Annotated in this window: 104 protein-coding genes (2 of these 104 only partly in view); 76 read left to right on the top strand and 28 right to left on the bottom strand. The window is 50.9% G+C overall.

Features of this window, described 5'->3' with window-relative positions; all coding sequences use genetic code 11:
• The 10 genes from PJDR2_RS26260 to PJDR2_RS26215 all read left to right on the top strand — a co-directional run.
• A protein-coding gene (locus PJDR2_RS26260; RefSeq protein WP_015846775.1) for a DinB family protein crosses the window boundary here: on the top strand, positions 1–161 show its end. It extends 343 nt beyond the left edge of the window; 161 of the gene's 504 nt are visible here — the last part of the coding sequence; its start codon lies off the left edge, out of view; the stop codon is at positions 159–161.
• On the top strand, positions 161–1,489 hold the full coding sequence (locus PJDR2_RS26255) for an LLM class flavin-dependent oxidoreductase (RefSeq protein WP_015846774.1): 1,329 nt from the start codon (positions 161–163) through the stop codon (positions 1,487–1,489). The genes PJDR2_RS26260 and PJDR2_RS26255 overlap by 1 nt, the downstream gene beginning before the upstream one ends.
• Entirely contained in the window at positions 1,486–2,721 is a 1,236-nt protein-coding gene (locus PJDR2_RS26250) for a M20 metallopeptidase family protein (protein ID WP_015846773.1), read from the top strand. The genes PJDR2_RS26255 and PJDR2_RS26250 overlap by 4 nt, the downstream gene beginning before the upstream one ends.
• Positions 2,722–2,963: 242 nt before the next feature.
• Positions 2,964–4,307 carry an LLM class flavin-dependent oxidoreductase gene (locus PJDR2_RS26245; protein WP_015846772.1) on the top strand — a complete coding sequence of 448 codons (1,344 nt, stop codon included), beginning with the start codon at positions 2,964–2,966 and terminating at the stop codon, positions 4,305–4,307.
• Positions 4,308–4,329: 22 nt separating this feature from the next.
• Positions 4,330–6,000, top strand: a complete 1,671-nt coding sequence (locus PJDR2_RS26240) for an ABC transporter substrate-binding protein (RefSeq protein WP_015846771.1) — start codon at positions 4,330–4,332, stop codon at positions 5,998–6,000.
• 21 nt (positions 6,001–6,021) lie between these two features.
• Positions 6,022–6,942 (top strand): ABC transporter permease, encoded by a 921-nt coding sequence (locus tag PJDR2_RS26235; protein WP_015846770.1) that lies wholly within the window; start codon positions 6,022–6,024, stop codon positions 6,940–6,942.
• Positions 6,943–6,969: 27 nt separating this feature from the next.
• Positions 6,970–7,863 (top strand): ABC transporter permease, encoded by an 894-nt coding sequence (locus tag PJDR2_RS26230; protein ID WP_015846769.1) that lies wholly within the window; start codon positions 6,970–6,972, stop codon positions 7,861–7,863.
• Between the two features lie 15 nt (positions 7,864–7,878).
• Positions 7,879–9,915 (top strand): ABC transporter ATP-binding protein, encoded by a 2,037-nt coding sequence (locus PJDR2_RS26225; protein WP_015846768.1) that lies wholly within the window; start codon positions 7,879–7,881, stop codon positions 9,913–9,915.
• On the top strand, positions 9,894–11,381 hold the full coding sequence (locus PJDR2_RS26220; protein WP_265525083.1) for a DHA2 family efflux MFS transporter permease subunit: 1,488 nt from the start codon (positions 9,894–9,896) through the stop codon (positions 11,379–11,381). Before PJDR2_RS26225 ends, PJDR2_RS26220 begins: the two co-directional genes overlap by 22 nt.
• The gene (locus PJDR2_RS26215) at positions 11,378–12,439 is read left to right on the top strand and encodes an LLM class flavin-dependent oxidoreductase (protein ID WP_015846766.1); all 1,062 of its coding nucleotides are present in this window, start codon (positions 11,378–11,380) and stop codon (positions 12,437–12,439) included. Before PJDR2_RS26220 ends, PJDR2_RS26215 begins: the two co-directional genes overlap by 4 nt.
• Before the next feature lie 422 nt (positions 12,440–12,861).
• Here PJDR2_RS26215 and PJDR2_RS26210 read toward each other — a convergent pair whose 3' ends face one another.
• The 4 genes from PJDR2_RS26210 to PJDR2_RS26195 form a co-directional block, all read right to left on the bottom strand.
• A complete protein-coding gene (locus PJDR2_RS26210) occupies positions 12,862–14,325 on the bottom strand; it encodes a glycoside hydrolase family 32 protein (RefSeq protein ID WP_015846765.1) in 1,464 nt (487 codons plus the stop codon).
• Between the two features lie 16 nt (positions 14,326–14,341).
• Positions 14,342–15,955, bottom strand: a complete 1,614-nt coding sequence (locus PJDR2_RS26205; protein WP_015846764.1) for an ABC transporter substrate-binding protein — start codon at positions 15,953–15,955, stop codon at positions 14,342–14,344.
• 21 nt (positions 15,956–15,976) lie between these two features.
• Complete coding sequence (locus tag PJDR2_RS26200) at positions 15,977–16,858, bottom strand: carbohydrate ABC transporter permease (RefSeq protein ID WP_015846763.1); 882 nt, start codon at positions 16,856–16,858, stop codon at positions 15,977–15,979.
• A 78-nt stretch (positions 16,859–16,936) separates the two neighbouring features.
• On the bottom strand, positions 16,937–17,866 hold the full coding sequence (locus PJDR2_RS26195; RefSeq protein WP_015846762.1) for an ABC transporter permease: 930 nt from the start codon (positions 17,864–17,866) through the stop codon (positions 16,937–16,939).
• 205 nt (positions 17,867–18,071) lie between these two features.
• Between PJDR2_RS26195 and PJDR2_RS26190 the strand changes: the two genes are divergently transcribed.
• Both PJDR2_RS26190 and PJDR2_RS26185 read left to right on the top strand, forming a co-directional pair.
• A complete protein-coding gene (locus tag PJDR2_RS26190; RefSeq protein ID WP_015846761.1) occupies positions 18,072–19,055 on the top strand; it encodes a LacI family DNA-binding transcriptional regulator in 984 nt (327 codons plus the stop codon).
• A 61-nt stretch (positions 19,056–19,116) separates the two neighbouring features.
• Positions 19,117–20,076 (top strand): carbohydrate kinase family protein, encoded by a 960-nt coding sequence (locus PJDR2_RS26185; RefSeq protein ID WP_015846760.1) that lies wholly within the window; start codon positions 19,117–19,119, stop codon positions 20,074–20,076.
• A 54-nt stretch (positions 20,077–20,130) separates the two neighbouring features.
• Here the strand turns inward: PJDR2_RS26185 and PJDR2_RS26180 are convergent, their stop codons facing one another.
• Positions 20,131–20,934 (bottom strand): phytanoyl-CoA dioxygenase family protein, encoded by an 804-nt coding sequence (locus PJDR2_RS26180; RefSeq protein WP_015846759.1) that lies wholly within the window; start codon positions 20,932–20,934, stop codon positions 20,131–20,133.
• Between the two features lie 174 nt (positions 20,935–21,108).
• Between PJDR2_RS26180 and PJDR2_RS26175 the strand changes: the two genes are divergently transcribed.
• Positions 21,109–21,903 carry a helix-turn-helix domain-containing protein gene (locus tag PJDR2_RS26175; RefSeq protein WP_015846758.1) on the top strand — a complete coding sequence of 265 codons (795 nt, stop codon included), beginning with the start codon at positions 21,109–21,111 and terminating at the stop codon, positions 21,901–21,903.
• Here the strand turns inward: PJDR2_RS26175 and PJDR2_RS26170 are convergent.
• Positions 21,887–22,552 (bottom strand): helix-turn-helix transcriptional regulator, encoded by a 666-nt coding sequence (locus PJDR2_RS26170; protein ID WP_015846757.1) that lies wholly within the window; start codon positions 22,550–22,552, stop codon positions 21,887–21,889. The two genes, PJDR2_RS26175 and PJDR2_RS26170, sit on opposite strands and share 17 nt — an antisense overlap.
• A gap of 259 nt (positions 22,553–22,811) precedes the next feature.
• Here PJDR2_RS26170 and PJDR2_RS26165 point away from each other — a divergent pair, with 259 nt between their 5' ends.
• Together PJDR2_RS26165 and PJDR2_RS26160 are read left to right on the top strand one after the other, a co-directional pair.
• Positions 22,812–23,108 (top strand): DUF6171 family protein, encoded by a 297-nt coding sequence (locus PJDR2_RS26165; RefSeq protein WP_015846756.1) that lies wholly within the window; start codon positions 22,812–22,814, stop codon positions 23,106–23,108.
• A 200-nt stretch (positions 23,109–23,308) separates the two neighbouring features.
• Positions 23,309–24,787 carry an alpha-N-arabinofuranosidase gene (locus tag PJDR2_RS26160; protein WP_015846755.1) on the top strand — a complete coding sequence of 493 codons (1,479 nt, stop codon included), beginning with the start codon at positions 23,309–23,311 and terminating at the stop codon, positions 24,785–24,787.
• 748 nt (positions 24,788–25,535) lie between these two features.
• Here PJDR2_RS26160 and PJDR2_RS26155 read toward each other — a convergent pair.
• Together PJDR2_RS26155 and PJDR2_RS26150 are read right to left on the bottom strand one after the other, a co-directional pair.
• Positions 25,536–26,693 carry a Gfo/Idh/MocA family protein gene (locus PJDR2_RS26155; protein WP_015846753.1) on the bottom strand — a complete coding sequence of 386 codons (1,158 nt, stop codon included), beginning with the start codon at positions 26,691–26,693 and terminating at the stop codon, positions 25,536–25,538.
• Between the two features lie 11 nt (positions 26,694–26,704).
• Entirely contained in the window at positions 26,705–27,778 is a 1,074-nt protein-coding gene (locus PJDR2_RS26150) for a Gfo/Idh/MocA family protein (RefSeq protein ID WP_015846752.1), read from the bottom strand.
• Positions 27,779–27,900: 122 nt separating this feature from the next.
• On the opposite strand from PJDR2_RS26150, the gene PJDR2_RS26145 reads away from it, so the two are divergent.
• The 3 genes from PJDR2_RS26145 to PJDR2_RS26135 all read left to right on the top strand — a co-directional run bounded on the left by PJDR2_RS26145 (position 27,901) and on the right by PJDR2_RS26135 (position 36,131).
• Complete coding sequence (locus PJDR2_RS26145; protein WP_015846751.1) at positions 27,901–28,740, top strand: AraC family transcriptional regulator; 840 nt, start codon at positions 27,901–27,903, stop codon at positions 28,738–28,740.
• Positions 28,741–28,752: 12 nt separating this feature from the next.
• Positions 28,753–29,301 (top strand): GNAT family N-acetyltransferase, encoded by a 549-nt coding sequence (locus PJDR2_RS26140; RefSeq protein WP_015846750.1) that lies wholly within the window; start codon positions 28,753–28,755, stop codon positions 29,299–29,301.
• A gap of 347 nt (positions 29,302–29,648) precedes the next feature.
• Positions 29,649–36,131 (top strand): alpha-amylase family glycosyl hydrolase, encoded by a 6,483-nt coding sequence (locus PJDR2_RS26135; RefSeq protein WP_015846749.1) that lies wholly within the window; start codon positions 29,649–29,651, stop codon positions 36,129–36,131.
• 988 nt (positions 36,132–37,119) lie between these two features.
• Here the strand turns inward: PJDR2_RS26135 and PJDR2_RS26130 are convergent.
• Entirely contained in the window at positions 37,120–38,016 is an 897-nt protein-coding gene (locus PJDR2_RS26130) for a LysR family transcriptional regulator (RefSeq protein ID WP_015846748.1), read from the bottom strand.
• 128 nt (positions 38,017–38,144) lie between these two features.
• On the opposite strand from PJDR2_RS26130, the gene PJDR2_RS26125 reads away from it, so the two are divergent.
• Positions 38,145–38,816 (top strand): O-methyltransferase, encoded by a 672-nt coding sequence (locus PJDR2_RS26125; protein ID WP_085982423.1) that lies wholly within the window; start codon positions 38,145–38,147, stop codon positions 38,814–38,816.
• Positions 38,817–38,887: 71 nt separating this feature from the next.
• Positions 38,888–39,877 carry an NADPH:quinone oxidoreductase family protein gene (locus PJDR2_RS26120; RefSeq protein WP_015846746.1) on the top strand — a complete coding sequence of 330 codons (990 nt, stop codon included), beginning with the start codon at positions 38,888–38,890 and terminating at the stop codon, positions 39,875–39,877.
• Positions 39,878–39,956: 79 nt separating this feature from the next.
• Here PJDR2_RS26120 and msrA read toward each other — a convergent pair whose 3' ends face one another.
• The 3 genes from msrA to PJDR2_RS26105 all read right to left on the bottom strand — a co-directional run bounded on the left by msrA (position 39,957) and on the right by PJDR2_RS26105 (position 42,171).
• A complete protein-coding gene (gene msrA, locus PJDR2_RS26115; RefSeq protein WP_015846745.1) occupies positions 39,957–40,478 on the bottom strand; it encodes a peptide-methionine (S)-S-oxide reductase MsrA in 522 nt (173 codons plus the stop codon).
• A 147-nt stretch (positions 40,479–40,625) separates the two neighbouring features.
• Entirely contained in the window at positions 40,626–41,291 is a 666-nt protein-coding gene (locus tag PJDR2_RS26110) for an ABC transporter ATP-binding protein (protein ID WP_015846744.1), read from the bottom strand.
• A gap of 130 nt (positions 41,292–41,421) precedes the next feature.
• The gene (locus tag PJDR2_RS26105) at positions 41,422–42,171 is read right to left on the bottom strand and encodes a YheC/YheD family protein (protein WP_015846743.1); all 750 of its coding nucleotides are present in this window, start codon (positions 42,169–42,171) and stop codon (positions 41,422–41,424) included.
• 152 nt (positions 42,172–42,323) lie between these two features.
• Here PJDR2_RS26105 and PJDR2_RS26100 point away from each other — a divergent pair, with 152 nt between their 5' ends.
• The 4 genes from PJDR2_RS26100 to PJDR2_RS26085 all read left to right on the top strand — a co-directional run bounded on the left by PJDR2_RS26100 (position 42,324) and on the right by PJDR2_RS26085 (position 46,405).
• The gene (locus PJDR2_RS26100; RefSeq protein WP_015846742.1) at positions 42,324–43,586 is read left to right on the top strand and encodes a coenzyme F390 synthetase-like protein; all 1,263 of its coding nucleotides are present in this window, start codon (positions 42,324–42,326) and stop codon (positions 43,584–43,586) included.
• Positions 43,583–44,581, top strand: coding sequence for a 2,3-diaminopropionate biosynthesis protein SbnA (gene sbnA, locus PJDR2_RS26095; RefSeq protein ID WP_015846741.1), 999 nt, complete (start codon positions 43,583–43,585; stop codon positions 44,579–44,581). The genes PJDR2_RS26100 and sbnA overlap by 4 nt, the downstream gene beginning before the upstream one ends.
• Positions 44,581–45,549, top strand: coding sequence for a 2,3-diaminopropionate biosynthesis protein SbnB (gene sbnB, locus PJDR2_RS26090; protein WP_015846740.1), 969 nt, complete (start codon positions 44,581–44,583; stop codon positions 45,547–45,549). The genes sbnA and sbnB overlap by 1 nt, the downstream gene beginning before the upstream one ends.
• 199 nt (positions 45,550–45,748) lie before the next feature.
• Entirely contained in the window at positions 45,749–46,405 is a 657-nt protein-coding gene (locus PJDR2_RS26085) for a suppressor of fused domain protein (RefSeq protein ID WP_015846739.1), read from the top strand.
• 54 nt (positions 46,406–46,459) lie between these two features.
• Here the strand turns inward: PJDR2_RS26085 and PJDR2_RS26080 are convergent, their stop codons facing one another.
• Entirely contained in the window at positions 46,460–47,464 is a 1,005-nt protein-coding gene (locus PJDR2_RS26080) for an aldose 1-epimerase (protein ID WP_015846738.1), read from the bottom strand.
• Positions 47,465–47,574: 110 nt separating this feature from the next.
• Positions 47,575–47,937: a LytTR family transcriptional regulator DNA-binding domain-containing protein gene (locus PJDR2_RS26075; protein WP_015846737.1), complete on the bottom strand. Its 363-nt coding sequence runs from the start codon at positions 47,935–47,937 to the stop codon at positions 47,575–47,577.
• A gap of 185 nt (positions 47,938–48,122) precedes the next feature.
• Here PJDR2_RS26075 and PJDR2_RS26070 point away from each other — a divergent pair, with 185 nt between their 5' ends.
• From PJDR2_RS26070 to PJDR2_RS26050, 5 genes are all read left to right on the top strand, one after another.
• Entirely contained in the window at positions 48,123–49,202 is a 1,080-nt protein-coding gene (locus PJDR2_RS26070; protein WP_015846736.1) for a lactonase family protein, read from the top strand.
• 28 nt (positions 49,203–49,230) lie between these two features.
• Positions 49,231–50,448 (top strand): MFS transporter, encoded by a 1,218-nt coding sequence (locus PJDR2_RS26065; RefSeq protein ID WP_015846735.1) that lies wholly within the window; start codon positions 49,231–49,233, stop codon positions 50,446–50,448.
• Positions 50,449–50,627: 179 nt separating this feature from the next.
• Complete coding sequence (locus PJDR2_RS26060; RefSeq protein WP_015846734.1) at positions 50,628–52,247, top strand: cellulase family glycosylhydrolase; 1,620 nt, start codon at positions 50,628–50,630, stop codon at positions 52,245–52,247.
• Between the two features lie 188 nt (positions 52,248–52,435).
• Positions 52,436–53,647: an S-layer homology domain-containing protein gene (locus tag PJDR2_RS32150; RefSeq protein WP_015846733.1), complete on the top strand. Its 1,212-nt coding sequence runs from the start codon at positions 52,436–52,438 to the stop codon at positions 53,645–53,647.
• Complete coding sequence (locus PJDR2_RS26050) at positions 53,635–60,150, top strand: hypothetical protein (RefSeq protein WP_015846732.1); 6,516 nt, start codon at positions 53,635–53,637, stop codon at positions 60,148–60,150. The genes PJDR2_RS32150 and PJDR2_RS26050 overlap by 13 nt, the downstream gene beginning before the upstream one ends.
• A 38-nt stretch (positions 60,151–60,188) precedes the next feature.
• On the opposite strand, the gene PJDR2_RS26045 is transcribed toward PJDR2_RS26050, so the two are convergent.
• Positions 60,189–61,352 carry an ROK family transcriptional regulator gene (locus PJDR2_RS26045; protein ID WP_015846731.1) on the bottom strand — a complete coding sequence of 388 codons (1,164 nt, stop codon included), beginning with the start codon at positions 61,350–61,352 and terminating at the stop codon, positions 60,189–60,191.
• Between the two features lie 252 nt (positions 61,353–61,604).
• On the bottom strand, positions 61,605–61,922 hold the full coding sequence (locus PJDR2_RS32605; RefSeq protein ID WP_015846730.1) for a helix-turn-helix transcriptional regulator: 318 nt from the start codon (positions 61,920–61,922) through the stop codon (positions 61,605–61,607).
• 390 nt (positions 61,923–62,312) lie between these two features.
• On the opposite strand from PJDR2_RS32605, the gene PJDR2_RS26035 reads away from it, so the two are divergent.
• From PJDR2_RS26035 to xylB, 23 genes are all read left to right on the top strand, one after another.
• Entirely contained in the window at positions 62,313–62,936 is a 624-nt protein-coding gene (locus tag PJDR2_RS26035) for an ECF-type sigma factor (protein WP_015846729.1), read from the top strand.
• A 317-nt stretch (positions 62,937–63,253) separates the two neighbouring features.
• Entirely contained in the window at positions 63,254–63,679 is a 426-nt protein-coding gene (locus PJDR2_RS26030; RefSeq protein WP_015846728.1) for a phage tail terminator family protein, read from the top strand.
• Positions 63,676–63,849 (top strand): hypothetical protein, encoded by a 174-nt coding sequence (locus PJDR2_RS33310; RefSeq protein WP_015846727.1) that lies wholly within the window; start codon positions 63,676–63,678, stop codon positions 63,847–63,849. The genes PJDR2_RS26030 and PJDR2_RS33310 overlap by 4 nt, the downstream gene beginning before the upstream one ends.
• 3 nt (positions 63,850–63,852) lie before the next feature.
• On the top strand, positions 63,853–65,169 hold the full coding sequence (locus PJDR2_RS26025; protein WP_015846726.1) for a phage tail sheath family protein: 1,317 nt from the start codon (positions 63,853–63,855) through the stop codon (positions 65,167–65,169).
• A 13-nt stretch (positions 65,170–65,182) separates the two neighbouring features.
• Entirely contained in the window at positions 65,183–65,650 is a 468-nt protein-coding gene (locus PJDR2_RS26020; protein WP_015846725.1) for a phage tail tube protein, read from the top strand.
• A 35-nt stretch (positions 65,651–65,685) separates the two neighbouring features.
• On the top strand, positions 65,686–66,093 hold the full coding sequence (locus PJDR2_RS26015; RefSeq protein ID WP_015846724.1) for a phage tail assembly chaperone: 408 nt from the start codon (positions 65,686–65,688) through the stop codon (positions 66,091–66,093).
• 194 nt (positions 66,094–66,287) lie between these two features.
• Positions 66,288–68,447: a tape measure protein gene (locus PJDR2_RS26010; protein WP_015846723.1), complete on the top strand. Its 2,160-nt coding sequence runs from the start codon at positions 66,288–66,290 to the stop codon at positions 68,445–68,447.
• Positions 68,448–68,510: 63 nt separating this feature from the next.
• A complete protein-coding gene (locus PJDR2_RS26005; RefSeq protein WP_015846722.1) occupies positions 68,511–69,299 on the top strand; it encodes a LysM peptidoglycan-binding domain-containing protein in 789 nt (262 codons plus the stop codon).
• Positions 69,299–70,279, top strand: a complete 981-nt coding sequence (locus tag PJDR2_RS26000) for a hypothetical protein (RefSeq protein ID WP_015846721.1) — start codon at positions 69,299–69,301, stop codon at positions 70,277–70,279. Before PJDR2_RS26005 ends, PJDR2_RS26000 begins: the two co-directional genes overlap by 1 nt.
• Positions 70,276–70,530 carry a DUF2577 family protein gene (locus tag PJDR2_RS25995; RefSeq protein ID WP_015846720.1) on the top strand — a complete coding sequence of 85 codons (255 nt, stop codon included), beginning with the start codon at positions 70,276–70,278 and terminating at the stop codon, positions 70,528–70,530. Before PJDR2_RS26000 ends, PJDR2_RS25995 begins: the two co-directional genes overlap by 4 nt.
• Positions 70,527–70,904 carry a DUF2634 domain-containing protein gene (locus PJDR2_RS25990; protein ID WP_015846719.1) on the top strand — a complete coding sequence of 126 codons (378 nt, stop codon included), beginning with the start codon at positions 70,527–70,529 and terminating at the stop codon, positions 70,902–70,904. Before PJDR2_RS25995 ends, PJDR2_RS25990 begins: the two co-directional genes overlap by 4 nt.
• A complete protein-coding gene (locus PJDR2_RS25985; RefSeq protein ID WP_015846718.1) occupies positions 70,905–71,966 on the top strand; it encodes a baseplate J/gp47 family protein in 1,062 nt (353 codons plus the stop codon). It abuts the gene before it with no gap.
• Between the two features lie 2 nt (positions 71,967–71,968).
• Positions 71,969–72,364: a hypothetical protein gene (locus PJDR2_RS25980; protein WP_015846717.1), complete on the top strand. Its 396-nt coding sequence runs from the start codon at positions 71,969–71,971 to the stop codon at positions 72,362–72,364.
• Positions 72,365–72,368: 4 nt separating this feature from the next.
• Complete coding sequence (locus PJDR2_RS25975; protein WP_015846716.1) at positions 72,369–73,391, top strand: DUF2793 domain-containing protein; 1,023 nt, start codon at positions 72,369–72,371, stop codon at positions 73,389–73,391.
• Positions 73,391–73,807 carry a tail fiber protein gene (locus PJDR2_RS25970; RefSeq protein ID WP_015846715.1) on the top strand — a complete coding sequence of 139 codons (417 nt, stop codon included), beginning with the start codon at positions 73,391–73,393 and terminating at the stop codon, positions 73,805–73,807. The genes PJDR2_RS25975 and PJDR2_RS25970 overlap by 1 nt, the downstream gene beginning before the upstream one ends.
• Before the next feature lie 4 nt (positions 73,808–73,811).
• Positions 73,812–74,435, top strand: coding sequence for a YmfQ family protein (locus tag PJDR2_RS25965; protein WP_015846714.1), 624 nt, complete (start codon positions 73,812–73,814; stop codon positions 74,433–74,435).
• Positions 74,432–75,898: a hypothetical protein gene (locus PJDR2_RS25960; RefSeq protein WP_015846713.1), complete on the top strand. Its 1,467-nt coding sequence runs from the start codon at positions 74,432–74,434 to the stop codon at positions 75,896–75,898. The genes PJDR2_RS25965 and PJDR2_RS25960 overlap by 4 nt, the downstream gene beginning before the upstream one ends.
• A gap of 130 nt (positions 75,899–76,028) precedes the next feature.
• Positions 76,029–76,259, top strand: a complete 231-nt coding sequence (locus tag PJDR2_RS25955) for a hemolysin XhlA family protein (RefSeq protein WP_015846712.1) — start codon at positions 76,029–76,031, stop codon at positions 76,257–76,259.
• Positions 76,259–76,495, top strand: coding sequence for a hypothetical protein (locus tag PJDR2_RS25950; protein ID WP_015846711.1), 237 nt, complete (start codon positions 76,259–76,261; stop codon positions 76,493–76,495). Before PJDR2_RS25955 ends, PJDR2_RS25950 begins: the two co-directional genes overlap by 1 nt.
• Positions 76,485–77,270 carry a glycoside hydrolase family 25 protein gene (locus PJDR2_RS25945; protein ID WP_015846710.1) on the top strand — a complete coding sequence of 262 codons (786 nt, stop codon included), beginning with the start codon at positions 76,485–76,487 and terminating at the stop codon, positions 77,268–77,270. Before PJDR2_RS25950 ends, PJDR2_RS25945 begins: the two co-directional genes overlap by 11 nt.
• A gap of 243 nt (positions 77,271–77,513) precedes the next feature.
• The gene (locus PJDR2_RS25940) at positions 77,514–77,726 is read left to right on the top strand and encodes a helix-turn-helix domain-containing protein (protein WP_015846709.1); all 213 of its coding nucleotides are present in this window, start codon (positions 77,514–77,516) and stop codon (positions 77,724–77,726) included.
• 223 nt (positions 77,727–77,949) lie between these two features.
• The gene (gene xylA, locus PJDR2_RS25935) at positions 77,950–79,263 is read left to right on the top strand and encodes a xylose isomerase (protein ID WP_015846708.1); all 1,314 of its coding nucleotides are present in this window, start codon (positions 77,950–77,952) and stop codon (positions 79,261–79,263) included.
• Between the two features lie 38 nt (positions 79,264–79,301).
• Positions 79,302–80,798, top strand: a complete 1,497-nt coding sequence (gene xylB / locus PJDR2_RS25930) for a xylulokinase (protein WP_015846707.1) — start codon at positions 79,302–79,304, stop codon at positions 80,796–80,798.
• A 259-nt stretch (positions 80,799–81,057) separates the two neighbouring features.
• Here xylB and PJDR2_RS25925 read toward each other — a convergent pair whose 3' ends face one another.
• The 3 genes from PJDR2_RS25925 to PJDR2_RS25915 are packed head-to-tail and all read right to left on the bottom strand — an operon-like array spanning position 81,058 to position 83,473.
• Positions 81,058–81,243, bottom strand: coding sequence for a twin-arginine translocase TatA/TatE family subunit (locus PJDR2_RS25925; RefSeq protein ID WP_015846706.1), 186 nt, complete (start codon positions 81,241–81,243; stop codon positions 81,058–81,060).
• Between the two features lie 49 nt (positions 81,244–81,292).
• Positions 81,293–81,850 carry a RidA family protein gene (locus PJDR2_RS25920; protein ID WP_015846705.1) on the bottom strand — a complete coding sequence of 186 codons (558 nt, stop codon included), beginning with the start codon at positions 81,848–81,850 and terminating at the stop codon, positions 81,293–81,295.
• Positions 81,851–81,868: 18 nt separating this feature from the next.
• Positions 81,869–83,473 (bottom strand): flavin monoamine oxidase family protein, encoded by a 1,605-nt coding sequence (locus tag PJDR2_RS25915; protein ID WP_015846704.1) that lies wholly within the window; start codon positions 83,471–83,473, stop codon positions 81,869–81,871.
• A 383-nt stretch (positions 83,474–83,856) separates the two neighbouring features.
• Here PJDR2_RS25915 and PJDR2_RS25910 point away from each other — a divergent pair, with 383 nt between their 5' ends.
• Together PJDR2_RS25910 and tatC are read left to right on the top strand one after the other, a co-directional pair.
• Positions 83,857–84,087, top strand: coding sequence for a MerR family transcriptional regulator (locus PJDR2_RS25910; protein WP_015846703.1), 231 nt, complete (start codon positions 83,857–83,859; stop codon positions 84,085–84,087).
• On the top strand, positions 84,084–84,836 hold the full coding sequence (gene tatC / locus PJDR2_RS25905; protein ID WP_015846702.1) for a twin-arginine translocase subunit TatC: 753 nt from the start codon (positions 84,084–84,086) through the stop codon (positions 84,834–84,836). The genes PJDR2_RS25910 and tatC overlap by 4 nt, the downstream gene beginning before the upstream one ends.
• Before the next feature lie 118 nt (positions 84,837–84,954).
• Here tatC and PJDR2_RS25900 read toward each other — a convergent pair whose 3' ends face one another.
• Complete coding sequence (locus PJDR2_RS25900; RefSeq protein WP_015846701.1) at positions 84,955–85,842, bottom strand: helix-turn-helix domain-containing protein; 888 nt, start codon at positions 85,840–85,842, stop codon at positions 84,955–84,957.
• Positions 85,843–86,033: 191 nt separating this feature from the next.
• On the opposite strand from PJDR2_RS25900, the gene PJDR2_RS25895 reads away from it, so the two are divergent.
• Positions 86,034–86,429 (top strand): hypothetical protein, encoded by a 396-nt coding sequence (locus PJDR2_RS25895; RefSeq protein WP_015846700.1) that lies wholly within the window; start codon positions 86,034–86,036, stop codon positions 86,427–86,429.
• 27 nt (positions 86,430–86,456) lie between these two features.
• On the opposite strand, the gene PJDR2_RS25890 is transcribed toward PJDR2_RS25895, so the two are convergent.
• Positions 86,457–87,740, bottom strand: a complete 1,284-nt coding sequence (locus PJDR2_RS25890) for an NAD(P)/FAD-dependent oxidoreductase (RefSeq protein WP_015846699.1) — start codon at positions 87,738–87,740, stop codon at positions 86,457–86,459.
• 112 nt (positions 87,741–87,852) lie between these two features.
• Here PJDR2_RS25890 and PJDR2_RS25885 point away from each other — a divergent pair, with 112 nt between their 5' ends.
• From PJDR2_RS25885 to acpS, 7 genes are all read left to right on the top strand, one after another.
• Positions 87,853–88,689 (top strand): alpha/beta hydrolase, encoded by an 837-nt coding sequence (locus tag PJDR2_RS25885; protein ID WP_015846698.1) that lies wholly within the window; start codon positions 87,853–87,855, stop codon positions 88,687–88,689.
• 98 nt (positions 88,690–88,787) lie between these two features.
• A complete protein-coding gene (locus PJDR2_RS25880) occupies positions 88,788–90,437 on the top strand; it encodes an ATP-binding protein (RefSeq protein WP_015846697.1) in 1,650 nt (549 codons plus the stop codon).
• Positions 90,438–90,516: 79 nt separating this feature from the next.
• Positions 90,517–90,648: a hypothetical protein gene (locus tag PJDR2_RS33645; RefSeq protein ID WP_015846696.1), complete on the top strand. Its 132-nt coding sequence runs from the start codon at positions 90,517–90,519 to the stop codon at positions 90,646–90,648.
• An 11-nt stretch (positions 90,649–90,659) separates the two neighbouring features.
• On the top strand, positions 90,660–91,037 hold the full coding sequence (locus tag PJDR2_RS25875; protein WP_015846695.1) for a DUF3905 domain-containing protein: 378 nt from the start codon (positions 90,660–90,662) through the stop codon (positions 91,035–91,037).
• Between the two features lie 83 nt (positions 91,038–91,120).
• Entirely contained in the window at positions 91,121–91,555 is a 435-nt protein-coding gene (locus PJDR2_RS25870) for a BrxA/BrxB family bacilliredoxin (protein WP_015846694.1), read from the top strand.
• A 30-nt stretch (positions 91,556–91,585) separates the two neighbouring features.
• The gene (gene nadE / locus PJDR2_RS25865; protein WP_015846693.1) at positions 91,586–92,395 is read left to right on the top strand and encodes an ammonia-dependent NAD(+) synthetase; all 810 of its coding nucleotides are present in this window, start codon (positions 91,586–91,588) and stop codon (positions 92,393–92,395) included.
• Positions 92,396–92,403: 8 nt separating this feature from the next.
• Positions 92,404–92,799, top strand: coding sequence for a holo-ACP synthase (acpS, locus tag PJDR2_RS25860; RefSeq protein ID WP_015846692.1), 396 nt, complete (start codon positions 92,404–92,406; stop codon positions 92,797–92,799).
• 79 nt (positions 92,800–92,878) lie between these two features.
• Here the strand turns inward: acpS and PJDR2_RS25855 are convergent, their stop codons facing one another.
• Positions 92,879–93,214, bottom strand: coding sequence for a c-type cytochrome (locus PJDR2_RS25855; protein WP_015846691.1), 336 nt, complete (start codon positions 93,212–93,214; stop codon positions 92,879–92,881).
• A 122-nt stretch (positions 93,215–93,336) separates the two neighbouring features.
• Between PJDR2_RS25855 and PJDR2_RS32145 the strand changes: the two genes are divergently transcribed.
• Genes PJDR2_RS32145 through PJDR2_RS25840 form a run of 3 tightly spaced genes read left to right on the top strand, consistent with a single transcriptional unit; the run spans position 93,337 to position 96,078 of the window.
• Positions 93,337–94,230, top strand: a complete 894-nt coding sequence (locus PJDR2_RS32145) for a helix-turn-helix transcriptional regulator (protein WP_015846690.1) — start codon at positions 93,337–93,339, stop codon at positions 94,228–94,230.
• 4 nt (positions 94,231–94,234) lie between these two features.
• Positions 94,235–95,431, top strand: coding sequence for an A/G-specific adenine glycosylase (mutY, locus tag PJDR2_RS25845; protein WP_015846689.1), 1,197 nt, complete (start codon positions 94,235–94,237; stop codon positions 95,429–95,431).
• Positions 95,432–95,445: 14 nt separating this feature from the next.
• Positions 95,446–96,078 (top strand): bifunctional 4-hydroxy-2-oxoglutarate aldolase/2-dehydro-3-deoxy-phosphogluconate aldolase, encoded by a 633-nt coding sequence (locus PJDR2_RS25840; RefSeq protein ID WP_015846688.1) that lies wholly within the window; start codon positions 95,446–95,448, stop codon positions 96,076–96,078.
• 14 nt (positions 96,079–96,092) lie between these two features.
• Here PJDR2_RS25840 and PJDR2_RS25835 read toward each other — a convergent pair whose 3' ends face one another.
• The 5 genes from PJDR2_RS25835 to PJDR2_RS25815 all read right to left on the bottom strand — a co-directional run bounded on the left by PJDR2_RS25835 (position 96,093) and on the right by PJDR2_RS25815 (position 102,338).
• Positions 96,093–96,830 carry an alpha/beta hydrolase family protein gene (locus PJDR2_RS25835; protein WP_015846687.1) on the bottom strand — a complete coding sequence of 246 codons (738 nt, stop codon included), beginning with the start codon at positions 96,828–96,830 and terminating at the stop codon, positions 96,093–96,095.
• A gap of 271 nt (positions 96,831–97,101) precedes the next feature.
• Positions 97,102–97,995: an EamA family transporter gene (locus PJDR2_RS25830; RefSeq protein WP_015846686.1), complete on the bottom strand. Its 894-nt coding sequence runs from the start codon at positions 97,993–97,995 to the stop codon at positions 97,102–97,104.
• Positions 97,996–98,406: 411 nt separating this feature from the next.
• Positions 98,407–99,327, bottom strand: a complete 921-nt coding sequence (locus PJDR2_RS25825) for a helix-turn-helix transcriptional regulator (RefSeq protein ID WP_015846685.1) — start codon at positions 99,325–99,327, stop codon at positions 98,407–98,409.
• Between the two features lie 115 nt (positions 99,328–99,442).
• Complete coding sequence (locus PJDR2_RS25820) at positions 99,443–100,525, bottom strand: Gfo/Idh/MocA family protein (RefSeq protein WP_041613640.1); 1,083 nt, start codon at positions 100,523–100,525, stop codon at positions 99,443–99,445.
• Between the two features lie 49 nt (positions 100,526–100,574).
• Positions 100,575–102,338 carry a glycoside hydrolase family 2 protein gene (locus PJDR2_RS25815; RefSeq protein ID WP_015846683.1) on the bottom strand — a complete coding sequence of 588 codons (1,764 nt, stop codon included), beginning with the start codon at positions 102,336–102,338 and terminating at the stop codon, positions 100,575–100,577.
• A 247-nt stretch (positions 102,339–102,585) separates the two neighbouring features.
• Between PJDR2_RS25815 and PJDR2_RS25810 the strand changes: the two genes are divergently transcribed.
• The 11 genes from PJDR2_RS25810 (at position 102,586) to PJDR2_RS25760 (ending at position 114,305) form a co-directional block, all read left to right on the top strand.
• Complete coding sequence (locus PJDR2_RS25810) at positions 102,586–104,211, top strand: helix-turn-helix domain-containing protein (protein WP_015846682.1); 1,626 nt, start codon at positions 102,586–102,588, stop codon at positions 104,209–104,211.
• 102 nt (positions 104,212–104,313) lie between these two features.
• On the top strand, positions 104,314–105,354 hold the full coding sequence (locus tag PJDR2_RS25805) for an ABC transporter substrate-binding protein (protein ID WP_015846681.1): 1,041 nt from the start codon (positions 104,314–104,316) through the stop codon (positions 105,352–105,354).
• Between the two features lie 88 nt (positions 105,355–105,442).
• Positions 105,443–106,474 (top strand): FecCD family ABC transporter permease, encoded by a 1,032-nt coding sequence (locus PJDR2_RS25800; RefSeq protein WP_015846680.1) that lies wholly within the window; start codon positions 105,443–105,445, stop codon positions 106,472–106,474.
• Between the two features lie 59 nt (positions 106,475–106,533).
• Positions 106,534–107,511: a FecCD family ABC transporter permease gene (locus PJDR2_RS25795; protein WP_416202280.1), complete on the top strand. Its 978-nt coding sequence runs from the start codon at positions 106,534–106,536 to the stop codon at positions 107,509–107,511.
• Between the two features lie 57 nt (positions 107,512–107,568).
• Positions 107,569–109,284 carry an ABC transporter ATP-binding protein gene (locus PJDR2_RS25790; protein WP_015846678.1) on the top strand — a complete coding sequence of 572 codons (1,716 nt, stop codon included), beginning with the start codon at positions 107,569–107,571 and terminating at the stop codon, positions 109,282–109,284.
• Positions 109,285–109,427: 143 nt separating this feature from the next.
• A complete protein-coding gene (locus PJDR2_RS25785; RefSeq protein ID WP_015846677.1) occupies positions 109,428–109,916 on the top strand; it encodes a DinB family protein in 489 nt (162 codons plus the stop codon).
• Positions 109,894–110,466, top strand: a complete 573-nt coding sequence (locus PJDR2_RS25780; protein WP_265525082.1) for an AAA family ATPase — start codon at positions 109,894–109,896, stop codon at positions 110,464–110,466. The genes PJDR2_RS25785 and PJDR2_RS25780 overlap by 23 nt, the downstream gene beginning before the upstream one ends.
• A gap of 198 nt (positions 110,467–110,664) precedes the next feature.
• Positions 110,665–111,582: an AraC family transcriptional regulator gene (locus PJDR2_RS25775; RefSeq protein ID WP_015846675.1), complete on the top strand. Its 918-nt coding sequence runs from the start codon at positions 110,665–110,667 to the stop codon at positions 111,580–111,582.
• Positions 111,575–112,579, top strand: a complete 1,005-nt coding sequence (locus tag PJDR2_RS25770) for a zinc-dependent alcohol dehydrogenase (protein WP_015846674.1) — start codon at positions 111,575–111,577, stop codon at positions 112,577–112,579. The genes PJDR2_RS25775 and PJDR2_RS25770 overlap by 8 nt, the downstream gene beginning before the upstream one ends.
• 23 nt (positions 112,580–112,602) lie before the next feature.
• Positions 112,603–113,343, top strand: coding sequence for a sugar phosphate isomerase/epimerase family protein (locus PJDR2_RS25765; RefSeq protein ID WP_015846673.1), 741 nt, complete (start codon positions 112,603–112,605; stop codon positions 113,341–113,343).
• Positions 113,344–113,447: 104 nt separating this feature from the next.
• Positions 113,448–114,305, top strand: a complete 858-nt coding sequence (locus PJDR2_RS25760) for a sugar phosphate isomerase/epimerase family protein (protein ID WP_015846672.1) — start codon at positions 113,448–113,450, stop codon at positions 114,303–114,305.
• Positions 114,306–114,350: 45 nt separating this feature from the next.
• Here PJDR2_RS25760 and PJDR2_RS25755 read toward each other — a convergent pair whose 3' ends face one another.
• A protein-coding gene (locus PJDR2_RS25755) for a beta-galactosidase (RefSeq protein WP_015846671.1) crosses the window boundary here: on the bottom strand, positions 114,351–115,343 show its final stretch. 1,338 nt of this gene lie beyond the right edge of the window; the window shows 993 of its 2,331 coding nt (coding positions 1,339–2,331); the start codon falls outside the window, past its right edge; the stop codon is at positions 114,351–114,353.

Genomic DNA, 115,343 nt, shown 5'->3' with positions numbered 1-115,343 from the left:
AGACGGGCATCAACTTCAAAGGGGAAACGGTCCGCGTCCGCGACATTATTCAAGGATTCACGAAGCATGTGCAGCATCATCTGGGTCAGATTGACCGGATCAAAGCCGCTTACATCGCTCTTTCCGTTACGATATCCACAGCAAAAGGGGGAAATGCGTAATGACGGCACGCAAACAATTAAAGCTGGGCGCGATGCTTCATGGCGTCGGCAGCAGCACTTCGCTGTGGAGACATCCGGAGGTTCCGTCCGATGCTAGCGTCAATTTCGAGCTGTACAAATCATGGGTCGAGAAAGCGGAAGCCGGCAGGTTTGATCTGGCGTTTATCGCTGACGGTCTTTATATTAACGAAAAATCGATTCCGCATTTCCTGAACCGCTTCGAGCCGATTACGATCTTAAGCGCTCTGGCGGCAGTCAGCAAGCATATCGGTCTTGTTGGCACGTTGTCCACTTCGTACAGCGAGCCGTTTACGGTTGCGCGCCAGTTCGGTTCGCTTGACGTAATCAGCGGCGGCCGCGCAGGCTGGAATATCGTTACTTCCCCGCTTGAAGGCTCCGCGCTGAACTACGGCAAGAAGGAGCATCCGGACCATGACAAGCGTTACCGGATCGCGACGGAATACCTGGATGTTACGCGCGGCCTGTGGGATTCATGGGAAGACGATGCGTTTGTCCGCGACAAAGAGTCCGGCGTTTTCTTCGACCCTGCCAAGCTGCATACGCTTAATCACGAAGGCGAGTTCTTCTCCGTTAAAGGTCCTCTGAACATTGCCCGCTCGAAGCAGGGCCAGCCGGTTATTTTCCAGGCGGGAGCGTCTGATGTGGGCAAAGACTATGCCGCTAAACATGCGGATGCGATCTTCACCGGCCATGATTCGGTTGAGGATGCGGTTTGGTTCTATCAGGACGTGAAGCGCCGCGCGGCCGCATTCGGTCGCAACCCGGATAACGTTCTCGTATTCCCGGGCATCGGTCCGATTATCGGCAGCACGGAGGAAGAAGCGGAGCGCAAATATCAGGAGGTTGTGGATCTTGTATCGGCGGAAAATGCGCTCGTCTACATGGGACGCTTCTTCGAGCATCATGACTTCTCCCAATACGATCTGGACGCGCCGTTCCCTGAACTGGGAGATCTCGGCCGCAACAGCTTCCAAAGCGGTACGGACAAAATCAAAGCCAATGCGAAGGAGAAGGGCCTGACGCTCCGTCAAGTGGCTCTGCAGGTTGCGACTCCTCGTCCTATCTTCATCGGAACGCCGGAGCAGGTTGCGGACCGGGTACAGGAGTGGTTCGAAGCCGGCGCTGCCGACGGCTTTATGGTTGGTTCTTCGGTGCCGCATGGCCTTGAGGATTTCATTGAGCATGTGGTTCCGATTCTGCAGGCGCGCGGCTTGTTCCGCACCGAGTACGAAGGGGATACGCTGCGCGGCAATCTGGGTCTGCCGATTCCGGCTAACCGTTATACGAAAGCAGCTGAACACGTTTGAGTCTGAACATAAATAAAGCAGCCATCGAGGATATGCAGGCGTATGCGGGTTCGCTGCATGACGAGCTTATCGCGATTCGCCGCGACCTGCACCGTCATCCGGAGCTGCTGTACGATACGGATCGTACGGCGGCATTGGTTGCGGGGCTGCTCGAGGAATGGGGGATCGACGTCCAAACGGGCGTCGGCCCCCATTTTGGCAAAGGCGTGGTAGGCGTGCTGCGCGGCGGGCTTGAGGGCGGCCGGACCCTTCTGCTGCGTGCCGATATGGATGCCCTTCCGATTACGGAATTAAATGATGTCGATTATAAATCGGAGACTGATGGAGTGATGCATGCCTGCGGTCATGACGCGCATACGGCTATGCTGCTCGGCGCGGCAAAGACGCTTGCGGCTTACCGGGAGAGCTTTGCCGGGGAGATCCGCTTTGTCTTCCAGCCTGCCGAAGAAGGAGCGCTGCCAAGTCCGCTGGACGGCCGGCTGCTCTCCGGCGGAAGAGATATGATCGAGGCGGGCATACTCGAAGGCGTTGACCGCTGTTATGCCCTGCATGTATGGCCGGAGCTTGATGCGGGCACGATTGGCATCCATTCGTTATATGCGATGGCGGCCTCTTCCCATTTCCACGTGACGTTTCAAGGGACAAACGGCCATCACAGCTCGCCTCATCTGGCGGCGGATGCGATCCAGATGACGGGGGCTTATATTGCCGGAGTAAACGGGATGATGGCAAACAGCATTGATCCGCGGGAGCAGGCCGTGCTTGCTTTCGGAACCGTGCGCGCCGGTACGGTCATTAACGCGATTGCCGAGCAAAGCGTCATAACGGGAACTTTCCGCGCGTTCAGCAAGCAGACCGTTGCGGCCATTACGGCCGGACTGGAACGGCATGCGCAAGCGGCATCGCTTGCCTATGGCGGCTTCTACCATATTGCCCTTCGCGAAGGGATTGCGGTTGTGAATGACAGCGAAGCGGTTCTTGAGGTTATCCGCGCAGACACGGCTGTGCTTGGCGGTGAGAATGTGCGGCAGCAGCTTGAGCCAAGCTTGGCCGGAGAAGATTTCGGCTGGTATTTGGACCAAGTGCCTGGTGCATTTATTTTGCTGGGCTGCCGGAATGATTCGCGTGGCATTCGGGAAGGGCTGCATCGGCCGAAGTTTGATCTGGATGAGTCCGTGCTTGTTCACGGCACCAGACTGCTCGTTCAGCTCGCTGCGGGATCATCGTCATAGAAGGAAGGAAACACCGATTGCTGAGGCAATTGGTGTTTTTTTTTATAGGTTTTCTCACTGCCATAAATCTTGACCCATAGATGATACCTAACAGTCGATAGAAGAGATTTATATGCTATTGTGCCGCCGAAAGCCCGGTGTTAGAGTATTGCCAAGATAAATTCCTATTAAACAGATGGGAAATGTTGCTGAAGCGGAATTTTATTGAGTCAGACAAAAATGGAGATAAGGGTGGAGTGTATATGTCGAAGAAGAAAGCATTAAAATTGGGAGCTATTATTCATGGCGTGGGCGGAAGCAGCTCAGGCTGGAGACATCCCGATATTCCGGCGGATGCAAGCGTCAATATCGGTTTCTATAAGCAGCAGGCGCTTAAAGCGGAAGAAGGCAAATTCGATTTCCTCTTTATCGCCGACGGTCTGTACATTACCGAAAAATCGATTCCCCACTTCTTAAACCGCTTCGAGCCTATTACGATCCTGTCCGCGCTTGGAGCGGTTACCTCCAACATCGGGCTTGTAGGGACGCTGTCGACCTCCTATAGCGAGCCGTTTACGGTTGCCCGCCAGTTCTCGTCGATCGATCATATCAGCGGCGGCCGCGCAGGCTGGAACGTCGTCACTTCTCCGCTTGAAGGCAGCGCGCTTAACTTTGGCGGCAAGCAGCATCCGGAGCATAGCGAACGTTACAAGATCGCCGAGGAGTACCTGGAGGTTGCGAAAGGCTTGTGGGACTCCTGGGAAGACGACGCATTTGTCCGCGATAAAGAGACCGGCGTATTCTTTGATTCGGAGAAGCTGCACCGCCTGAATCATCAAGGCGAGTTCTTCTCCGTTCAAGGACCGCTGAACATCGCACGCTCGAAGCAGGGTCAGCCCGTTGTGTTCCAAGCAGGATCGTCGGACAGCGGACGCAATCTTGCGGCGAAGACGGCAGATGCCGTATTTACGGGGCCGGAGTCGCTTGAGGATGCGAAGGAATTCTACCGCGATGTAAAACGTCGTATCGCGGAGAACGGCCGTAATCCGGAGCATACGCTTATTTTCCCGGGCATCGGGCCTATTATCGGACGCACGCAGGAGGAAGCGGAAGAGAAGTACCGGCAGATTGCGGATCTGGTTACGATCGAGAAAGCGCTCGACCATTTGGGAAGATTTTTCGAGCATCATGACTTCTCGCAATACGAGCTGGATGCACCGTTCCCGGATCTTGGCGATTTCGGCTCCAACAGCTTCCGCAGCACAACCGACCGGATCAAGCGCCGCGCCAAGGAGCAGGGGCTTACGCTTCGCGAGGTCGCTCTGCAGGCGGCAACTCCCCGCAATGCTTTTATCGGAACGCCGGAATTTGTAGCCGATCGGGTACAGGAATGGTTTGAAGAGGAAGCGGCAGACGGGTTCATAATTGCATCGGCTACGCCGCGCGGCCTGGATGATTTCGTCGAGCTGGTTGTACCGATTCTGCAGGAGCGCGGATTGTACCGTACCGAGTATGAAGCCGATACGCTTCGCGGCAATCTGGGGATTCCGGTTCCGGAGAACCGTTATGCAGCAGCACGCAAACAGGCTGGAGTGACCGTTAACTAATCGAATAGGAGAGAGAAATCCGATGAATACATTCAAATGGAAACGCAAATCACTCCGAAGCTCGGCTGCCTTATTGTTAGTTCTGGCGCTCGTTCTGCCTGGGTGCGCGTCAAATAAAGGGAGCGGCAATAACGGCCAGCAGGCGCAGCAGCAGACGGATACTCCCGCAGCTTCCGCGGAAGCGAAGCAAGGGGGAGAACTGACTTACGCTCTCGCTACTTCGCCGGATACGCTTGATCCGCACCGCAGCGGCCTGGCCGTTGCCGTACGCGTCATCCGCACGATATATGACTCGCTTGTCGTACAGCTTCCGGACAATTCCATCAAGCCTTGGCTTGCCACTTCGTGGGAGATTTCGGAAGACGGTCTGAGCTATACCTTCAAGCTGCGTCAAGACGTGAAGTTCCAGGACGGCACGCCGTTTAATGCCGAAGCAGTCAAATATAACTTCGACCGTATTCTCGATCCGGCTACGAAAGCTGCGAATGCGGCGGCCCTGCTTGCTCCGTATCAATCCTCGGAAGTCATTGACGAGTATACGGTGAAGCTGAACCTTGCTACCCCTTCACGCGCGTTCCTCGGCAACCTGAGCCAGGCGCTGCTTGGGATCGTATCGCCTACGGCCGCTAAGAAATACGGTGACCAATTTGGTCTGAATCCGGTTGGCACAGGGCCGTTCAAGTTTGTGAAATGGGAGCAGAACGCCCAAATCGAAGTGGCGAAGAACCCCGACTATAAGTGGGCGCCCGAGCTTGTAACGAATGCGGGCGCACCGTATCTGGACGGCATTACCTTCAAGATCGTTCCGGAGGAAGCAACCCGGATCGGCAGCGTGCAGAGCGGTCAGGTGCTGGCGGCAGAGACGGTTCCTCCGCAAAATATCGTAGCCTTAAAGGGCGATTCGAAGGTTCAACTTCTAGGAGCCAATACGGTTGGCCTGCCTTATACGCTGTTCTTCAATCAGGAGCATGAGCCTTGGAACGATGCCAAAGCAAGACAGGCGGTCCAACTGGCCGTTGACGTCGACAGCATTGTGAAGACATTGTATCTGGGTACTTATGACCGTGCTTGGTCGCCGCTTACGCCGGGTACCTTCGGTTATGATCCTTCGCTTGAGAACGGGGTAAAGCCGGATCTGGAGAAGGCGGGCGCACTGCTGGATGAGCTGGGGTGGGTAAAAGGCTCTGACGGTATCCGCGAGAAGGCCGGCAAGAAGCTAACCCTGCATTACGTGGATGGAACGCCAAACCGCGAGAAGCGCAACGATATCGCGGTTATTATTCAGCAGCAGCTGAAGGCGCTTGGCATTGCCGTTGAAGTGGAGATTACGAAGGACGTACGGACGGTTGTTTATACCAACGGCGATTATGATCTCTACGGCAACAGCCAGGTGAACTCGGATCCGAACGCTCTGTATCCGTTCTATCACACGACTGATCCAAAGGCTCAAAAGTCGCTTACCCGATTGTCCAATCCGGAGATCGACAAGCTGCTTGAGCAAGGCCGCGTAGAAACGGATGATACGAAACGCGCGGAAATTTATAAGCAAATCCAGCATTACATTATCGACCAGGCGGTTATTCTGCCGATTTACGTATTCCCGTATACAGTCGCCGCGGACAAATCCGTGCAAGGACTTGTATTTGATTCGCTGGGCTATCCGCTGTTCAACGGGGTCTCGCTTAGTTCTTAATTAATAGGGAGGCGGCTCGCCATGTACATTGCCCAACGCATTCTCTCTGCATTGCTGGTGATCGCGGGCACTTTGGTGCTGGTGTTCGCGATCTTGTATGTCTTGCCCGGCGACCCGACGGATTCGATGATTGATCCGTCGGTTGCCACGGCCGAGCAGATTGCGAATCTGAAGCATCAGCTGGGAGTGGATCAGCCCTTCTATATCCAATTCATCCGCTACATAAGCGATATGGTGCAGGGAGACTTCGGATATTCCTTATTAAATTCCGAGCCGGTGCTGGATAAAATTCTGGAGCATTTCCCCGCAACCCTGGCGCTGACGGCGGCAAGCGCGCTAGTCTCGGTTACGATTGGCCTTGTGCTTGGCGTATTGTCCGCCGTTCACCGCAACGGTCCCATTGATTACCTTGCCCGTCTCGTCGGATTGTTCGGCATTTCGATGCCGACCTTCTGGTCGGGCATTCTGCTTATCGTGCTGTTTAGCCTGCAGCTTGGCTGGTTCCCGGCCATGGGCTCGGACGGATGGCGCACGCTTGTGCTCCCGGCTCTTACGCTAGGCATTGTTGGAGCCGGCTTTATCGTAAGAATGGTCCGAAGCAGCATGCTGGACATTATCGACGAGCATTTTATGCTTACGCTGCGATCCAAAGGATTGTCCGAGCGTGCCGTTATGTATAAGCATGCGCTGCGGAATGCGCTTATTCCCGCGGTCACGATGATTGGCATGCTGATCGGGGAGATGCTGGCGGGAACCGTCGTGATTGAAACGGTGTTTTCCCGGCAAGGCATCGGACGGATTATCGGGGACGCTTTGATGGCGAAGGATCTGCCGGTCGTGCAGGGCGTTATCTTTTTTACCGCGCTGATCTACGTCCTGGTGAACCTGCTTGTCGATTTGTCCTATTCGCTAATTGATCCGAGAGTAAGGCGCTCGGCGTAAGGTTATGAAGAAAGGAGCCAAGTACGTATGCGTGAAGCGGCTACGGCCCGTACACTCCCGTACAAAAGAAGCGGAAGAAGCCTGACGGCTATCCGTTTCAGACGTTTGACGTCAAGCAATCTGTTCCTGTTTGCGGCAGCCCTCGTTATCTTGTTTATTGCGGCATGCGCGGTTGTGCCATCCTGGATTGCCCCTTATTCGCCCACCGAGATGTTAACAGACAGCATTATGCAGGCGCCCAGCGCGGCACATCTGTTCGGGACGGATTATTTCGGCAGGGATATATTCAGCGTGGTTGTATACGGCAGCCGGGATTCGCTGTTTATCGGCTTCGCTTCCGTTCTTGTCGGCGGATTGGCAGGCGGGGCGATTGGCGCCTTGTCCGGTTATGCGGGGGGCTGGATCGATGCGGTGCTGATGCGCTTCAACGATATTCTAATGACCATCCCGGGCATTCTGCTAGCGCTTGCGATTGCGGGCGCGCTTGGCAAAAGCCTGTTTAATATCGTGCTGGCGGTAGCCATAGCCTCCATACCGGGTTATGCGCGCATTATGCGGTCGCAGATTATGAGTATTAAAGGCCGGACGTTTATTCAGGCTTCGCAGGCTGCCGGCGCATCGCCCTTCCATATTTTCTGGAAGCATGTATTGCCCAATTCGCTGTCCCCGCTGCTCGTTATGGCGACGATTGGAATCGGGACATCGATTCTGACCGGGTCGGGGCTTAGCTTTCTTGGCCTTGGCGTGCTGAAGGAAGTGCCGGACTGGGGAACGCTGCTGTCGCAGGGGCGCGGGTATTTGACGGTTGCCTGGTGGATCTGTACGTTCCCGGGACTTGCGATCACGATGTTTGTGCTGGCTGTCAATATGATCGGCGACCGGCTGAGAGATCAGCTTGATCCGAAGAAAAGCGCGAGGTAGGAAGGGGGAGCTCTATTGGAGGCATTGCTTAATATTCGGGAGCTGTCCGTAGGTTTTCGGACCCAAAACGGCTTGCTTGAAGCGATTACGAATATATCCTTCTCGATACAGCCCGGGGAAACCGTCTGTCTGGTCGGAGAATCCGGCAGCGGCAAGACGGTCACTTCCAAAGCGATTATGCGGCTGATTGATTACGAGAAAGGATCCATTACGCGGGGAAGCATCCTGCTGCAAGGACGGGATATTGCGGCGTTGCCCGAAGCGGAGCTCCGGCAATTGCGCGGCAAGCGGGTAGCGATGGTCTTCCAGGAGCCAATGGCTGCGTTTGATCCGGTCTTTACCATTGGGCAGCAGATTGCCGAGACGATCATCCAGCACGAGCGGGTGAGCCGGCGGGTCGCCTGGGACCGGGGCATTCAGCTGTTAAGCCGTGTTGGTATCCCCGAGGCGGAGATTCGAATGAAGCAGTATCCCGGCGAGTTGTCCGGCGGCATGCTCCAGCGGGCAATGATTGCGATGGCCCTCTCCTGCAGCCCGGATCTGCTGATTGCCGATGAACCAACCACGGCTCTGGATGTTACGATTCAGGCCCAAATTTTGCAGCTGCTGCAGGAGTTGCAGCAGGAACTGGGAATGTCGATTCTGCTCATTACCCATGATCTTGGCATTGCCGCGGAGATGGCGGTCCGGATTGTCGTCATGTACGCCGGACGGATCGTTGAACAGGGGACGGCGGAGGAGCTGTTCGCAAGACCCCGTCATCCGTATACGAGAGGGCTTCTTCAATCGATTCCCCCGCTGGACAGCGTACGCGGCGAACGGCTCTATGCCATTCAGGGATCTATTCCGTCACTTAACGCGCTGCCTGAAGGTTGTTTGTTCCATCCCCGCTGCGAATACGCAACGGAGCGATGCCGGGCGGAAGCTCCGCCGCTTACAGATCAGAGCGGAAGCGAGGTAGCATGCTGGCAAGCGGAACAGGTTGCCGCGGAGCCTGCGGTTAGAGGCAAATCCGCCGCCTTCCGGGTGGAAGAATCTGCTTCGCTTGAAGAAAAGTCAGAGGATGCCCTTTCCGGCAGAGACAGCGGAATTTTGTTCGCCGCCGAGCATTTGCGCAAGTATTATCCGGTGAAGCGAAAAGGCTTTACCGCGCCACGTACCTTCATCCGGGCGGTTGACGATGTCTCGTTCTCCATTCGGAAGAAGGAGACGTTTGGTCTGGTTGGCGAATCGGGAAGCGGCAAATCTACGCTAGGCCGGGTTCTTTTGCAGATGGAGCAGGCGACCTCAGGCAAGGTACTGTTTCAGGGCAAGGAGCTGACGGGATTAAATGGCGCACAGCTCCGTCCGTTACGGAAGGATATGCAGGTTATTTTTCAGGATCCTTACGGTTCCTTGAACCCTAGATGGACGATTGGCGACAGCATTGCCGAACCGCTTAAGGTACACGGCGCATGGACGGCTGGCGAGCGTAAAAATCGCGTGGAAGAGCTGCTCCTGTTAGTTGGGCTTGACCCTTCGAGTGTCGGTAAGTACCCGCATGAGTTCTCCGGCGGTCAACGGCAGCGCATTGGCATTGCCCGGGCAATTGCCTTGAACCCAAGCTTTATTCTTGCCGATGAGGCCGTGTCCGCTCTCGACGTGTCGGTTCAGGCGCAAATCGTTAATTTGCTGCAGGAGCTCCAACGGAAGCTGGGTCTGACTTATTTGTTTATCGCCCACGGCTTGCAGATTGTAAGACATATTTCGGACAGGATTGGCGTTATGTATCTGGGCAAGCTTGTGGAGATCGCGCCAAGCGATGAGCTGTTCCGCCAGCCTGCCCACCCGTATACGAAGCTGCTCATCAAATCGATTCCGCAGCCCGTCCCGGGTCAGCACGGCAGCGTGGCACCGATTCAAGGCGAAATCCCTTCGCCGGCAAATCCGCCAAGCGGCTGCCGGTTCCACCCCCGTTGTCCGTTCGCGACGGAAAGATGCAGGAAGGAGCAGCCGGAGCTTCGCCCGTTAGGCGAGGATCGTTATGCGGCTTGTCACTATACCTTACTATGAAGCAGGCGGAGCAGAAGGAGCCGGCAGCATCCTACCCGTCATTCTGGCCGGTGCTGGCGGCTATTTTTATCGGATCCTTTGTCGGGATGTATCATGTCGTCTCGCTTAACGTGTCGCTGCCCGGCTTTATTCGGATATTCGGTACGGAGCTGCAGACGGTTCAATGGATGATGACGGGCTTTACCTTGGCGAGCGGCATTGTTGTTCCTATTACCGGCTATGCGATGGAGCGGTTTGGCTGCAAGCGGCTGTTTCTGTTTGCAATCGGGGGAATCACGGTCAGCTCGTTTCTATGTGCGTTATCCTGGAATGTAGGGGCGCTTATCGCGTTTCGTATTGTACAAGGATTGTTTTGCGGGCTTATTCAGCCGGTGTCGCTTGCCTTGATTTACCGGACGATTAGAGCGGAAAAGCAATCCTTTTCCCTTAGCGTGTGGTCCTTCTCCACGGTATTAGGCACGGCAATTGGCCCATCGCTCAGCGGCTGGCTGCAAAGCTTCGATTGGCATCTTATATTCCTGGTGACCGTACCGGTCGGATTCGTCGCCTGGATTGTAGGGGCGTTAGTTATTCCGAAGGACTCGGCAAACGGGCTCGCCCGATTGGATTGGCCGGGGCTGCTGCTTGCAACGGGCGGAAGTCTCGCGCTGCTGCTGTTATTCGGCAACATGACCGTATGGGGCTGGAACAGCTTGCTTACTTGGATGATGCTGCTTGTTGGCGTCGGCAGCTTTGCGCTATTCATATGGCAGGCTCGCCGCAGCGAGCATCCCCTGTTGCAGCTTCGTCTGCTGCTCAACCCCAGATTTTCGCTGAGTCTGATGGCCTCCCTTATTCTATCGTTTGGACTTTATTCGGTTGTCTATTTCATGCCTTTATTATTGGTTGAGATGAAAGGATTATCGCCGTTCAGGGTTGGTCTTCTGTTCCTTCCCGCCGCGGCATGCTTAACGGCTGCCACGTTTGCCGCCGGCAAATGGTATCACAGATTAGGACCGGCCAAGCTGATTATGATCGGCTGCGCGATTCTGGTTGTGAGTACCTATTATTTCAGCCAGATGCCTCCTGAGACCAGTCTTATCGCGATTATCGTATGGCTCGCCATCCGCAATACCGGAACCGGTCTTGCTTCCACGCCAACAACAAACGCAAGCATGTCGTCCGTTCCCGAGGAATGGATCGGGCATGCGTCGGCTTTGCTCAATTGGCTGCGGCAAGTATTTAGCGCTATGGCGTTAGGCCTCTGCACGTCTTTATTTTATTCCCGACTGTCGGTCCATCTGGCTGAATCGGGCGGAGGGGTAGAAGGGACGAGGGCATACAGTCTTGCTTACATGCATAGCATCCACGATGTGTTTTTCGTATCCAGCATCATTGTCGCCTGCGCGATTCCGATTGCTTTGCTGCTGGGCAGACGGATGCCGGCACCACCGCTTACGACGCCAAAGGAGAGTGAAAGCCTATGAAATTTATATGGTTCAGCCTGGTTATGAATTTGAAGAACCCGGTGACGGGGGAGCATTTTACGACCAGCGAAAAAATCGAAAATATAATCAAGCAGACGGTGCTTGCCGAGAAGCTTGGTTTTGAAGGATACGGCATTGGAGAACGGCATGGAGCTCCGTTTCTCTCTTCTTCTCCTCCGCTCTTGCTGACGGCTATTGCGGCAAGAACTTCCCGCATTCGTCTGCTGACGGCTGTAACGGTGTTAAGCGTGCTGGATCCGGTGCGAGTCGCCGAGGATTACGCGACGCTTGATCATCTGTCCGGCGGAAGACTGGAGATGATTATCGGCAAAGGCAATGATCCGCGGCATTACCCGCTCTTCGGAATCACGGAAGAGGAGCAATGGGATTCGATGGAGGAGCGTTACGAGCTGCTTCGGCGTCTATGGCGGGAGGAGGATGTGACCTGGCAAGGCCAATACCGTCCGCCCATTCATCAAGTAACAACGCAGCCAAGACCGCTGCAGAAGCCGATTCCAATCTGGCACGGGAGCGCCTCCAGCACCCGTTCCACCGAGCTTGCCGCCCGTTACGGCGAGCCGATCTTCTCCTCGAACAGCTTCCATCCGCAGGCGAAATACAAGGATCTCATCGATCATTACCGAGAGAGACTGGCGTATTACGGGCATGATCCGCGGAAAGCGGTTGTTGGTTCAGGCGCGGGCAGCTTGTATATCGCGAATACGACGGAGGAGGCTGTTAAGCGGTATCGTCCTTACTATGAGGCGTTCCAGGCAACGGCCGCCGCTCAGCATAACCAATCTCCGTTTACCTCGCTTGAGGACAATATCGCCAGAGGTCCAAGTCTGATCGGAAGCCCGGAGCAGATTATCGAGAAAATACTAAACTATCAAGCGGCCTTCGGGCACCAGGTACTGTCACTAAGCGTAGACGGTCTATCCGAAGTCGAGCAGCGGGAGCAGATGGAGCGTTTCGCTTCGGATATCGCCCCCGTACTGCGTCGGGAAGTGCCAAGCTGGGTGTGGGAAGAGCAGGGAAAGGGACTCCCGGTTGGCTGATAGGCGAATGGTGGGAAAGCGTCGAAATAAGACCATCGTAGGGTCTTATTCGTTAGAGAAGTAGCTAGTTGGTTAGTGATAAGACCCTGGCAGGGTCTTATCGGGTATAAGAAGGTGCGCGGACGAGCTGAAATAGTGGAATGGCGTTGAATCGCGACGTTAAGGTTCCTGAGGGACCTTAACGCAGAGTTTAAGAAGTGATTTTCAGTGATTAAGGTCCCTCTGGGACCTTAACTTAACGAATTTTGGAGTTAGCAGCCATTAAATGGCGTGTTGTGTGCACTTAAGGCCCCTAAGGGACCTTAACGTGCTTAATAGGATACTGCAGCCTCCGGTTAGGGTCCCTAAGGGACCTTAACCGAAAGTTTGTCACGAAAAAAAGCAATCCCCAAGCCGCCGGCGTTGGGGATTGCTTTTTCCGGTTATTCCGCTGCGAGCACCGTGCAGCTTACTAGCTGCGCCGTACCATCAAGCGCATAAAGCGTGATCCTACGGCAAGTCTGGTCCGGGAAGATCAGGCTTGTCATAGCTGCCGAACCGTCCGCGAGGAAGAGCTCGATGGAGGCCGCGTCGGCCAGAATCCGAAGACTGAGACGGTCCGAGGCGGATCCATGCAGCTTCATGTGCTGAGGCTGCGCAAACATGTCGGAGAAGTCATTTGGCCCGGCATGCTTCCGCAACAGGGTAATCGCATGCTCCGCTGAGGAGTATTGAATCGTCGTGTACTGCTCTTCATTATGATGAATGATGATGCCTAGCTCTCGAGCCTCAATCTGTACCGCTTCCAAGCGGAGGTCAAATGCCTCCAGCGAACAATCGATGACTTCCTTACGGCCATCAGTTAGCAGCAAGCCCTTCGCTTCAGCCGCCACCCGGGAGAAATACGTTCCGAGCTCCTTAACGGGATGCTGTACGATAACAATCTCGCCGTTCTCTTCCAACCGCTTCAGGCCTAGCGTGCGGGCCGCCGTCATCGAACCTCTCCAACCGTTCGAAGGAACATGATTCGCATAACGCCAGTTGCTCATCCAGGCCGTATAGATCCTCCGGCCGTCTGCCTCCGGAATATCCGAGAAGCTGACGCCCGCATAGTTATCGCGGCCAAAGTCCAGCCACCGAATCTCATCATCATCGGGCGTAAAGACGGAGCCGTCGAACTGTCCCACAAAATACTGCGTGCGAGAGCCTTCCTGATAATCCGGATTGTCGCCGACGCTGACGAGGAGCACCCACTTGCTGTCTTCCGTTCCTTCAATCGTCAGCTGGAAGAGATCCGGACATTCCCATACGCCGCCGTGAAAGCCGATACCGTCGCCAAACTCGCTTTCAAGCTCCCAGGCTTTCAGGTCCGGCGAGGAGTAGAAGGAGATGGTCTGTTCGGTAGCCAGTGCCATCAACCATTTGCCGCTATCCTTATGCCAGAATACTTTCGGGTCGCGGAAGTCGGGCTTATTCGTTGCGCACAGCACCGGATTTCCATCGTATTTCGTCCAGGTCCTGCCGTTATCATAGCTGTAAGCAAGGCTTTGCGTCTGCACGACCGGTTCGCCTTTTACCTCATGATGACTCGTAAAGATAGCGACCAGACCTGGCTCCTCAGGGAAAAATCCCGTTGTGTTGTGCCAATCCACCACCGCGCTTCCCGAGAAGATTGTCCCGTTCTCATCGGGATACAATGCGATGGCAAGCTCTTCCCAATGAATGAGATCCTTGCTGACGGTATGTCCCCAATGCATGGGTCCCCACGTCGAGCCATGAGGATGATATTGATAGAAGAGATGATATTCTTCATTGAAATAGACAAGTCCGTTCGGATCGTTAATCCAGTTCTGCTGCGGTGCAAAATGCCATAGAGGCCGATATGCGGTCTTCTTGATTGCTTCCAAGTAAACGTCCACCTTTTTATGATTTGATATAGTTGTCATAACCGTTTTGCTTGATTTCCAGCCATTTCTCTAGGCCAAGGCGATTCAGCTCTTTCAAGTAATCCGCCCATTCCTCGTTGACCTTGCCCGTCTTGATCCACTCGGCACGTTTCCGGTTCACGTAAGCGAACAAGTCGGTTTCAATCGTGGACAGCTGCTTCTGGTCTTCGAGCGAGAAGAAAATTCTCGGATAGTTGTTCTCCGCCTTCATGTAAGGAACAAGTCTTTCCTTCATAATGTTCAGGCGCCAAGCCGCATCGTCCGGCTTCGTCGTGTATTTGCCGTAATACTCGTCGAGAATCGCAAGCGGTCCGCCGATATTAGTCTTCTGGCGAAGCTCTGCAGGCGCTGCCCCTTCAAGCGGAAGATGCTCAAGCATGCCTTTTGCCTCGTCGAATTTGAAAATGTTCTGTTGTGTTTCATCTCCGTAAGTACCCCAGTTATCCTGCACCGATTGAAGCGGCTCGTACAGCTGGTCAATCCATTTCGCCGTTAACTCTATGTTTTTGTTCGCGCTTGTAATAACCATGCGGCCGCGGTCAAAGCCATAGTTGTTCGTGCGGGTGACGTTTACTTCGCCGGAAGGGCCGGCCAGCGGCTGCATCAGATCATACTTGTCGTTATTGCCCGTAATGTTCGCTTTGTCCCATGTGAAGTACAAGCCGTAACGATTATCCTGACCTTTCGCCAGGAAAGTATTGTAATCCTGCTCGAACGATTCCTCGTCGATCAAATCAAGCGCGTACAGATCATGCAAATAGTTCACGGCATCTTTGTAGCCATCTTGATCAGCCGTAAAGACTACTTTGCCGTCATCGGTTACGACGGTATGATCGCCGTTATCGCCAAGGCCAAAGGAGCCAAACAGGAAGTTCAAATCCTCGTTGCCGTTATTCATCACGACGCTGAGCGGTATCTCGTCAGCTTGGCCGTTGCCGTTCGGGTCGCCTTTCTTGAAGGCCAGCAGCACGTTTTTCAATTCTTCGGTTGTAGTAGGCATCTTCAGACCAAGCTTGTTCAGCCACTCGACGTTAATCCAAGGGATATCGTTGACGGAGTGAATGCTTTCTTTGCCCGCGCCAAGCTCCTCGATCCAAGGGAAGCTGTAAATATGGCCGTCCGGCGCAGTCATCATTGCTTTGTATTCCGGCGCATCAGCAAGCACCTTCTGCAGATTAGGCATGTATTTCGCAATAACATCTTCAAGCGGAATAATCGTTTTGTCCGAGCCAAGCTTCAGTAGATCGTAGTCGGAGTAAGCCGCATCCAGAATCGCATCCGGCAGATCGCCGCTCGCTACAGCAAGATTTCTTTTCTCAACGAAGGAGTCCGAGGTGAAGTTCTTCCAATTAATATGAACGCCGGTTTTCTCTTCAAGCCGTTTGTAGACCAGCTTCTGGTTCGGGTCGGTAGGGGCAAGCGGCGAGCTTTGAGTCATGAAGTTGAGCGTCACTTTCTCTTGAAGCGGGAAGGACACCTCCTTTAGGTCATAGCTCTTGGAAGAGGCCGAGCCTTTGTCGCCGCTGCTGCAGCCTGCAAGCATGGAGATGGATAAAGCAAGGGCTGTTGCGGAATACATCGTCTTTTTCATAGAATAATTCCCCCGTATCTATTATTTGATGGAGCCAACCATAACGCCTTTCTCGAAGTACTTCTGGAAGAACGGATACATAATGATGAGCGGTAAACTGGAAACCACGATAGACGAATATTTAATCATCTCCGACAGCTTCTTCAGCTCGGCTTGGGCAAGAATATCCGAGATCATGCCGGGATCCACCTGGTTCTGAATCAGAATCGACCGCAGAACAAGCTGCAGCGGGAACAGTTGATTGTTGTCGAGATAAATCATCGCGTCGAAATACGAATTCCACTGCCCAACAAAGGCATATAGGGCAAGGACAAAGATAATAGGCTTGGATAGAGGCAGGATGATTTGGAAAAAGAGCCTTTGATCCGTGGCACCGTCAATCTGTGCAGCCTGATTCAGTTCCTTCGGAATACCCGCAAAATAAGTTCTTGCCAGAATAATGTTGTATACGCTCACCGCGCCGGGCAGAATAATCGCCCAGATCGTATTCAGCAGGTTGAGGTCCTTAACAACCAGATACGTCGGAATCAATCCGCCGCTCAGGAACATCGTGATCAGGAAAAATACCATAAACAGCCGTTTGCCTACAAAACCTTCAAGGCTAAGCGGATAGGCGGCAAAAACCGATACGACCACGGTCGCCAGCGCGAAACCGGTGGAATACAGGATGGCGTTCAGAAAGCCTCTTAACATGGCGGCATTGCCCAATATTTTCTCGTACCCGGTTATGCTCCAGTCCGAGGCGTTAAGCGACAGTCCCTTCGTCAGCAGCACATTAGGGTTCAAGAAGGAGGCAAGGAGCACGTAAAGAAGCGGAAAGAGAACGATCAGCACGAGCAGGGCAAGCAAGACATAGGTGATAACGAGCAGAACGCGGTCCTTTCGGGAAATGTGAATGTCCATACGATCCTCCTAAAAAGAATTGTCACACAAATAGCCGGATGGCTGTTCGTGATGATTCTTGCATCGAAAGCATTAGCTTTAATACAAACCTTCTCCTTCGTTCAGCCGCTTCACGACGGCGTTCACGAGGACGAGCAGAATGATGTTGATAATGGAGTTAAACAGGCCGATGGCGGTGGAGTAAGCATAGTCGCCGGACTGAAGGCCAACCTTGTAGACGTAAGTCGCGATAATCTCCGACGTTGGCGTATTCATCGCGGTCTGCATCAGAAAAGCCTTCTCGTAACCAATCGACATGATGCCGCCGGCCGCCAGGATGAATAGAACCGCCATTACCGGCTTGAGCGTAGGCAGATCGATATGCCAGATGCGACGCAGGAGCGAAGCGCCGTCAACGGTTGCCGCATCATGCAGCTGCGGATCCACATTGGAGAGGGCGGCGACATAAATGATCGATGCCCAGCCTGCGCCTTGCCATATGCCCGATAAAATGTAGACCGTGCGGAAGTAGGCAGGATCGGACATAAACGAGATTGGCTTATCCGTAAACATGGTGACAAGCGAGTTGATTACCCCTGTCGGCGACAGGAAAACAAACAGCATGCCGGTAAGGACAACAACCGAGATAAAGTTGGGCGCGTACAGGATCAGCTGTATATTTTTCTTGATCCTAGCCCCTCTGATCTGGTTCAGCATAAGCGCCAGCACGATTGGAACCGGGAAGCCCAGCAGCAAGCCGTAGACGCTTAGCTTCAGCGTGTTCATGAAGATATCGTAGAAGTTGGGCGATGATAGGAACCGGTTGAAGTTCTCGAGGCCAACCCATTCGCTTCCCATGATGCCTTTCAGCGGGCTGAAGTTTTTGAAGGCGATAATGGAGCCGTACATCGGAACATACTTGAATACGATAGTCAGCACGACGGCTGGCAGCAGGAAGAGATATAGCGTGTAGTTTCTGAATACGTAATAAATCCAGCTTGGCTTTTGCCTTCTGCTAATGGTAGCCAATGTTATTCCCCCTTAAGAGTGCGCTTTCATGCGAAAGCCGGAAAAAGCGGATTGAATACGTTTTCCCGATTTCAGGGTAAGTATATGTCAACCGGATGACATATGTCAACCGGTTTCATAAATGCGAATTTTGTGGTTTAATCAAAGAGGCATTAAGCTTATAATAGGTTCCATATAGCGGTAAAACAGGAATGAGGTGAGGCAAGTGAACCCGAAAATAAGCGATGTGGCGGAGAAAGCCGGCGTATCCAAAACGACGGTGTCGCGGGTTCTCAACAATCGCGGCTATATCAGCCAGGAGACCAAAGACGCCGTATACGGCGCGATGAAGGAACTGAACTATTTTCCCAATGATGTCGCACGGTCGTTATTTAATAAAAAAACGAATCTGATCGGGCTTATTCTCCCGACGGTGAACAATCCGTTCTTCAGCGAGCTGGCCTTCTACATCGAGAGCATCTGCGCGGAGAAAGGGTATAAAGTCTTGCTCTGCAACAGCAGCCACAGCAGGGAGAACGAGGAGCGGTACCTCGATATGCTGCTGCGCAATCAGGTGGACGGCATTATCGTATGTTCGTACAACCGGGGCTTTCCCCATTACAATCACGGAAAAATGGCGGTTGTCGCAATCGACCATTACTTGGCTCCTTCTATTCCGGTGGTTGGTTCGGATAACTATAACGGCGGCAAGCTGGCAACAGGGCTGCTGCTCGAAAAGGGCTGCCAAAATATTATCCATATTAACGGTCCGATTGAGCTGGCGACTCCGGCGAATTTGCGGCGGAAAGCTTATGAAGACGTGATCAGAGAGAGCGGCCGCGAGCCCATCGTTTACGAGAACCGCCTATCGTTTGAACAGAACAGGTATTCGAGTCTGTTTGATCAGATATTCGCGGAGCATCCCGAAGTGGATGGAGTATTCGCCAGCGACGATCTGATTGCGGCAGCGTTTATCCAATACGTGAAGAAAAAAGGATTGCGGATTCCGGAGGATATCAAGGTCATCGGCTATGACGGCTCGGAGATGGTACAAGCCTTCCTGCCGGAGCTGTCGTCCATTCAGCAGCCTATTAAAGGCATTGCTCAAGAATGCGTCCGGATCTTGTCGGAGCAGATTGACGGCGAAGCCGATCATGAGTCGGAAGAGGTTTATTTGCCGGTTCGGCTGATGGAAAGGGAAACCACTTAGAATGTGGTTTCTTTTTTGAGTTCTATGTCAACCGGTTATCACATTAAGGGAGAGGATTACGATGGCGGGGAATGTCGTTTGTATTGGAGAGCTGTTGATTGATTTTTTCTGCATCGATATTGATGTGGACCTGGAGCAAGGCGAGCAGTTTGCGAAAAAAGCAGGAGGAGCACCTGCTAATGTCAGCGCGGCAATAGCCCGGCTGGGCGGGAGCTCTGCTTTTGTTGGCAAGGTCGGAAAGGATCCGTTCGGACATTACTTAAAGCGGACATTGGAAGAGGAAAAGGTCGATACATCCATGCTGATGCTGGATGCCGAAGTGCCAACAACGCTAGCCTTCGTCTCGCTGGAAGCAAGCGGAGAGCGGGATTTTGTGTTTAATCGCGGTGCCGATCGATACGTCGAGCTGGATGAGATTGACCGGGACCGTCTTTATGCCGCGTCCGTCCTGCATTTTGGTTCGGCTACGGCTTTGCTGGACAATCCGTTCCGCGCGACTTATACAACGCTATTGCAGGGAGCCGCGGAGAATGGACGGCCGTTTATCTCCTTTGATCCGAACTACCGCAAGGATCTGTGGGGGGGCTGGCTGAACGAGTTCACCGAGCAGGCTCGGTATGGCGCGTCGCAGGCCGATCTCGTCAAAGTAAGCGAAGAGGAGCTGCAGCTAATGACCGGAGAGACGGATCCTGAAAAAGCCGTTCGGTTGCTTCATGGGCTAGGGGCTAATCGGGTCTGCGTGACGCTGGGCAGGAACGGCACGTTGGTGTCCGACGGCAAGACTTTGGTGCAGGTGCCGAGTATAACGGTGAAGTCCATTGATTCTACCGGAGCGGGGGATGCCTTTGTTGGTGCTTTGCTATGGCAGATCAGCAGGCTGGAGGAGCCAAAGGGGATGTCGTTTGAACAGCTTTTGCTCTTCGTGGAATTTGCCAATAAAGTCGGAGCGATCGTATGCACGAAGGTAGGGGCCATTGCCGCGCTGCCAACGCTTGAAGAAGTTAATAGGTATCCAGCGTAAAAAAAAGGGAGGCAGCGGTTCTGGTAACCGTGAGCCTCCCTTTACTTTATTCTATTAGTGATAAGCCGGCGTCTCGATGCCGCATGGTCCGCCGTCCGGATTCGCTTCCAGCGACAGCTCGGAGCCGTCCGCCTTGTAAAGCGGATTGTACCAATGCGAGATGGACATCGCGCTGCTGTTCGCGTAGTGGGAAATAAACGCGCGGCGGAAGCGGTCCTTTGTTTTGTTCCGGTAAGAGCCGTGAATCAGATTGCCGTTAAAGAACAGGATATCGCCGGGCTCCATGATAGCTGCAACGGGCTTTTCCTCTTTTGGCGGCTTTACGTAATGGTTGGTGAACGATTCTTTCGAATCGGATTCCTCCGGGCAAACAATCTCGTACGTATTCGTTTTCGGAACAAGCAGCATACAGCCGTTTTCCTCGTCGCAGCGGTCGATAGCCGCCCATGCCGCAATACAGTTGCCCGGCTCTACCTTCAGATAGAAGTTATCCTGATGCAGCGCCTGACCTCGAGAGCCCGGCGGCTTGTAATAGAACATGCTTTGCGCAGCCAAAGCCTCTTCTCCGTACAGATCGTGCATAATGTCGAGAACAACCGGATGCAGCATGTAATTCTTGCTCAGATCGTTGTAACGGTGAGGATGCATCACGCGCGGATAGCGGCGAAGCGGATCTTCCTGCTCTCCGTCCAGAACCGGCTCGAAGTAGCCGGGAATGGGAGTAAGGCTGATTTTATCGAACTCGGCTTGGATTTCCTCGATTTCTTCCTTGCTCCAAACGCCCTTTACGATTACATATCCTTCCCTCTCGAACTGCTGCATCTGCTCCTCGGTAAGCACTTTAAGCGACTGGTTCATTTGTATTGCCCCTCTCCTTGTTGTGTGCGGCTTCTTGTCTCTAATTGTAGGGCGTTGAGGGAAAAGGTAGAAGTCGCGATTATGCTCAATACTGCATGGATTCTGCTATTATGCTGGACGAATGGAGGCTGTCGCGGTACCCTTAGGGTAATGAATCGGAGCGGGGTGGAAGCAGTGGAGAAGGAATCAAAGAACGGCGTCGTGACAGGGCATTTTTTGGAAAACGAATCCTATTGCATGGTGCGTCCTGCCGGAAGAGAGGATTGGCTGCTTGTTTATACGCTGGAGGGTGAGGGGTTTTTCCGGACGCCTGCGGGAGAGAAAATATGCAAGGCGGGGGAGCTGGTACTGCTTCGGAAAAGGGTTCCTCATACGTATGGCACCGTAAAAGGGGATACGTGGAACTTTCTGTGGGTGCACTTCAACCGGCTGCCGGAGCTGTCCTTGCTACCGGATGAAGAAGTGCTGCTCTGCCCGCTGCCCTCTAGCGAGCTGCAGCGGAGGGTGATCCGCATCTTCCGGTCGCTGCTGCATGATTCTAGGGCCCAAGGCGGGTTCTGGGAGGAGCTATGCGATAATCAGCTAAGTGCCTTAATTCTGCTAATGGCCGGGCAGCTTGCGGACAAGCTGGATTACCGCGTCAGCCAGGTAATGAGGATTTTATCCGCACAGATGCAGGAGCCGTTATCCATTAACGAGCTGGCTGCAAGGGTAGGCTTATCCGCCTCGCGGCTGTCCCATCTGTTCAAATCGGAGACCGGCCGCTCCATTGTGGACACGTTAAACAATATGCGTCTCGAGCAGGCCGTTCTGCTTATGCTGCAGGCTGGCCGGACGGCAGGGGAAGCATCCTTTGACGTCGGCTTCCAGAGCTATAACCATTTTGCCGCCTTGTTCCGCAGGCGGTACGGCTGCGGTCCGGCAGAGTACAAAAGGAAGACGGAGTCTACGTCTACACCCGAGACTTGAATTGGCTTGGCGTCAGGCCGACAAATTTCTTGAACTGCCTCATGAAATGCGTCTCATGCTCGTATCCGCAGCTCGCCGCGATAGCCGATACGGAGAGGGTGCTGTTCTTGAGCAGATATTTGGCGAGCTCCAGTCTGCCGTTAATCATATCGGTTACGACGGAGCAGCCGAAAATATCCTTATAGAGATGCTGGAAGTAGGACTTGCTCAGGTGCACGCGGTCAGCCAGCATCTCTACCGTTACATGGCTTTGCGGCGAGTTATACAGCTCGTCCCGCAGTTCCGAGAACTGCCGGATATAACGGCCCGGCCGCTCGGGATGCTGGGAAAGCTCATGAAGATTGCTCAGCTTCATCAGAAGCGCCCGGATATCCGTATCCAGAATTTGATCCCTCAAATGCCCGCCTTGCTTCTGAACCCGGTGGAGCTCCATAATGCTTCTCGAGATCAACATCGGGTCCACGGCCGGGACAGGAGTATCCAGCGGAAAGTTCAGTTCGGCAAGCAACCCGCTCAGCTCTTCTCCCCGGCAATGAAACCAGTCGTTTACGAAAGGCAGCTCGAACTGCATATACGAATGCGGCGTATCCGGCTGGAACAGGATAAACGAATCGCTATCCACAAGAATACGCACGCCCCGTATGATCACTTCGGATTTTTTCTTAAACAGAACAAAAGCGTAATCCCCCGAACCGTTAGGACGGATAATCGAAATCCCGTGAGGATGGACAAACCGGTAGCCGCAGCTGTCTAATCGGATGATCGTCAGCAGCTCCTTTCTTCAAAAAAGCACGATAGGTCAGTTTTTTCTCATTATAGTGAATTGTAGGCGCTTTCTCAATCCCATACAATCTTTCATATAGAACTATTTATTATCGTCCTGTGCGCGGGTGGGAGCTGAAGCAAGCATGACAATCACAGAATCTGTCAGTAAAAGGGAACGGGATGGCTGCAAGGGCTGCTCGGCCGATGTCAGAGTGACGGACGATCAGATTCAGCGCCTGATCTCCAAGATCAAACCCGATGCCTGCGTTACGGACAAGTTGTACGCAAAGCGGCTCGCCGCATGCGAAGGCTGCGCAAGCATGGCTTACGACACGACCTGCATGCATTGCGGCTGTCTCGTGCAGGTGAGAGCCAAGCTGAAGGATAAAGGATGTCCGCATCCGCAGCAGTCGGTTCGGACGTTATGGGAAGTTAATTAGGCAAGAATCATCATAAACAGCCATCCGGCTGTTTGTGTGACAATTCTTTAAGCTAATGCTTACGAGGCAAGAATCATCACGAACAGCCATCCGGCTGTTTGTGTGACAATTCTTTAAAGCTAATGCTTACGAGGCAAGAATCATCACGAACAGCCATCCGGCTGTTTGTGTGACAATTCTTTTTAGGAGGCTATTTACAAATGAACAAAGCGGTAGTACATGCAGACTGGTCGATCGGCACGATTAACAAGAACATCTACGGCCATTTCGCCGAGCATCTCGGCAGATGTATTTATGAAGGCATGTGGGTAGGGGAAGATTCCGAAATTCCGAACACGGACGGCATCCGTAACGACGTGATCGAAGCGCTGCGCAATCTTAAGGTACCTGTTCTGCGCTGGCCGGGCGGCTGTTTTGCCGATGAATATCACTGGAAAGACGGCATTGGTCCCCGCGAGACTCGTAAAAGAATGGTTAATACTCACTGGGGCGGCGTTGTGGAAAATAACCATTTCGGCACGCACGAGTTCTTCCGTCTATGCGAGCTGATTGACGCCGAGCCTTATATCTGCGGCAACGTGGGCAGCGGTTCGATACAGGAGATGTCCGAATGGATGGAATACATGACGTTTGACGGCGATTCCCCGATGGCGAATCTGCGCCGGCAGAACGGCCGGGAAGAGCCTTGGAAGCTGAAATATTTTGGCGTGGGCAATGAGAACTGGGGATGCGGCGGCGAGATGCTTCCGGAGCATTACGCGGATCTGTACCGCAACTTCCAGACGTATGTCCGCCAATACGGCGATAACAAGCTGTACAAAATCGCAGGCGGCGCAAGCTCCGACGATTACCGCTGGACCGACGTGCTAATGAGCAAAGCGGAGCGCTTCATGAGCGGTCTGAGCCTGCATCACTACACGGTTCCGGGCGTGTGGGCCGATAAAGGCTCCGCTACGGAATTTGACGAGAACGACTGGTTCGTAACGATGAAGAAAGCCGAATATATGGATGAGCTTCTTACCCGCCACAGTACGGTAATGGACCGTTACGACCCGAGCAAACGCGTCGGCTTGATCGTTGACGAGTGGGGCACTTGGTTTAACGTGGAGCCAGGCACCAACCCGGGCTTCCTGTATCAACAGAATACGATGCGCGATGCGCTTGTTGCGGCGATTAACCTGCATATTTTCCATAAGCATTGCGATCGCGTACAAATGACCAACATTGCCCAAATGGTTAACGTTCTGCAGGCGGTGGTTCTGACGGAAGGGGACAAAATCCTGCTGACGCCTACGTACCATGTGCTTGAAATGTACAATGTCCATCAGGATGCCGAGGCGTTGGCGATTCATGGTCAATTCGGGAAAGTAAATGCCGACGGCAAAGAGCTGGATCAAGTTGGCGTTACCGCGTCCAAGAAGGACGGCGTTATCCATGTCAGCCTGTACAACCTGCATCCGTCCGAGCAATCGGAGATCAGTCTTGAGCTTCGCGGCGCCGAAGGCAGCTTCAACTGCACGGGCAGGCTGCTCGCAGCGGATGCGATTCAAGCACATAACACCTTCGAGGATCCTTCCAAGGTGAGCGTGAAGGCATTCTACGAAGCGAAGATCGAGAACGGCAAATTGAGCCTCAATCTGCCTGCGGCATCGGTAGTTACGCTTCGTTTGGAGCAATAAACGATTAGAGCCGATAAGTCCGCTTTTGCGGGGCTTATCGGCTTTGTTTTTTGTGGGGATACAAGAGGGCTGAGGCTTAACGCAATTACGTTGGATTTACTACAGTAGAATGAGGTTTTTTATTTGCACCATGGCATCTACGCTGGATTTCATCCCGTGTAATCTCCCATTTTAGGGGTTACTTAGTTGAAGGGAGCTCATTATGATGCATTAAATCCAATGCAGACGAGAAAGTGAGGCCAAATGCGGTAAATATGTTGGAGGAAATCCCACGTAGTAAGGATGTCCCATAGCTGTGGCGGTGAAAAGTGCTCAAATTGTGGGCTCGCAGAAGCTTAAGGTCCCTAAGGGACCTTAAGGCAATAAAATTAGCCTGCGCAGGACGGATTAAGGTCCCTAAGGGACCTTAATCGCCCGGAAAAAGTAACAGACATCGATCAAACGGAGCGTTCGCGGAAGCTTAAGGTCCCTAAGGGACCTTAAGGCAGTAAAATTAGTTGGCAAAGGTCGTGTTAAGGCCCCTGATGGACCTTAACCACCCAGAACAAGCAGCAAATATTGTTCAAACAGAGCGATCACGGAACCTTAAGGTCCATGAAGGACCTTAAGACAGTAAAATTAGTTGGCTTAGGTCAGCTTAGGGTCCCTGAGGGACCCTAATCACCAGGAACAAGTAGCAGACAGCCTGCAAAATTCCCCAGCAAATGAAATAAGACCCTAACAGGGTCTTATTCCTCCACGCCATCTGCTAACCTCTCAAATTGCTGCCCGTCGTAATCGCGCGGTCCTGGAAATTCTCGACGGAGGCGCCTTTTTCGTAGAAATGAGGGACGTTGTCCTGGATGCCTTGACGCGTATAGAACGGATCATCGGCTGTTAGTGGGAAAGTAACTTTTTCCCCGGTGCTGGCGGATTTGTAGATGCCAAGAATCAGCTCCAGCGTCGCGCGGCCGCTATGTCCATCGATCAGTAACGATTCCCCGCCCTCAATCGCGGACAACACATTATCGATCTGTCCGAGATGCCCTTCGTAGGCAACCTCAGGCAGGTTGTCGTAATAGGCCTGAATTTCCGCGGAGAGAGCCGTATTCGGAGTCGGGAAGCCGTTATCCATGGAGCTGGAAGTAACAAGCTTCCATGGCGCGGAGATCCGTGCCTGTTTGCCTTGGAAAATAAGCTGCTGCTCCTCGCCGTGATGAACCACGGAGCTCGTAATTTGGCCAAGGCCGCCTCCGACGAACTTCAGCATCGCAATCGACAGGTCCTCGACTTCCGCATTATCATGCGACGTATTGCTCATGAACGCCTGCAGCTCGGTTGGCCGGCCCATCATCCAGAGCAGCGCGTCGATATGATGGACGGCATGATTCAGCGTACAGCCGCCGCCCTCCTTCTCCCACGTGCCGCGCCACCACAGGTCATAGTAGCTGTGGCCGCGCCACCAGAAGGAATCGATCTGCGAGTGGACAACCGGGCCAATCAGCCCGCTGTCCAGCACGGACTTCAGCTTCATCATTGGCGTACGGAACCGGTTCTGGGCTACAACCGACAGCAGCTTGCCGCTTTCCTCAGCCGCCCGGTTCATCGCGTCACATTCTTCGAGCGAGGACGCCATCGGCTTTTCAATCAGAACATGCTTGCCTGCCTTCAGGAATTCAACACCGATCTCGGCATGCGTGTATGGCGGAGTGCAGACGGAGACCAGATCGATATCCTGCCCCAGCAGTTCCTTGTAATCGCTGTACGCCCTCGCCTCCGTAAGCCCGCACTGGTTAATACGGCTCTCGGCTTTGTCTATGTAAATATCCGTAACCGCAACAATCCGGCATCTTTCCGAAAATTTCTGATAGGCGTCGATATGGGCTCTACTGATAGCCCCGGATCCAATAATGGCGATTTTCAGCATCTTCATCTCTCCTATTCCATGCGAACCGCAAGATTTTGGGCTAATACGCTAAGCTCGGCAACCTTGAAAGCATGCTCTTGAGTCATGGCATTTTCCGTACGGTGGATGCAATCGAGAATAAGCTGGCCGAAGAACGGATAGCCGACTTGGCCTCTTACCGAAAAATGAAACTCGCCTTCGCCGTTAGCCATATATACCTGATCGCCTTCGGGACTCTTGGCAAGATCCACATATTTGCGGACTTCGATATAACCGTCCGTGCCAAGAATAAGCGTCCGGCCGTCGCCCCAAGTGCTTAGCCCGTCAGGCGTCAGCCAGTCCACCCGGAAATACGCCGCTGCACCGTTATCGCCCGTCAGCATCACGTCGCCGTAATCTTCAAGCTCCGGATAGTCCTTATGATGGTAGTTGGCGATTCGGGACTGTACGACCTGCGCGTCCTTGGCTCCCGTATACGACAGGAACTGTTCGATTTGATGGCTGCCGATATCGCAAATAATGCCGCCGTATTTCTCCCGTTCGAAGAACCATTCCGGTCTGGATTTCGCATTCGTCCGATGCGGTCCCCAGCCCATAACCTGCACAACCCGTCCGATCGCTCCTTGCTCGATTAGTTGGCCAGCGAATAAGGCCCCTTCGTTATGAAGTCTTTCGCCGTAATAAACCATGTACTTGCGTCCGGTCTCGGCGGAAACCCGCTTGGCCTCTTCTAACTGCTCTAGCGTTGTGAGCGGGGCTTTGTCCGTAAAGTAGTCCTTGCCCGCCTGCATCACCCGAAGGCCAAGCGCGCAGCGTTCCGACGTAATAGCCGCGGAAGCAACCAGCTGAATACGGGAATCGGCGAAAATCTCTTCCTCCGAAGCAGCAACCTTAACTTGAGGGTAGGCCTTAACGAACCGGGCAGCCTTTTCCGGATCCGGATCGTACACGTACACAAGCTCGCCGCCTGCTTCGATCAATCCGTTGCACATGCCGTAGACATGCCCGTGGTCCAGCGCGATCGCCGCAAATTGGAACTCCCCTGGCATTACGACCGGATTGGGTTTGCCTTGCGGCGCATAATTCATGCCATCTGATTTATTCAAGCCAGAAACATCTCCTTTAGTGGAATTGCTTCTAGAATATATGGAAAAAGACATCCTTTGTCGCTCGATTTTGCGGTAAAATGTTTATATCTTGCGGTTATCTTGAAAGGGCGGAAAAACGGATGGTTCAGGCAAAAAAATGGTTCGAATACGAGTACCGCAGAACGTCGAGGGACTATTTCCGCGAGGTGTTTCATGCCCATTCCCAAATGGAGCTTACGTACGTGCATGAGGGCCGGGGACTGCTCATTATCGACGGGAAATCGTATTCGATTGAGCCCAATACGCTGTTGGTGTTTCCGCCATTCCAGATGCACCGGATTCAGATTCAAGTAACGGAGGCGGAGCCTTTTATCCGTAGCGTGCTGCTGTTCGAACCGGCTGTGCTGCATGGGTATTTGAATGATTTTCCGAGTCTGAAAAGCTTCTTCCAGCGCTTAATGCTGCAGCAGGCGAATGTGCATCCGGTGAACGCAATGCCGGAGAACGAACCGTTTGTTGCTTTGCTCAGGCAGTTCAGCATAACGATGGGCGGCAAGAGGGAGGCGGATTTCGAGGAAAATATGGGCGTTTTCCTGCTCAGCCTTGTGCATCAGCTAAAGCAAAGCCCGGACGGCGAATCGGCGTATCTGAAAAAGCATAATCTTCATGTAGAAGAGATTATCGGGTGGATTGAGAAGCATTATATGGATCCGTTCCGGCTGGAGGACCTGGCTGGCGAGCTTCACTTGTCGCCTTACCATGTGGCGCATCTGTTCAAGGAATCCACCGGCACGACGATTGTGGCTTATACCCAAGCGACGCGGATCCGGCATGCCTGTTCGCTGCTTCGCAAGACGACCTTGCCGCTATCGGAAATCGGCTACCGGGTGGGGATTGCGAATCCCTCGTATTTCAGTAAAATTTTTCGCCAGATCATGGGCGTGGCTCCGCTGACGTATAGGCAGCATCTAATCAAATAACGAGGTGAAACGATGATTCTTTACCAAGGGAAAGAGAGCGGTCTCCGCATGCTTGAACCGGAGGATGCGGGGCTGTTGATCCGGTGGCTGAGCGATCCGGCTGTGCTGGAGTATTACGAGGGCCGGGATAGGCCGTATGACGCGGCAATGGTTCAGAAGCATTTTTACGAGGACAGGGAAGAGATCGTACCTTGTATTATTCAATATAACGGCGTCGACATCGGGTATCTTCAATTCTATGAAATTGAAGAAGAGGAAAGGGAGTTTTACGGACTCTGGGATGAAGCGGGCAGCATCTATGGGATGGATCAGTTTATTGGCGAGCCTGATTATTGGAACAGGGGAATTGGGTCTGAACTGATCAGGGAAACGGTACAATATGTGGTCAAGGAGCGGGGAGCGCGGAAGATCGTCATGGACCCGCAGACCTGGAATGCAAGAGCGCTAAGAGTGTATGAGAAGTGCTGCTTTAAGAAGGTGAAACTGCTGGAGAAGCGTGAGTGGCATGAGGGGCAATACCGGGATTGCTGGCTGATCGCATATGACGCGGTGAAGGCGTAGAATGTCGGGCAGCCGACACTGCCCGTACCGCCTATATCCCATCTTTTCAATAGCCCCAAATGCGCAAACGGTTGCTCAGAATTTTACCGATTCTGTCGAATAGTAAATTTCTTCTAACCTATCGTTGACTGTAAAGCGTTTTCATAATAGGATGAGGGTAATGAACTTAAGCTGATAAATGCCTAATTTAAGGGCAATGCCTTCCGGTTTTTACTGAAAAAGCCGGAACAACCCCGCTATCTCTTCTAACCAAGGGATAGCTTTTTTTATCAGCGGAAAGGAGCTTTTTACGTCTTGTTGTGCAATCGTTTGCCCAATTTGAATGTACTAGGGAGGATTACGCGCATATGATGAAGCATGTAAGGAACAGAAATCAGACAAGAGTATGGTCGCTGCTGCTGGCGATCATGATGGTTATTCAGGTGGTGGGGCTGATGCCCAAGCAGGTTCAAGCAAGCGCTGTCAGCGGAACCTATGCGGAGGCTGGCACGATTCATTTTGTTCTGCCGAAATCGTCGGTCAGCATTACGGCCAAAGGCGATTTCAACAGTTGGGGCGATCCGGCCGTAACGCTGGCCGATGAGGACGGGGACGGTACTTACACGGCAGAGGTAACGGGTGATGCGCCTAACAAGGCTTACGGCTACAAGTTTCTGGTGAACGGCAACTGGCTGGATGATCCGAATCTGAGCGTGACTTCGGATGAGAACAGCAAGATTCATCTGAGCTATACGCCGCATTTCAAGGTGGCGGGAAGCTTTGATACGAATGCTTTTGCCGATCAGCACGAGATGGCGCTTCATGAGGGAAATTACACGTTTGCGGCTGAATCGCTGGCGGACGGGACTTATACGTATAAATTTATTTCTGCGGCTGACGGGCTGCCAAGCATTTGGTTCCAGGATCCTACGAATTCGGAAACGTCGAACGGGAACAGCAAAATCCTTGTTGGGCAGCCGCCGGCAAATGCTCCGACAGCGGATGTGTTCGCAAACCAGCCGGGAGGCAGTGCCAAATGGGTGGTTGCGGGATCCTTCCAAGGGTGGAATAACGCTTCGGCGGATACGCTCATGAGTCATTTGGTCGGCGAGTTCTACGCTTATTCGACTGTACTGGACCCGGGCCATTACGAGTTCAAGCTGGTCCGTCAAGGAACATGGGACGGTTATTCGGATAACGGGAATAACTTTGCTTTTGACCTGGCGGCTCAATCGAAGGTGAATATCTATGTCAATGACGAGCTTGCGAAGGTACGGATCAGCGTGCCGGGAGCAAGCGGCATTCCGCAATACGCGCCGGTTCTTGGCGCGGCGGAATGGCCGAGGCTTGTTGGCGATATTCAAGCTGTCTATGGCGAGTCGACCTGGGCGCCTGATCAAGCGAAGCAGCTTTTTGTCGATTACAATTTCGACGGCTCGGTGTATAAGCTGCAGCGTACGGTGCCTGCAGGCCGTTATGAGATGAAGGTTGTTCAGGGCGACAACTGGTCGGCTAATAATTACGGATCGGGCAACGACAATTTTATTTTGACGACACTGGATCCGGCCGATATCACGTTTAGCACCGTGCCTGCAGAACGGACGCTCGTGACGAATTACAAGCCGGCGGACAGCCAGTTTGACGGGATGATCAAGCGCGACAAGCTGCTGTTTGATTCCCGGTCGGTTACTTACAAGAAGCCGTTTGGCGCGATAAAAGAAGGCACCGAGGATGTAACGCTCCGCATTGCGACGGAAGCGGGCGACGCGCAGGTCGTACGCGTGGAGCTGAGCAATCCGGAAGGTCTCGCTTCCGCGTTTGATATGCACAAAGCGACTTCCTTTGACGACAAGGATTATTGGGAAGTGACGATCCCGGGCTCGACGTTCCAGGGCATCGGGGTATGGGGTTACAAGTTTATTCTGATCGACGGAACGGCAAAGGTGGAATACGGCGACGACGGTTCGCGCGGCGGTACCGGTACAACGGCGGACGAAGGCGTGCTGCCTTACGATCTGACCGTTTACGATAAAGATTTTACGACGCCGGATTGGATGAAAAATGCCGTTGTCTATCAGATCTTCCCCGACCGCTTCTATGACGGCAACAAGGACAATAACCGGGCGAAGACGGAAGACGGCTACCGCGGGCCTGCAGATGGGGATGGTACAACGGCCGGCGTGACTTCGAAGGGCGGCTATGAACTGCAATATTTTGACGGCGGAGTGGCCAATGATCCAACGCCGGATCAGGTGGACGGAACATGGTCGACCATGCCGGAAAACCCGGACCGGATCTCGCCGGAGCAGAAACCTTACTTCCCGGATGCCAAATCGGACGGCGTATGGACCAACGAGTTCTACGGCGGCGATATCCAAGGAGCTTCGCAGAAGCTGGAGTACCTGAAATCCATTGGCGTAAACGTCATCTACTTCAACCCGGTTGCCTGGGCAGGCTCAAACCATAAGTACGATGCAACCGACTACGAGCATCTGGATCCGATGTTTGGCGAGCCGGTTTACAATACGCCCGGCGATCCAAGCTCCGGGCTGGATTACGAAGCGACGAGGGTGGCTTCCGACCGCGTTTTCACCGAATTTGCGAAAAAAGCTCATCAGATGGGGATTATGCTCATTGTTGACGGCGTGTTTAACCATGTCGGCGACGACTCGATTTATTTTGACCGCTATGAGAAATATCCGGAGATCGGAGCTTACGAGTTCTGGGCAAAAGTGTACGACAAGGTGAATGACAATGGCTTAGCGCTTGATGCAGCGAAGCAGCAGGTTATTGATTCCTTTACCGCACAGATCAACCCGGCTACGGGCAAGCATTACGCGTATCCGGAAGATTTCGATTTTACAACCTGGTTTACGGTATCCAATGAAAAGGTAGACGGCCATTACAAATACGAAGGCTGGTGGGGCTACGATTCCTTGCCTGTCATTGATGCTCCGACGCCTGCCGCGGGCGATACGGAAGGCCTTGCGGGCAACCATGAATGGAACGTTCAAGGCTACCGCGACCTTGTTATCGGCCATAATCTGACGGGCAAGACGGATGAAGAAGCCTCCGCGATGATGCAGGAGGCGAACTCGCAGCGCTGGGGCTGGATGGGGGCAAACGGCTGGCGTCTCGACGTTGCGCCGGATGTATCCGCGGGCACCTGGCAGAAGTTCCGCGAAGCGGTGAAGTCGACGGAAGGCCGCAAGGACAGCAACGGCGAGACCATTCCAGAGCCGATTATTCTTGGCGAAGAGTGGGGAGTAGCTACGCGATTCCTGCTTGGGGACCAGTTCGATTCGGTGATGAACTACCGTTTCCGCGGCGCGCTGCAAAGCTTTATTCTTGGCGGCAACGCCCAGCAGTTTAACGATGCGCTGGAATCGATCCGCGAGGATTATCCGGCCGAGGCTTGGGAAGTGATGCTCAATCTGGTCGATTCCCATGATACGATCCGTTCGATTACGAAATACGATAAGCCGGAATGGGAAGAGGAGCATTTGGCGATTGCGCCGGAAGCTTCGGACAAAGCGCTGAAGATGCAGGCGCTGACCGCGATTTTCCAAATGGGTTATCCGGGTGCTCCAACGATTTATTACGGGGATGAGGTTGGTCTTGCCGGTACAAAAGATCCCGACTCCCGCCGCACCTTCCCTTGGGAGCGCGTATCGGAATCCGGTGGAGAATATACCGGGGTTGGGAAATACGCGTCTTTGTTCGATACGTATCAGAAGGCAGGCACCGTGCGCGATAACAATGAAGTGTTCCGTACAGGTGAGCTGAAGACGGCTTATAATACCGGCGATGTCATTGCCTATGCACGGAAAACGGGCAGCCAAGGCGGACTTGTCGTAGTGAACCGAGGCTCTTCGGATGTATCCATCCAAGCGGATGTGGCAGGCTTCCTGCCGGAGGGACTGACGCTGAAAGACCAGCTTGGCAGCAATGCGGAAGCATCTGTTGCAGGTGGCAAAGTAACGCTGACGGTAAAAGCGATGAGCGGTCTTATGATGACGTCGACCTCGGAGTTGGTTCAAGTTCCTCAGGTGATGAATGTGCATGCGGCTAGCGGCAACGGGCAAGTGGCTCTGACCTGGGATGCGGTAGCTGGAGCTTCCGGTTATAACGTATACCGCGCGGCGATTGAAGGCGGTCAGCTGCAGTTGGTTGGACAGCCGGCGGATGCAAGCTGGACCGATACGAATGTTGTGAACGGCAAGAAATATTACTACACGGTGACGGCCGTGACGAAGGATGGAGAAAGCCCGCTCAGCGTATACGGCTCGGCAACGCCATCGTTCCCGGTCAGCAGCGTGGAGGTTACCAAACAGTCGGAGGAAGTAACGCTTGGCGTTGGCCATAAGACCTCCGACATTGAAATAACGATCGATATTCCCGGTCTGACGGACAACGCGGCTTACGCCGGCAAAGAAGCGCCAAACGTCATTGGACGCCTTGCGTTCTACAAAGATGGCGCAGGCAAAGCAACGGCTGAAGATACGAAGCTTCGCTATAAGTCCGATACGGAAGACGGCAGGAAAGTATATTGGGCTGCTTTTGAACCAACGGAAGCGGGAACGTATCGCTATTTTGCCAAAATATTTACGGATAACGGCGAGTCGTATACCGAATCGGCTGAGGCAGCGGTGCTGGTTCAGGCGGACAGCTCGGATACGGAAGCACCGAAGGCTCCCGTGCTTGCGGAGATTGCGGTGGAATCCAACCGCGTAATGCTGAACTGGACGGAGGATTCCGAGGAAACAACAGTGGATCATTACGAGATTTTCCGCAAGACGGCAAATTCGGGGTTTGTGAAGATTGCTGCGGCGGTCAAAACAGCGGTGTCCTATGTAGACTTTACGGTCAGCAACGATAAAGCTTATACGTACAAGGTAGCTGCCGTGGACAGCGCGTATAATCGGGCTTACTCGGGCGAGCAATCGGTGACGCCAAAGCTTGTTATGGTGGACGTGAAGCTCCGCGTTCATTTGCCAAGCTATACGCCGGTTAAGGACGATATTTATTTGGCGGGCGATCTGAACGGCTGGAATTCGGCAGGCAACAAGCTGACCGTTCCAAGCGGCGCCACCACTCGCGATGTGGTCGAATACAGCTTCAAAATGATGGCGGGCAAGTCGATTCAATACAAATATACCCGCGGTACCTGGGCAACGGAGGCATTTACCTCGCATGCCCGCCTGGCGAATGATAATGTGGATGCCGGGAATTATGCGTACTCCTCGACGGATACGAATATGAGGCTGACGATTAAGAACCAGGGCGGCAATACGATGGTTGTCGACGATTACGTCCTGCGCTGGGTGGATATGCCGATGATCTTGACGATGCCGCGTATCTCGTATGGCGAGGATATCTCGTACGATACCAAGGAAGAGTCGTTTACGCTGCGTGCCAATGTGCCTTATGGCGTAGACTTTACGATCAACGATCAGCCTCTGGCTGACGGAGCAATGGATGCTTACGGCAACGTGTATGCGGAAAATATTCCGCTTCAACGGGGCGAGAACCGTTTTAAGCTTCACATTGAACCAAGCGCCGAGACGCTGGCACAGGATTGGTACACGGATAAAGGCCGCGCTTCGCAAGCGACCAAAACGATGGACCTTGTTATTACGAGAGACGGCGGCGATAGCGAAAACGGCAACGGTAATGGAAACGGCAGCAGCGGCGGCGGAGTGACGCCGGGCAGCTCTTCGGTGACGGTGACCGAACAGCAGTTGAAGGATGCGGTTAAGCAAGCCGGAGACAGCAAAGTGACAATTGCGGTTGATGGGAAAGCGGAAGTGCTCCTGCCGGTCGGGGCTGCTGATCTGTTGGGCGGCAAGCCGCTGGAACTGAAGCAAGGAGATCTGACACTGCTCATCCCAAGCGCAATGCTGCAAGAGCTGATGAAGAAAGCGGGAGGCTCTGTGTCTAGTGCTGCTTCTCATATTGTCCTGCAGCTTAAGCCGCTGGATGCTGCGGCGGAGCGGGATTTGCTGAAAAAGGCTGCGGCGGTTGACGGTTCGGAGTTAAGCCCGGCTTCTGCCGTTATTGAGTTCCGCCTAGCGTTAGTGGATGGCAATGGCAAGGAAGCAGCGGTATTAAGCAAGTTCGAAGAACCGCTGAAGCTGACATTCAAGCTGGACAGCAAGGCAGATAAGAAGCTGACCGGTATTTATTATGTGGCAGACGACGGTAAGCTGGAATATGTCGGAGGAACGTTAAATGCAGACGGTACAATAACGGCAGATATTCAGCATTTCTCCAAGTATGCGGCATTGGAATACTCGAAGATATTTGGAGATGTTCCATTGACTCATTGGGCTTGGGAAATGATCAGGGAGCTGGCATCCAAGCATGTTGTAACAGGAGTAACGGCAGACCGGTTTGAACCGGAACGCAGCGTGACCCGTGCCGAATTTGCCGCCTTGCTTGTTCGGGCAATGAACCTGCAGGCGACCAAGCCGACGGGCTTCACGGATGTAGCAGCCAGCAGCTGGTATGCCGATAGCGTTGCGGCAGCGGCAGAAGCAGGCATCATCAAAGGGCGTACCGCTACAAGCTTTGCTCCAAACGCAGTTATTATGCGCGAAGAGATGACCGTCATGCTCATGCGCGCATACGAAGTGAAAAGCGGCAAGAAACTGGAGAGCAGTGCGGATGGCAGCACGGATGGCAGCACCTTCACCGATTCCGCCGCTATCCATGACTGGGCGAAAGCGTCCATTGATGCAGCCGTTAAGCTAGGCTTCCTCAATGGCAAAGGCCAAGGTAAATTCGATCCGCAAGGCAATACCACACGCGCCGAAAGCGCGAAGGTGATTTACAAGCTGCTAGGCTTATAGATGAGGAAAAAGCAATAAAGCGAAAAAGCTGTCCCATTGGGGCAGCTTTTTCGCATCTTTGTGGTGGCGCTGGGGAAAGTAGGTCACTCTCAATGTGAGCCGTGGTCGAGTAGCAGGCAAAAAGCCTGCTGCATGCGGAAAGATGAGAGGCAGCTAGCTGCTAGTGGTCGAGTAGCAGGCAAAAAGCCTGCTGCATGCGGAAGGAGGAGAGGCAGCTGGCTGCTAGTGGTCGAGTAGCAGGTAAAAAGCCTGCTGCATGCGGAAGGAGGAGAGACAGCTGGCTGCTGGTGGTCGAGTAGCAGGCAAAAAGCCTGCTGCATGCGGAAGGAGGAGAGGCAGCTGGCTGCTAGTGTTCGAGTAGCAGGCAAAAAGCCTGCTGCATGCGGAAAGATGAGAGGCAGCTGGCTGCTAGTGGTCGAGTAGCAGGCAAAAAGTCTGCTGCATGCGGAAAGATGAGAGGCAGCTAGCTGCTAGTGGTCGAGTAGCAGGTAAAAAGCCTGCTGCATGGGAAAGATGAGAGGCAGCTGGCTGCTAGTGTTCGAGTAGCAGGTAAAAAGCCTGCTGCATGGGAAAGATGAGAGGCAGCTGGCTGCTAGTGTTCGAGTAGCAGGTAAAAAGCCCGTTACAATGAGCGAAATAAGAGGAAAAAACCGACTTACGATCGAGAAAGAGCTGGACAGTAGGTTGCGATGAGCGAAATAAGAGGAAAAACCCGACTTGCAGAGTGGAGGAGCTGGGATAGTAGGTTGCGGGGAGTTAAGTAAGAGGAAAAAACCGACTTGTAGTGGAGATGGGCTGGGATAGTAGGATGCGATGAGCGAAATAAGAGGAAAAACCCGACTTGCAGAGTGGAGGAGCTGGGATAGTAGGTTGCGATGAGCGAAATAAGAGGAAAAACCCGACTTGTAGTGAAGATGAGCTGGGATAGTAGGGCACGTCAAATTTAGGTTAAAAGCTACTCCTAATTAAGTGAATCCGTATGCGAGGTCTACCTCACATACGGATTTTGCCGGATCATCTGCACCAGGTTCTTCGCCGAGGCGGGGAGCGGCTCATTTTTGCGGGTACAGATGGCGATTGTGTTCTTGAGGTCGATTCCTTCGACATAGACTCGGGCGAGCTCGCCGCGTTCCACGTATTCGCGGACCACGAGGGAGGAGACGAAGTTTGCCCCGTAGCCTGCGATTACGGCTGTGATCGCTTCGTGCAGTCCGTTAAATTGCAGGGAGATGGTCGGAATGGCTGAATTGTAGGTACGGCATAAAGATAACAGACGTTCCCGGGTCGAGCTGCCTTCCTCGCGCATAACAAACGGCTCCTTCATCATCTCAGGCAGCGTGACCTGCTGATTGGCATACCGGTGGCCTGGCGCAACAACAAACCATAGTTCGTCATGGAACAGTTCTTCAATATGAATCGTGTCCGGATAATTCTCGGCCATTCCGCCAAATATGGCGATATCGACTTCGACGTCCAGCAGCTGTTGTAAGGCTCCGCTGGAATTAGTTGTCGTGATATTCATCTCGACCTGCTCGAACTGCTGCTTGAACTTGGCGATCCAAGCCGGGATAAGGAAGTGGGCGGGCAAATAGGTTGCGGCAAGCCGGATGCTTCCGATGGTGCCGCTGTTGTAATTCATGGCAAATTGCTCGATTTGATGCTCCACGGCAAATAGTCGTTTAGCCAGCACGGCCAATTCCTCACCTGCATCGGTTAAAGCGATTCCTCTTCCTTGAGGCTTGAAGAGAGTGAGCATCAGCTCTTTCTCAAACTTCTTGATCTGAGCCGTAATAGCAGGTTGGCTAATGTTCAGCAGCTCCGAAGCACGGGTTACGCTCCCCGCAGCGGCAATGGTATGAAACAAACGCAAGGCATGCAAATTCACAACTAGCCACTCCAATCCATTTATACATAAAATATATAAGTCCAAGAAAAACATATACTATTCTTATCATTATAACTCGCTTACTATGGAAGTAGAAGGTCATCCCAAAGCGAGGAGAAGTGATTATGATGAGTACATTGCACACTTGGGAAAAAGTTGATGCCTACCTGACGGAGCAACTCATTCAGCAGGATACAATTCTGGAGCAGGTACTGGCGAACAACAAGCAGGCCGATCTGCCTGCCATCGATGTGGCCCCTAATCAAGGGAAGCTGCTTAGCCTTTATGCTCAAATGATTGGCGCGGAACGGATATTGGAGATTGGCACGTTAGGCGGCTACAGCACGATCTGGATGGCAAGAGCACTGCCGGAGCACGGAAAGCTAATCACACTAGAGCTTGATCCCCATCATGCGACTGTCGCCGGACAAAATATCGGATTAGCAGGACTTAGCCAAAAGGTAGAGGTAAGAATAGGAGAAGCGCTGGAGCAATTAGCAAAGCTGGACGAGGAGGGGGCCGCGCCTTTTGACCTCATTTTTATTGATGCCGACAAACCTAATAATCCCCATTATCTGCAATGGGCGCTGCGCTTTTCCCATCCCGGCACGGTTATCATTGGCGACAATGTCGTTCGGGATGGAGAAGTAACAAACAGGCATAGCACGGATCCCCGCGTTCAAGGCGTACGTAAATTTATGGAGCTGCTTGCGGAGGATCCGCGGATTACGGCAACGGCTATCCAGACGGTTGGAGCCAAAGGTTACGACGGCTTTGCGCTGGGGATTGTAAAAAGCTAACTACTCAATTTGGATGTGCCTCTCTCTTTCCGCTACAATAGAAGAAAAGAAACCGAAGGAGTGGATGCAGAGTGGATCACTTCCGTGCTTTAGTAGCGGATAACAATGGGGAAGAAGCACCAAAGCTAGCGATTAAAAATTTGACTATCGCCGACCTGCCTGAAGGAGAAGTAACCGTTCGAGTTACCTACTCCAGCGTGAACTATAAAGACGGAATGGTTGGGATTTGGGGACGAATGATAAAGAGCTATCCGCATATCCCGGGTATTGACTTATCCGGTACCGTAGCCGAATCTACCGATCCGCGTTATAAGCCGGGGGATGAGGTCATTGTAACGAGCTATGGTCTTGGCGTAACGCATCATGGAGGATACAGCGAGCTGGCGCGGGTTCCCGCAAGCTGGGTGGTTCCGCTGCCAAGCGGACTTACGCAACGCGAGGCCATGATCCTGGGAACGGCGGGCTTTACGGCGGCATTATCCGTTCAGCGGCTTGAGGATAACGGTCTAACACCGGAGAAAGGTCCGGTCGTTGTCGCGGGTGCAAGCGGCGGGGTAGGAAGTGTCGCCGTCAACATACTTGCCAAACGCGGTTACGAGGTAACGGCAAGCACAGGAAGACTCAGCGAAGAGGCTTACTTGAAGGAGCTTGGCGCCAAGCATGTCATTCACCGGGATGAGCTGACGGAATCGGAACGCAAACCGATCCGGCGACCGCTCTGGGCGGCAGCGGTTGATCCCGTTGGGGGAAAAACACTTTCCTACCTGCTGAGCACGCTCCAATACGGCGGATCCGTTGCCACAAGCGGATTAACCGGCGGCGTTGAAGTCGAAACCTCCGTTTATCCTTTTATTCTTAGAGGGGTGAACTGGCTTGGCATTGATTCGGTGGAATGTCCGATGGAGCTCCGCAGACGGGTATGGGAACGGCTCGCAACAGACTTGAAACCAACGATGCTAAGCAACACGATCGTAAAAGAAATCCAGTTGGAGCAGCTTCCGGAGGAGCTTGCTCTCATTCTGCAAGGACAAGTGCGCGGCCGGACTATCGTAAGGCTTTGATAAAAAAAGAAAACCCGCTTGGTTTACCGTATTAGCAATAACGGCAGGCCAAGCGGGTTTGTTTTTGCGATAGACGGAATTATTTCCAGTTCTGCTCAATAAACTCGTCGCGTCCGGACTGGGCGCGGTCTTCCTTGTAATGCTTCGGATTCTTCTTGTGGTAATCCTGATGATAATCCTCTGCCGGATAGAAGGTTTCCGCCTCCCGGATCTCCGTCGCAATCGGCTTGTCGAAGCGCTCGGACAACGCCAGTTCCTGTTTGGAAGCAAGGGCGAGTTCCTTCTGCTCCTCATTATAATAGAAGATAGCGGTGCGGTACTGGCTCCCGCGATCTTGGAACTGTCCTTCATCATCGGTTGGATCAATCTGGGGCCAGAACAGCTCAAGCAAGCGTTCATAAGGGAATACCGCCGGGTCGAACGTAATCTGGACGACCTCGAGATGACCGGTTGTCCCTTTTTTTACCTCTTCATAAGTCGGATTGGCCAAATGGCCGCCCATATAACCGGATACAATTCCGTGAATGCCTGGAAGCTCCTCAAACGGCGTAACCATACACCAGAAGCATCCTCCGGCAAAAGTTGCATGCGTAAGTGACATTATACATAACCCTCTCTTGCTTAGACTTGCTATTTTTCCTTCCCTAAAAGTAACTTGTCCAGCGCAAGAAGTCAATTTCGCCGCTCCCATACGCCAATAAGCCCCATAACCCTCCGCATACAGCCGGAAAGCAATGAGGCTTAAGGTTTAAGCGATAGCTCCGTCTCTAATATATAAGATTCGGTCTGCACACGAAGCTACCGCCTGATCATGGGTGATTAGGATAATCGTGCGGCCTTCGGCATGCAGCTTGGCTAAGAGCGCCATGATTTCTTTTCCCGTATGTGAATCGAGCGCGCCTGTAGGTTCATCCGCGAGCAGTATCGAAGGATTTGTTGCAAGCGCTCTCGCTATTGCGACCCTTTGTTGCTGCCCCCCTGACAATTCCGCCGGACGGTGATGCAGATGTCCGCTCAGCCCAACCGATTCGAGCGTATCCAGCACCGCTTTTTTTCTCTGATGGCCGGGAACTCCCCGGTAAATTAACGGCAGCTCTACATTGTCGTAGGCCGACAAAGTTGGTATCAGATTATAGCTTTGAAAAATAAACCCGATCCGCCTGTTGCGCACATCCGCCAGTTGATTATCGCCCATTGTCGATACCCGTCTGCCCTCCAGCACGTAAGTGCCGCTGTCGGCAGTATCCAGGCAGCCCATGATATTCATGAGCGTAGATTTACCGGAGCCGGACGGCCCTTGAATGGCAACAAACTCGCCTTCCTGCACTTCCAGCGAAATATGCTGCAAAGCCGTGTAACGCTGCCCGCCCATTCGGTAATGCTTCGTAATCTGCTCCATTTGAACCAAGGACATCCTTTTGACCCCTCCTAAAAGAATTGGCGCACGCTCTTGGCGTCAATTCTTACTTCGTAAGCATTGACCTACTATAGAGGTTATTCAAAAAGCTTGTTCAATTTTCCGGTTTTTCCGGCTTGTTCACAACTTAAGTTCTGCGGGCATTCAGCTTGCGCAAATGGAGAATGCGATTATACATCGTCCGCGTCGGAAGCTTCTTGAAGGGGATGGCCTCAGGGGTTGTATTCACTTCGAGAATCCAAGGATGCAGCTGCTGGTCCAGCGCAATGTCGAAGCCCAGCTCGTTTAAGAAAGGATACTTGGCCTTGAGCATATGCGCGCTTTCGATACACAAGCTGTTTAGCTGAGAAGTCACCCTGCGAACAAGCTCGGCTCCGCCATGGGATGCTATAACGGAACTGAAGGTGTAGATTTCGGCGCCTTGCGCCCCATTGGTTACCGCCATGCCTTGCTGGGCAACCCGGGCAAGCATGCCGGTGATCTGCCAGCGCCCGTACTCGTTCAGCTGTAACTCGACCCGCAGGTCGTAGATCCGGTTTTTGAACCTGGACAAATGGATGCCGCGTTGAATAATGTATTTGGCGCCCTGGATTTTGTACGTTAAGGAAGCAACAAGCTGGGCCCAGGTCAGATTTCTTCTTCTTTTTGCTCCGAGCTGATAGGAATAGGTGCCGTTCCTGTACTCCACTCGCATAACTCCAACGCCGTGGGACCCTCTGTTTGGTTTTACATAGACCATTTGATAGAGCCGCAGCATGCTTTTCAAAGAGCTTTCGCTAAACAGGAGAGTATGCGGAACATGACTACGGATTGAAGCCTTTTGGTTAAGAACAATGGTTTTGGCCCATTTGTTATATAAGCCTCTTCTTTTTCTCATAGGGACACAATCTTCCTCCGTCTTCCTGACATGATAGTCTTACAAAGTTAAGATATGCTTGCCTTTTCTGCTTCGAGTGGGCTTTATGCGGGGCGATTCTCTTTTGGGGCGCATAGGATGGTAGAATGATCGACTGAAATGGAGGATGCTTCATGCCTATTTCTATGAATTTACCTTCTCTACGCGCCAAATGGGAGGAAGTGAGACAGCTGTATCCTTGGTATAAAGAGATGACCGGGGATAATAAGGACTTCAATTGGGAGGATGTTCCGCTTCTCACGCAGGACAGATTGCTTCCCTATTACGAGAGTGACGAAAGGACCGTTCCGCAAGACTGGAATGTCTATCGGACTTCGGGTACAAGCGGCAATAAACGCAAAGCTATCTATTATGATGCAAGCGACGAGGAAGCTTATATTCAGTATAAAAAAGAGATGTTTGCGGAGCTCCTCAAAAACTATGAGGTTTCCCGGGCATTAAGCGATATGGGGACAGGTCATGCGGAAGCTACGGCGGTACAAATATTCGAAGAACTAGGCCTTGCATGCGAGTCGGTTCCTTTTGGCCTGCCTGCAGCCGCTCATTTGATCCGTATTGCGGAGTATCGGCCGGATGTATTGTATACGATGCCTTCGCTGCTTGACGGGATGCTTCGCGTTGCTCCTCCGGATTTTAACTGGGGCGTGCAATGCGTCATTCTGGTTGGGGAGCCGGCACCGCCCGCGTGGCGGCAGCGGGTTGCGGAACGTCTTGGCATTACCGAGCAGGATATCATGGATACGCTGGGCAGCATCGAGATCGGAACGATTGCTTATTATGACCGGTCGATCGAACGGTATGTTTGCATGGATGACATTATAGCCGAGGGCGTGGAACCGGCTGCGGCAGGCCTGCCCGATGTCGGGCTTCCTGCGGGGGAGCAGCTGCTGGTGTTAACCTCGCTTGTGCGGCGGCGTTTCCCGGCGCTTCGTTTCGTCACTTACGATGTCGTCCGGAATTTAAGGGTGGAGGAGCGGGAAGGCAAGCAGGTTACTACCTTTGACGCTATTGTGAAGCGGGTTGGCCCGGAGCTGAAGCATGGGGAAAAAATCAGCGTTTACGACATCGAAAATGCTATCTTCAAGCATGTCCGGCAAGCCGTGGTGAAGGTGCTTGTGAACGGCAATAAGCTGCAGATCAACATTACGACAACTGATGGCTTAAATGAAGAAGCGCGGACTGCGGTTCGCGATGAGCTGCATAGCACCATTCCTGCGATCGGCGCGATGATACGGGGCGGCCTGCTGGAACAAATGGATGTATTGTTTATTGGCGAAGATACGGACTCCGCTTCGCCGGAGGGAACGGGAAAGAAGCCGATTAAGCAGAAAAAGCTGTTTGTGCAGCAGAGCAGCGAAGGAAGGGATCGTGGATGAGCGTTTACGATAATATTGCGTCCATGATTGGCAATACTCCCATGGTGAAGCTGGGGAGATTGTTTGAGCATGCCGATTTTGAGGTGTACGCGAAGCTGGAGATGCATAATCCCGGCGGTAGCGTAAAGGACCGTCCAGCAAAGGCTATGCTGGAGGCCGCGTTATTGGATGGCCGGATCAAACCCGGCTCCGTTATTGTAGAGTCCAGCTCGGGCAATCTGGCGGTAGGGCTTGCGCAGCTATGCAACACGATGGGCTTCAAGTTTATTTGCGTGGTAGATCCCAAAACAACGGAAGCGAATCTCCGCGTTCTCCAGGCTTATGGCGCGAGAGTTGATCTGGTCGAGAAGCCTGATCCGGAGACGGGAGAATTTGTGCCGGCACGGCTTGCCCGCGTTCGCCGCTGGCTGAAGCGGCTGCCGGATGCTTTTTGGCCGAACCAGTATGGCAACAAAAATAATGCCTTGTCCCATCAGCAGACAACGATGGCGGAGATGGCTGCCGATCTTCCGAAGCTGGACTATTTGTTCTGCGGCGTTAGTACCTGCGGAACGATTCGGGGCTGCGTGGATTACATCCGGGAAAACGGACTGCAGACGAAAGTCATTGCGGTAGATGCGGAAGGCAGTATTATTTTTGGCGGGGAGAAGGGAAAGGTCACGCGTTTGCTGCCCGGACTTGGGGCAGGCATTAAGCCGGGGCTTTGTCCGGACGAAGGTATTCATGAGGTTGTTCGCGTGAACGACCGCGATTGTATCGCTGGCTGCCGGAAGCTGGTTCGCATGGAATCCATTCTGGCTGGAGGCTCCTCCGGAGGAGTGATATCGGCCGTTGAAAAATATAGTCCATTCATCGAGCCCGGCTCAACCTGTGCAGTGCTGCTGCCGGACCGGGGAGAACGCTATTTGAATACCGTTTACGACGATACGTGGGTATTGCGGATATTCGGCGCTGATTTTACGTCCGGTCTGCATAAGCAAGGAGGAATCATTTAATGATTTATTTGAATGAACGGGATCTTGCGAAGATCGGCATTGACTGGCCGGCATTAGCCGAACTTATTGGAGATGCGGTGGCTGCTTACGCCGCCGGCGAGTGCGCGCAGCCGATAAAGCCTTATCTGAAATACGGAGATGAACGTAACCGGATTATTGCAATGCCTGCTTTTGTCAGCCGGCCAGTGAGGGCTGCCGGGCTGAAGTGGATTGCCAGCTTTCCTGGCAATATAGAGAACGGATTGCCGAGAGCAAACAGCGTTACGATACTGAATGACCCGGACACCGGCGTTCCCGTTGCGATGGTGCAGGGCAGCCTCATTAGCGCTATCCGGACAGCAGCGGTGAGCGGCGCGATGCTGCGCAAGCTGGTTGCGGAAAGAGAGGGGCCGCTGCAGGTGGCGTTGATTGGCATGGGGCCAATCGGGCGGATGCATGTTCATATGTTAAACGGCCTACTGGGTGACCGGATCAGCCGAATTTCCGTCTTTGACCATAGGAACGTTGAGGTAGAAGAGTGGCTGAAGGGCGTTCCGGCTGTGATTCCGGTCGAGAAAGCAGCGTCCTGGCAGGAAGCTTACCGGGGAGCGGACGTGGTGTTTACTTGCACGGCTGCGCCGGAGCGTTATATTGATGAGCCTGCCAAGCCGGATGCGATTCTGATGCATGTATCGCTGCGCGATTATCAATTGGAGGCATTGTCTAACGTGGGCACGATCATCGTCGACAGCTGGGAGGAGATATGCCGGGCGGATACGGATACGGAGCGTCTGCATTTGCATGCCGGCTTGCGGGCAGAAGATACGTTAACACTGGCCGATGCGCTGGCAATTCCTCTGGACCGAATCATTCGACCTGCGGGACCAACGCTATTTACGCCAATGGGCCTTGCGATCTTTGATGTCGCCGTAGCGGCGTATTACGCAGAGGCTGCGAAGCGGCTTGGCGTGGGTCTGAAATTGGAATAGGAAGAAAAGGGCTGTTCCTAACGGGACAGCCCTTTTCTTCGGAGCAGCTGGAACAGTCTTGTCTGACCAACGAAACGCAGCATCGTTATTTTGGCTAGTTCTCACGTTTCGTTAGAATCGGGGTTAAACACCAGAGAGATTATGCCGATGAAAATATTGGAAATGTTGTGTAGTTAATTACTCTCGTGGAGGCGGTCAGGTGGTACAGTCGGTATCGGTGGGGAACTTTGAAAAGCTTCAAAATCATGTAGAAAAATATATAGGTCCAATTCATGGCGTATTCAGGGAGATCGTGTCTGGCGAATTGCAGCTTGATGTTATTGTCGCAGCGCCAACGAAAAAACGGAACTGCTTTACGCTTGTTACTTACGGAATGAGCAGCTTGCCTATGAATGTGCCCTCTGGTGCGGAAGAGTACCGTTATGCGGAATTAATGATTTCTTTGCCTCCAAGCTGGAAGCTTTCGAATGAAGACTTTAAGGATGAGCGTCATTATTGGCCGGTCCGTGCGCTGAAGACGTTGGCCAGATTTCCACATGAGCATAAAACCTGGCTGTTTATGGGGCATAGTCTTGCGAATGGGCATCCGGCCCAACCCTATAGCGAGGATGCGAAATTTCGGGGAATGCTATTAACCCTGCCCGAAGTAGAGGATAAAAGGGAATTCTTCAACCTGGAGCTTGAAGATAAAGTCGTCCACTTCTTTTCGTTGATTCCGATTTATCAGGAAGAGATGGACTATAAGCTGAAGCATGGCGAAGAAGCTTTGATCGGCAAACTAAACAAAATCGGGACAGACGATATCGTTTCGGTTAACCGTAAAAACGCGTGCAAAAAGCTTTTTGGCCTATTTTAAAGCGCGGATTAATAAAGTAGCAGCCCCGGAAGTGCTCCGGGGCTGCTATATTTTTTATTTCACCGATCGCAAGTAGAAACGGCTCGAGTTCTCCCAAATGCCGCCCGGCTCCAGACTGACGAGACCAATCTCATCGGCCGGCAGGTCAACGTTTGGCGCATTAACCAGGTTAAGCTGCGGCTCAGGGCAGAAGAAGCCTTTCGTCGCGTTATTGTTCCATACCATCCATTGCTTGAAGGCCGTACCCGCGTCATAGACGAGAGCAACCTGCTCGCGCGAATCCGTCAGCACCATTTGATTGCGGCCGTTGCGCGGTTCTGCCGTATAGTGGTTGTCCATAGCTTCCCAATAAGTAGGGACGCCTGTTGTTTGAATAGCCTGCTCGCCTTCGGAGAGCGGAAGGAACTGGCCGGTAGGCAGCATACGCTCGCTCATTTCCCAACGCTTGCCGATCGTCATCGTGAAGGAGCAGTCTTCCGGCGTGCTGTTTGGCGCGAATGGCGCGTTAACCGCAGTATGGAAGGCAACCATGCAAGGCATGGCGTCTTGACCTTCATTATGTACGGAAATATGCTGAAGAAGTCCGGTATCGTTCAAGGCGTAACGCAGACGAAGGGTAAACGCATGCGGCAGGTATTCGAAGATCGGATGCTTCTCGTCCACTGACAGCTTCAGGGATACGTAGCTTTCCGTTTTGTTGACGCCGTAGTCTTCAACCGTCCAGACCGCCGTATGGGCAAAGCCGTGAAGATGGTTGCCTGTCTTAGGTTCGTTGATAGGGAATGTATACGTTTTGCCGTTAAAGTCGAAGGTGCCGTCTTCATAACGGTTCGGCGGGAACAATACCGGAATCCCGTGAATGCCGGGGTTCGCTTTAAACGCTTCCATTTCTTGCTCGGCTGGCTCGCGGAGAATATGATAGCCTTTGCTTGTGTCGCGGAATGCGATCAGATTCGCGCCAACGCGAGGAAGTACGGCAGCTTCGTAGGAGCCCCATTGCAGCCATACCGCAGGCTCGCCTTTATATTGTTCCTCAAATGCTTTTCCTTGCGTGCTCATTGATAATGCCTCCTTATAATCAACCTTCCATTAGAATAACAGGATGAACTTGAACAGACAACCGCCGCATTCCAGGGCTGGAATGCGGCGGTTGTCCGTACAGGCAGAGCTTATGGTGTTATGCGCAGTTCGTTGTTAATCGTGCGTTGAGTGAATAGCTGCTGCAGCACGTATTGTTTGCGCCTAGGTACCGGTACTTGCTTCGTCTCGTGATATTCCGAGCCAAAGTATACGACGCCGCCGGCAATGGACTTGATCTTGCCGATATTAATGTAGCAATTCGTATTCACCGGATAGAAACTGCTATTTGCGGTGAGCTGCTGGATCTGTTCGGCAGTCATTCTCTTCTTTATGTTGTAGTTTCTGCCGTGGAAGCTGACTAGACCAAGAGTACCAAGCTTGAAGTAAAGCACATCCGATTCCAGTTCGAAATCCTCGTAGACATTTCGGCCGCTCAGCGTAGTATTCATCATTCCGATTCCCCCTTAGAAATGTGAACTACTGATTTGATAGCGCTTACATTATATCACGCCTATTCATGGTTGAAAAGACATTTTTTTATAGGCAATAGAATGTTTGTTTAAAAGCATTGTGAAGACCGGTGGCATGTGCTATGTTCACTTTACTGTACTCTACCTAAAGAAAGGTTGTTGGGCAAATGAGCAAGAACCAGACTTTTGCGGGCATTTTATACGTTGGCTCTTATGGAGCCGCAGCAGAACCGACAATTCGCGTATGCGCTTTTGACGGCGCCGCGGGCAAGATTTCGGTCAAACAAGAAGTGACTAAGATTCAAAATGCATCCTATCTGGCCGTTGATCCAACTGGCCGTCACCTGTATGCGGTAAGCGAAACGGGGCAGACCGGAGTTGAAGCGGGAGGCTCGGTTGCATCCTTTGCGATTGAAGAAGGAAGCGGGGCGCTCACGGAGCTGAACCGCCAGCTGACCCATGGCGCAGATCCTTGCTACATAACGATTGATTCCGCGAATAACGCTGTTCTGGTTGCGAACTATACCGGAGGCAACGCGGCGCTTCTTCCTATTAATGGAGACGGCACGCTTGCACCGGCATCCTCCATTGTCCGGGAAGAGGCGCCGCTTGGTTCGAACACCGCTCGTCAGGAAGCTCCTCATGCGCATGCCATCGTTGTAAACGGCAATTATGTTTATCTGAATGATCTAGGTACGGACCTGATCCATACCTTCCGAATTGAAGAAGGCAACAAACTTGTGAAGCAAAGCTCCTGCAAGCTTCATTCGGGAGCTGGACCGCGCCATATTGTTTTCCATCAGAGCTTGTCCACGGCTTATGTTATGAACGAATTGGATTCCACCGTTACCTTGCTGAATGTAGCGGCAAGCGGGGAGCTAACGCCTGTTCAGACCGTATCCGCTTTACCGGAAGGCTTCTCCGGCTATAACGATGCGGCAGATATTCATCTGTCGCCATGCGGCCGTTATCTGTACAGCTCGAATCGCGGTCATAACAGTATCGCTGTATTTACAGTTGATCAAGCAGATGGAAGCTTGACGCTGCTGCAGAATGCTTCTTGTGAAGGCGATGCTCCGCGTAACTTCCTCGTGCTGCCGGGTGGCAGCCAACTGCTTGTCGCCAATCAGAAAACAGGCAATATCGTGTTGTTCTCCGTTAACGAAGAGACTGGTCATATCCGCTCGGAAGGTACGATACTCGAAGTACCAAGTCCGGTATGCATTCGTTTGGGTGCTGCCCAGTAAGCTTGGAATATAGAAAGAAGGAATCGGCATGTCCGGCAATTCGGCGAAAATTTCTCCGGCAGTCAAGCTGGGGACGGTATACTCTATTCTTTTTGCTATCAGCTCTGTCCATTTGCTTAATGATGCCATGCAATCGGTCGTATCGGCTCTATTTCCGATTTTCGAGGATTCGCTTGGTTTAAAATTCGGCCAGATCGGTTGGATCGCTTTTACCCTTAATATGACGTCATCGGTCCTGCAGCCTGCGGTAGGTTTATTGTCGGACAAAAAGCCTGCGCCATGGATGCTTCCGGTGGGGATGGCCTGCAGTCTGGTCGGGATGGTAGGCCTGGCTTATGCGCCAAGCTTCTGGATGCTGCTGCTTGCCGTCGTATTTGTAGGTTTTGGTTCGGCGGTCTTCCATCCGGAAGGCTCGCGCGTTGTATTCTTTGCCGCGGGCGAACGCCGCGGCCTTGCGCAATCGATTTATCAGGTCGGAGGCAACTTCGGCCAGGCGCTTGCTCCGTTGATGACGATTTATATTTTTGTTCCGCTTGGTCAACGCGGTGCCGTTCTTGGGACTTTCCTTGCGATAGCCGCCATTTTGGTGCTGCTCCGGGTTGTGCCATGGTATGGAGCGCAGCTCGCCGAGAAGGGTACGCCGGTTAAGAAAAAGGCAGCAGGTGCCGTGCCGGCGGTATCCCCATACAACAAAAAAGTTATCGCATTTGCATTAACTTTGCTGCTTATTCTTGTTTTTGCGCGCTCGTGGTATGCGGCGGGAATTGGAAGCTTTTTCAACTTCTACATGCAGGATAAATACGGGTTGTCTATCAAAGCCGCTCAGGTGCCTCTCTTTATCTTTATGGCGGCAGGCGTGCTGGGGACTTTCTTCGGCGGTATCCTATCGGACCGGTTTGGCCGAAAGCGCATGATGCTGTTCTCGATTGCCGGCTCTGCGCCATTCGCCCTGCTGCTGCCGCATGTATCGCTTGGCTGGATTTATCCGGTTATTTTCGTACTAGGATTTATCCTGCAGTCCGGCTTCTCGGTTAGCGTTGTTTATGCGCAGGAGCTGCTGCCCGGTAAGGTAGGCATGGCATCCGGCTTGATTACGGGTCTTGCCTTTGGCATGGGTGGACTTGGCTCCATTGCGCTTGGTACGGCAGCTGACCATTATGGCATTTTGGATACGATGGTAGCCTGCAGCTTCCTGCCTTTAATCGGATTGTTATCTATTTTGCTTCCGAAGGACCGTAGAGAATAAGGATGACAATAAATTGGCTTCAACTCAAAAATCCGAGTATTGCTTAAGGTGCTTACCCGTTGATAAAGTTGCCTTAACGGCGCTTGCAACCGCTCTAAACCGGCGTGTGCAGGCGCTATTTTTGTTCATACGCTCGCTTGTCTTCGGGAGACATAACAAATCTTATTGGGGGAATGGAGATGGCTGGTCGGTTGGGAGACGTAAACGGATTTGTTAAACGGGCAGGTCAGAAAATCGTAAATGGTGCAGGCGAAGAGATATTGCTGCGCGGTGTCGGATTCGGGAGCTGGCTGCTTCCTGAAGGTTATATGTGGAAGTTCCCGGAAGCGGGTGACCGGCCAAGAAGGATAGAGAAAATGGTACGCGAGCTGATCGGCGAGGAGAAGGCAGCGTTCTTTTGGGAAATCTACTATAATACGTACATTGCCGAAGCGGATATCCGGCGTATTGCGGAGGAAGGCTTCAACTCGGTGCGTTTTCCGATTAACTGGCGTTTCCTGATGGTGGAAGGCACGGAGCAATATAATGAGAAGCATCTCGCGCTGCTGGACCGGGCGATTGGCTGGTGCCGGGAGCATAAGCTATACGTCATTCTTGATTTGCATGGCGCTCCAGGCGGCCAGACCGGTGCCAACATAGACGACTCCGAGAATGATCAGCCCGAGCTGTTCTTAAACGACGATTACAGGAGATTGGCCATCGACATGTGGCGCATGCTGGCGGAACGTTATAAGGATGAATGGATCGTAGCGGGATACGATCTCTTAAACGAGCCTCTGCCGGACTGGAATGCGCAATACAACGACAGGCTGATGCCGCTCTATAAGGAAATGGTACAAGCTATCCGCGAGGTCGATGAGCGGCATATGATTATAATAGAAGGCGCGCATTGGGCGACGGACTGGTCGGTAATTGATGAAGTAATCGACGATAACTTGATGCTGCAATTCCATAAGTATTGGAACAGCCCGGATACGGCAAGCATTCAGAAATTCCTGGACAAGCGCGAAGAGCTGAACCTGCCGATTTATATGGGTGAGGGCGGAGAGAACAATATTGAATGGTACACGGGAGCATTCCGTCTGTATGAGGATCATAATATATCCTGGAACTTCTGGACTTGGAAAAAGCTCAGCACCACCAATTCGCCATGCTCGGTTATTATGCCTGAAGGCTGGGATAAGCTTGTTGCTTACTTGAACGGCGGAGATAAGCCAAGCGCTGAAGAGGCGGAGCAGATCCTGTGGGCGTATTTGGACAATCTCGCGCTTGACCGCTGCATTTACCATCCGCAGGTTGTATGTTCGCTATTGTTCCGGACGACAATTCGGATTCCTGCTATTTTTTACGGTTACTACGGAGAAGGCATCAGCTATGGGGTAGGCGAGCGGACCGTACGGGAGCTGGGCTTCCGTGACGAGGACGGCACAGATATCCGCTTCACGGACAGCGAGCGGGAGACGGCACATTTCCAGCATGGCGGAGGGCAGTCGTGGGAGCCGCAGGATTGGCTGCATGTGCGGTTGGCACCAGGAGATTGGCTGGTATATGAGCTGTTTTTGCCGGAGGCTGCGGAATTAGAGCATATCGTGACGGTACGCGCGAAGGCTATTAAAGGTGAGGGCGTGGCTGTTATTCGAGTGAATAACCATCTGGTAGGCATCTGTGCTTTTACCGGTACGGATTGGCAGGAGACTGCCGCAATCGAACGCGTCATGCTGGCATCTGGCCGCTGCCGCGTAACCATCAAGGCCGAGGGCGGACCTCTTGCTGTCGAATGGGTAAGGCTGGAACGGTAATTAACGGAAACATTTGACAAAAAATGATAGATTACGATATTATAGAAATAATTTTTGAGCGAAGCACGCCAAAAGCCTTACGGGTTTTTTGCGTGCTTTTTCTCTATCCAAAATTGCGAATATGGGGGAAGCAGGCAAGAAACAGAGGCGTAATAGGCGCTTAAAAATCATAGGGGAGATGATAGATTGTGAGAAAAACATGGGTTTCTGTTGTATTAGCCGGTGTCGTCACGGCAGGGAGTTTGATTGGGTTAGGAATAACCGGTAACGAGCGGAGTGTCGAGGCAGCGGCAAAACCTACGTTTAAGGATATCGACGGACATTGGGCGGAATCGTCTATTGAAACGGCTGTGCAAGCCGGGGTACTCAACGGTTACCCGGATGGATCTTTTAAGCCAAATAACACAATTACTCGGGCAGAACTGCTCAAAGTTATGACCATGACTTTCAAAATCGAAGTGGGCACTGGCGGCTCCAATTGGTATGCGCCTTATCAGACTGCACTGTCCAAGGCGGGCATTTATTTGGATGGCGATTATCCGGGCAATCTGAACAATCCTGCTACGCGCAATGAAATGGCGAAGTTAGCGGTACGGGGCGAGTACGCGGAATATCGCGGGAAAAAGTTAAGCGCGGCGGAATTGATGTTCCGCGCGGTGAACAAGGGGATTTTGTCCCGTTCCGGGACGAAAGCGGAGACGATTAACACCGAAGGCACAACAACCCGCGCAGAGGCAGCGGTGCTCGTGACAAGGCTGTTGAAGCTGGCAAACGGCGGTAAATTGACGGTTGACCAAGGGGCATCCAGTGCTGCTGAGATTGCTTGGCATCGTCATAATATGATTACGATGTTTGATCAGAATGATTTGGTGAAGCTTCCTTATTCCGTGGATATTAGCAAGAAGTATAACGTGACGATTGATAAGTTGATTGTTTTGGATCCTGCGGATACAAAAGGATACTATGCGGAGTATTTGAAGGGGGCTACGTATTATCCCGTTAATAAATCTGAAAAGCCAAGTGATGGCTATGTATTTGCTTATAAAATTATCGGGAAAAGTTTAGTAGCAGACGGATCGGGCATTTCGATGAGTAGTAGTTTTGTTACATATATAGAGGGAAGTACAGGAGGGACGATAGATCTTGCTCCACAATATATGTATGAGGATGGAGAATTAATCGAAAGAGAGGGTCTATTCTATAACAATAAGTACTTTGGTTTTAATAAGGTTAATAGTTTAGCCCATAATTATAAATTTGATTTAGTTCCAAAACAGTATCTAAGAGATCAAATTGAAAAATATGGTGGATTTCCAATCCATCTCGTTAAATACAATGTTGCATTTGGAAGTGGAGAACAAATCTATTTGACGGATGTGAAGGATAAATGGGCTCAATAAAAAGATTATTACCTCAGATCCTTGTCCTGGCATTATTTTTGAGTCTATTTAATTTTCATACTGTTATAAGTGGAGCCTCTGCAACAAACATAACTAAAACACAATCTATTTCATTCAAGGCTAGTGAAAAATATAATGCCAATTCTTCACTTTCAAATATTCCAATAGATCTAATAATACCGTCAGGGTACAAAGCTAAAACATATCAATTATGGATGATGGTTGCCGATAGTAATGGCAAAACAAAGCTAACTCAGCAATTAGCCGAATCAATTGCTGAAAACAAGCTTACTTTAAATAAGGTTAACGGTACAAAAATTAAAGTTACTGCAGACGGTATTCCATCAGATATGTATGTAGTAATAAACCGAAGATCTAATGGTAAACAGTGGGTTATCGAAGGGAACGGAGTTGGGCCATATAATGTAACACCTAGATCGGGAGACCCTTGTTGGAATGGAAATCTTTCTACATGTCCAGGACTCTTGCCAGCAAAAGATGATAATGGATTAACGATTAACGAAAAACTTAAAACAAGTGACGGTTGGATTAGAGCCATAAGTGATGGAGTGGATGGACCTGTTTATTTTACTTCTCAAATTGACGGATCAAGTGTTTATAAAACGGGATTAATCCAAACTTCTATCACTGTAACGAAGGCCTTACCAATAGGTAGAGCGCAACATAGAGTAGAAGATAAAGGTAAGGGGACAACAGGGAAAGGTATGTTAACTGTTGCGATCCCCTCTGTAAAAGGTTCATTTATTGAAGATACCAACTGTTCAGGATGTTCAGGGAATGCAATTTCAAGACAATATCCAATGCAAACAGCTCTAGAGTGGGCCGCAGAAACCTACTACTACGAAGGCGAAGTCCGAGTCACTTACGAACCTATCCCACCGGTTAATACACCAACGGTCTCCTGCGATTGTTCAGCAGAACCGGACACCATCACCTTAGCTGATAATGATATCCCAGTCACAGCTACGCTGACTGCCTCTCTTTCAGGAAAAGGCACTAAAACCGTCAAGAACTGGACGGTCTATGGCCGCGCCGATGATGGCAGCCAATACACGACTTCAACCGTCGGGTATGGCTTGGATAAGATTGAGCAGAATTTCAGCTTTACCATATCGAAGACCAAGTTAGATGGCATTGATAGTTATACAGAAACGTGGGTCATGCGTGCCCGAGTAAACTTCACAGACGGTACGACAGCTGAACAGCCGATAGAGTGTACAACTACGGTTGCGAGGCCGGGTGCCGCCACGCCGGATCCGGGAGGTACACCAACACCGCCGCCGGCTCCGCCAGTTACTGCTGATATTGAGTTTATACCGAATACCATTATTACAGGTGATCAATCAACGCTGGATAACAATTCCGATGGATATACGTCCATGAGTTGGACGTTCTCTAACAACTTGCAAGAAGTTATAAGGGATGATAGTCAGTATCGCTATCCTAACTTAAAGTTCGATAAACCAGGATTTTATCAAGCAAAAATAATGGTTACCAACGGCACCGAGACGAGATGGGATACAGCTTCCCTGCAAGTATTGGATCCAAAACCGGTTGCAGTAGTCACAGGTCCAACAAAGGTTATTCAAGGAAGAGATTTCGCAAATATTTTCCACTTGTATAATTCGTACACACCGCTTTCCGAGCGTGGGGTTACCGTTGATTTTACGAAGAATCAGACGCGCTACAAAAAGGTTGAAAATTCTGAATATACGAATGGCTGGCCATCCAAGGGCCCAACAACTCTTGGTAATTACTCCGTAGAAGGCAAGGTTTTTGATTCACAGGGACGAGAGAGTGACTGGGGCTCTCATATCTTTGAAGTTGTTCCCGATCAGCCGCCGATTGTAAGCATTATGGCTCCGGAACAGACTTATCGGTTTAATGAATCCATGATTTACATTGATGCCGAAAGTGTGGATGGCGACACGCTGACAAGCATGAAAATCGAAGAGCGCTACGATCATGATAATGATGGGAACTACGAAGAAGAGTCTTGGACAACCTTATATACCGGCTCATTCAAGGATACTTATCCTGTCACTTATTTGAGTGTTGGGAAGCGACAATATCGGGCGAGCGTTACCGAGGATTACGGACTATCGGCTACTTCAGAAATTGCAGCGACAAATGTCCTTAACTATGCTCCTTTTGTAGATTTTGATGTATCTGGCCTGACGCAGCAACCGAATCAAGGGGATGACAGCGCACCTGAAGATTTATATTATACAGGTGAATCCATCATGCGCTCGTGGAAGCTAATCCAGCCTTACTCAACAAACGCCAACAAATCGATTGGCTGGAAAACAAATAGCGGTGCACTGCAAACCAAGAAAGCCAAGATGGCTGACTTTTTTATTAAGTATCCCAATATGGGGTTAGGTGCAAATAGCCGCTCTATGTATGAAGTAGCCGCCGATCTAACCAAGTTGCCTGTATGGGGATTGCCCAAAAATGCTGTTGCTGTCCCCTACATTTATGCGGGTCATCGCCTCTACTCACGCGAAGGAGAGGAAATGGTAGAACGCAGTGCGAAAAATGGTGCGGAGATTAGCCGGTTTTCTATGTCTGCAGCAAGCGGTTTAACCTATTTAGGTGCAGATAAAAATGAGAATTTTTATTTCGGGGCATGGGTAGGTGACTCATCGAAAGCAACAACCTATGAGGTCAAAAAAATTAACAATCTTGGCCAACTTTCTGCCAGCTATACAATACCGATATCAACAGGTATTTCTTACGTGATGTATTTCGAGGTTTCGGATGACGGCCAAAATCTCTATATGGCCTACCGTGCAAGGGCGGGGTCCGCTCAGGAATACTGGAATGTACATGCTGTAAAATACTCCGTTTTGGATAAGTCTGTGAAGTGGGATGTTAAAACAAATGATATTCGATATAGCCCTACCTTTCTGCAGAATTATAAAGGGGTAATTGACTCGGACGGTGATCTCTATTTAACATGGGCCACCCAAACCACTTACGATGGTTATGAGATCTATGCCATGGCGGTTAATGGGAATACAGGGGTTATGGGCTATGGATCAAGAGGGGCTAGTAATTCCGATATCTCCTATATGACAGCGACGACTGAATATGATCGTGGCGGCACGGATAAATGGAAGACTCTTTATTTCAATGTATCGGGGTATATTCAGTACTCTAGTGGCGGAAGCAATATGAATACGACTATGTATGGATATCAATGGAACAAAACAACAGGGGCTCTTTCTCAAATCTTCTATCAAACCAGCCCAGATCCTACGCAGTATGGCCTTGAATATTGGGAAACCTGTAAAACGTGGTGTGACACGATGAGTTGGGAAGATAGCTGGGGCGTAGGCACTCCGATTATTTATCCAAATGGTAATGTATATGCAACAGCTCGTTACCAAGCCGCAGAATATTACTTCGACCAGTATTTACAACAGATCAAACCAAAGGCAAGCGGAAATCTGATTGCAAATACAAAGGCCTTTTTAATGCCAAGTGGGAATATTGCCTATCCAACGAATGGGGCCTTTGCAGATTATACAAATGGGATCTACAAGCCTTATGCTTCTATTGTTGTAAATGGAAGGGCTCCTATTGATCCCTATAATAACACCAAAGGTAGCATGAATTATTACAATGAAGTTACGGATACGAGTTATACGTGGACGAGTTCTTTCTTAAAAGATCCAACATTAAATACGAGCATATTACCAGATGGATCTTTTTATGGATTTTCTGCGCCAGGAACAGCTTCTGGAGTTCAATATGTCTTTCCGTTTGTACCTGCAAGCGGCAGCGGCGATTATCCGAAAGTAGTCGACGATAATACCGTTGAAGTCGTTGACGCAACGTGGGCGGGATTATGGTACGATCCGGCAACTAAACTGAAGAACGATCGACTCTCCTTCAACGCAGCCGTAAATGATTCAGGTAACGATAAGCCAATTGGCGCAGCGATCCATATCCAGGACGGAAAGAATATGTACGCAGCCGAGTGGACCAAGGAAAAGCTTACTTTATTTAAAGTCGCAGCGGGTACGAAAACAGTTCTGCAATCGGTAGATTATCCACGATCACCGTTTGTAACGTATCCCTTCGAGCTTGAAGCCAGTAACGGCACATTGCGCGTCTACATTAACCATGCCAAATTAATTGAAATTTCAGACATTACGTATAAGCAAGGTTCGGTAGGCATCCTGTCTCTTGGTCAGCAGCAAGCTAAGTTTAGTGATGTAAAGGTCAAGAATTATGGTGATTATTATGTGGAAGAAACCCATCAATCCGTTCTGGTGGGAGAAGAGATCAAGTACGATACGATTTTTGATGATATCGAAAAAGATCCGGAATTAGCCGAAGAGTGGAGCTACCAGCATGATCCGAATTATTTTGCCAACCCGCTTGGGGTGAGTGCATTTGACGGGAAAACCTTCGAGGTTAAGCTTCCAACATTGGATAAGCCAGGCCTCTACAAGATCACGTATAAGGCAAAAGATAGTCCCGGCATGGAAGAATATGAGGCATGGTCGGAACCGGTAACCAAGGAGTTGTACGTGCACCGCCGTCCAATTGCGCGGCCTGATGTCCGATTCACGGGTATTGTTTACCCCGAAGGGGAGACGCTTGATTACGCTACATTTGATACTTCCTATGATCCGGATATCCCGGATTACTTGGCGGACAGAAAGTTTCGGACCAGATGGGCCGATGAAACGGCATGGATCACCGGAAAGAGGGAGCTCTATACCCGCCCTGGCGTGGAGCTCATTATTCAAGAGCAAGTGCAGGATGGCTTTGGCGTATGGTCTTACTGGGTGGAGACTCGCGTATTCAAGGAAGCGCTCCCGGCTGCAAATCAACATAGGCCGCAGATGATTATCGCCTATCCGGGAGGCACTTTGACTAGCCCGACTCTGCTTGGAGGAGAGCCAGTCTTGCGATGGACGTACAGCGATGCCGATCGTGATCCGCAAGAGAAGTTCTATCTGAAGGTCTCCTATGTTGATAATGGAGCAGCCATTATGGAAGGGACATTCCCAGGCGACGATACCTCGTTTATTCTTGATGAGGGAATCAAGCAGGGACGAAAAGTAAAAGTGCAAGGCCGCGTCTATTCCAAAGGGTATTGGTCGGATGACAGCAATATCGTATATTTCATTCTGAACACGCCGCCAGTGACGCATCTGTTGTCTTTTAACGGGGCAAAGGCTTCTGAACCTATCTATACGAATAATAATCGACCGCTGCTAAAAGTATCCGTTACCGATGTTGATGGCCAACCGGTGTCAAAGGTTGATTACGAGATCTTTTACAATGCAAGTTCAGAGCTTGTTATAGACACAAATAGCGCAGTTAGCGCAACCTCCTACACAACTACAGCATTACAGGAAGGACTTCATAACTGGAGGGCGAGAGCAAGCGACAGCTTTGCTTGGGGCGGTTATTCGGAGAATGGCTATTTCTTTGTAGATACCGTTCCGCCTGACGATACGAACGAGCAGCTAGAGATTAAGCCTACATCGGTAAAAGTTGCGTTTAATCCGTTTAGCGATGCGGCACCGTCATCCGGTCATGCATCGAGAGCACTTTATATGCAAAAAGTGAATGATGACGGTTCAACGACGAACATTGATTTAAACAATAACGGAACCGCGGAATACAGCATTCCGCTCTCAAATGGAACAACCAGTTACACGGTAGGAGGGCTGCTAGCTGGTGCGAAGTATCGGCTGATGGTGGTAGATTGGGACATAGCGGGGAATATGGGCCAATACGAGTATATTTATTTCACAACTAACCGCCCGCCAACCGCGGATTTCGACTGGTCGCCAAAGCCGGTATTCGAAGGAGATACGGTGGTGTTTACGACTGCCGCATCTGATCCGGATAACAATGATCTGGCTATAACCTATAAGCTGACCAGTCCAACAGGCTTAACCAGCACCTTCAGCTACAGCTTCAAAACACCTTATCCGTCTTCAGGACCAACCTTACGCATGACGGAAACAGGAGATTGGTCGATGCTTCTCACGGTCAGCGACGGTATAGAAACCGTGCAGTCCGAGAAAAAAGTAAAGGTACTAGCGCTTGGATTAACGGGTTACTTGAAGCATACCGAGCAGTGGGATGAGAAACGCAAGGAATTCAACAAGAAGCAGAGCGGCAGAGAGGATTCGCCGCGGGGGTATAACGTATTCTGGGCGGGTGAGAAGTTCCTGTTGTCAGCTTCAACAACAAACACCGGAACGGCAACAAAAGCAGAACGAGTCGAAGTTGCGATGAAAAGTTATTCCGCATCGTTAACGTCTTCGAACAGCTCCCGTTCCAGCTGGCAAGGCGATCTGTGGGAGGCTTCTTTCTCAGATTTCAAGAAAGGGCCGCTAATCTTCGAGTTCACGGCATATTACAATAATGGCATGGTGAAGCGGGATACCGTGACGGTGCAGATTGAAGGCAATGTCTACGATATCGTAGGCGTTCATAGGGTGAAATAATACAAAAAGGCTGCCCATTCGAGGGCAGCCTTTCTTCGTTATCCGGTTTTGATTTTCGTGAAAAACTTGCTGATCGCATAATACGCGGCGCCTCGTACGGCCGACTGATCCTGCAGCTCTGCGAAAAGAATCCGAAGCCGCTCGCGATGGTAAGGCAATGTCCGGCGGGTAACGGAGGATTGCACCGCTTCCTCAAGCCATGTTTTTGCCCGGCTCATGCGATTGCCGATGATCACAACGTCGGGGTTGAACACATTGACGATGTTCGAAATACCCGCCCCCATGTACTCGCCAATCTTATAGAATAACGCTCGAACCTCTTCGTTGCCAGCTTCAGCTGCGTCAAGCAGATCCTCTAAACTATCGAAGCCAAGCGGAGCAGCTTGTTCAAGCAGCGCATTTTCGGAAGCATAAAGCTCCCAGCAGCCTTCATTGCCGCATCGGCAAGGCTTGCCGTTATATTCAATGGACAGATGCCCAAGCTCGCCGGAGAATCCGGTAGCTCCTTTATATAATTCTTTATTAAGAATGATGCCCGTACCGATACCAATCCCGACGCTGACATAGATCTGATGGGCGATGCCGCGGCCAATTCCGTATTTCTGCTCGCCTTGCGCGCCAGCGTTTGCTTCATTATCTATTGTAACCGGCAGCTGGAATTGTTCCTCCAGCATTTGCTGAAGCTCGACATGCCGCCATTCCAGGTTCGGGGCAAACAGGATAGAGCCCTGATCATCCACGATTCCCGGCACGCCAATGCCGATTCCCACGATTCCATACGGACTAGCAGGCGCTTTGCCAATTAGTTCTTCTATACATTGAACCAGTTCCTTCAGGGTAAACTCAAGCTGATGCTTCTTGAGGCTTCGCTTACGCTCGGCAATTACATTGCCTTCAAGGTCGGCAAGCACCCCGCGAATATAGTTAACGCCAAGATCGATTCCAACGGCATATCCGGCCTTCCCATTAAATAAGAGCATAACCGGCTTACGTCCGCCGCTTGATTCCCCGGGACCAATCTCTACCACAAGATCACTGTCGATCAAATCTTGAACCAAATTGGAGACAGTTGCTTTGTTCAGCCCCGTAAGCTCGGAAATTTGCGCCCGCGAGAGGGGGGCTTGTTTCAGCACGGCTTCCAGCACGATGGATGTATTTATTTTTTTAATAAGGGTCAAATCGCCTGTCGTAGTTACTTTCAACTGCAATTGCCTCCGTCCATGTCGTCCATTCAGCCTATTGTATCAGAATTTCCCCGTGTATGGCTGTAGTAAACATATTAACACAAAAACTTAGTTTGTTTAATAGACAAACTAAGGATGGGAGAAATGAAGGCGTAGATGCGGATTTGCGATTCGTCCATCGTTGGACAAACAGTAATGAGGTTATTAAACGATGCAGGGGAGAAAAAGGGGAAAGCCTGTTTGAGGTAAATTTGAGTTCAAACCTACCTCTTATTTATGTTGACGCTTCGACAGGATAAAGCGTTTAAAAGCATTGATTTCATTTAATTCTTCCTCGGTCCAATCCTCGCCGTTTGTTTCTTCTTGTTTAGGAAGAAACTTAAGATCCATTCCATTTTCTTCAATGAGATTACTTTTCTTGAGTCCAAATCTGTTCGCGATCTTCTCGATTGCGCCCATGCGAGGCTCTTTCAGGCCTGTTTCCCAAGCGGAAACAGCTTTATTCGTAACACCTGCAATATCAGCGAGATCCTGCTGCGTTAGGTCGTATTTATCACGTAGCTTTTTTAAATTTGCGCTGATACTCAACGTAATCACTCCATACTTGTTATAAGGTAATTGTACAAAAAAAGATCCATTAAAATCAACTTAAAGATAGACAAAAATGCATTTATAACGTTGACAATCTACTTTAAGAAGAATATTATGGAAACAACTTAGGCATACGAGAGGATGATGCAATTTGTAAAAGGAATATCGCTGAAAGGAAGATATTTTTTTGATTAACAATCTACTTTAAGTAGATAAATCAACTAATGGTAGATGATTGGTGGCTTAACCGTTAAAGCAGGGACTGCCTCGGGGTAGGAGCCAAGACAGTCTTAAGGCAAATCTAATTATTGATAGTATAGCAAATATTGCGAGATATGAAAGGTTCTAATCAAATATATATTAGGCCCGGCAAAGGAGAAATTGGAGATGAATGAAAAAACGGCGGAAGAAAAACAAGTTATTCATCAATTAAATAGATATAAGCAAATTCAGGCTAGAATCCAGGTTCTTGATCATTATCCGATCGGAGCGGGTTTGACGATGAGACGGCTTCATCAGGACGATAAGCTGCAGGCTTTGCATCAGAGTTTGAGGGGAATGCCAAGTTATAAGTACTTATCGAAACACGAACAGAAATTGGAAAGAGCGGCAAACGCCTATTTGTCCAAACAACGGACTGGTCTCAAAAGCCAGCTTGCCGAGATTCCAAAGGAAGCGGAAAACGAAGAGGACGAGATGCTTCTGGCTGAGCTGCGCGGGAAAATCAAGAAAGTTATCGCCGCACGGGGATACGATGTTACGAGAAATGATTTTGACGCGGTTCTTGATCGCATAACCGAGCTGCAGTATTTGCAGGAGGAGCTTGGTCAGATTGACACCATCCTGATGGCGCTCGAGTGCTATAAACCGAATTTATCCAAACTTCTTCGCTTGAGGTATGTGGAGGGAGAGTCGGTTGAAGAAACGATCTGCCTTCTGGGTATTGTGGAACGGACGTATAAACGATGGAGAAAGCAGGCCATTGAGCAGTATATTATTCTTTCCGCTTAAACTTGTCCCTAAAGTTGTCCCCTTGCATGTACTGTTTTGGCAAGTCAACCCATGCTAATATGATAGTATCAAACGAAATGTTAACCAGTAGCCAGCCGCCCCCCCAGGGCGGCTTTTTACTTGGATGCCAGGCTGCGGACAATAGTTCCGCAGCCTTTTATCGTAGGCTAACATTATCGGATGATGGAGGGGGAGGGTGATGCCATATGCGCTAACCAGCGGTTTGAGTGAAAATTGAATTGGCTTGATTGGGCAAAGTTTTGCGAAGGCGCAAGGCTTTTTTTGTTGTCTATTCTTAAAGGAATTGAGGTGATGCCGTGCAGATATCGATTAACGATGTAAGACATGCCGTGATTCAAACCTTGATCAACGAATTTCCGCTAATACCGGTCTCGGGCGATGACATTAAGCAGGTGCTTGAGCCGCCGTGCTTTTACGTAAAATTGTTGGAGTCAACCCATCGGCTTGAACCCGGCAATCGTTATCATCGGGATTTTCCGTTTCTCATTCAGTATTCCGGTACGGACGGAAACGAGGATTTGTACGATGTGGCGGAGCAGTTAACGTCGAGTTTGCAGGTATTTGCGGTAGATGGCGGTTCATTCAATGGTGCGAACATGAGGCACCAAATTGTAGAAGGGGAACTTCATTTTAATGTCGATTACAGTTGTACGGTTAGTAAGGAAGCAACAAATATTCCACGGATGATGACATTGCAGCAAACAGGAGGCATAAAGGCATGAGCAAATCAGTGAAGCAAACAACCTATTCCAAGGCGCAGATCTTGAAGGCAAGTTGTTTTACGCCGGTGCAAAGGGATTTTCTTAAAGCCTTATTAGAAGAAGGAAAATTTTACACGGTCGACGATGCAGCAAAACAAATCGAGCAGTATCTAAAACAGGAGGCGAAGTAAAAGATGGCAGGTGGAACATTTACGATGCAAAATAAGGTCCGGCCAGGTGTTTATGTGAACGTTGGGGGCAAAGGACAAGCGCTTGGAACTTTGGGGATCCGAGGAATTGCGGCGATGGCGCTTCCGCTCTCGTGGGGAGCACCGCAAAAGATGATCACTTTGGAGGCAGGGGACGATTCGCTGATTCGGCTCGGCTATGATTTGAACGCTGGCTTCATTTTGCCTGTTCGGGAGGCATTAAAACGCGCAAAGACGCTGCTCATTTATCGGTTGAATACGGGTGAAAAAGCAACCATTACAATCGGTCAGCTGACAGCAACGGCGAAATACGGCGGTATCCGGGGTAATGACCTCACGGTTGTTATCCAGAATAATATCGATGACTCCGCGAAATATGATGTAAAAACGTTTGTTGACCAAGTCCAAGCCGACCAGCAAACGGTAACGACGATTTCCGAATTGAAGGCAAATGATTGGATCGACTGGACGGGAACCGGTGGTTTGACGTCAAGCGCTGGCGCGCCGCTTGCGGGCGGGACGGACGCAGCAACTACTAACGCAGATCATTCGGGTTTCTTAGCGGCTCTGGAGTTGTTCGATTTCAACACGGTTGCTTATGTTGGAACGGACAATACGCTTAAAAATGTGTATGCCTCCTTTGTTAAGAGACTTCGCGATGACGAGGGCAAGAAGGTACAGGCGGTTGTCGAGAATGATCCGGCAGCTGATTACGAAGGCGTGATTAGCGTCAAGAACGGAGTAGTACTCGGCGATGGCACGATTCTCACGGCGGCGCAGGCGACCGCATGGGTAGCCGGGGCAACAGCGGCAGCTGACGTGAACAAATCGCTAACGTATAGCGTTTATGACGATGCGGTAGATGTCTCGCCGCGTTATACCAATAGCCAGATCAATGCGGCGCTGCGAAACGGCGAGTTTGTGTTTACGGCGAGCAATGGCAGAGCGGTAGTCGAGCAGGACATTAACAGCTTAACAAGCTATACGGCGGAAAAAACGAAAGCCTTCGGCAAAAACCGCGTAATCCGGGTTTTGGATGGGATTAATAATGATTTTGTCCGTATTTTCTCTGACTACTATCTTGGTAAAGTTTCGAACAACGCCGCAGGGCGCAACTTGCTCAAGTCGGAATGCATCAGCAACATCAGCACGCTTCAAGGAATCGGGGCGGTACAAAGTTTTGATGCTCAAAATGATATCTCTGTATACGCCGGGCAAGAGACCGATGCGGTCAACATTGATTTGAATGTTCAACCCGTGGACAGTGTCGAAAAAATTTACATTACGGTAACCGTAAACTAAGGAGATGACTTAAATGCCTTTTATGTTGGAATCTGATGCCATTAGCGGCAAACAAGCGACGGCGACTGCAACAATTAACGGCCGTGTGGAAGAGTTATTTTATGCAAAATCTATTGAAGCAACGATTGAAAAAAATAAAGTGGATGTGCCGGTGCTGGGCCGAACCAATACGCCGCAACGTTCCGCAGGCTGGAAAGGCAGCGGTACTCTGACGGTTTATTATGTCACTTCCGTATTCAGACAGCTGATGTGGTCGTACATTCAGACTGGCCAGGATTTCTGGTTTGATCTTCATATTACCAATGAGCAGCCGGGATCCGCTTCCGGCAAACAATCGGTTGTGCTTAAAGGCTGTAACCTGGACAGCATCATAGCGACGAAGTTTGATGCAACTAGCGACGATATGCTTGACGAGGAAATGCCGTTCACCTTTAACGGCTATGATTTGCTTGATCAATTCAATACCATTACGGGCGCCTAACAGGCGCCTTATTTCATATTCGGAGGTAGATCTTAATGAATCTGCAAGAATTTCTTAATAACCACCCTGTTGACAATCTGACGGAGGAAATTATCGTTTCTCCGCGCTTCAAGGATGCCGATGGACTGCCGCTTAAATTTACGATTAAGGCGATGACGAGCCAAGAGTTCGAGGAAATCCGCAAAAGCGCGACCGAGATCCGCAAAGGCCGCAAGGTAGAGTTCGACGCGCAGAAATTCAATTTGCGTGCGGTTATTAACCATACGATTGTGCCGGATTTCAAGGATGCTGCTAGCATTCAAAAGCTTGGCTGCCGCACGGCGGACGAATACGTGCAAAAAGTGCTGCTGGCCGGTGAAATGTCTACTATCGTGAGCAAAATTCAGGAGCTTAGCGGCTTTGACGTCGGAATGAACGAATTGATTGACGAAGCAAAAAACTAATCATGGAGGGGGACGGCGAAGCCAATTACGCCCACTACGCCCTCCACCAGCTGTATATACTCCCGGGACAATTTGTTCAATTACCCCGGGAGGAGAAGGCCTTCATCATGGCATCCATCGATATTCGAATTAAGAAAGAGAAGGAAGCCGCGAGGAAAAGGTAATCGATACGTTATTTTGGATTTGGAAAGGAGGTGAAAGTTCTGGCTACATTTGGTATTGCAATCAACCTGATAAATACAATGTCCAAACCTCTTGCCGGCTTGATTAAACAAGTGCAAAAGATGGAAGAAGCCGTTGATCGGCTAGATCGAACGATGGCAGGATTTGGCGGGATGCAAAGTCTGATTCAAAATAATTTGAAGGTCGTACAGGTAACTCAAACCATTAATAACAACTACCAACAAATCAATAATACGCTTACTCAAACCGCCAGCAGCTATCAGCAAATCAACAATTCGCTTACTCAAACCAACAATACGCTGGGTCAAACCGCAGCCCAGCAAGAAAATGTAAATGCCGCGGTTGAGCAAGGACAAGGCGTCGTAGGTTTGTTGGATAAAGGGCTTAAGGGTTTAATCAGCAAGTATGCATCTATTCAGAGCTTGCAGAACGGTATGAAGCTGAGTGACGATTATATGAATTCGCTGACTCGAATCGAAGCGATTAATGACAAGCTGCAGTCGCCTGAACAATTACAGTCGAAAATCTTTGCCGCTTCCGACCGCTCAAGAGGGAGCTATACCGACATGCTTGGCATGGTGGGCAAGCTTGGAGCAACAGGATCTTTTAAGAGCAATGATGAGGAGATAGCATTCGCGGAAACTATGCAAAAATCGTTCCGGTTAGGCGGAACCAGCATGGCGGATCAGAAGTCGGGGATGGATCAAGTTGCCGGTGCAATGTCTGAAGGAAAGCTAAGCGGTGACGGATTCAAATCTATTTTGGAAAAAGCCCCGATGATTGCAGCGGCTATTTCTCAATTCACGGGTAAATCAGAAAGACAGCTGGAAGAAATGGCGGAGAATGGAGGCCTGACCGCAAATATTCTTAAAAACTCCTTGTTTGCGGCTTCGGGCGATATTAGCAGCAAGTTCGGTGAGTTGCCGATGTCCTTCGCTGATTATATGGCGCAAATGCGTAGTACGGCATTGCAGTCCTTTGGTCCGGTCATCCAGCAAATCAGCCAGTTAATTAACAGTCCTGCCGGGGGACAATTCCTTCAAGGCTTTGGTGCAGCCATTTCTGTTGTAGCTCAGCTTGCCGGTCAGTTGTTTACGGCAGTATCCGCCGTCGTTGGATTTATGAGCGACAATATGCCGATTATTGAACCCATTATTTGGGGGCTGGTTACAGCAATGACGGGCCTATGGTTAATAACCAAATGGCAAGCCATCGCGCAGGTATTCCAGGCGGTAGCTTCGGGACTCTCCACTGCTGCACTGTTCATCCAGATGGTAGCCGTTTTTGGTCTTCGGGAAGCGTGGTCAACCTTAAATGCTACGATGAAGACCAATATTTTTATCGCTATTATTTCAGTTGTTGTCGGGCTTATCGTATGGCTGATTCATCTTTGGCAGACGAATGACCAGTTCGCAGCAGCATTAATGGGTGTCTGGAATGCCATACTCAATTTCTTTGACCAAATTCCAGGATTCTTCTGGGGTATGGTTGAAGCTATGCTAGCACCCTACGTCTGGCTCGCAGAAAAAATTGGCTTTATTTATGATAGCGTAATAAATGGAATCATTGATGGTATTAATCATGTTTTGCAAATTGTAAATAAAGTCACGGGCTCGTCCTTTGAAATTCAAGGTCACTTCAGTATGGAGAATCTCACCAAAGACATTCAATCATTTGCTGCGGATCAGAAAAAGAATGCTTTCGCAAATGCTGCGGATCAAGCTGTTAAGCGACAAAATCGGACGGATGACATCATAAAAGCTCGTGAAGAAGATCGTTTAAAGAAAGAAAAGGAAAAGAATGCCAATCCTCTGGGTACAGGAGATTATCGCAATTTAGTAAGCGGTACTTACTCTAACCCACCAGGAACCGTATTGGGGTCCGTACCAGGAACAGGTACCGGTTCCGGTGCTGGAACTATTCCCAAGGTCGGAGAAGTAGGTGAAGTCGGCAAAATCAATAATACGGTCGACATCTCCAGCGAGGATATTGAAATGATGCGGAACATTGCCGAGATGAATGCGATTCAGAACTTTGTGACGCTGACGCCGACGGTACAGGTGACGACCGGGCCGATATCGAAGGACGTTGACGTGGACGAGGTTATCCGAAGGATCGGCAGCACGATGGAGCAGGAGATTCAGTCTTCCGCGCAGGGTGCTTACGGTTAATAGGTTACGCGAAGGCGCTCTCTATAAAGAGCGCCTTTGTACGTTAAAAAAGGTGGTGTAAAAATGGCGGAGACAAGTCCGTTCACAATGATGATCGGCTGGAACAACGGCCAGGAGGGATGGGAGTTTCCGGTTCTGCCTGACGAGATCAACATTAAACGGGATGGATCAGGCAAGGATTACAATATTGTCGGCACCGGTCCAATCAGCACGATTGAGAAGCCGGGGCTTGCGGAAATAAGCTTCAAGAGCTTTTTTCCCGGGCATAACTATCCGTTTAATCAAAATATTTCTCATTGGAAAAAGTATGATCCCGTTCTGGATCGAACCGAATCCTTGAATACGATTCTTAAAGTGATGCGCGGCGTCGCTTGGAACACGAAAGTACCGGATCCAAACGCCTATGTGAATGATATGAACAGATGGATGCACAGCGGTTACCCTGTCCGGTTTATTTACGTGGGCAGCAATTCCCAGGATGATTCGGCGAAAATCAGTCTGCCGATGTCGATCGAATCCTTCGAGCGTTGGGAAGAGGCGGGTTCCCCGGGCGATATTTTCTATTCGCTTAAGTTGAAGGAGTATGTCTTCCATTACCCGCAAAAAGTCAAAGCCGTAACAACGGCCGACGGTAAAACGAAACTCCTCAAGGGGTCTTCTACACGATCGGATGATCGGGTGCCCCCAAAAACGTATACCTTAAAACCGGGCGATACCCTTATAAAGGTAGCCGGCATGCAACTAGGCGACAGCGCGCGGTGGAGGGACATTCAAAAGCTCAACGGAATTACGGACGCGGAGCTCAAGCGTCTGCCGGTAGGTAAAGTACTTAAATTGCCGGAGAGGCGCTGATGCCCATGTTTGAGCTTATCGTCGATAACCGCAATGGAACGCTCTGGAACCTTTCCAAGCTTGTACCGGAATTAAGCTGGAGTACAAAACGAACCGGCAAAGCCGGCACGCTGCAATTTACGATTATTCGCAACCCGTCCTACCAGGAGACGCATTATGAGATTAATTGCGGCGACGTCGTCAGGCTGCGCATGAACGATACGGTCCTTTTTTGCGGGTATGTGTTTGTACTGGAGGACTCCGAGGACCGGGAATTAAAAGTAACGGCGTACGATCAGCTCCGGTATTTGCTCGAAACCGACACGTACGTGAAGACCAATGTTACCGCTACCCAAGTCCTGAAGGATAACGCGCTTGATGTTGGACTTGCGATCGGGGATATCGCGGATACGATTCATCCCATCAAGACATTTTCGCAGGATGGGCAAAAAAGGCTGGATATGATTTACAAGGCGCTTGACGAGACGTTGATCGCTAAAGGGCGCATTTACGTTTTGTACGATGATGCGGGATTTTTAACGCTTAAAGATATCGATAATATGACTATCGATCTGATTCTCGGCGATGGAAGTCTCGTATACGGCTATTCGCTGAAACGCGACATTGATTCCGATACGTTCAACCGGGTGAAGTTGGTGAAGGATAATCAAGAAACGGGTAAACGCGAGGCCTATATTCTCGAGGATCGCACCAAGATCGGCAAGTGGGGGCGGCTGCAATACTACCAGAAGGTCGATGACGGGCTTAATAAAGCCCAGATCAATGCGATGATGGAACGCGTGATGGAGCTGAAAGGCCGCGAGCAGAAATCGTTCAAGCTGGATGCCCTTGGCTATATCGGCATGCGTGCGGGCGTGAAGCTGCAAATCACGATTAAGGAACAGGGGATTAATCAATATTTCCTCGTTGAAGAATGCACCCATCAAATGAAAGGGGACGAGCATACGATGAGCCTGGATCTAAAGGTGTATGGCGCATGAGCATAAACGACCAAGTAAAAAAAATCGTAAAGGAGTATTTAAGCTCGATACAACCGGTAGCCGTCATGTACGGGACGGTTACGAATATAGATCCGCTGGAAGTGAACGTTGATCAACGGCTCACCTTTTCGGCGGATTTTTTAATTGTACCGGAGCATATCGGAACCAGTCTGGAACCTGGCGCGAAGCTGATTCTACTGCGTGCGGCCGGCGGTGAAAAATATATAGTAATAGGGAGGTTGCCGGATTGATCTTGCCTGAAGGAGCGGTTCTGAATAACGCGTCAGAAGAAGTAGAACAGCCGAGTCGAACCTACCGATTGGATATTGAGCGAGGGAAGATAACAGGCCTTGTTGATGGGCAGGATGCCGTAAAGCAGGCGATTTACAAAATATTGAATACGGAGCGATTCGGCCATTTCATTTATTCCGGAAGTTACGGAAGCGAGAAAAGCGAAATATTCCGCACCGATTACGAGCGCTGCATTCGTGACGCTCTGCTGCAGGATGAACGCATTAGCGCCATTCAAGATTTCGAAATATCGGGAAGCGGGGACGAGGCTGCCCTTCGTTTTACGGCTCTGACGATTAACGGCTCCGTATCCATTGAGAAAGGAGGGTTCTAATTGTACGAAACGCAAACCTTCGAAACGATCTTGCAGCGTATGCTCGACCGGGTACCCGGCGCCATTGACAAGCGCGAGGGGAGTATTATTTACGATGCTCTCGCCCCTGCGGCAGCTGAACTGACTCAAATTTATGCCGATCTGGATATCAACTTGAACCTGGTATTCGGAGATACCTCATCAGGGGAGTATTTGGCGCGAAGAACGGCGGATTTCGGGATCGAACGCCAGCTGGCCTCTAAGGCCCAGCGGCTTGGTTTATTTTACAACGGTGCAAACGTACTGATGGATGTTCCGATTGGCAGCCGTTATTCATTGGATGGCTTGTCCTTCAAAGTGACTGAGAAGATCTCAACCGGCAACTATAAGTTGCAATCCGAGACAGCGGGAAGCGCGGGAAATGCCAATTACGGACAGATGCTTCCCATTGATTACATCAACGGTCTGGCGAAGGCGGTGTTGTCAGAGGTTTTAATCCCCGGAGAAAACGAAGAGGATGATCATTCTTTAAGGCAGCGATTTCTAGCAAAGGTGCAAAAACCGGGAACCAGCGGGAATGTATCCGACTATAAAAGCTGGGCATTAACAGTTTCCGGTGTCGGAGCGGCTTACGTGAAGCCTCTATGGAACGGGCCGGGTACGGTAAAAGTGACGATTCTGGACAGCGAGATGCGACCCGCATCCGCGGCTTTGACCGGGGAAGTGCAGCACTTCATTAGTCCGCTGCCGGGCATGGGACAAGAGGTGGCACCAATCGGGGCTATTGTAACCGTAGCTCCTGCCGAAGGAGTAGCCGTAAATCTTACGGCTAAGCTGCTTCTGAACGGTTCGGCTTCCTTGGCGGATGTCCAGAAGAACGTTGAATCGGCGGTTGCGGCCTATCTGAAGGGGCTCGCGTTTGCCGAGGATTCTTCGCCGAAATACGTTCGAATCGGGGCATTGCTTTTGGATATAGATGGGGTTAACGATTACTCCTTCCTGCGGATTAACGGGGGCATATCCAATATCCCGATTTCCCCGGATCAAGTAGCCATACTTGGAACGGTGGATTTGGAGGTGTAAGCATGTCCTATCATTTTGTGCCCAAGTTAAATGCCAAGCTGGATGGAAGCCATTATGTAGTTGAAGAAGTCGTGAAGATGACGGGCGGTTCGTATGTCGGATTTCTGGCGCACGATAACATCCTGGAGAGTACGATTCGTGTCTATACGGGGTCCAAATATACGGGCTCGTTGGTCAAGAATGTTGTCATATCCATTCCAGCAGATACGCCCTGGAGGCGTCAGGTGAAAATCTTTTCGAATGCGGATGAGGTTTACGTGACTTACGAGACCCCTGGCGATGTCGTTGAGGCGGATGATATTAACGGGCTGCAAGAAAGCCTTACCGCTACGCAGAAAGAAATCGAGGATTACAAAACCAACGGTATTGTTGACGGGGGATCTTTTATAAGGGAGTGATGGAATGGCTCAAACGATACAGCTAAAAAGAGGCACAAAAGCCCAACTGGATGCTCATGGGCCTCTCGTATCCGGCGAAATGGGATTTTGCACGGACACGAAGGAAATTTTTATCGGAGACGGCAGCGCCAATACGCTTATCGGACGGGCGATGTCCGGGACGGAGGCTGCAAGGCCAACGGCATCCGTTGTGGGACGTCTCTATTATGTGGCAAGCGGAACAAATGCCGGTTACCTGTACTTTGACAGCGGCACGGCCTGGCAAGCGGTCAACGCGCGGAAATTAACCGAGTTATCGGGCTCCTTGGACGATATCGTTGATGGATCAAGCTACGGCAAAGTGTTAAAAACCGATCTTTCAAGCGGTCACGTTAATAAGGTTTCGGATGGATCGAACACTTTGACGGCGGCTGAGTTAAGAGGGCATGTCAATGACGCCAGTCTGCATAGGCAGATCAACGATTCCGGTTTAGCGGTAACGGATTTGTGGTCGGCGCAAAAGATCAGAAATGAAATTGAACTGGCAAAACGAAATATCGAGCCGCAAGCTTCCGTTAAAAACCGGACAACGACGGCTCCCCCGTCAACCCCGGCTGATGGCGACCGTTATGTCATTCCTGGCAGCGCAACGGGCGTCTGGTCGGGCAAGACCAATCAGATTGCGGAATGGCAATCGTCAACCTGGACGTATTATCCGCCTGCGGTTGGCTGGACCTGCTATGTCGACGATGAGCAAAAGATTTACTCATGGAACGGATCGGCGTGGGTTCGGACTGGCGGCGCGCTCCAAACGATTGGGGCCGGCAATGGCCTAACGGGCGGAGGACAAGCAGACAGCGTGACTTTAAATATTGGAGCGGGTAACGGCATTGCGGTTGCGGCAGATGCGATTTCCGTCACGGCAGGCAATGGCATTACGGTTAGCGCAAGCGGTGTGGCCGTTAATATCGATGCCTCTGCCATTATCTACGATGCTGCCAACGGCAATAGGCTCACCTTAGGAACCGTAGACGGCGGAACGTTCTGATGGCTAGGAAAGCATTAATTCAGATCCGCCGGGGACTGGAGATCAATATCGGTTTGCTAGCTGAAGGAGAGCTTGGTTATTGCACGGATAGCCAGAAGCTCTACATCGGAACAAGCGGAGGAAATGTCGTGCTTGTTGCTGCCCAGACCGCCGGCGATATGCTGAAGTCCATCTACGATACGGATAATGACGGCAAAGTAGACACTGCCGTTGCTGCAGATAACGTGCCTTGGTCCGGCATTAGCAATAAACCGGCAGCTTCCGTTAATGCCGCCGGCATCGTGCAGCTTAACAGCACGGTAACGAGCACCAGCATGGTACAGGCAGCTACCGCAAGCGCGGTGAAATCGGCTTACGATTTGGCCAGTGGAAAACTAAGCCCTAGAGTAACTTGGAATCAACTTAAGGGGGTGTGAACGTTTGGCATACGGAAATGAAGTCTATGGGGCACTGGCATACGGAGCGGAGGAGGGGGAGGACGGCAATAGCAATCCTAGCGGTATTGATTTATTAGCCTATCTACCTTCCTATTACCGAGAGATAACCGAAATGAAAGAGCTTCAAGAAGCAGCGGGTTATGAGATTTCGGAGCTTGCTGAGGAAAGTAATGATCTGCTGGACCAGAGCTTTATTGATACGGCAACCTGGGGATTGACGCGCTGGGAGAGCGAGCTGGGCATTGCGGCGAATCGCGCGCAGTCTTACGAACGGCGAAGGGAGCAATTGAAAGCCAAGCTATACGGTTCCGGAACAACAACGAAACAGATGATTATCGACACGGCAGCGGCTTTTTCGGGCGGTGAGGTCGCGGTGAATGTGTATCCGGAGCAATATCTGTTTGAGATTGTGTTTGTCGGATCCAAGGGGATACCCCCAAACATGCCGGGCTTTATCCAGATGCTTGAGGATATCAAGCCAGCTCACTTGGCTTATAGCTTCAAGTACATTTATACCGTTTGGGACAACCTGGCTGCATTGTCATGGGGAGATGCCCATGCAAAAACATGGTCGGAATTAAAAGTATACGAAGGAGGAGCGCAATGAAAACGACAAGTAATCTCGGGCTGATGAAGCCTGAAGGAACAGATGTTGTAGATATTGAGAATTTTAATACAAACTCGGACACGCTGGATACAACGATCGGCGCAATGTCGACCGTGCCAACTACGGCTAAAAATATTGCCGGGGCAATTAAAGAGATCCATACGGCAATGTCAAACCTGGACACCACGATTTCGGATGGAGAAATTGCAACGGCCAAGCTGGCCGATTCGGCGGTTACAACCATTAAACTTGCCGCCAATGCCGTAACCGGCACCAAGATGGCGAACAGCACTGTAACGGCAACTCAGCTTGCCGACGGGGCCGTAACATCGGCAAAACTTGCCGATAGCGGAGTAAGCGCGGGGACCTACAAAAGCGTGACAGTGGATGGAAAAGGCCGGGTGACAGCTGGATCGAATCCAACAACGCTTAGCGGATATGGGATTACGGATGCCGCGCCTTTGGCTAGTCCGGCTTTGACGGGGACGCCTACGGTCCCTAATGCCTTGGCAGGAACGTCCACTACACAGGCAGCAAGTACGAAGTTCGTAATGGACGCTGTAAGGCCTTTTAATTCAGCCGGTTATTATACAATAGGGGACGCTGCACCTGCATGGGGAAACTATACAGCTAATAACTTATTCAGCTACTACTACCCAAGCTCTACAGCTGAATATAATGGCGAATTATATGTTCCTGATACTTCCAATAGTGGTACCGTACCACTTTATAAGTACAACATGAATACAAAAAAGTGGACGCAGCTGGCCACGTTATCCATTCCGAGCATCTTTGGTTTTAATTTTAAAGTGCTCGTTATAGGTGGTGTTATGCACCTGATCGGCGTAGGGGGTTCTGCTACGTATTACTATAAATATACAATTTCTAGTAATACATGGTCATCTCTTATTGGGTCTACATCAACGATCACACAGACAGGACTAACTGGAATTGAAACAGTTGCCATGGTTACGGATGGTACTAATCTATACTTCGGATTCAAGCCAAATGCGACAACTATTTATGTATGGCGGGTCAATATCGCAACTGGCGTATTTACATCACAAGCGTACAGTTCTTCTTCTTCCTACTCAATTAACGGCCTTGCTGTTATCGGTAATGAACTGGTCGTAGATCACAGCGCAGGTAGCGTTTACCGTATTTCGTTATCTAACTTTGGTGGCAACTACACTACGGAGAATAAAAACGCTGGCATAGGTGGGACATGGCAGGCAACATCGGGGACTTATTACATGTGGAAAACCCTTGAACCGGGAGCATTAAACTATAGTAAAAAGGCTCTTGTGAAGCTTAAAGTTTCTGGTAATGTTCTTATTCCTGAAGTCGTGTATCTGTATCCTGTTAGTTCAGGGCTTTTTATGGAATCTAATAAGTCTGTAATAGGCACTGTTTCAGGTGCTAACAATATGTACATGGTGGAATATCCGAATCCTGCCCCATAAGGTAGTCGATAAATGAGAGAATCAATGTCTCATCAAGGATATCGAAGTTCCTGTTTAAAACCACTGCAGAAATATGCTTATTGTTATTCAATGATCATATATAAATAAATATAAGTGAGGTGAGAGGATCGTGCCTGCAGATGAAACGAACGAAATTCTTCAACGATTAGTTCGGTTGGAGACGAAATTAGATCTGATGGGTGCTGCCAAGGATGTAGTTAATGAAGCTTTAGTTAGCGCGAAATCGGCTAATCATCGACTATCTGCTATAGAAGACAACCAGAAATGGTTATGGCGTACGGTTGTTGGTGCATTAATTGCAGGAGCAATTGCAGTGCTTTGGAAAGGAGTTGGAATCTAATGAATCAAGATATTCTCACCCTAGCCGCCCTTGTGGCGGCTTTTGTTGGTGTGGTAAAAGGTTACGGTGTCCCGGCTAAACATAGCTCAGCCATTGCTATTGGTGTGGCAGCTATTTTCGTCCTCGTGCCTTCAACGGTACGAGACACTATTATTAACATTGCCGTAATCGGGCTAACCGCATCGGGCGCATACAGCTACGTTAAAACGAAGGACAGTGGGAAGGATGCAAGCTAAATCAGCCAGTAATATTAAGATCATTGACGTCTCTCACCATCAAGGTTTAATAAACTGGGCAGCGGTAAAATCGGACGGTGTACAGGGGGCGTTCATTAAAGCGACGGAAGGCAGGACGATCCTCGACGATAAATTGGAAGTGAATTCCAAGGGAGCTGCGGAGGCCGGACTTGCAATAGGCTTTTATCATTATGCTCATCCGGAGAATAACGATCCATTGGTGGAGGCAGCCTGGTTCGCAAATGCGTTAAAAGGCTTTGCAGCCCAATTCCCGCATGTCTTGGACGTGGAAGGGAAGGCGTCTACAGTTGGCGGAGAACAATTATCGAAATGGTGTCTAGCTTGGCTTCAGGAGGTAGAACGTCTAACCGGACACCCAACGATGATCTATTCAGGGGCAAGTTTCGCTAAGACATACTTGAACAAACAGGTCGCATCCTTTCCGTTATGGATTGCTCATTATGGCGTAGAGACTCCGATGCCGAACAGTACATGGGATAAATGGTGCGTATTCCAGTATACTTCTAGCGGGAATGTAAAAGGGATAGCTGGCAAGGTAGATATAAATGCCATGGAGTTTGATTTCTTCGATAAGCATGTTCATCTTCCTGAGTCTATGAGGGAGAAGGAATACATGCTCAAACCCGCTGATGCGAACAAAATCATTCCATTTTTATCGGCTGCTTATAAGGCAACGCAGGATCCGGAAGCACGGGAAGAACTGCATCGGCTGGCCAACGAACTGCGTAAAGCGTCAGGGCAAAAAGAACAGTAGGCATTAAAAAGCGCTCAAACACAGAGAAAGAGTGTTTGAGCACTTTTTTGCTTGTTTTTAGGTGACTTTTATTACTCCGAACCCTATTTTCAAATTATTTTCAACTTGCAATAGGAACATATGTTTGGTATATAATAGGAACACACGTTCCTATTATATAGTCTTCCTATATAGCAGCGAAGCGTAAGGATTTCGGAATTGGCATCTTCAAATATGAGGATCAGCTATTATCAGGAGGGTAGTGTGATTCGAGTGGTCTTTACATTTAAAGAAATTCGCCTTGCGAACCAACTGGAGGTTAGTGACGTTGCTGCACGAATAGGCGTTTCAAATGACTTGTTATTGGAGTACGAGAAGGACAGCCGCTTGATTCCATGCAGCATAGCCATGGGATTATGCGCTCTTTATCGCGTACCTACAATCGACCTGATTTATATCGGTAAGCTGCCGGACTAGAAATGGCAGTTTTTTATTTCCCTTTTACTTCAGTGTAATGAAGCAAACGAAGGGGAATATTACTCCTGAAAAAATGTTAAAAAATATTTAGATGAATCTTAGTTTGTTTAATAGACAAACTAAGTTACCCATGCTATATTATTGGTGAGCGTTTTCAAAACACATTTAGCTAACGAGAAGATTGAAATTATACTCGTACATTTTAAAGGAGGATATTCATCTCATGACGTATTTCGCTAACATCGGCAAGATCCAATTCGAAGGCAAAGGCTCCGACAATCCGCTTGCATTCAAACACTACGATCCAAAACAAGTGGTTCTGGGCAAAACAATGGAAGAGCATCTTCGCTTTGCGGTTGCTTACTGGCACACTTTTAACGCTAACGGTACTGACCCGTTTGGTAATGCAACGATGTTCCGCGGCTGGGACAAATTCGATGGTCTTGACCGTTCGAAAGCACGCGTAGAAGCTAACTTCGAATTCTTGGACAAAATCGGCGCGCCGTTCTATGCATTCCATGATGTGGATATCGCTCCTGAAGGTGCTACGCTGCAAGAATCGAATAAAAACCTCGACGTTATCGTCGCTATGCTTAAAGATCAACAACAACAATCCGGCAAGAAATTGCTGTGGAATACGGTAAACATGTTCTCGAACCCGCGTTACGTACATGGCGCTGGCACAACTTGCAACGCTGACGTATACGCATACGCTGGCGCGCAATTGAAGAAAGGCCTTGAAGTTGGTAAAGAGCTGGGCGCTGAAAACTATGTATTCTGGGGCGGCCGCGAAGGTTACGAGAACCTTCTGAACACGGACATGGGCTTCGAGCTCGACAACCTTGCTCGTCTGTACCACATGGCAATCGCTTATGCAAAAGAAATCGGCTTCGACGCGCAATTCCTGATCGAGCCTAAGCCAAAAGAGCCTACAAAACACCAATACGACTTCGACTCTGCAACAACAATCGCGTTCCTGCAAAAATACGGCTTGAAAGACTACTTCAAGCTGAACCTTGAAGCTAACCATGCAACTCTTGCCGGTCATACTTTCGAGCACGAAATCCGTACAGCTGCAATCAACGGCATGCTGGGCTCCCTTGACGCTAACCAAGGCGACCTGCTGCTCGGCTGGGATACTGACGAATTCCCAACTGACCTGTACTCGACTACATTGACTATGTTCGAAGTTCTGAAAGCTGGCGGTTTGACTCGCGGCGGCGTTAACTTCGACGCGAAAGTGCGCCGCGGCTCGTTCGAAGCCGAAGATCTCTTCCTGGCTCACATCGCTGGTATGGATTCCTTCGCTTGGGGTCTGAAAGCAGCTGCGAAGCTGATCGAAGAAAAAATCTTCGACAACATCGTAGAAGACCGTTATAGCAGCTTCAAATCCGGCATCGGCGCTGAAGTTGTTGCTGGTAAAGCATCCCTGGCTTCCCTTGAAGCTTACGCTATGCAAAACAACCCGATCGTTAACAAATCCGGCAAGCAAGAGCGCATGAGACTGATGCTCAGCGAAGTTATTTTCAGCGTTTAATTGCTGAAGAAAACTTAGTTAACGGGAGGATTATGTCAATGAGTTATGTAGTTGGTATAGATTTAGGCACAAGTGCCGTAAAGGCATTGCTCGTTGACAAGAACGGAACGGTAGCTGCGGAAGCATCCCGCAGCTATCCGCTGTTCCACGAGCATTCCGGCTGGAGCGAGCAAAAGCCGGAAGATTGGGTTCAAGCAACAATCGAAGCTTTAAATGAAGTTGCTTCATCCAATGGCATCGCTGCCGAGCAGATTGAAGGGATCAGCTTCTCCGGTCAGATGCATGGCCTTGTGCTGCTTAATGCAGACAATAAGCCTGTACGAAACGCAATCCTCTGGAATGATACGCGTACAACGGAGCAATGCCGCGAGATCGAGCGTACGCTTGGCGACAAGCTGCTTGGTATTACGCGCAACCCGGCGCTTGAAGGCTTCACGCTGCCGAAGATTCTGTGGGTTCGCCAATATGAGCCGCAAGCCTTCGAGCAAGCGAAGCTGTTTGTACTGCCGAAAGACTATGTTCGTTATGCCCTGACAGGCGAGCTGCATATGGACTATTCCGATGCTGCAGGCACTTTGCTTCTGGATGTTGCGGCAAAAGAATGGAGCAGCGACGTGCTTGCTGCATTTGGCCTTCCGGCTAGCTTCTGCCCGCCGCTGGTAGAATCGCATGGCCTCGTAGGAACGCTGCTTCCTGAAATTGCGGAACGTACCGGCCTTCAGTCCTCGACAAAAGTATTTGCCGGCGGCGCCGACAATGCTTGCGGAGCGATTGGCGCAGGCATTCTGTCCGAAGGTCTCACGTTGTCGAGTATCGGTACTTCGGGCGTTATTCTCGCTTACGAGAATGACAAGAACAAAGACTTTGGGGGCAAGGTCCATTTCTTCAACCACGGCAAAGAGAATTCCTTCTATGCCATGGGTGTAACGCTTGCTGCGGGCTACAGCCTGAGCTGGTTCAAGAAAACATTTGCTCCTGACGAATCGTTTGACGAAATGCTGCAGGGCGTAGGCGAAGTAAAACCGGGTGCAGGCGGATTGATCTTTACGCCTTACCTCGTTGGCGAACGTACGCCTCATGCTGATCCGGCTATCCGCGCAAGCTTTATTGGCGTAGACGGCTCGCATGAGCGCATTCATTTTGCCCGTGCGGTAATGGAAGGAATCACGTTCTCGCTAAACGAGTCCGTTGATTTGTTCCGCAGTGTTGGTAAAACAGTCGACAAGGTTGTTTCCATCGGCGGCGGCGCGCAAAATCCGGTATGGCTGCAAATGCAGGCGGATATCTTTAACGCAACGGTTGTTGCGCTTGAGAATGAACAAGGCCCTGGCCTTGGCGCGGCAATGCTTGCAGCTTACGGCTGCGGCTGGTTCGACAGCCTCGAAGCTTGCGCGGAGCAATTCGTGAAGCATGCGGCTTCGTACGAACCTCAGCCTGAAGCCGTTGAGACGTATAAAGGTTTGTTCCGTATTTACCAGCAGGTTTACGCGCAAACGCGCGGCATGAACGAAGAGCTTGTTGCTTACCGCGGATAATTCCGCACTATATAACGCGAGTTGATACCGTTTCTTCCGGCTAGCCGGGAGGAACGGTTTTTTTTGTTGTTAATAGGCCGGTCGAAGCATGTGCGAATAGCAGGCAAAAAGCCTGCTGCAACTGGGCAGGAGGTAGTTGACGGTCGAAGCATGTGCAAATAGCAGGCAAAAAGCCTGCTGCATGCCCGGTACGAGAGTAGCGTAGATGTAATAAACAACGAGGCCGTACCCGGCAGGAAGGGTACGGCCTCGTTAAGTGCTAGGACTTGCTTTCGGATACGACTTCTTCCTTCGTATCGGAGACAAGCTCCTTCGCCGACGACTTGAACTCATGCAGCGTACGGCCTACGGCCCGGCCCAGCTCGGGCAGCTTGGAAGGGCCAAAAATGATCAACACAACAACAAGAATCATCATAAGACCCGGGAAACCAACGTTTTGAAGCATACGATCATCTCCATTCTATTGTTATTTTGCAATTTGCACTCTAATAAAATCAGTCCTGGTTATGATTGCTTGGGTAAGCGGCAACGGCCTCGATTTCGATCAGCCAATCCGAGTTGACAAGGCTTGCGACACCAACGGTGGAACGAGCCGTTTTCACTGGATTTTCTTTCGTATTGAAGTATTTGGCATAGGCTTTGTTCCATCCGTCAAAATCGAACTTGCCATCCTTTGCGGCATCGGGCGCTATGTATACGCGCAGATACGTGACGTCCTTCATGGAGAGGCCTTGCTCTTTCAGCAGGGTCTCGATATTTTTGAGGACGCTCAGGCCTTGTTTTTCGGTATCGCCGTAACGCTCGTAGATCGTTTTTCCTTCCTTGTTTACGACGGAAGGGACCGTACCGCTCGTTTCGAAGGTTGCCGTGCCCGCCGGCATCGCCACCGCGCTTGAGATTGCGGAAGATGGGTTGCCGTAGAATTCAGGTTCATGAATCGGGGCGAGCGGGTATTTATTAGGCGTAACCGCCGCGTATACGCTGGCCGTTGCGGCGAGGCAGGAGATAACAATCGCACCGGCGAGTACTTTCATTTTTCCAGTCATCTTCATTATAGACCCCTCCTTTGGCTATTCCTTCATGACTCGCTCATGGATGTCGGTGACAACCGAACGCGCGGATTCAATGCCGCCTGCCATCCAGGCCGTAATATAGCTGATATGCTCGCCGGCCAGATAGACGCGGCGGTCTGGCTTGCATAGCACCGGATAGTTAGTCTTGCGGTCGTCCTCCGAATAAGAGACCCAGCTGCCTTCGTTATATTTAATCGTCTTCCAGTTCACGGAGAACGAAGATTCGAACTCATTGTAGTATTGCGGGTGAATCTTGCCGCCTTGTTCAAGGGCATGCGCTTCGCGTTCTTTAAAGGATAATGCGCCGATCTTGTCTGCGTTGGAGCCTTGGGCGTAATAACCGAGCAGCAGACCCTTCTTGGCAAAATAATTCGTTGGCGGATAATAGATCGACGAGATATCCATATTCGTCAGCGTATTGCCGCCGTAGATTTGATCGTCTTCCTCCCAGAAGCGCCGTTTGAATTGCAAGCCGATTTTGCCCGCATTCGCGTATTTCGTGTTATTGATGGCTTTCGTCATCTCCGGAGACAGATCATGCTTAATGTTCTTCAGAACGGAGAGGGGAATCGTACAGATCAGGAAGTCGCCTTCGATTTGCTTGGCTTCGCCGTTCAAGAGATCGGTATAGGTGACTTGCACCTTATCTCCGACATGCTTGAACTCGGTTACTTCAGAGTGGAACTTGATCCGGTTGCCAAGCCTTTTCTCAAAAGCCTTCGGAATCGCGTCAATGCCGCCGACAGGGTGGAACATCATCATTTGCTGATCATAGCTGTATTCGCTTGCGAAGAAGTTGCCGAAGCCGGAATTAATGATCGCCTTCATTTCGAACGGATCGCGGATGACGCCGGCATCAAGCCTCGAGCCCGGTTCATCCTTATAGCCGCCGCGGGACGAGCCCTTATAGAAAAGGTCTGCGTCTAGGTTGCCTTCGGAGCGGAGATAAGCGACGATTTTGTCCTTTTCCTCCGCGGAAACCGGAAGATCCAGTCCTGGCTGATTGATGGACTTTGCGAGCAGCTCGTTCACGTAACCTCTCACATCGGCTTTTGCGGCCCGCTTTCGGACGCGGGTGCCGGATAAAGCGCCAACGTTCTCATTGTAATAGTAGGCACTTTCGTTGACGTTGTTAAAAGGCTCCATCGCGATGCCGAACTCGCGGCAATAATCCATCGTGACGTGAAACTGAGGAATACGCATCGGACCGGCATTCAGGTACATGCCGTCATCAAACCGCGCAACCTGCTTTTGCCCGCCAAGCTCGGTTACCGTCGTACCGCGGCGTACCGACCAGTTCCTGCCTCCGGAACGGGCGCGGGCTTCAAGGATCGTGCAGTTATAGCCGGCTTTGCCGAGCTCATAAGCTGCTGTCAGGCCGGCGACGCCAGCGCCGAGGATAACGACTTTTTTGCCTGAACGGTTTGTACCCTTCAGATCCCAGCTGGATGGAGGCTCATATTCCGCTGCTTTTAGCGTTTCCGGCGAAAACAACCCCATCGTTCCCATTACGCTAAACACCGCGGCTGCTCCGCCGATCTTGCCGACCGTCGTCAGAAATTGTCTGCGCGACAGCTCGTTTGGCGTCTCTTTCGTTTCCATGCCCGTCAACTCCTTCGCTTGATCGATTTGCTCGTCTCGGAAAGAAATGTAGCATGGTTTTTCAAGCCTTCGCCAATATTTTGTTAGATAATCTAACATAAATAAAATTTATTGATAATATAAGAATAATCGATCGCGAGTAGGCTGTTAGGTAATTATAACCATTTATAGGTGCGGGTTGAGACTCCGTATCTCATAAAAACCCAAGCCATTCAAGCATTTGAACACATAAGATGTTCGTTTTGTTCGTTTGAAATCTTCAGATCCGGACAAGCTGACCAGGGCTAACGGTCCCATTGACGAAGAAACGGACCGCTGATATATTTCGAATCAAAGAGTTTGTGTTAGAAAACATTACATAACCGTTAGGGAGGCGTTTGACGATGAAGGACAAAGTGATGAGTATTGGAATCGTTAGCGACTTAACAGGTTTGACGGAAAGGCAAATTCGATATTACGAGGAGAAGCAGCTGGTTTTTCCGGTGAGGACCAAAGGAGGCGCGCGCAAGTATTCTTTTGAGGATGTTGACCGCCTGAAGGAGATTAACGATAAGCTGAGAGATGGCTTCCATACCTTTGAACTGAGAAAGCCCGGAAGGTTGTGCAGCGAATGAGGCGAATCGAAGAGACTATGACGCTGCTTGGACATTTGACGGAGCTGCGGAGCCGGATCTGGAAGATTCTTATTGTGGTGCTGCTCTCGCTTGGCGGGGGGTTATATCTATCGCCGAAGGTGCTTCGTTATCTGAAAAGCGTACCTCCTGGCTCGGAAATGACGTGGAATGTATTCTCGCCATGGGACGGCATCCGCATGTATATGTCGGTTGCGCTGGTAATCGCCTTGGCGGTATCGCTTCCGTTTATTTTGTACCAGCTGTGGGGCTTTGTGAAGCAGGGGCTCCATCCCGGGGAGCGGAACGCCGCATTGAGGTATGTGCCGTACAGCGTGATTTGCTTTTTTACCGGGCTTGCCTTCGGTTACTTTGTGGTTTTTCCGATGAGCTTCTCTTTCACTTCCAAAATAACAAAAAGCATGGAGCTTGTAGAGACGTATGGGGTTGCTCAGTATTTCGGGTTTATGTTCAATATTGTGCTGCCGCTGGCGATTGCTTTCGAACTGCCGGTTATCGTCATGTTTCTGACCAAGATTGGCGTCCTGACGCCTAAAGCTCTTCATAAAATGAGAAGATACGCTTATCTGGTGCTAGTCATCGTAGCCAGCTTGATATCTCCGCCTGAGCTGATTTCTCATTTGCTTGTATTTGTTCCGCTTGTGGTCCTGTACGAGATTAGCGTTCTCCTGTCACGGATCGTATACGGAAAAAGAAAGGCCGCGGCCCTTGCGGAGGTTTCGGGAGTATAAAGCATAGCATACCGTTAGCAGCCTTGGCTTATAACCAAGGCTGCTTTTGTTTTTGCAAAGCGGGGACAAACAAAACCGCCTCGGCTGAAGAATTGCCGAGGCGGTTTGCAATGAAATTTTAATAACGTTTAAAGCCGCTCCATATCGATTCCGGCTTCACGCCCAGCTCTCCGGCTATCAATTCGGCCGTAAGACGCTGGGGCTTTTTAATTTTGCCGTTGCGAATTTTGGAGATGGTCGTAAGCGAAATTAAGGTCGATTGCGCCAAGGAAGTAGCCGTGATGTTTTTGCTTAACATCAGCATGCGGAGCTTGTAGGCGGCATCTTCTTCCCGTGCCGACTGAAGAATGCCGGTCAGCAGGACGACATAACCCTTGAACTCTTTATTGCCGTAGAAGAAGGGTTTGATGATAAGGGTTGTCATGCGGATCTGCTCGCCGAGATACAGCCTCACATCGGTCTGCTCGGTTGTGCCGTGAGTACGCGCGTATTCCATGATGCGGCGAAGCGGTTTGCGGCTTTCATCCGAGATATGATCGAATAGGGACTGGTTTAACAGCTTGATTGGTTTGAAGGGCGAATAATACCGGGTTGCGTTTGTAATACGGAACTGCTCGGATATTCCGACGCTCATTAGAACCTGATTATCCATCGCATATTCTTCTATATACTTCTCCTCCGACAAGTCCTTGCAGATAATAATGAAGCAAGTCTGTTCGCTGGATGGCAGCCTGCGGCTGGTAAAGCGTACGGGAGTGGAGGTGGTCGATTTGGAGATCAACTCCTGTTCAAGCGATTGTTCGTGATCTTCGCTGAGCTGTGTCATAAGTCCGCCGAAGGTAAAGCCTCTCCTTAACAGTCCGTCAGGGTCTGCATCCATCAGCTCCGCTTTTTTGTATCCGGTTAGCTTCGTAAAGGCATAATTAATATCACGTATATACCATCGGTTATGCTCGAGTTCGACGATAAACATCGGATCAGTCAGCAAATAAAACACATTCTCCATCGTTTTGTCACCTTCCTGGAAGTTATTATGTGATTATCGTTATAATGTGACGTTTAGTGTAAATAAACCTAACGTATAAGAGTATAACTTAAATTATATAAAGTTTTGTTGAAATGACAACACCTTTCATTCATAAAAGTGGGGAATGTTAGGGAATCTTAATATATTGGAAGCCTATCGAAGGAGATGAGATGATGAGTTCGGCTATTTTATTTGATTTCGCTGACTCCTTTAGCGCTGCGCTTGCGCGGGATACCCTGCAGGAGCTTGGATATGAGCCGTTAATGCATGAGGGAAACCGCCTGCATATTCATGTGGACGGAAGCGATCTGACCTCGGCACTGGAGATTGCCATGTCTCATGGCGGCCAGTTGGTGGACCAGTCGGCGATTCAGAACGAGGCTGTCACGGACACGGCTTATTCCATGAATGCCATTACGATTCCGGCACATATCGTTAACGAGGATTGGATTGGGGCAGAAGAAGCGACAGACCTGCACAATTGGGATGATGACGCGGATACGAGCAATGAGTTTTTGCCGGATCCCGGAGAATACAGCCATTTTTCGGGGGATGTACACACGTAATATAGGCAAAAAAGGAAAAGCGCGGCGTCAGCTGCTTAAAGCAGCCGATGCCGCGCTTGTTCCTGCGCTGTGGCCCGTCGTAAATGCGGCCGTAATATTGTAGCCTCCCGTGTAACCGTGAATATCGAGCACTTCCCCGCAGAAGTAAAGTCCTTGGGCGAGCTTCGACTGCATCGTCTTTGGATCGATCTCCTTCAGATGTACCCCGCCGCCAGTCACAAAAGCTTCTTCGATCGACAAAGTTCCGTTAACCGCAACAGGGAATTGCTTCATCCGTTTGGCCAGCTCGCGCCATGGTTCCTTCGGAATGTTGTCGTACGTAATATCGCCGTTAATCTCGCATTGGCGCAGCAAGAGCTCCAGCAGTCTTTCCTGCACATAGCCTTTCAGCACGTTTTTGACAGCCTTCTTGGGATCAAGCTTGGCAAGCTTCAGCGTCTCGTCGAAGATTTCGGCCTCCGAGCGGTCAGGAAGCAGATCAATGGTAACGAGTACCGTTTGTATGCCGCCTTCGCTTCCGGAAGCTTTTTTCAGTTCCTTAACGACAAATTGGCTGCAGCGCAGCGCCGCAGGTCCGGATAAGCCAAAATGCGTAAAGATCATATCGCCCTGATGGGAGACAAGCTTTTTGTTCTTGGCATTCCATACGGTCAGCGTAACGTCGCGGAGCGACAGACCTTGCAGCTCCTTGCTGCGAATCCACGGTTCTGCCGAGGTGAGAGGCACTTCCGTCGGATATAGATCGGTAATCGTATGCCCGGCTTTTTTCGCCCATGGATAGCCGTCGCCCGTAGAGCCCGTATGCGGAACGGATTTCCCGCCGGTAGCGACAATGACGGACTTGGTATGGATAATTTCGTTGGAAGCGAGTCTGATGCCTGTAACAGTACCGTTCTCGTACAGTACTTCCTTCACCGGCATATTCGTTCGGATCTCGACGCCTTGCTCCTTCACCTTCCGGATTAGAGCGTCTACAACCGTCTTCGCCTTGTCCGATACGGGGAACATCCGTCCCCGGTCCTCTTCCTTCAGGGCAATGCCCATTCCTTCAAAGAAGGCGATGATCTCCCGATTGCCGAATTGATTTAAAGCGCTGAACAGAAAGCGCCCGTTTCCGGGAATATTACGGATCAGTTCATCCATTTCATTCGCGTTGGTAACGTTGCAGCGGCCTCCGCCGGAAATGCCCAGCTTGCGTCCAAGCTTGTCCCCTTTATCGATAAGCAGGGTAGACGCGCCCGCGCCGCTGGCGGCAACGGCAGCCATCAGTCCGGACGGTCCGCCGCCGATAATAATTACATCAAACATCATTACATTGCTCCTGACTCATACGTTTTCTTCTTTTACGTATTGTAACATTCTTTTTCTTGTTTATTGAAATATAATGATGACAACTTTAAACCCATAAAGGAGCGAACAAAGCATGGAGCGGACGGATTGGCGGTTCAGCGGGGCAAACGGGATCGAAATTTACGCAAGGGAGTGGCTGCCGGGTAACCGGGAGCCAAAAGCCGCGGTTTGCATTGTACACGGGATGGGAGAACATGGGGAACGGTATTCGGCAGTTGCGGAGCGGCTGACAAGCGATGGTTACGCCGTGCTTGCCCATGACCAGGAGGGCCATGGGCTTTCCGCGGGGAAGCGCGGACATCTTTCTTCTATAGAAGCAGCGGTTCATAACACGGGGTTGCTGCTTGAACAGGCGAAAGTCCGGCACCCGCAGCTTCCTTGCTTTCTTTACGGCCACAGTATGGGCGGCAACGTAGCCCTCAATTCCGCGCTGCGGCTTAAACCTTCTATTGACGGTCTCATTCTGAGCAGTCCGTGGCTGCGTCTGGCGAAAGGCCCGAATGCCGTTATGAAGGCTATGGCCAGGCTGTTTGTACGCTTTATACCCAAGCTGTCGTTGTCAACGGGGATCAGTCCCGATGATCTGTATCGTCCCGGATACGATCAAGCCGTAACGTTCCTCGGAGACCCTCTATGCCATAGCGCCATTACAATTAGGACCTTTCACATCATGACGGATGCCGGCGAATGGGCTATTATGCATAGTAACGAGCTGCATGTTCCGGTGCTGCTGGTGCACGGTACAGGAGATAAAGTGACTTCGTTTGAGGCAAGCAAGGAGGTTGCGGAGCGCCTTGGGGACAGCTGCAAATTTGTAAAATATGAGGGCGGATACCACGAATTGCATAACGATATTTTCGCCGTTCATTTATTAAATATTATTTCCAATTGGCTGGGAAGGCGATTGTAAAATACTGAGAGTTGTGATTTAATCGGACTATCAGGTGAATAGGTGAAGACAGGGTATTTTTATAACATGACGTGTTTTCGTTGGGAGACTGATCGTTCGTGTTGAAAGAATTGCTGTTACAATTCTTTATTACGCTAGTACCTGCCTTTGCCTTTCAGTTATGGCATAATTCGAGCCGCCATTGGCGGAGAATTCCCGTTATTATAGGGTTGTCCAGCTGTATTTCGATGGCATTGTGCATGTTATTTACGAAGGACTATTACGGCTGCGAACTTAATTTTCGGCTTATGCCTTTGTTAATCGGTTCTTTATACGGCGGACCATACTTTTTATTGCTGCTAAGCGGTGTATATACGGCACTTCGGATCGAATCGCTCGACAGTATGGGAGAGACGGTTGTGTTTGTTTCCTTCATGCTTGTCTACGTTGTCTTTATGCCGTCCATTATAAAAGCGTTCCAGCGGTCGGACCGGCGGCGCAAGATCAGAATCGTCATGCAGCTCATCGTTGGGATGTGCGTATTTGTCATTCTGTCCTTCACGGTTGCTGTCGTTACGACTGGGATGCCGATCAATCTCGAATTTGTGCTTCTAGCATTCCTTACTCTCGTGATGACGGTCATTTCCTCGTGGATATCGGTCTATACGATAGAGACGTTCAAAGAAAATGCCCAGCTGCATTACGATGTGAAGCGGGTATCGCTCAGCTACCGGCAGGAAGTGGAGAAGCTTGAGCAGTTTATTAATCAGACGAAGATTGCGGTAGTGCTGGTCAATGAGTACGGCAAGATTACGCATCTGAACGAGATGGGGGTTCAGATGCTCACCGGCGGGCAAAATATTGTCGGCCAATATTTCTACGAGTTTTTTGAAAACGGGCTGGAGGACTCCAATGCGAAGCTGCTGCGCGAGGCGCTTAACGGACAAAGCCTTGTGCTGGAGAATCCGCAGGTGGAGAACGGCAGAACGCTGCTCAAGACCGCCTTTTGCATCCGCAACCTGCAAACGGATTCCATAACGGGGGCGGTTCTGACCGCGCATGACATAACGGAGCTGGCACTGCTGCGCAGCGAGGTTGGCAGAATGGAACGCCTTAGCCTGATTGGCCAGATGGCGGCAAGCATTACGCATGAGATCCGCAATCCGATGGCGGTTATCCGCGGCTTCGTGCAGCTGATGCGGGAACGGAGCCCGGAAAATCAGCAGGCTTATTACGGCATTGTGATGGACGAGCTGGACCGGGCGAATACCATCATAAGCGACTTCCTGTCCCTGGCCCAGAACCGGGCGCTTACGATGGAGGCGGGTTCGCTGCATGACATTATCCGGGAAATGGTTCCGTTATTGAATGCGGATGCCAATCTTCGCGGCCAGACGATCGAGGTTGAGCTATGCGATTTTGTCCCTGCCATTCAATTAAACGAGAAGGAAATCAAGCAGCTGCTCCTGAATCTGGCGCGCAACGGGATGGAGGCGATGAGCGAGAAAGGCCGCTTATCCATCCACACGTCATACATAGTAGAAAAAGAAGAGATCGTCCTTCGCATCCAAGACCAAGGCGTCGGCATATCCGACGAGCAGAAGCAGCGCATCTTTGATCCGTTCTTCTCAACCAAGACGCAAGGGACGGGCCTTGGGCTTCCGCTCTGCGTCAGCATTGCCGAACGCCATAACGGCCGCATCAACGTCGAATCCGAGCAGGGTGTAGGAACGACGTTTATCGTCTCGTTTTTCAAGCAGTCAGCCTAAGGGGAGAACATAAAGCTTATGCCTGACGCGCATACTATCGTAGTTCGTACAATCAGTTATACACGGGAGGACGACTACGATGGCGAAAAATAAAAAAGGCAACTCGATTGAGCAAACCGAGCAGGCAAGCAAAAATAAAGCCGGAGGTGCCGCTCCTGGCGAAGCCGGCTACGATAAGAAGCTGGACGGGCCAAACCGCCCTTCGATCTAAAGGAAGAAGCGATGGGCAATGGCAAAGAGGACGATCCGTCGCTTGATCCGTTCGAAATCTCCTTCCTCCCGGAATTCCGCGAGGGAAGAGGCCCGAGCGAGCCGTTCGTCAACGAGCATGGCGTAGTGATTGGGGATCATGATTATGATTCGCCGAATTCGCCGCTTAATGAATGGAGCACCGAGATGGATCCGGCCGTTATGGCGGGCGATCAGTGGGTCCATCCTTTTAAGGATATCGGTTTCCAAACCGCCGAGAACCGGGATTATTTCGAACGGGGAATCGCGCCCCAGGCGGGGATTTTTATGCATCAGGACAAAAACAGCGCTTACCGGGCCGGGAATCCTGTTCCGGACTCGGAGGAAGCGCCGCAAAAGCAACCGGAGTGACATTTGCTCCGGTTGCTTTATTTTCATAGCGGGCGGTATAATAGTAACTAAATTTAGGTTATTACAAAGGAGAGTGTTTTCAAATGTCTATGTCATTTGAGAGATATATGCTGGATATGGTTCAACCAATGCGCGATGATCTGACCCGGATCGGGATCCAAGAGCTTCGCACGCCTGAGGAAGTTGCGGATGCAATTCCGGATGCTAAAGGAACTACTCTTGTTGTTGTTAACTCGGTATGCGGCTGTGCGGCTGGTCAATGCCGTCCGGGCGTAGCCGAAGCGCTGCAGCACGATATTACGCCGGATCACTTGTATACCGTGTTTGCCGGTCAAGATAAAGAAGCAACGGCGAAAGCACGCGAGTATTTTGCTCCGTATCCGCCATCTTCTCCTTCGATCGCTCTGATGAAAGACGGCGAGCTGGTTCATTTCATCGAACGCCATCAAATCGAGAACCGTTCCGCTGCGGAAATCGCGGCTGATCTGACTGAAGCATTTGACCGTTTCTGCCGTTAATCGGCAGGTGGAGTAGGGGGAGCCTGGGCTATGAGTTTACAACAGGAAATAATCGAGCGCTTCGGCGTACGGCCGGAGATTGATCCTGCTGCGGAGATCCGCAAACGCGTCGACTTCTTGAAGGAGTACGTGAAGAAGTCGGGCACAACGGGCCTCTTGATTGCGATAAGCGGCGGGATCGACAGCGCGGTTACGACTGGCCTCTGCAAGATGGCAACGGATGAATTGTCTGCCGAGACCGGCCGGGAGTATATGACGCTTGGCGTGTTTCAGCCTTACGGGGAGCAGGTCGATATTGAGGACAGTTATGCAACGGCGGAAGCGTTCCAGCTGAAGCATAAGGTGGAGACGAATATCGGCGAAGCCGTTGATGAGATTGCGCTGGAAACCGAGCATGCGCTTAAAGCAATCGGGATTCACCGCCATCTGAGCCGCGGCGGCAAAGGGAACGTGAAAGCCAGAACGCGAATGGTTGTCCAATACGCGCTTGCTTTTGATCTCAACCTGCTTGTTGTTGGCACGGACCATGCGTCTGAAGCCATCACCGGCTTCTTTACGAAATGGGGCGACGGAGCGGTTGATATTACGCCGCTCAGCTCGCTGAACAAACGCCAGGTCCGCCAGCTTGCAAGCGTGCTTGGCGTACCTCGGAGCATTCTGGACAAAGCGCCAACTGCCGGACTTTGGGAAGGGCAGACCGACGAATCGGAGCTTGGCATCCTGTATGACGAGAACAGTGCTTATCTCGAAGGCAAAGAGATCGGAACGGAAGCGAAAGCGAAGCTCGAGAAGCAATATTTGCGTACCGAGCATAAACGCTCCCCGATTCCCGGGATCTGATACAAGCGATGATAGCGGGGATCGGGCATGATGTAACGGATATGGACCGGGTGGAGGCACTGCTTGCAAGCAAAGCCGGAGCCCGGTTTCTAGGCCGGATATTGACGAGTCGGGAGCGGGATCTGGCAGGCAGCTACGAGGGCAAGCGTCTGGCGCAATTTACGGCGGGAAGATTTGCGGCGAAGGAAGCCGTAGTGAAGGCTTTGGGCTGCGGGATCGGAGCTAAAGTCGGATTCACCGATATCGATATTTTGCGGGGACCCGAAGGGAAGCCGGAATGCACGTTATCGGGCAGCGCTTGGGAGAGGCTTGAGCTGGTGCCGGAGAGGTATCGCATTCATATTACGATTACTCATGATCGCTCTATTGCATCTGCGGTGGCGATTATGGAACAGACGCAATAGAGGAAGGAATTGAAAAGGCTGATCGATAAGCGGCTGTTAAAGCCGGATATCGGATCAGCCTTTTCCTGCATGATTACTCTTATTTCTTGCCTGCCAGCCAGTCCGCCAGTCCGGCAATCTGCTCGTCCGTCAGACGCTCCTCGAAAGGCGGCATCGAAGATCCGCCATGCTTGATCTGCTCGACAATCTCGGGCTGGGTCATTCGTGCGCCTACCTGTTGAAGATTCGTTTGCGCTCCCATCCGCCCCTGGAGATCGGAGCCGTGACAGCTGACGCAGTTCGCTTTATATACAGCTCCGGTCTTCCCGGGAGCGTCCATATGGCTGGTTGAGATGGCGGAGCCGGAACCGCCGCTGCCGCAGGCGGCGAGAAATGCGGCAAGAATGGAGGATGCAATTAATCCTTTTCCTAGCATGTTTTTCCTTCTTTCCTGTGTCTAGATTATAATAAATCTAAAAAGATTACCAATATGATTTTAGCTTTAATGCTTATATAATAGAGTAAATAATTAGCGAAAGCCAGATAACAGGGGTAGTCATGGATACGAGAATACAGATATTACAGAGACAATTCGATCATTTAAAGATCGACGTTATTATGGCTGCTTATTCGGAGAGGGAAGCCGGCTGGTTAAACAACAATGATGAAATCGATTATTACAGGGTTTTCTACCTAATGGAAGGACATGCCGTTCTCGAGACAAAGGGAGTAGGCTATGATCTGCTGCCGGGCAGAATATATGTGCTTCGCCCAAAACAGAAAGTCAGTTATAATATTGTTATCAAGCAAACGATAAAGGCCTATTGGTGCCATTTCCGTATTCGGAATCCGGACGATATGAAGTTTATGAAGCTTCCTAAGCTTCCTTTTTCCTCATCCGTTGAGGTTCAGGACGAGTATCATGTGGTTGAAATTATGCAAAAAATGATTCATGCCCAAGAGTTCCAGACCGTTTCGAGCAATCTCAGGCTGCATTCCGGCATACTGGAGCTCATTGCTTATCTATTGGATCATAGCTCTTGGGATGATTTGAATGATGCTTATTTTATCGGCAATGAGGTTGGAAAAGAAAAATGGGATGATGTCATCTTATATATTGAACAAAATTTGCATCATAACATTCAAATCGAGGACTTGGCCAAGGTCGCTTATCTTCATCCCAATTATTTAATTACATCATTCAAATCGATAATGGGCTGCTCGCCGATTCAATATGTAACCGAGCGGCGTCTTGAGCTGGCCAAAAAGCTGCTTAAGGAGACGGATTTGCCGATTTCCGAAATTGCCGGCAAGGTAGGAATGCTGAATCATTATTTGCCAAGGCTGCTTAAACGGCATACCGGAATAACGCCAAAGCAATACCGCCGGTTTATGAAGCTGGAGCTTCCAAAGGCTCTGGAGACTGCCGAACACAAAGAGGTGAACAACTAGACAAATGGAAGCGATTAATAAGGAAGAGGCAAAAGCTTACTTCAGCCGCGAGCTGCTCACCTGGTACCGGAGAATCAAGCGGGATCTGCCATGGCGGATGAATCAGGATCCATACCGCGTATGGGTATCGGAAATTATGCTGCAGCAGACCCGGGTGGACACGGTTATTCCTTACTACGAGCGGTTTATGAATAAATTTCCTACGGTACGCGCGCTTGCCGAAGCGCCGGAGCCGGAAGTGCTGAAGTGCTGGGAAGGACTCGGTTATTATTCGCGCGCCCGCAATTTGCAGGCTGGAGCACGCGAAGTCGTCGAACGGTACGGCGGTATTGTGCCTGATGATAAAGTGGCGGTGGCGGGACTTAAAGGCGTTGGCCCTTATACAACCGGCGCGATTATGAGCATTGCCTTTAACCGTCCGGAGCCTGCGGTAGACGGCAACGTCATGCGGGTTCTATCAAGGTACTTCTGCCTTGAGGACGATATTGCGAAGCCTGCGACACGCGTCGGTATTGAAAAGCTTGCGGTATCCCTCATTCCGGAAGGGGCGGCCGGGGATTTCAACCAGGCGCTGATGGAGCTTGGAGCACTTGTCTGTACGCCAAAATCGCCAAGCTGCCTGCCCTGTCCGGTGATGGAGCATTGCGAGGCTCGTCTTGCCGGCCGCGAAACGGAGCTGCCGATCAAGACGAAGGCGAAGCCGCCTCGTCCGGAAAAACGGGTTGCCGCGATTATCGCCGGTACCGGCGTGTATGAAGGCAAGATTCTAGTGCGCCAGCGTCCGGAGACCGGATTACTCGCGCAGATGTGGGAGCTTCCTCATTTGCTCGTGCCGAAGGAGCAGGAGCAAATCGTTGATGCCGCTCCCGAGACAGACGGCAGTACGGCGGCCGCGGGCGAGTGGCTGACGCGGTCGATGGAAGAAGAGACAGGCCTCTTGGTCCGTCCGGAGCGCTGGTTTATGGATGCGGATCATGTATTTAGCCATATTCATTGGAAAATGAGAATTTACCTGGCTGACCTTGGTGCACTTGCGGGGGCCGGAGAAGCGGCTGCCGGCGCAAGCCTGGCTGCGGAGACTGCGGCCGCTTATGAAGCAGGCGGCAAGCAGGGCGAATACCGGTGGATTGGTCCTGAGGATATGGAAACATTGGCTTTTCCGAATTTATTCATTCGCATATTGCGGGAATATTGGACGTAAAGGGGACGGTTGAGATGAGTAAAATGCTGGATTTGCTGCTTGAGCACAAGATTGTGGCGATTTTGAGAGGCATAGAGGACCATCAAGCGGACGCTGCCGGACAAGCCATGATTGACGGCGGCATTCGTCTAATGGAAATTACGATGAACACGCCTGGCGCGGCCGTGATGATCGAACGCTGGCGCAGCCGCTTTGACGGACAGGCCGCAGTAGGGGCGGGTACCGTGCTGGATGCGGAGATGGCGAAGACTGCCGTCGCCGCAGGCGCGCAATTCCTGATCTCGCCGAATCTCGATGAAGAAGTCATTGCTTACGGAAACGAAAGAGGAGTTTCGGTATGGCCGGGCGTCATGACTCCGACGGAAATCGTAAAAGCCTGGAAGGCCGGTGCCGAAGCGGTAAAGCTGTTCCCGATGGGGACGCTTGGCACCAAATACTTATCGGAAATTCGCGGACCGCTTGATTCCATACCGATTATGGCGACCGGCGGCGTAGACCTGCATAATATCGCCGATTATTTTGCCGCGGGTGCCAATGCGGTCGGAATGGGCGGCAAGCTGCTGAATCTGGACTGGGTGCGCGAGGGAAGATTCGATCTAATAACGGGCCGCGCACGCCAGTTTGTTGAAGCCGTAAGCAAGCTTTAGTCCGCTGCTGAATATTAATTTGCCCGAAGATGGCTGTCCAGCCATAGCTTGGCCTGCTCCAGCATCTTGAGCGTGATCTGATGGTTGACACCGCTGTACTCAACCATACGGAGACGCTCGGGAGCGGCGCAGGCCTTTTTATCCATAAAATAACGCTGGCTGTGAATCGGTACCGTTGTATCCTCTTTTCCGTGCAGCAGCAATAATCCTCTCTCATCCTCAAAGTTCAATAAAGAAATCGGATCATGCTTCTCGAGAGCGGCACGTTCTTCTTCGCTTAAGGCCGGCTTTCCGGCGTATTTCAGATATGCTTCATAAAATTCCGTCCATGCGCAGGAGCCGTTAATAACGACAGCCGCCGCAATATCCGTATTTTTTGCGAACGCTCCCGCAGCTACGAAACCTCCCGCGGAATGACCGATAATGCCGATTTTGCCGCCGCTTGGCCCGCCAAGCCGTTCAGCCATTTCCACGGCTTCCTTGGAGCCTTGAAGAACGATTTCGAGGAAGGTCTGTTCAAGTACGGCGGGATCCGCATAATTCAAAGTGCCTCGATAGCCGTGATGGAGGAGCTCCGGAACAATGACCGTATAACCCCACCCCGAAACGATGGAAGCAAAAAATAAATAGCTTTCCTGCGCGGAGCCCCATCCATGATATAAAATGACGGTCCCGACCGATTGCCCGATGGGATCAACCTGCAGACAGGTGACGCCGGCAAGACTGACTATTTTATGATTAGTGCCGCTCATTCTTTTACTGCCCCCGTTCTTATGTAAGCTCACCTCATTAGACTACCATGCTATCCCTATAAAAACAAAGTGCCTGCGGCACGGGGCCGCAGGCTGCAAGAGAGAAATATAATAAAGGGGGGTCATGTCTATTAGTATAGATTGTGTAAATGAAAGGAGTCTGAGTGCAGTGTTACAAGAACATTACAATGCGGTGACTCTATGAGCATTTACTCAGACAGGGACAAGAAAAAATAGATTTCTTTAATATGGAAACATAGTTCTTTAATCTTTAAGCGGCTAAGGATGGCTGGTCTGATTTCCTTAAACGAAGGTTGCTGCTGACAATCCCGCTTAAAATAATGACAACGCCAATCCATTGCGGCGCGCTTATTGGTTCCGCAAGCACGAATGAGGAAAGAATAACGACAATCGGCAGTTCAGATGCGGTCAGAATCGTTCCTAACCCCGAGCCGACATGCGGCATGCCAATCGAGAACAGAAGGGGAGGAAGCACGACCCCAAATACGCCTAGCGCTAATCCGTAAGGGAGCAGCCCCGTTACGACATGCCAATCCAATAAAAAGGTCGGCGGGAACACGATAAATATCGTTATAAGGCCACCCGTGGAAAGAAGAGCGCTTTTTAATAGGGGAGGAGTTGATCTCTCGACCGTGCTGCTGAGAAAGACAAAAGTAGAAAAGGTCAAAGCGGCAAGCAATCCCCACACGCATCCCGTCCATGACAGCGACATGTTTCCCTGAAACAGAATATTGGCGGCTAGAACGGAACCGATCAGCGTGAGCGTAATGGACATCAGCTTATTTCTTGTCGGTTTTTTCTTAAGCAGCAGCCACTCCAGCAACGTTCCGATCCAAACGAATTGAAATAAAATGACAATAGCCAGCGAGGCATTAAGCGTCTGCAAGGCTTGATAATAAAAAATGCCCGTTAATCCAAACGGAATTCCGGATAACATTAGCTTTACGGTTTGTTTGCGGGTTGGCGCTTTCCTGTTAACGAGAAGTACAATCAGCCAGCTTAGCACCGCCCCAAAAAGATACTGCCCGCCGGTTACCGCGGAGACGGAAAAACCCGCCGCGTACGCCAGTTTCACAAAGGTGGACAAAACCCCGTAACAGCAGCCTCCCAAACATACGATTAACGCGTAGTGCCATAATTTCATGATGATCCTCCTTTTTTTTGAACGCAAAAAACCACACAAATGACGCGTACCGGCAGTACGGGCCTTTGTGTGGCGAAAATAGAGATTGCTCTCCAGAAAAGTCCACAGCTTCCCTAATGAGTTTTAGTATTGACGTTTCGGTTACCAGTATAAAAACATATCCCGAACGTTGTCAATGTTTAATTATTCCGAAGACCCGCAGCAGCAGGAATAGAGGCAGCCGCAGCTTTTTCCGTTTTATGTGCGTGTACTTCCAAGCATGCTTATCGATTTGTTTGAGCTCCCAGCTTTTATGTCTCATCTGCTCTTCAAAGAAAAAAGGATGGTTTAACAACTCATTCACTTCCCTTTACGATTAAGTTGATCGAACGAATGTTTCCATTATAAAAAAAGAAGTATGACAGCATCCTGTCACACTTCTTCATAACGGGTTAACATTTTTCCAATTTTTTCTTTGATTCGTTGCTTAAGCACAGGCGGTTCCAGTACAAGAGCGTCCTCGCCAAAGCCAAGCAGCTTCTCGATCAGCCAGTCCGTGTCGATCGCCTGAGTAATCGTCAGCGTAAGCGTGCCGTCATCGTTAAACCGTTTCTCGTCCAAATAAAATTCATCAAGCACCCTTGCAAGCGACCCGGCCGTAAAATGGATGACGGCATGCCTGGTCTGCTCCTGCTCCTGATTGCCGCCTCCGGAGAGAATATCCTCGGTATGGATGTTATGCTTCCGCTCGTAGCATTCCGTCAAGGCCAGCAGCTCCGACATCCTAGTCAGCTTAAACACCCGGTAGTCGTCCCTGGAGCGGCAGTAGCCATATAAATACCAGGCATTGTATTTGAGCAGCAGACTGACTGGCTCGACTAGGCGGTCCTGGCGTTCGTCCTTCGCATTCATGTAGTGGAAGCGGACAAGCCGGCGGCCGTTAATGGCGGAGTGGAGAGTGCGAAGGTGGGCCGTGTACGATCTCCAGCTGCCGAGATCCATCGTCAGGCTTGGGGCTTTGCCGTTATCGGCTTGAACGGTCTTCAGTCGATGAATCGTCTCCTGAACCCGCTCGTCCTCGAATAAAGTAGTCGTGCTCTTGAGAAGAGTAATTATCGAGGCGATGTCATCCGAACTGAGCAGGCTTTTGTCCATCTTGTATTCCTTCATAATGCCGTATCCGCCATTCACGCCCTGATAGGAGACAACGGGAATGCCCGCCGCGCAGATCGCCTCGATGTCCCTGTAGATGGTTCTTTGCGAAACGCCGTATTTGCAAGACAATTCCGATGCGGACACCACTTCATTATTGAGCAGCAGATAGATGATCGAGATTAATCTTTCCAGCTTCAAAAACAATCACCGCCCTATAGTATTGCGCTGTTAAGATCGTAGTGCACGGGGATTCGTTTTGTCTATAAAATAAATAGCCTTGACCAGTTATGGCCAAGGCTATTTAGGTCAAGCATTAAAACGGAAGCTCGATAGCAACCTCGCGTTTAGCGGCCGAGGAGCGGAGCACTCCGTCGATAATGGCTTGTTGAATGACGATCTGCGAGCCCGGAATAGGGGCAGGGCGTCCTTCGCGTACGGCTTCGGAGAAATCCCGTACCTTCTCGTTGAAGAGGTTAAGGTCGGTATTCGTAACCGGGACCGGCGTTTCAGTCTGTTTGCCCATAAAGTCATGGAACAGCTTCATATCGCCAACGCGGCCATCCCAGACGCCGGACCAATTGCCCGTGCCGTATGGATTCACTTTAAGTCCGCCTTCCGTTCCAAGGAACATGGTGGAGCCAAGCGTATCCATATGCATAGCCCATGAGATCTTGAATTGAAGCACCAGATCATTCTCGAAGCGTACAAGCGCTACTCCAAAATCCTCAACCTCGAATTTGCTCGCTTCCGGATGATGAATGGGATTAGTGCCGAAATAGTTGGAAGTATAAGCCGAAACCGTAAGCGGCTTGGGATAACCAAGCGCATTAAGCGCCATATCGAGCGAGTAGCAGCCGATATCCGCCATAGCGCCGGCTCCGGCGAGCTGCTTGCTGATAAACGTGCCGCCGGGCATGCCGCGTCTGCGGCCGCCGCCGGTCTCCACGTAATAGACCTTGCCGAGCTTGCCGGATTGGACGATTTCGTTAACGACCTTCATGTTTGGATCATAACGGGGCTGAAAACCGATTGTCAGCATATTACCCGTTTCGTTGGCGACTTGAACCATATCGATGGCCTCGTCCAAGGTAACGGACATTGGCTTTTCGAGCAGGACATTTTTGCCCGCGCGCAGCGCGTCAACGGTTGTTACGTGATGGGAGGCATTTGGCGTACAGATGCTGACCCCGTCCAGATCAAGCTCAAGGAGCCTGCGATGATCATCGAAGCCGATGGCTCCCGGCAATTGCTCGCGCGTAACGAATTGATCCGCTTTACCCGGAATGACATCGGCTACGGCGACAATCTCAACGTCGTGAAGCTGTTTGTAAGCTCTTACGTGAGCAGAAGCGATGCCGCCGCTGCCGATAATTCCAATACGTTGCATTTTTGACATGAATCCAATCCCTGCCTTCTCATGAACTGTGGTTATTGGAAGCCGAGCTTTACTGCAGATTGATTTTTCTGATCTTCTCCATAGCAATCTTAGGCTCCCGGTTAATCGTAAGCAAGCCGTTAACCTCCTGCTGCACGTCCGTAATTTGCGTGTAGCAGAATCCGCTTACATATTCGAGATTCTTGATTGCTTGGGTAATTCCTTCATAACGCACTAAAAAATCTTCTTCATTTTTTACTTGGTTGCCATAGCCCCAACCGGATTCGCTCGTAAATGCGATACCGCCGTATTCGCTAATGATAACCGGCTGGCCTTTGTAGCTGTATCCGTTAGCGAACGGATAGCGGTGTTTGTCATGCGCGAAGTCGTTGCTGAGCAGCGCATCCTTGTCTTTGTATCGGGCTTCGAGCACGGAGCCCAGCTCCTCGTAATCATGAAGCGTGATAATATCCGAGATCGTGTGCTCCCATCCGTCGTTCACGACTACAGGTCTCATCTGATCGTAGGATTTGGTCAGATGATAGATCGATTCGGTAAATTGCTGCTGCTTCCGGTCAGTGAAGATTTGCCCGATTCCCCATGATTCGTTAAACGGTACCCATGTCACAATGGAAGGGTGGTTATAATGCTGGCGGACAACCTCCATCCATTCCTTCGTGAACCGCTCTACGGCGTCATCTCCGAATTCGTAAGTGGCGGGAATCTCCGACCAGACGAGAAGGCCCTTGCGGTCCGCCCAGTACAGGTATCTCGGGTCCTCGAGCTTCTGATGCTTGCGCACGCCGTTGAAGCCAAGCGCCAGCGTTTTATCGATATCCTCAATGATGGCTTCTTCGGAAGGCGGAGTCAGATGCGTATCTTCCCAGTAGCCTTGATCGAGCAGAAGGCGTTGGTATAGCGGCTGCTTGTTCAGCAGGATGCGGTCGCCTTTAATCTGGATGCGGCGCATGCCGAAGTAGGAGTATACGGTGTCTACCGGCTGGCCGTCCTTCTTCAGAATAATCTCCACATCGTACAAATTCGGATGATTCGGATGCCAGGAATGGATTTTCCATTCGTTGACGTCGTTCATGACGCTAAGCTCTACCTTTAAGAACTTGCGGTCAACATTGGTTTCCGAGGAACGGATCAGGTTCCCGTCGTAACGAATAACGGTCTGGAGCGTCAAGCCGTCGAAGGAACGAATCGTGCTGCCAAGCTCGTATTCGAGCGTAACCGCCGCTTCTTCCAGCTTTGGCGTAATTTTAGCTCTGTCCACATAGTTGCCGTCGACGTATTCCAGCCACACGGACTGCCAGATCCCGGTTGTCTGCACGTACCAGCAGCCGTAGTTCTTCTCGATCCAGCGCTGCTTGCCGCGCGGCTGCATCGTGCTGTTGCTGTCTTCGACGCGGAGCGTGATGCGGTTATCCCCGCCAACCTGCACGGCATCCGTAATATCGAAGGAGAATGCCGCATACCCGCCTTCATGCGAACCGATATACATGCCGTTTACCCACAGCTTTGCCAAATAATCAACGGCCTGGAAATGGAGGATGACGCGTTTGTCTCCCGTTTCTTCCGGAATTGCAACATTCCGCTCATACCATACGCATGGATGGAATGTCTCCTCGCCAATGCCGCTCGCTTTGGTCTCATATGTAAACGGGACTTGAATCGTCCGGTCCGCATCCAGCTTGCTGTACCATTTGCTGCGTTCGCCTTCAAACGAATCATCGAAGCGGAAGCCCCATTCGCCGTTTAACAATTGCCATTCGTCGCGCACCCACTGCGGACGCGGATAATCCTTCACATACTTGTGCGTACTAGCCATAATCTTCTTTTCTCTCCTTTTAGTTAACCGTTAGGTTAATTTAATAATGAAATTAAGATGATTCTAGTTCATATTATGTGGAAGAATAGTCCTTATGTCAATATTAAGGTTAATTTATTAATTTTATAGTTAACTAATAGAGGGAGAAAGGTAAAATAGATGAACAATAGAATACCGATATTTAATTGACACTGAAAATCATTATCAAATAGAATCGTTAGTATACATAGACGGGGAGTGTTGATTGATGGAGCGTAGTTCAAATTCGGGGAACGGACAAGCCGCCGCAAAAGTGAGGAACGATTCGCTTGGCCGTGTATGGTTCCGGCTGCTGGACAGCCGCAGCAATTCTGATCTGCCCGCGTTTCAGATCCTATATGAGGCGGCAACCATGCTTGCGTTTATCGCCATGGACGGAAATCCCGGACAGCTTATTCTGGATGGCGTACCATATCCCCTGGACAAAGAGTCGGCTTATCTGGTTGTACCTGGACAAAGAGTGGAACTGCGATTCGATAGAGCTGAAGAGAGACGGCTGTATGAGCTTCAGTTTGATCTGACGGGTTCGGCCGAAGACTGCGATATCGTGTTAAACCAGCTGCAGGAGCGAAAAAAGCTGAGCCTGGCTGCAGACTGTACGGCGTCTTCCATTAGCGAGAAGATTAATCGCCATTGGCAGTCGTCCGATAAGGCAGACCGGTTTGCCAGTCAGGCGGCTTTTCAAGAGCTTTTGCACGCTGTATTTAAAAGGCATGGCCAGAATGTGGACGCGCTGGAGAAGGTGCGGGCTCATATGCAGCTTCATTATAGAAAAGACTTGTCGATCGACAGCTTGGCGGATTTGGCGGATATGAGCCGTTATTACTTCATGAGGTCGTTTAAGGAGAAATTCGGACAAAGCGCCAAGGATTATTTGTCGGAGCTTCGCACAAACGAGGCAAAAAGGCTGCTGGAGGAGGGGGGCGCGCCGGGGGGCGTGGCCGAAGCGGTGGGCTACAAGGATCCGTTATACTTCAGCAGCCAGTTCAAGAAGCTGGTAGGCCTATCGCCTAAAGCCTACTCCTTGAACCGCCAATGCAAAGTAGCCGCTTACAGCTGGCCGAATATAGGGCATCTACTTGCGCTTCAGATTATTCCGTTCGCCTCGCCAATCGATCAGAGCTGGACGGATGATTACCGGCGCAAATACCGTTTCGATGTCAAGGTGCCGCTTAGTCACGATTACGACTTTAACCGGCTTGCGCTGGAGAGGGCAAAGCCGGACCGGATTATCGGGCTTGACGAAATGGTTCCCGAGGACGAGAAAGAAAAGCTCCGCCGTATCGCTCCTTGCTTGTTCCTCCGTTGGCATCCGGATGATTGGAGGACGCATCTAAGAAATACGGCCGAATTTCTGGAAAGGAAGAAGGAGGCGGAACGCTGGCTTTCCCGTTACGAAGAGCAGGCAGCGTCAGTGCGTAAGCATGTTCCCGCCACATTCCGCCAAGGAAAGCTGCTTATTATGACCATTACGCCGGATCAAATACGGGTCTGGGGCAGAAAGGCAGGCACGGTGCTGTATGACGACCTGCGGATTGATTGCGCTCCCGGCATTGAAAGCATTCCGTTTATGCTCGATTTCAAGGCTAGCGACGATGTGAAATGGTTTGATGCCAACACGATCTTAATCAGCGTCTCGAAGGACCGGCAGTCTCAGGAGGAGTGGGAGCGGCTGCAGCGTACGGATGCCTGGAGGGAACTCGCCGCGGTCAAGAACGGAAACGTTCATCAAGCGCCAAGCCAGGCATGGCTGAAGGAGCCGTATCTTGAATATTCGGCCTATCGGCATGAGCAGCTGCTCCAAGAGCTCGACATGTTATTTCGTGCTCTGTAACCCGCAAAACTCGGCACGATATCCTATTCAATCTTGGAAGAATCGTTATTATAATAGCTTTTATGAGAATGATTCTCAAAATCAAGCGTTGGAGGAAAAATCATGATTCAAACAAACAGAACGGGACATGTCACAAGATGGCGGGGTTCGGTATTGCTGCTGCTTGTCCTGCTTCTTGCAATAGCCGCGAGCGCATGCGGGAATAACGGGAATTCGGCGAACAACACGGAGGCATCCCCTGGCGCATCCGCCAACTCGCAGGCATCGCCGGAAGAGAAGCAAACGCAAGTCATTAAGCATGGCTACGGCGAGACGGAAATTCCTCTTCATCCGAAGCGCATTGCCGTTATCGGATTGGAAGATGTCATGCTCTCCCTTGGCGCACCGCTCGTTTATGCTTACGGGTTCGACGGCTATTATCTTTACGATCAATTAAAGGAGCAGAACATTCAGCTGTCGAACAGCTCGGATCTGACTCCAAACCTGGAAGCGATTCTGGAAACGCAGCCGGACCTGATTGTTCTTCAGCAGTATTTTACGGATGAGAAAGGTTACCAGGAGTTGAGCAAGATCGCTCCGACTATCGCCTTTAAGCCGGACGACTGGAAAACGTCGATTACGGAGATTGGCAAAGCTCTGGGACTGGAAGATAAAGCCCAGGAAGTGATCAAGGCGAGCGAAGACAAGATTGCTTCTGCCAAAGGCGAGATTGTATCCGCGGTAGGCGAGGACAAGTCGGTTCTCTACATTCGTCCGTCGGACAAAGACCTGCAGGTATTCTTCCCGAGCTTTATGCCGCTGCTGTACGAGAAGCTGGGCCTCAAGCCGGACGTAAGCGTAGCGGATTTCCAGAAGGAAGCGGAGGATGATTGGGGAGTTAACACCTCCCTGGAGAAGCTTCCTTCGATTAAGGCGGATTATGTCTTCGCCATCTATGGCGGCTCGATCAGCTCGCAGGAGGATTACGAGAAGGAAGTTGCGGCGCAATCGGAGGTTGAGAAGCTGCAGGTATGGAAGGCTATGCCGGCCGTGCAACAGAACCATGTCTTCAAAGTATCTGCAAGAACATGGATGTCCTCCGGCCCGATTGCCGAAGGCCATATCATCGATGATACGGTAGCTGCGGTTACCGGCAAGAAGTAAGGAGCGGAGGGGTCGAAACGGAAGGCTTTCCCGAAAGCCGGTACTCGTTTCGGCTCCTTTCTCTTAACGGAAGGAACAGGTGGCTTCTATGAGTCGTAGCATAACGGGATCATCTGGCATCAAATCCCGGCCTTGGACGGCGACTTTTATCCTGACCGGGGGAGTTATCGCGCTTCTGCTCGGGATGGCGTTGTCCGTCACGTTTGGCGCGGAGGACATTCGGTTCACTGCCGTGTGGTCGGCTGTCTTTCACTTTAATCCGGCCAACATAAATCATCAGATCATCCAGGAGCTTCGGCTTCCAAGAGTAATCGGGGATGCCTTGATCGGCAGCAGCTTTGCCGTTGCGGGAGCCATCATGCAAGGGATGACCCGGAATCCGCTTGCCGATTCCGGACTGCTTGGCCTTAACGCCGGAGCCGGCTTTGCGCTTGCGCTATGCTTCGCTTTTGTGCCCGGCGCACCTTACTTGTATCTGATTCTTTATTCCTTTGTTGGGGCGGGGGTTGGCGCGGGACTCGTATACGGAATCGGGGCGCTGGCAAGAGGCGGTCTTACTCCGGTTCGTCTTGTGCTGGCCGGAGCGGCTTTATCTGCTTTGTTATCATCTCTTAGCGAAGGGTTATCCCTCTACTTCCATATCGGACAGGATCTCGCGTTCTGGTTCGCGGGAGGGGTGGCCGGAATCAAGTGGCTGCAAGTGAAGATCTTGCTGCCGTGGGTTATAGCCGCTTTGCTTGGCGCGGTGGCGTTATCACGCTCCATCACGATGCTCAGCTTGGGAGAAGATGTGGCTAGAAGCCTAGGGCTTCGAAGCGGCTGGGTTAAGATGGCGGGAACCGTCATTGTCCTTATTCTCGCCGGTGCTGCTGTATCCGTAGCCGGAGCGGTTGGCTTCGTGGGACTGATTGTCCCGCATTTGACACGACGCCTCGTCGGCATTGATTATCGCTGGATCATCCCTTGCTCCGCGGTCCTTGGGGGCCTTCTCGTTGTCTTTGCCGATTTGGGTGCAAGAATGGTGAATCCGCCTTACGAGACGCCAATAGGCGCGATCCTCGCCCTTATTGGAGTTCCCTTCTTCTTCTATTTGGCCCGCAAGCAGAGGAGGGAGCTATGAGCATGATAACCGGAGCTATTACGTCTTCGGAAATCCGCAGGCGGAGACGAAATACCATTATGCTGGCGGTACTCGCCATTGTGATCGTGTTGGCGTTTATTCTCAGCATGAACACGGGACATTCGCGGCTGTCGCCGCTTGATCTTCTGCACACGCTGCTTGGGGATGGGACGCCGCAGATGGACCTGATTCTCTTCGAGTTCCGGCTGCCGCGCATCGTAATCGCGATCCTGATTGGAGCGGGGCTTGCCGTGTCCGGCTGCATTATGCAGGGAATATCTCGGAATGCGCTGGCTGATCCCGGTATCTTTGGCATCAACGCCGGAGCAGGTTTGTTTGTCCTGATTTTTGTCGCCTTCTTCCCTTCAACAACGGACGCGCCCGTATTTCTGCTGCCGGTGCTCGCCTGGATTGGAGCCGGGCTGACCGCCGCTTTAGTCTTTCTGTTGTCCTATAACCGGCATAAGGGGTTCTCGCCAACGCAGCTTCTGCTCTCGGGAGTAGGCGTGGCGGCGGGAATCAGCGCGGCGACAATTGTTCTGACTTTGCGCATAAGCCCGGAGAAGTTCCAATTTGTCGCGACTTGGATGGCGGGCAGCATATGGGGGACGAATTGGTCATACGTATTGGCGCTGCTGCCGTTTATCGCGGTTCTACTGCCGCTCGCTTTTCTGAAAGCACGGACCATGGATGCGCTCCACCTGGGAGAAAGCACGGCGAGAGGGCTTGGGGTGAAGGTAAGCAAGGAGCAGCTTGTGCTGCTCGCCGCGGCGGTTGGCTTAGCCGGATCATGCGTTGCGGTCAGCGGCGGGATTGGCTTTGTTGGATTAATCGGGCCGCATCTCGCGCGTAGTCTGGTTGGCCCACGGCATCAGGCGCTGCTGCCGGCCTCCGCGCTAATCGGTTCGCTGCTGGTCGTTGTGGCCGACATGCTTGGCCGCTGGCTGCTTCAGCCCTCGGAGATTCCGGCCGGCATTATTGTCGGGATCATTGGGGCTCCATATTTTCTCTACTTGCTGGCGCGCTCCAAGGCGTAATCCCCGCAGTGGCTGTCCGTCTGGCAAGAAAGCGCTTTTGGGAAAGGAGAGAGTAAATTGCTTCGCAAGTTTTTTGCTTATTACAAGCCCTACAAAGGGCTGTTTCTAGTCGATTTCTGCTGCGCCGTGTTTGCGGGCTTATTGGAACTTGGCTTTCCGCTTGTGGTAAACAAATTCGTGGATGAGCTGCTTCCGAGCGGGGAGTGGAAAATCATATTCCTGGCCTGCTTGGGGCTGCTGGCGGTCTATGCCGTTAACAGCCTGCTGCAATACGTTGTCACCTATTGGGGGCATCAGCTCGGCATTCATATTGAAACGGACATGCGGCGCAAGCTGTTCAACCATATTCAGAAGCTGTCGTTCCGGTTCTTCGACAATAATAAGACGGGACATCTGCTTACGCGCATGACGAACAATTTGATGGAGATCGGGGAGATGGCCCATCACGGTCCGGAGGATGTCTTTATTGCGGTTATGACGCTGGTTGGGGCGTTCTCTCTTATGCTCGCAATCAACTGGAAGCTCGCGCTTCTGTCGTTTGTCATTATTCCGGGGCTTATCTATCTCTCCCTGTATTTCAACCGCAAGATGATCCGGTCTTTCCAAAGGATGTTCAAGGATATCGGAGAAATCAACGCCCAGGTTGAGGACAGTATCGGCGGCATTCGCGTCGTGCAGGCATTTACGAACGAAGAGCACGAGGAGAACAAATTTGCGTACAACAACGAAAAATATAAACGGACCAAATTTGATTCGTACCGGATTCAGGCTCAGAATTTGTCCATCAGTTATTTTCTCATGCGGCTGGTTATTTTGTTTGTGCTTGTCTGCGGTACCTGGTTTGTCGTTCAAGGCGAGATGACGTACGGGCAATTCGTTGGCTTCCTGCTGCTGTCGAACGTTTTCCTTGGGCCAATAAACAAGATTAACTCGGTTATCGAGAGCTATCCGAAAGGAATGGCCGGCTTTAAGAGTTATATGGAACTTCTGGAGACCGAGCCGGATATTGCCGATGCGCCAGATGCCATTGAAGTTAACCGGCTGAAAGGGGAGATCCACTTCAGCAAGGTGACCTTTGGCTACGAGAACAAGGAAAAGGTGCTGGCAGGTGTCGACTTGAAGATTCGTGCAGGCGAGACGATTGCCTTTGTTGGTCCGTCCGGAGCGGGAAAAACGACGCTATGCAGCTTATTGCCGCGTTTTTACGAAGCGGATGATGGAATAATCGAGATTGACGGCATTGACATTAAACGGATGAAGCTTGCTTCGCTGCGCCAACAGATCGGTATCGTTCAGCAGGATGTCTTCCTGTTTTCGGGAACGGTCCGCGAGAATATCGCTTACGGCGACTTGAAGGCAAACGAAGGAGAGATCTGGGAAGCGGCGCGCCGCGCGAAGCTTGACGAATTCATCAGGTCGCAGCCGGAGGGGCTGGATACGATTGTCGGAGAGCGGGGAGTAAAGCTGTCGGGAGGCCAGAAGCAGCGGATGGCGATTGCCCGTATTTTCCTGAAGAATCCACCGATTCTAATTCTGGACGAGGCTACCTCCGCGCTTGATACCGAGACGGAGAAGGCCATCCAGCAGTCGCTTGTCGAGCTGTCGAGGGGGCGCACAACGCTGGTTATTGCGCACCGTCTGGCGACTATCAAGAATGCCGACCGGATTGTCGTCGTGTCCGAGCAAGGTATAGCCGAGCAAGGGAAGCACGAGGAATTAATCGCGGCGCAAGGCGCGTACAGCCGTTTGCACCTGGCTCAATTCGGCGGCTGATATGGATAGTCTTAGCAGGGGGATGCTTCCGCAGGGAAGTATCCCCCTATTTTTTTATGGCGTTTTACAGGCAGATGGCAGCTATTTTACAAAATATGCTAGTATGAAAAGGTACTATCTCAAAGCGGGAGGAGACCCGAGTGATGATGAAACAACTTATTGTTGGGGATGCCGAACATGAACTGACGATTACAAGGTGTATTCTGGAGCGCTTGCCTGACGAGCATATGGCTTGGAAGCCGCATGAAAAATCGATGACGTTGGGCGGGCTTGCCACGCATTTGATCAACCTGTTGAACTGGCAGGCTGCTATTTTACTTTCCCCGGAACTTGATATGTCTGCTGTATCGGGACGGCGGGAGGCTTTGCAAAAGCGCGAAGACGTACTGGCGGAATATGATGCAAACACAGCCAAGGTTATCGGCTTGATAGCCGAATGCGACGAGAATAAGCTTAGCGAAGAATGGACGCTGCGAAACGGTGATTATATTATTCTGCGGCAGCCGCGTGCTATGGCGCTTCGCTCCTTTGGATTAAGTCACATGATTCATCACCGTGCCCAGCTTGGGGTATATTTGCGGCTCTTGAATATTCCGGTGCCCGGCCTCTATGGCCCTTCAGCGGATGAATGAACCTACGGTTATCCTAATAAACGGATTCCCGGGCGCCGGTAAAACAACGCTCGCCAAACGGCTGTCAGAGGATTTGAGACTTCCCTTGCTGTCCCGGGACGGGATCTACGAGACTCTGTTTGATGCTTTGGACTGCAATACGCATGGCTCTCCGCCGCTCTTGGCGCCGGCCGCTTTTACTTTACTTTATTCCTTTGCGGGTACGCTGCTGGCAGCCGGGCAATCGCTTGTTATCGAAGGCTTTTTTGGCCGTCCGGACTTAAGAAGCGCGGAGTTTCTTAAATTGAAGCGGGAGTATGGCTTCGAGCCCTTCCAAATCATGTGCAGAGCCGACGGACAGGTGCTCCTGGAACGCTATTATGCGCGTATGGGATCAGCGGATCGGCATAAGGGCCATAACGACAAGGAATGGATTGAGCAGCCAGGCAACAAGGAACGGGTGTTAAACGAGAAGCTTGCGCCATTGTCTATTGGCGGAACGGTCGTTGAGGTCGATACGGCAGCAGGGTTCGATTATGTTGATTTGATGGAGCGAATTCGCTCCGTATAAGGAAATAGAGGGTCAAAAAGCCGCTTGCATCGCATCGCGGCTTTTTTTTTTTGCGTTCGCAACGGACACTTATGCAATAATCGGTGTTACGGTTAAAAAAACGTTTTCTTATTTAAAGACTTCGCGTTAAAAATTCAATAAGATAGGTTTAACGAGTACTCGGAAACAGTTAAAACCCCTTTTCAAACGGAGGCTATTATGGAACGTAACATCGCCGGAATGGAGCGGCTGTCGCCCTTTGTCCGCTCTGTAAAAATAACGAGATCGGACTACCTTGTGGGCGAATGGGTGGATTACGATCACGTGTATACCTATATCGAACAAGGGGAAGCGGAAATCCTGCTGGACGGCGTCCAGTATCGGTTAAAGGCAGGGGAGGCTATCCTGTTTCCGCCGATGAAGCTTCATTTTATCCGGTCCGTGTCCAGTGAGCCTTTGGTTCAGTACATCTTTCATTTCGATTTATTCCATTGGGAGGACCAGAGCAAATGGCAGGAGACCGGCGTTTCCAAAGGGCAGCAAGTCCAGATTAAACCGGAAGAAGAGCTGTTATCGTCGCTGTATCCTATTTCGTTCATTCATCCGGCCCATAGACTAGAGGTGCACAAAAGATTTCATATCCTTCACCAGGAATTCCTGAGCAAACGCCCTTTCCATCAGCTGTTTATGAAATCGCTGGCGCTGGAGCTGCTCATTTACTTTTTAAGAAATCAGCATGAGTCCTACGAAGGGAAAGACAAGAAGACAAAAGGCTGGGCATCGATCGAAAAAGCCGTTCTTTATATTCAACAGGAGTTTGCCAATCCCCGGTTAGACCTGGAACAAATCAGCCGGCAGGCTGGGGTATCGACCAATCACTTATCGTATCTCTTTAAGGAGCAATTGGGAGTAACCATTCATAAATATGTGACTTATGTTCGGATCGAGGAAGCAAAAAGAAAGCTGCTTGAGAGTAACCTCTCAATTACTCAAATCTCGGAAACGGCAGGCTTTGCTTCCATCCATGCATTCAGCAGGACATTCAAAGCCATCGCCGGTCTGACAGCCAGCCAGTTCATTGAGATGTATTCGACAAGCGGCAGAGCAATGTCCAAGGAGGAGATTACAAATGAATAACAAGAAAATCGTCTTTACCGCTCCATGGCAGGTCGAGGTTCATGAGGATGCCTTCCATATCGAAAAGCTGGGAGAACACGAGCTATTGGTAAAGAAGAGGTTTACCTTAATTAGTCCGGGAACGGAGCTGGCTTGCCTATCGGGGAATGAGGGCTGGTTTGCAATGCCCGGGATTCCCGGCTATTCTTCCGTAAGCGAAGTCATCGAGATTGGTGGAGAGGTGCAGGGCTTTAAGCCTGGCGACCATGTGTTTCACTATGGAGATCATAGCTTGTACTCGGTTATTCCTTCAGGTGGAATACTTTTGAAAGCGCCGTCAGACCTGCCGCTCCACTGGGTGCCGTTCACCCGGATGGCTTCCGTAGCGATAACGTCCCTTCGGGTATCCGAGATTGAGCTTGGAGATTATGTGGCCGTAACCGGCTTAGGTCTTATCGGGAACATGGCCGCTCAATTAGCCTCTCTGCAAGGCGCTTCCGTGATCGGAATCGATTTATCGGGGCCACGGCTGGAGGCGGCGACAGCAGCCGGAATCGCGTATACCCTGCCATCTGACCCTAAGGTCCATGGGCGTATTAACGAAATAACCGGCGGAAGAGGAGTGTCGACGTTAATAGATGCTACCGGAATCCCGAAGGTCGTAACGGAAGGACTGCCATGGGTCGCGAAATACGGCGAGGTTGTGCTGCTCGGAAGCCCGCGGGGCGAATATCAAGGGAATATAACGGAGCTGCTGAACTATGTCCATTTGGACGGACAAGGCTGCATGACGTTAAAAGGCGCTCATGAGTGGAGATTCCCCGTGGAGCAGGACGCGTTTGTGAAGCATTCCTTAACCCGGAATTCCGAAATCATATTTGAGCTTATGAAACGCAAGAAGCTGGCAATCGAGCCTTTAATCAGTCATATACTAAAGCCGGAACAAGCCGTTCAAGCCTACGAAGGGCTTAGGAACGACAAGGATCATTATCACGGAGTATTATTCGATTGGTCCTAAAGATGATAGGAGGTTTAATAACGATGCCTAATCTTCCGGTCGCCGTACAGCCTTACACCGTCCGTGATCAACTGAACAAGGATTACAGGGGAACGTTAAAAAAAATAGCGGACATCGGCTATAAAGCTATTGAGCTTGGGCCGCCGCCTGAGGAAATTACTATTGCCGAACAAAAAAGGCTTTTGGACCAGCTTGGGTTAAAAGTGATCGGTTGCCATACTTCATTGGAGCAGCTTGAATCGGATCCGGACAGTGTGGTTGATTATTTGAAGAAGGTAGACGCGGAGAAGTATGTTGCCCTATCCCTTGGCTTCGAATCAAAGGAAGATTTACTTAGCAAGGCTGGTAAGCTGAATGAAATCGGTGCCCGATTAAGTCAAAGAGGCGTACAGCTGTTATACCATAATCATGATTGGGAATTCAGGAAATTTGACGGCGAATATATACTGGATATTTTACTGCGAGAAACTGATCCTTCCCATGTAAAAATGGAGCTCGATACGTATTGGGTTCATCGCGGGGGCTTAAATCCGGCAGAATATCTGCTTAAGCTTCGTGACCGTTGTCCGTTGCTGCATATCAAGGATGCGGAGGCTGGTGAAGAAGCATTCTTTGCGGAGATCGGCGAAGGGGTGTTGGATTTTCATGCCATCTTCCAAGCGGCAGAGGAGATCGGGACAAAGTGGCTTGTGGTTGAGCAGGATTCGTGCCGCAAAGATCCGCTTGAAAGTCTGGCGATCAGTTACGGCAACCTGTACAAATAGTATATCAAGTAGCAGGATTAAACGAGTTGATAGCAGGATCGTTACTGCCTCTCCTTACGGCGATTCCCTATACTAGACTATATGTTTATTTAGGAGGAGAGTTTGTGAAGGAATCGTTGGATCCGAAGCTTGACGTGCAGATGTCATGGTGGGGAATGTCGGGCCTTGCAGCTGCGAAGGGGCGAAGCGTTGAGGAACAGGTGGAGATGATCGCGGAAGCGGGCTTTGACGGTATAAACGGATTTATTCCGGCTCCGCAAGACGAGGAGAAATGGAGACGTCTTCTGGAAAGTTACGATTTATCCTTTAGCGTAAATGCGTACCCGAAGACGGCTCAGGACATGGATCAGTTTCTAACCAGGGCAAAAGAATACGGCGGCATTCAGCATATTAACGCGCAAGTTTTGACGCCTTTCCTCATCAACGAGCCAGCCGTTCAACTGCTCAGTTCCATGGATGCCCTATCGCGTCATGCCGGAATTCCGTTATTTATCGAGACGCACCGCGGTACGATTACCCAAGATTTGCTGCGAACAGTGGATTATATCAAGGCGCTTCAGTCTCTTCGTTTGACGATTGATCTGTCGCATTATGTGGTGGCCGGCGAGCTTCATACGATATCCGACGAAGCGGAGCAGCTGATTCAGACGGTTCTGACCCGCAGCGCGGCTTTCCATGCGAGGGTATCTAACGGCGAGCAGGTGCAGATTGACGTGGGAAACAACGGTGAGCATCCGATGCTGCGGCATTTCGAGCGTTGGTGGAGCTCGGGCATGAAAAATTGGCAGTCGAAAGCGGGAGCGGGGGATGTGCTGCCTTTTGTCGTGGAGCTTGGTCCGCCTTCCTATGCGATAACAACGGATGAATACGACGGACGTAATCATGAGATAAGCGACAGGTGGGAGCAATCGAAGTTCTTTATGAGAACGGCGAGAAGGCTTTGGTCGGAAATAGGGAAATAGAACAAAAGGGATCATCACGATGAAGTGATGATCCCTTTTGTTTGGTTATTTGGCTGCCGGAAGCGGAAGCAAGGCTACCCGATAATGCGGGACGACTTCGATCCGGTGGAAGACCGCAATCTCGACGCCTTCGAATCTCTCAACCTGCGCCTGATTAATAAACGTATGGACCGTTCCTTTGCGCAGCGGGGTTATAGTCAGATGCAGCGCAGATTGCTCCAGCTGGTTGTAGAAATCTTTTAGGCCAATGCTCCAGGTTTTACCGAAATGAATATGGTCGGTCAGCAGCTTGCCGTTTAGGAACGCTTGGGCGACATCGCCGTCATAATCGATTTCGAGCCATACATCCTCCACATGGGAAGGCCAATCATTGCCGGCGAATTGAAGTAGTGCCGTATGGTCGGACGGCATCGTGACCTCTATTTCCGGCGTATAGGCAGGAACCTCAATCGAATACGTATGGAATAAGCCCTCCGTCTCAAGGTGTACGGCCATCCCGTTATTTGCGATAAGCTCGGGCTGTGGCGCCGGGAACAGGGATACCTTGCATGCCGTACTGCCTGGTGAAGTAAATACGAGCTGATTACGATGGGCAACAACAAGGCAGCTGCTGATTGCGACCGTAGATTGTTCCCATAGCTCGAAACGGTAGGTCTGCAGCGCATCCTGGCGGGAGAGCGTCATAAAGCGGACCGGTTTGCCGTCTGTCGTCCGGAACGAAATCCCGTTGTTTCTGCCAACTGCCGGACGGATCACATAGCTGTCGCCGGCTTCGCTAACTTGACCGTCATGAACGTCAATGCCGGACAAGGAGGCTTTAGCAACTACGTACTCGGGTGCCAGGCCGTCATGGGCGTAGAAGAATATGATCCGCTCGCCATCAGAGGCTTGTACTTCCGTCAGCAGTTGGGCGGTTGAACTGAGCAAGGAAATGCCGTAAAGGTCAAGGTTGAACGGTAACACGACACCGGTGTTGCCCGGCAGCAGAGCTTCTCCTTCCTGCGGGAAAGAGACAAGGCCGCGGGTTGTTTCCAGTTC

Source organism: Paenibacillus sp. JDR-2, from assembly GCF_000023585.1.
Taxonomy (GTDB): domain Bacteria; phylum Bacillota; class Bacilli; order Paenibacillales; family Paenibacillaceae; genus Pristimantibacillus.
This window is presented reverse-complemented; position numbering and strand designations above follow the sequence as displayed.

Bases quoted from the DNA above. Each gene is read 5' to 3' on its own strand.
- PJDR2_RS26160 (WP_015846755.1), top strand. From the start codon at position 23,309: ATGAACAAAGCGGTAGTACATGCAGACTGGTCGATCGGCACGATTAAC.
- PJDR2_RS25900 (WP_015846701.1), bottom strand. From the start codon at position 85,842: ATGGAGAATGTGTTTTATTTGCTGACTGATCCGATGTTTATCGTCGAA.
- PJDR2_RS25925 (WP_015846706.1), bottom strand. From the start codon at position 81,243: ATGCTTCAAAACGTTGGTTTCCCGGGTCTTATGATGATTCTTGTTGTT.
- PJDR2_RS33310 (WP_015846727.1), top strand. From the start codon at position 63,676: ATGAGCAAATCAGTGAAGCAAACAACCTATTCCAAGGCGCAGATCTTG.
- sbnB (WP_015846740.1), top strand. From the start codon at position 44,581: ATGATTTATTTGAATGAACGGGATCTTGCGAAGATCGGCATTGACTGG.
- PJDR2_RS26080 (WP_015846738.1), bottom strand. From the start codon at position 47,464: ATGAGCACGCAAGGAAAAGCATTTGAGGAACAATATAAAGGCGAGCCT.
- PJDR2_RS25975 (WP_015846716.1), top strand. From the start codon at position 72,369: ATGGCTCAAACGATACAGCTAAAAAGAGGCACAAAAGCCCAACTGGAT.
- PJDR2_RS25920 (WP_015846705.1), bottom strand. From the start codon at position 81,850: ATGAAGATGACTGGAAAAATGAAAGTACTCGCCGGTGCGATTGTTATC.
- PJDR2_RS33645 (WP_015846696.1), top strand. From the start codon at position 90,517: ATGGCGAAAAATAAAAAAGGCAACTCGATTGAGCAAACCGAGCAGGCA.
- PJDR2_RS26070 (WP_015846736.1), top strand. From the start codon at position 48,123: ATGAGCAAGAACCAGACTTTTGCGGGCATTTTATACGTTGGCTCTTAT.
- PJDR2_RS25770 (WP_015846674.1), top strand. From the start codon at position 111,575: ATGAATAACAAGAAAATCGTCTTTACCGCTCCATGGCAGGTCGAGGTT.
- PJDR2_RS25775 (WP_015846675.1), top strand. From the start codon at position 110,665: ATGGAACGTAACATCGCCGGAATGGAGCGGCTGTCGCCCTTTGTCCGC.
- PJDR2_RS25950 (WP_015846711.1), top strand. From the start codon at position 76,259: ATGAATCAAGATATTCTCACCCTAGCCGCCCTTGTGGCGGCTTTTGTT.
- PJDR2_RS26145 (WP_015846751.1), top strand. From the start codon at position 27,901: ATGGTTCAGGCAAAAAAATGGTTCGAATACGAGTACCGCAGAACGTCG.
- PJDR2_RS25875 (WP_015846695.1), top strand. From the start codon at position 90,660: ATGGGCAATGGCAAAGAGGACGATCCGTCGCTTGATCCGTTCGAAATC.
- PJDR2_RS26000 (WP_015846721.1), top strand. From the start codon at position 69,299: ATGCCCATGTTTGAGCTTATCGTCGATAACCGCAATGGAACGCTCTGG.
- PJDR2_RS32145 (WP_015846690.1), top strand. From the start codon at position 93,337: ATGGATACGAGAATACAGATATTACAGAGACAATTCGATCATTTAAAG.
- xylB (WP_015846707.1), top strand. From the start codon at position 79,302: ATGAGTTATGTAGTTGGTATAGATTTAGGCACAAGTGCCGTAAAGGCA.
- PJDR2_RS25820 (WP_041613640.1), bottom strand. From the start codon at position 100,525: ATGTCAAAAATGCAACGTATTGGAATTATCGGCAGCGGCGGCATCGCT.
- PJDR2_RS25805 (WP_015846681.1), top strand. From the start codon at position 104,314: ATGATTCAAACAAACAGAACGGGACATGTCACAAGATGGCGGGGTTCG.
- PJDR2_RS25960 (WP_015846713.1), top strand. From the start codon at position 74,432: ATGAAAACGACAAGTAATCTCGGGCTGATGAAGCCTGAAGGAACAGAT.
- PJDR2_RS25995 (WP_015846720.1), top strand. From the start codon at position 70,276: ATGAGCATAAACGACCAAGTAAAAAAAATCGTAAAGGAGTATTTAAGC.
- PJDR2_RS25970 (WP_015846715.1), top strand. From the start codon at position 73,391: ATGGCTAGGAAAGCATTAATTCAGATCCGCCGGGGACTGGAGATCAAT.
- PJDR2_RS25815 (WP_015846683.1), bottom strand. From the start codon at position 102,338: ATGGCTAGTACGCACAAGTATGTGAAGGATTATCCGCGTCCGCAGTGG.
- PJDR2_RS25890 (WP_015846699.1), bottom strand. From the start codon at position 87,740: ATGATGTTTGATGTAATTATTATCGGCGGCGGACCGTCCGGACTGATG.
- PJDR2_RS26240 (WP_015846771.1), top strand. From the start codon at position 4,330: ATGAATACATTCAAATGGAAACGCAAATCACTCCGAAGCTCGGCTGCC.
- PJDR2_RS25895 (WP_015846700.1), top strand. From the start codon at position 86,034: ATGATGAGTTCGGCTATTTTATTTGATTTCGCTGACTCCTTTAGCGCT.
- PJDR2_RS26165 (WP_015846756.1), top strand. From the start codon at position 22,812: ATGACAATCACAGAATCTGTCAGTAAAAGGGAACGGGATGGCTGCAAG.
- PJDR2_RS26215 (WP_015846766.1), top strand. From the start codon at position 11,378: ATGAAATTTATATGGTTCAGCCTGGTTATGAATTTGAAGAACCCGGTG.
- PJDR2_RS26020 (WP_015846725.1), top strand. From the start codon at position 65,183: ATGCCTTTTATGTTGGAATCTGATGCCATTAGCGGCAAACAAGCGACG.
- PJDR2_RS26185 (WP_015846760.1), top strand. From the start codon at position 19,117: ATGGCGGGGAATGTCGTTTGTATTGGAGAGCTGTTGATTGATTTTTTC.
- PJDR2_RS26105 (WP_015846743.1), bottom strand. From the start codon at position 42,171: ATGAGAAAAAGAAGAGGCTTATATAACAAATGGGCCAAAACCATTGTT.
- PJDR2_RS26125 (WP_085982423.1), top strand. From the start codon at position 38,145: ATGAGTACATTGCACACTTGGGAAAAAGTTGATGCCTACCTGACGGAG.
- mutY (WP_015846689.1), top strand. From the start codon at position 94,235: ATGGAAGCGATTAATAAGGAAGAGGCAAAAGCTTACTTCAGCCGCGAG.
- acpS (WP_015846692.1), top strand. From the start codon at position 92,404: ATGATAGCGGGGATCGGGCATGATGTAACGGATATGGACCGGGTGGAG.
- PJDR2_RS26060 (WP_015846734.1), top strand. From the start codon at position 50,628: ATGGCTGGTCGGTTGGGAGACGTAAACGGATTTGTTAAACGGGCAGGT.
- PJDR2_RS26025 (WP_015846726.1), top strand. From the start codon at position 63,853: ATGGCAGGTGGAACATTTACGATGCAAAATAAGGTCCGGCCAGGTGTT.
- PJDR2_RS26005 (WP_015846722.1), top strand. From the start codon at position 68,511: ATGGCGGAGACAAGTCCGTTCACAATGATGATCGGCTGGAACAACGGC.
- PJDR2_RS25870 (WP_015846694.1), top strand. From the start codon at position 91,121: ATGTCTATGTCATTTGAGAGATATATGCTGGATATGGTTCAACCAATG.
- PJDR2_RS25910 (WP_015846703.1), top strand. From the start codon at position 83,857: ATGAAGGACAAAGTGATGAGTATTGGAATCGTTAGCGACTTAACAGGT.
- xylA (WP_015846708.1), top strand. From the start codon at position 77,950: ATGACGTATTTCGCTAACATCGGCAAGATCCAATTCGAAGGCAAAGGC.
- PJDR2_RS25885 (WP_015846698.1), top strand. From the start codon at position 87,853: ATGGAGCGGACGGATTGGCGGTTCAGCGGGGCAAACGGGATCGAAATT.
- PJDR2_RS26155 (WP_015846753.1), bottom strand. From the start codon at position 26,693: ATGCTGAAAATCGCCATTATTGGATCCGGGGCTATCAGTAGAGCCCAT.
- PJDR2_RS25785 (WP_015846677.1), top strand. From the start codon at position 109,428: ATGATGAAACAACTTATTGTTGGGGATGCCGAACATGAACTGACGATT.
- PJDR2_RS25915 (WP_015846704.1), bottom strand. From the start codon at position 83,473: ATGGAAACGAAAGAGACGCCAAACGAGCTGTCGCGCAGACAATTTCTG.
- msrA (WP_015846745.1), bottom strand. From the start codon at position 40,478: ATGTCACTTACGCATGCAACTTTTGCCGGAGGATGCTTCTGGTGTATG.
- PJDR2_RS26110 (WP_015846744.1), bottom strand. From the start codon at position 41,291: ATGTCCTTGGTTCAAATGGAGCAGATTACGAAGCATTACCGAATGGGC.
- tatC (WP_015846702.1), top strand. From the start codon at position 84,084: ATGAGGCGAATCGAAGAGACTATGACGCTGCTTGGACATTTGACGGAG.
- PJDR2_RS26255 (WP_015846774.1), top strand. From the start codon at position 161: ATGACGGCACGCAAACAATTAAAGCTGGGCGCGATGCTTCATGGCGTC.
- nadE (WP_015846693.1), top strand. From the start codon at position 91,586: ATGAGTTTACAACAGGAAATAATCGAGCGCTTCGGCGTACGGCCGGAG.
- PJDR2_RS26100 (WP_015846742.1), top strand. From the start codon at position 42,324: ATGCCTATTTCTATGAATTTACCTTCTCTACGCGCCAAATGGGAGGAA.
- PJDR2_RS26135 (WP_015846749.1), top strand. From the start codon at position 29,649: ATGATGAAGCATGTAAGGAACAGAAATCAGACAAGAGTATGGTCGCTG.
- PJDR2_RS25945 (WP_015846710.1), top strand. From the start codon at position 76,485: ATGCAAGCTAAATCAGCCAGTAATATTAAGATCATTGACGTCTCTCAC.
- PJDR2_RS25765 (WP_015846673.1), top strand. From the start codon at position 112,603: ATGCCTAATCTTCCGGTCGCCGTACAGCCTTACACCGTCCGTGATCAA.
- PJDR2_RS26050 (WP_015846732.1), top strand. From the start codon at position 53,635: ATGGGCTCAATAAAAAGATTATTACCTCAGATCCTTGTCCTGGCATTA.
- PJDR2_RS25830 (WP_015846686.1), bottom strand. From the start codon at position 97,995: ATGAAATTATGGCACTACGCGTTAATCGTATGTTTGGGAGGCTGCTGT.
- PJDR2_RS25835 (WP_015846687.1), bottom strand. From the start codon at position 96,830: ATGAGCGGCACTAATCATAAAATAGTCAGTCTTGCCGGCGTCACCTGT.
- PJDR2_RS26140 (WP_015846750.1), top strand. From the start codon at position 28,753: ATGATTCTTTACCAAGGGAAAGAGAGCGGTCTCCGCATGCTTGAACCG.
- PJDR2_RS26065 (WP_015846735.1), top strand. From the start codon at position 49,231: ATGTCCGGCAATTCGGCGAAAATTTCTCCGGCAGTCAAGCTGGGGACG.
- sbnA (WP_015846741.1), top strand. From the start codon at position 43,583: ATGAGCGTTTACGATAATATTGCGTCCATGATTGGCAATACTCCCATG.
- PJDR2_RS25780 (WP_265525082.1), top strand. From the start codon at position 109,894: ATGGCCCTTCAGCGGATGAATGAACCTACGGTTATCCTAATAAACGGA.
- PJDR2_RS25855 (WP_015846691.1), bottom strand. From the start codon at position 93,214: ATGCTAGGAAAAGGATTAATTGCATCCTCCATTCTTGCCGCATTTCTC.
- PJDR2_RS25980 (WP_015846717.1), top strand. From the start codon at position 71,969: ATGTCCTATCATTTTGTGCCCAAGTTAAATGCCAAGCTGGATGGAAGC.
- PJDR2_RS26205 (WP_015846764.1), bottom strand. From the start codon at position 15,955: ATGAAAAAGACGATGTATTCCGCAACAGCCCTTGCTTTATCCATCTCC.
- PJDR2_RS26075 (WP_015846737.1), bottom strand. From the start codon at position 47,937: ATGATGAATACTACGCTGAGCGGCCGAAATGTCTACGAGGATTTCGAA.
- PJDR2_RS25810 (WP_015846682.1), top strand. From the start codon at position 102,586: ATGGAGCGTAGTTCAAATTCGGGGAACGGACAAGCCGCCGCAAAAGTG.
- PJDR2_RS26180 (WP_015846759.1), bottom strand. From the start codon at position 20,934: ATGAACCAGTCGCTTAAAGTGCTTACCGAGGAGCAGATGCAGCAGTTC.
- PJDR2_RS26230 (WP_015846769.1), top strand. From the start codon at position 6,970: ATGCGTGAAGCGGCTACGGCCCGTACACTCCCGTACAAAAGAAGCGGA.
- PJDR2_RS26015 (WP_015846724.1), top strand. From the start codon at position 65,686: ATGAATCTGCAAGAATTTCTTAATAACCACCCTGTTGACAATCTGACG.
- PJDR2_RS26200 (WP_015846763.1), bottom strand. From the start codon at position 16,858: ATGGACATTCACATTTCCCGAAAGGACCGCGTTCTGCTCGTTATCACC.
- PJDR2_RS25800 (WP_015846680.1), top strand. From the start codon at position 105,443: ATGAGTCGTAGCATAACGGGATCATCTGGCATCAAATCCCGGCCTTGG.
- PJDR2_RS25795 (WP_416202280.1), top strand. From the start codon at position 106,534: ATGCTGGCGGTACTCGCCATTGTGATCGTGTTGGCGTTTATTCTCAGC.
- PJDR2_RS26245 (WP_015846772.1), top strand. From the start codon at position 2,964: ATGTCGAAGAAGAAAGCATTAAAATTGGGAGCTATTATTCATGGCGTG.
- PJDR2_RS25840 (WP_015846688.1), top strand. From the start codon at position 95,446: ATGAGTAAAATGCTGGATTTGCTGCTTGAGCACAAGATTGTGGCGATT.
- PJDR2_RS26235 (WP_015846770.1), top strand. From the start codon at position 6,022: ATGTACATTGCCCAACGCATTCTCTCTGCATTGCTGGTGATCGCGGGC.
- PJDR2_RS26035 (WP_015846729.1), top strand. From the start codon at position 62,313: ATGAATGAAAAAACGGCGGAAGAAAAACAAGTTATTCATCAATTAAAT.